The organism is Pseudomonas sp. NPDC096950, from assembly GCF_044762525.1.
Classification (GTDB): Bacteria; Pseudomonadota; Gammaproteobacteria; order Pseudomonadales; family Pseudomonadaceae; genus Aquipseudomonas.
The window spans coordinates 497-112,565 of sequence record NZ_JBIWEL010000012.1; the positions used below are offsets into that span (position 1 = coordinate 497).

109 protein-coding genes and 7 tRNA genes (1 of these 116 only partly in view) are annotated in these 112,069 nt (G+C 59.5%); 36 read left to right on the top strand and 80 right to left on the bottom strand.

The features are described 5' to 3' along the window. On the bottom strand, positions 1-1,805 hold a 1,805-nt coding region (thrS, locus tag ACIQY3_RS18700), incomplete at its 3' end, for a threonine--tRNA ligase (protein ID WP_403022029.1). A 374-nt stretch (positions 1,806-2,179) separates the two neighbouring features. On the opposite strand from thrS, the gene ACIQY3_RS18705 reads away from it, so the two are divergent. Continuing rightward, a complete protein-coding gene (locus ACIQY3_RS18705) occupies positions 2,180-2,482 on the top strand; it encodes a hypothetical protein (protein WP_403022031.1) in 303 nt (100 codons plus the stop codon). Positions 2,483-2,774: 292 nt separating this feature from the next. Beyond that, complete coding sequence (locus ACIQY3_RS18710) at positions 2,775-2,987, top strand: cold-shock protein (RefSeq protein WP_003179963.1); 213 nt, start codon at positions 2,775-2,777, stop codon at positions 2,985-2,987. A 73-nt stretch (positions 2,988-3,060) separates the two neighbouring features. Here the strand turns inward: ACIQY3_RS18710 and ACIQY3_RS18715 are convergent, their stop codons facing one another. Both ACIQY3_RS18715 and ACIQY3_RS18720 read right to left on the bottom strand, forming a co-directional pair. Next, the gene (locus ACIQY3_RS18715; protein ID WP_403022033.1) at positions 3,061-3,381 is read right to left on the bottom strand and encodes an I78 family peptidase inhibitor; all 321 of its coding nucleotides are present in this window, start codon (positions 3,379-3,381) and stop codon (positions 3,061-3,063) included. Between the two features lie 162 nt (positions 3,382-3,543). Beyond that, positions 3,544-3,849 (bottom strand): hypothetical protein, encoded by a 306-nt coding sequence (locus ACIQY3_RS18720; protein WP_054053050.1) that lies wholly within the window; start codon positions 3,847-3,849, stop codon positions 3,544-3,546. 132 nt (positions 3,850-3,981) lie between these two features. On the opposite strand from ACIQY3_RS18720, the gene ACIQY3_RS18725 reads away from it, so the two are divergent. Continuing rightward, a complete protein-coding gene (locus tag ACIQY3_RS18725) occupies positions 3,982-4,194 on the top strand; it encodes a hypothetical protein (RefSeq protein ID WP_054053047.1) in 213 nt (70 codons plus the stop codon). 33 nt (positions 4,195-4,227) lie between these two features. Here the strand turns inward: ACIQY3_RS18725 and ACIQY3_RS18730 are convergent, their stop codons facing one another. From ACIQY3_RS18730 to ACIQY3_RS18765, 8 genes are all read right to left on the bottom strand, one after another. Beyond that, positions 4,228-5,256: a nucleoside hydrolase gene (locus tag ACIQY3_RS18730; protein ID WP_403022036.1), complete on the bottom strand. Its 1,029-nt coding sequence runs from the start codon at positions 5,254-5,256 to the stop codon at positions 4,228-4,230. Positions 5,257-5,300: 44 nt separating this feature from the next. Continuing rightward, positions 5,301-5,705 (bottom strand): D-ribose pyranase, encoded by a 405-nt coding sequence (rbsD, locus tag ACIQY3_RS18735; RefSeq protein ID WP_403022038.1) that lies wholly within the window; start codon positions 5,703-5,705, stop codon positions 5,301-5,303. Then, complete coding sequence (rbsK, locus tag ACIQY3_RS18740; protein WP_403022040.1) at positions 5,702-6,619, bottom strand: ribokinase; 918 nt, start codon at positions 6,617-6,619, stop codon at positions 5,702-5,704. Before rbsK ends, rbsD begins: the two co-directional genes overlap by 4 nt. Before the next feature lie 36 nt (positions 6,620-6,655). Then, positions 6,656-7,675 (bottom strand): LacI family DNA-binding transcriptional regulator, encoded by a 1,020-nt coding sequence (locus ACIQY3_RS18745; RefSeq protein ID WP_403022042.1) that lies wholly within the window; start codon positions 7,673-7,675, stop codon positions 6,656-6,658. Positions 7,676-7,678: 3 nt separating this feature from the next. Further along, a complete protein-coding gene (locus tag ACIQY3_RS18750; protein WP_403022044.1) occupies positions 7,679-8,656 on the bottom strand; it encodes an ABC transporter permease in 978 nt (325 codons plus the stop codon). Then, a complete protein-coding gene (locus ACIQY3_RS18755; RefSeq protein WP_403022046.1) occupies positions 8,653-10,206 on the bottom strand; it encodes a sugar ABC transporter ATP-binding protein in 1,554 nt (517 codons plus the stop codon). The genes ACIQY3_RS18750 and ACIQY3_RS18755 overlap by 4 nt, the downstream gene beginning before the upstream one ends. A 56-nt stretch (positions 10,207-10,262) precedes the next feature. Beyond that, positions 10,263-11,216: a sugar ABC transporter substrate-binding protein gene (locus tag ACIQY3_RS18760; protein ID WP_213936731.1), complete on the bottom strand. Its 954-nt coding sequence runs from the start codon at positions 11,214-11,216 to the stop codon at positions 10,263-10,265. A 196-nt stretch (positions 11,217-11,412) separates the two neighbouring features. Continuing rightward, positions 11,413-11,874, bottom strand: coding sequence for a hypothetical protein (locus tag ACIQY3_RS18765; protein ID WP_403022048.1), 462 nt, complete (start codon positions 11,872-11,874; stop codon positions 11,413-11,415). 346 nt (positions 11,875-12,220) lie between these two features. Here ACIQY3_RS18765 and ACIQY3_RS18770 point away from each other — a divergent pair, with 346 nt between their 5' ends. The 3 genes from ACIQY3_RS18770 (at position 12,221) to ACIQY3_RS18780 (ending at position 14,449) form a co-directional block, all read left to right on the top strand. After that, entirely contained in the window at positions 12,221-13,309 is a 1,089-nt protein-coding gene (locus ACIQY3_RS18770; protein WP_403022050.1) for an asparaginase, read from the top strand. A gap of 155 nt (positions 13,310-13,464) precedes the next feature. Beyond that, positions 13,465-13,755 carry a DUF1654 domain-containing protein gene (locus tag ACIQY3_RS18775; protein ID WP_403022052.1) on the top strand — a complete coding sequence of 97 codons (291 nt, stop codon included), beginning with the start codon at positions 13,465-13,467 and terminating at the stop codon, positions 13,753-13,755. 4 nt (positions 13,756-13,759) lie between these two features. Then, entirely contained in the window at positions 13,760-14,449 is a 690-nt protein-coding gene (locus ACIQY3_RS18780) for an endonuclease (protein ID WP_403022054.1), read from the top strand. Between the two features lie 56 nt (positions 14,450-14,505). On the opposite strand, the gene ACIQY3_RS18785 is transcribed toward ACIQY3_RS18780, so the two are convergent. Both ACIQY3_RS18785 and ACIQY3_RS18790 read right to left on the bottom strand, forming a co-directional pair. Further along, on the bottom strand, positions 14,506-15,408 hold the full coding sequence (locus ACIQY3_RS18785) for a siderophore-interacting protein (RefSeq protein WP_403022056.1): 903 nt from the start codon (positions 15,406-15,408) through the stop codon (positions 14,506-14,508). Between the two features lie 104 nt (positions 15,409-15,512). Further along, positions 15,513-15,890 carry a hypothetical protein gene (locus tag ACIQY3_RS18790; protein ID WP_054053023.1) on the bottom strand — a complete coding sequence of 126 codons (378 nt, stop codon included), beginning with the start codon at positions 15,888-15,890 and terminating at the stop codon, positions 15,513-15,515. 248 nt (positions 15,891-16,138) lie between these two features. On the opposite strand from ACIQY3_RS18790, the gene csrA reads away from it, so the two are divergent. Then, positions 16,139-16,330 carry a carbon storage regulator CsrA gene (gene csrA, locus ACIQY3_RS18795; protein ID WP_017337657.1) on the top strand — a complete coding sequence of 64 codons (192 nt, stop codon included), beginning with the start codon at positions 16,139-16,141 and terminating at the stop codon, positions 16,328-16,330. Between the two features lie 185 nt (positions 16,331-16,515). Here csrA and ACIQY3_RS18800 read toward each other — a convergent pair whose 3' ends face one another. Further along, positions 16,516-16,971, bottom strand: coding sequence for a DUF2214 family protein (locus tag ACIQY3_RS18800; RefSeq protein ID WP_403022059.1), 456 nt, complete (start codon positions 16,969-16,971; stop codon positions 16,516-16,518). 215 nt (positions 16,972-17,186) lie between these two features. On the opposite strand from ACIQY3_RS18800, the gene ACIQY3_RS18805 reads away from it, so the two are divergent. From ACIQY3_RS18805 to ACIQY3_RS18825, 5 genes are all read left to right on the top strand, one after another. After that, positions 17,187-17,957 (top strand): alpha/beta hydrolase, encoded by a 771-nt coding sequence (locus ACIQY3_RS18805; protein ID WP_403022061.1) that lies wholly within the window; start codon positions 17,187-17,189, stop codon positions 17,955-17,957. A gap of 133 nt (positions 17,958-18,090) precedes the next feature. Then, positions 18,091-18,348, top strand: coding sequence for a DUF2790 domain-containing protein (locus tag ACIQY3_RS18810; RefSeq protein ID WP_403022063.1), 258 nt, complete (start codon positions 18,091-18,093; stop codon positions 18,346-18,348). A gap of 102 nt (positions 18,349-18,450) precedes the next feature. After that, on the top strand, positions 18,451-19,122 hold the full coding sequence (locus ACIQY3_RS18815) for a heavy metal response regulator transcription factor (protein ID WP_054053013.1): 672 nt from the start codon (positions 18,451-18,453) through the stop codon (positions 19,120-19,122). Continuing rightward, a complete protein-coding gene (locus ACIQY3_RS18820; RefSeq protein WP_403022065.1) occupies positions 19,119-20,522 on the top strand; it encodes a heavy metal sensor histidine kinase in 1,404 nt (467 codons plus the stop codon). Before ACIQY3_RS18815 ends, ACIQY3_RS18820 begins: the two co-directional genes overlap by 4 nt. 127 nt (positions 20,523-20,649) lie before the next feature. Continuing rightward, positions 20,650-20,868 carry a hypothetical protein gene (locus ACIQY3_RS18825; protein ID WP_403022068.1) on the top strand — a complete coding sequence of 73 codons (219 nt, stop codon included), beginning with the start codon at positions 20,650-20,652 and terminating at the stop codon, positions 20,866-20,868. Between the two features lie 92 nt (positions 20,869-20,960). On the opposite strand, the gene ACIQY3_RS18830 is transcribed toward ACIQY3_RS18825, so the two are convergent. The 3 genes from ACIQY3_RS18830 to ACIQY3_RS18840 all read right to left on the bottom strand — a co-directional run bounded on the left by ACIQY3_RS18830 (position 20,961) and on the right by ACIQY3_RS18840 (position 24,023). Beyond that, positions 20,961-21,332, bottom strand: a complete 372-nt coding sequence (locus ACIQY3_RS18830) for a DUF6124 family protein (RefSeq protein ID WP_403022070.1) — start codon at positions 21,330-21,332, stop codon at positions 20,961-20,963. 569 nt (positions 21,333-21,901) lie between these two features. Next, positions 21,902-23,578, bottom strand: a complete 1,677-nt coding sequence (locus ACIQY3_RS18835; protein ID WP_403022072.1) for a hypothetical protein — start codon at positions 23,576-23,578, stop codon at positions 21,902-21,904. Between the two features lie 368 nt (positions 23,579-23,946). Then, positions 23,947-24,023: transfer RNA gene (locus ACIQY3_RS18840), tRNA-Val, on the bottom strand. Positions 24,024-24,206: 183 nt separating this feature from the next. On the opposite strand from ACIQY3_RS18840, the gene ACIQY3_RS18845 reads away from it, so the two are divergent. After that, positions 24,207-25,490, top strand: coding sequence for an NAD(P)/FAD-dependent oxidoreductase (locus tag ACIQY3_RS18845; protein ID WP_403022074.1), 1,284 nt, complete (start codon positions 24,207-24,209; stop codon positions 25,488-25,490). A gap of 131 nt (positions 25,491-25,621) precedes the next feature. On the opposite strand, the gene ACIQY3_RS18850 is transcribed toward ACIQY3_RS18845, so the two are convergent. Beyond that, a complete protein-coding gene (locus ACIQY3_RS18850) occupies positions 25,622-26,470 on the bottom strand; it encodes an oxidoreductase (protein WP_403022076.1) in 849 nt (282 codons plus the stop codon). A 116-nt stretch (positions 26,471-26,586) separates the two neighbouring features. On the opposite strand from ACIQY3_RS18850, the gene ACIQY3_RS18855 reads away from it, so the two are divergent. Then, entirely contained in the window at positions 26,587-27,489 is a 903-nt protein-coding gene (locus ACIQY3_RS18855) for a LysR family transcriptional regulator (protein WP_403022078.1), read from the top strand. Between the two features lie 123 nt (positions 27,490-27,612). Here the strand turns inward: ACIQY3_RS18855 and ACIQY3_RS18860 are convergent, their stop codons facing one another. From ACIQY3_RS18860 to truA, 32 genes are all read right to left on the bottom strand, one after another. Then, positions 27,613-28,584, bottom strand: a complete 972-nt coding sequence (locus ACIQY3_RS18860; RefSeq protein ID WP_403022080.1) for an XdhC family protein — start codon at positions 28,582-28,584, stop codon at positions 27,613-27,615. A gap of 1 nt (position 28,585) precedes the next feature. Next, positions 28,586-29,821: a c-type cytochrome gene (locus ACIQY3_RS18865; RefSeq protein WP_403022082.1), complete on the bottom strand. Its 1,236-nt coding sequence runs from the start codon at positions 29,819-29,821 to the stop codon at positions 28,586-28,588. A 2-nt stretch (positions 29,822-29,823) separates the two neighbouring features. After that, positions 29,824-30,363: a (2Fe-2S)-binding protein gene (locus tag ACIQY3_RS18870; RefSeq protein WP_403022084.1), complete on the bottom strand. Its 540-nt coding sequence runs from the start codon at positions 30,361-30,363 to the stop codon at positions 29,824-29,826. Continuing rightward, positions 30,356-33,187, bottom strand: coding sequence for a xanthine dehydrogenase family protein molybdopterin-binding subunit (locus ACIQY3_RS18875; RefSeq protein ID WP_403022086.1), 2,832 nt, complete (start codon positions 33,185-33,187; stop codon positions 30,356-30,358). The genes ACIQY3_RS18870 and ACIQY3_RS18875 overlap by 8 nt, the downstream gene beginning before the upstream one ends. Before the next feature lie 303 nt (positions 33,188-33,490). Next, positions 33,491-34,132 (bottom strand): RraA family protein, encoded by a 642-nt coding sequence (locus tag ACIQY3_RS18880; RefSeq protein ID WP_403022088.1) that lies wholly within the window; start codon positions 34,130-34,132, stop codon positions 33,491-33,493. Further along, positions 34,123-34,908, bottom strand: coding sequence for an IucA/IucC family C-terminal-domain containing protein (locus tag ACIQY3_RS18885; RefSeq protein WP_403022090.1), 786 nt, complete (start codon positions 34,906-34,908; stop codon positions 34,123-34,125). The genes ACIQY3_RS18880 and ACIQY3_RS18885 overlap by 10 nt, the downstream gene beginning before the upstream one ends. After that, positions 34,905-35,696: an ABC transporter ATP-binding protein gene (locus ACIQY3_RS18890; RefSeq protein WP_403022092.1), complete on the bottom strand. Its 792-nt coding sequence runs from the start codon at positions 35,694-35,696 to the stop codon at positions 34,905-34,907. Before ACIQY3_RS18890 ends, ACIQY3_RS18885 begins: the two co-directional genes overlap by 4 nt. Before the next feature lie 12 nt (positions 35,697-35,708). Continuing rightward, positions 35,709-36,740, bottom strand: coding sequence for a FecCD family ABC transporter permease (locus ACIQY3_RS18895; RefSeq protein ID WP_403022094.1), 1,032 nt, complete (start codon positions 36,738-36,740; stop codon positions 35,709-35,711). Beyond that, on the bottom strand, positions 36,733-37,722 hold the full coding sequence (locus ACIQY3_RS18900) for a FecCD family ABC transporter permease (RefSeq protein WP_403022096.1): 990 nt from the start codon (positions 37,720-37,722) through the stop codon (positions 36,733-36,735). Before ACIQY3_RS18900 ends, ACIQY3_RS18895 begins: the two co-directional genes overlap by 8 nt. Further along, the gene (locus ACIQY3_RS18905) at positions 37,719-38,573 is read right to left on the bottom strand and encodes an ABC transporter substrate-binding protein (RefSeq protein WP_403022338.1); all 855 of its coding nucleotides are present in this window, start codon (positions 38,571-38,573) and stop codon (positions 37,719-37,721) included. The genes ACIQY3_RS18900 and ACIQY3_RS18905 overlap by 4 nt, the downstream gene beginning before the upstream one ends. 49 nt (positions 38,574-38,622) lie before the next feature. Then, the gene (locus tag ACIQY3_RS18910; protein ID WP_403022098.1) at positions 38,623-40,452 is read right to left on the bottom strand and encodes an IucA/IucC family protein; all 1,830 of its coding nucleotides are present in this window, start codon (positions 40,450-40,452) and stop codon (positions 38,623-38,625) included. A 4-nt stretch (positions 40,453-40,456) separates the two neighbouring features. After that, entirely contained in the window at positions 40,457-41,230 is a 774-nt protein-coding gene (locus ACIQY3_RS18915) for an HpcH/HpaI aldolase/citrate lyase family protein (protein WP_403022100.1), read from the bottom strand. Beyond that, positions 41,224-43,083, bottom strand: a complete 1,860-nt coding sequence (locus tag ACIQY3_RS18920) for an IucA/IucC family protein (RefSeq protein ID WP_403022102.1) — start codon at positions 43,081-43,083, stop codon at positions 41,224-41,226. The genes ACIQY3_RS18915 and ACIQY3_RS18920 overlap by 7 nt, the downstream gene beginning before the upstream one ends. A gap of 18 nt (positions 43,084-43,101) precedes the next feature. Beyond that, the gene (locus ACIQY3_RS18925) at positions 43,102-44,517 is read right to left on the bottom strand and encodes a DHA2 family efflux MFS transporter permease subunit (protein ID WP_403022340.1); all 1,416 of its coding nucleotides are present in this window, start codon (positions 44,515-44,517) and stop codon (positions 43,102-43,104) included. Further along, positions 44,514-45,716: a type III PLP-dependent enzyme gene (locus tag ACIQY3_RS18930; protein ID WP_403022104.1), complete on the bottom strand. Its 1,203-nt coding sequence runs from the start codon at positions 45,714-45,716 to the stop codon at positions 44,514-44,516. Before ACIQY3_RS18930 ends, ACIQY3_RS18925 begins: the two co-directional genes overlap by 4 nt. Further along, positions 45,709-47,490 (bottom strand): IucA/IucC family protein, encoded by a 1,782-nt coding sequence (locus tag ACIQY3_RS18935; RefSeq protein ID WP_403022106.1) that lies wholly within the window; start codon positions 47,488-47,490, stop codon positions 45,709-45,711. The genes ACIQY3_RS18930 and ACIQY3_RS18935 overlap by 8 nt, the downstream gene beginning before the upstream one ends. A 200-nt stretch (positions 47,491-47,690) precedes the next feature. Then, a complete protein-coding gene (locus ACIQY3_RS18940) occupies positions 47,691-49,067 on the bottom strand; it encodes a diaminobutyrate--2-oxoglutarate transaminase (protein WP_403022342.1) in 1,377 nt (458 codons plus the stop codon). A gap of 361 nt (positions 49,068-49,428) precedes the next feature. Beyond that, positions 49,429-51,852, bottom strand: a complete 2,424-nt coding sequence (locus ACIQY3_RS18945) for a TonB-dependent siderophore receptor (RefSeq protein WP_403022108.1) — start codon at positions 51,850-51,852, stop codon at positions 49,429-49,431. A 67-nt stretch (positions 51,853-51,919) separates the two neighbouring features. Then, positions 51,920-52,870, bottom strand: coding sequence for a FecR domain-containing protein (locus ACIQY3_RS18950; RefSeq protein ID WP_403022110.1), 951 nt, complete (start codon positions 52,868-52,870; stop codon positions 51,920-51,922). Continuing rightward, positions 52,867-53,376 carry a sigma-70 family RNA polymerase sigma factor gene (locus ACIQY3_RS18955; protein ID WP_403022112.1) on the bottom strand — a complete coding sequence of 170 codons (510 nt, stop codon included), beginning with the start codon at positions 53,374-53,376 and terminating at the stop codon, positions 52,867-52,869. The genes ACIQY3_RS18950 and ACIQY3_RS18955 overlap by 4 nt, the downstream gene beginning before the upstream one ends. A gap of 394 nt (positions 53,377-53,770) precedes the next feature. Next, positions 53,771-53,847 (bottom strand) — tRNA-Asp (locus ACIQY3_RS18960). Between the two features lie 94 nt (positions 53,848-53,941). Next, a tRNA-Asp gene (locus tag ACIQY3_RS18965) sits at positions 53,942-54,018 on the bottom strand. A gap of 55 nt (positions 54,019-54,073) precedes the next feature. Continuing rightward, positions 54,074-54,149 (bottom strand) — tRNA-Val (locus tag ACIQY3_RS18970). Between the two features lie 251 nt (positions 54,150-54,400). Continuing rightward, positions 54,401-55,177: an SDR family oxidoreductase gene (locus ACIQY3_RS18975; protein ID WP_403022113.1), complete on the bottom strand. Its 777-nt coding sequence runs from the start codon at positions 55,175-55,177 to the stop codon at positions 54,401-54,403. Then, complete coding sequence (locus ACIQY3_RS18980) at positions 55,174-56,385, bottom strand: O-succinylhomoserine sulfhydrylase (RefSeq protein WP_054615508.1); 1,212 nt, start codon at positions 56,383-56,385, stop codon at positions 55,174-55,176. Before ACIQY3_RS18980 ends, ACIQY3_RS18975 begins: the two co-directional genes overlap by 4 nt. Before the next feature lie 64 nt (positions 56,386-56,449). Next, positions 56,450-57,955 carry an amidophosphoribosyltransferase gene (purF, locus tag ACIQY3_RS18985; protein WP_123512535.1) on the bottom strand — a complete coding sequence of 502 codons (1,506 nt, stop codon included), beginning with the start codon at positions 57,953-57,955 and terminating at the stop codon, positions 56,450-56,452. Positions 57,956-57,996: 41 nt separating this feature from the next. Further along, a complete protein-coding gene (locus ACIQY3_RS18990; protein WP_213936774.1) occupies positions 57,997-58,557 on the bottom strand; it encodes a CvpA family protein in 561 nt (186 codons plus the stop codon). A 98-nt stretch (positions 58,558-58,655) separates the two neighbouring features. Then, positions 58,656-59,315, bottom strand: a complete 660-nt coding sequence (locus tag ACIQY3_RS18995) for an SPOR domain-containing protein (protein WP_403022117.1) — start codon at positions 59,313-59,315, stop codon at positions 58,656-58,658. Continuing rightward, positions 59,299-60,606, bottom strand: coding sequence for a bifunctional tetrahydrofolate synthase/dihydrofolate synthase (gene folC / locus ACIQY3_RS19000; protein ID WP_403022119.1), 1,308 nt, complete (start codon positions 60,604-60,606; stop codon positions 59,299-59,301). The genes ACIQY3_RS18995 and folC overlap by 17 nt, the downstream gene beginning before the upstream one ends. Then, entirely contained in the window at positions 60,603-61,523 is a 921-nt protein-coding gene (accD, locus tag ACIQY3_RS19005; RefSeq protein ID WP_054052935.1) for an acetyl-CoA carboxylase, carboxyltransferase subunit beta, read from the bottom strand. Before accD ends, folC begins: the two co-directional genes overlap by 4 nt. A gap of 185 nt (positions 61,524-61,708) precedes the next feature. Next, positions 61,709-62,338, bottom strand: coding sequence for a phosphoribosylanthranilate isomerase (locus ACIQY3_RS19010; protein ID WP_403022121.1), 630 nt, complete (start codon positions 62,336-62,338; stop codon positions 61,709-61,711). A gap of 63 nt (positions 62,339-62,401) precedes the next feature. Further along, the gene (gene truA / locus ACIQY3_RS19015) at positions 62,402-63,226 is read right to left on the bottom strand and encodes a tRNA pseudouridine(38-40) synthase TruA (RefSeq protein WP_123512523.1); all 825 of its coding nucleotides are present in this window, start codon (positions 63,224-63,226) and stop codon (positions 62,402-62,404) included. Positions 63,227-63,411: 185 nt separating this feature from the next. Here truA and ACIQY3_RS19020 point away from each other — a divergent pair, with 185 nt between their 5' ends. Beyond that, a complete protein-coding gene (locus tag ACIQY3_RS19020; protein WP_403022345.1) occupies positions 63,412-64,071 on the top strand; it encodes a M24 family metallopeptidase in 660 nt (219 codons plus the stop codon). 185 nt (positions 64,072-64,256) lie between these two features. On the opposite strand, the gene ACIQY3_RS19025 is transcribed toward ACIQY3_RS19020, so the two are convergent. The 7 genes from ACIQY3_RS19025 to leuC form a co-directional block, all read right to left on the bottom strand. Then, entirely contained in the window at positions 64,257-66,914 is a 2,658-nt protein-coding gene (locus ACIQY3_RS19025) for a FimV/HubP family polar landmark protein (protein WP_403022123.1), read from the bottom strand. A gap of 208 nt (positions 66,915-67,122) precedes the next feature. Continuing rightward, complete coding sequence (locus tag ACIQY3_RS19030) at positions 67,123-68,133, bottom strand: aspartate-semialdehyde dehydrogenase (RefSeq protein WP_403022126.1); 1,011 nt, start codon at positions 68,131-68,133, stop codon at positions 67,123-67,125. A 247-nt stretch (positions 68,134-68,380) separates the two neighbouring features. Further along, a complete protein-coding gene (gene asd, locus ACIQY3_RS19035; protein WP_064676830.1) occupies positions 68,381-69,493 on the bottom strand; it encodes an aspartate-semialdehyde dehydrogenase in 1,113 nt (370 codons plus the stop codon). A 69-nt stretch (positions 69,494-69,562) separates the two neighbouring features. Then, complete coding sequence (gene leuB / locus ACIQY3_RS19040) at positions 69,563-70,645, bottom strand: 3-isopropylmalate dehydrogenase (protein WP_403022128.1); 1,083 nt, start codon at positions 70,643-70,645, stop codon at positions 69,563-69,565. Positions 70,646-70,703: 58 nt separating this feature from the next. Continuing rightward, positions 70,704-71,471, bottom strand: coding sequence for a class I SAM-dependent methyltransferase (locus tag ACIQY3_RS19045; protein ID WP_403022130.1), 768 nt, complete (start codon positions 71,469-71,471; stop codon positions 70,704-70,706). A 137-nt stretch (positions 71,472-71,608) separates the two neighbouring features. Beyond that, positions 71,609-72,253 (bottom strand): 3-isopropylmalate dehydratase small subunit, encoded by a 645-nt coding sequence (gene leuD / locus ACIQY3_RS19050; RefSeq protein WP_403022132.1) that lies wholly within the window; start codon positions 72,251-72,253, stop codon positions 71,609-71,611. A gap of 10 nt (positions 72,254-72,263) precedes the next feature. After that, positions 72,264-73,682: a 3-isopropylmalate dehydratase large subunit gene (gene leuC, locus ACIQY3_RS19055; RefSeq protein ID WP_403022134.1), complete on the bottom strand. Its 1,419-nt coding sequence runs from the start codon at positions 73,680-73,682 to the stop codon at positions 72,264-72,266. A 154-nt stretch (positions 73,683-73,836) separates the two neighbouring features. Here leuC and ACIQY3_RS19060 point away from each other — a divergent pair, with 154 nt between their 5' ends. Both ACIQY3_RS19060 and ACIQY3_RS19065 read left to right on the top strand, forming a co-directional pair. Next, positions 73,837-74,727 carry a LysR family transcriptional regulator gene (locus ACIQY3_RS19060; protein WP_403022136.1) on the top strand — a complete coding sequence of 297 codons (891 nt, stop codon included), beginning with the start codon at positions 73,837-73,839 and terminating at the stop codon, positions 74,725-74,727. 69 nt (positions 74,728-74,796) lie between these two features. After that, complete coding sequence (locus tag ACIQY3_RS19065; RefSeq protein WP_403022138.1) at positions 74,797-78,075, top strand: PAS domain S-box protein; 3,279 nt, start codon at positions 74,797-74,799, stop codon at positions 78,073-78,075. Between the two features lie 55 nt (positions 78,076-78,130). Here ACIQY3_RS19065 and ACIQY3_RS19070 read toward each other — a convergent pair whose 3' ends face one another. The 8 genes from ACIQY3_RS19070 to gltX form a co-directional block, all read right to left on the bottom strand. Then, on the bottom strand, positions 78,131-78,577 hold the full coding sequence (locus tag ACIQY3_RS19070) for an Hsp20 family protein (RefSeq protein WP_054054113.1): 447 nt from the start codon (positions 78,575-78,577) through the stop codon (positions 78,131-78,133). 120 nt (positions 78,578-78,697) lie between these two features. Further along, positions 78,698-79,657, bottom strand: coding sequence for a tRNA dihydrouridine synthase (locus tag ACIQY3_RS19075; RefSeq protein ID WP_403022141.1), 960 nt, complete (start codon positions 79,655-79,657; stop codon positions 78,698-78,700). Between the two features lie 152 nt (positions 79,658-79,809). Beyond that, the gene (locus tag ACIQY3_RS19080; protein ID WP_403022143.1) at positions 79,810-80,259 is read right to left on the bottom strand and encodes an acyl-CoA thioesterase; all 450 of its coding nucleotides are present in this window, start codon (positions 80,257-80,259) and stop codon (positions 79,810-79,812) included. Between the two features lie 47 nt (positions 80,260-80,306). Beyond that, a complete protein-coding gene (locus ACIQY3_RS19085; RefSeq protein ID WP_403022145.1) occupies positions 80,307-81,140 on the bottom strand; it encodes an alpha/beta fold hydrolase in 834 nt (277 codons plus the stop codon). A gap of 30 nt (positions 81,141-81,170) precedes the next feature. Beyond that, positions 81,171-81,710 carry a TetR/AcrR family transcriptional regulator gene (locus ACIQY3_RS19090; protein ID WP_054054121.1) on the bottom strand — a complete coding sequence of 180 codons (540 nt, stop codon included), beginning with the start codon at positions 81,708-81,710 and terminating at the stop codon, positions 81,171-81,173. A 182-nt stretch (positions 81,711-81,892) separates the two neighbouring features. Then, positions 81,893-81,968, bottom strand: a tRNA-Glu gene (locus ACIQY3_RS19095). An 80-nt stretch (positions 81,969-82,048) separates the two neighbouring features. Further along, a tRNA-Ala gene (locus ACIQY3_RS19100) sits at positions 82,049-82,124 on the bottom strand. A 283-nt stretch (positions 82,125-82,407) separates the two neighbouring features. Continuing rightward, on the bottom strand, positions 82,408-83,889 hold the full coding sequence (gltX, locus tag ACIQY3_RS19105) for a glutamate--tRNA ligase (protein WP_403022147.1): 1,482 nt from the start codon (positions 83,887-83,889) through the stop codon (positions 82,408-82,410). Positions 83,890-84,107: 218 nt separating this feature from the next. On the opposite strand from gltX, the gene ACIQY3_RS19110 reads away from it, so the two are divergent. Together ACIQY3_RS19110 and ACIQY3_RS19115 are read left to right on the top strand one after the other, a co-directional pair. Then, positions 84,108-85,157 (top strand): HlyD family secretion protein, encoded by a 1,050-nt coding sequence (locus ACIQY3_RS19110; RefSeq protein ID WP_403022149.1) that lies wholly within the window; start codon positions 84,108-84,110, stop codon positions 85,155-85,157. A gap of 49 nt (positions 85,158-85,206) precedes the next feature. Further along, a complete protein-coding gene (locus ACIQY3_RS19115; protein WP_403022347.1) occupies positions 85,207-86,697 on the top strand; it encodes an MDR family MFS transporter in 1,491 nt (496 codons plus the stop codon). Between the two features lie 105 nt (positions 86,698-86,802). Here ACIQY3_RS19115 and uvrB read toward each other — a convergent pair whose 3' ends face one another. Then, positions 86,803-88,818 carry an excinuclease ABC subunit UvrB gene (gene uvrB, locus ACIQY3_RS19120; RefSeq protein WP_403022151.1) on the bottom strand — a complete coding sequence of 672 codons (2,016 nt, stop codon included), beginning with the start codon at positions 88,816-88,818 and terminating at the stop codon, positions 86,803-86,805. 337 nt (positions 88,819-89,155) lie between these two features. Here uvrB and ACIQY3_RS19125 point away from each other — a divergent pair, with 337 nt between their 5' ends. Both ACIQY3_RS19125 and ACIQY3_RS19130 read left to right on the top strand, forming a co-directional pair. Beyond that, complete coding sequence (locus ACIQY3_RS19125; protein WP_403022153.1) at positions 89,156-90,352, top strand: amino acid aminotransferase; 1,197 nt, start codon at positions 89,156-89,158, stop codon at positions 90,350-90,352. Positions 90,353-90,589: 237 nt separating this feature from the next. Then, positions 90,590-90,790, top strand: coding sequence for a hypothetical protein (locus tag ACIQY3_RS19130; RefSeq protein ID WP_403022155.1), 201 nt, complete (start codon positions 90,590-90,592; stop codon positions 90,788-90,790). Here the strand turns inward: ACIQY3_RS19130 and ACIQY3_RS19135 are convergent. Continuing rightward, complete coding sequence (locus ACIQY3_RS19135) at positions 90,787-91,017, bottom strand: hypothetical protein (RefSeq protein WP_010456061.1); 231 nt, start codon at positions 91,015-91,017, stop codon at positions 90,787-90,789. The genes ACIQY3_RS19130 and ACIQY3_RS19135 overlap by 4 nt on opposite strands. A gap of 227 nt (positions 91,018-91,244) precedes the next feature. Between ACIQY3_RS19135 and ACIQY3_RS19140 the strand changes: the two genes are divergently transcribed. Continuing rightward, positions 91,245-91,320, top strand: a tRNA-Asn gene (locus ACIQY3_RS19140). 173 nt (positions 91,321-91,493) lie between these two features. On the opposite strand, the gene ACIQY3_RS19145 is transcribed toward ACIQY3_RS19140, so the two are convergent. Further along, a complete protein-coding gene (locus tag ACIQY3_RS19145; protein WP_403022158.1) occupies positions 91,494-93,011 on the bottom strand; it encodes a nucleobase:cation symporter-2 family protein in 1,518 nt (505 codons plus the stop codon). Positions 93,012-93,266: 255 nt separating this feature from the next. Here ACIQY3_RS19145 and ACIQY3_RS19150 point away from each other — a divergent pair, with 255 nt between their 5' ends. From ACIQY3_RS19150 to ACIQY3_RS19160, 3 genes are read left to right on the top strand one after another with little or no spacing between them, the layout of a single operon-like run. Further along, the gene (locus tag ACIQY3_RS19150; RefSeq protein WP_403022160.1) at positions 93,267-93,548 is read left to right on the top strand and encodes a BrnT family toxin; all 282 of its coding nucleotides are present in this window, start codon (positions 93,267-93,269) and stop codon (positions 93,546-93,548) included. Between the two features lie 2 nt (positions 93,549-93,550). After that, a complete protein-coding gene (locus ACIQY3_RS19155; protein ID WP_403022162.1) occupies positions 93,551-93,892 on the top strand; it encodes a BrnA antitoxin family protein in 342 nt (113 codons plus the stop codon). Positions 93,893-93,949: 57 nt separating this feature from the next. Continuing rightward, positions 93,950-94,414 (top strand): DUF4952 domain-containing protein, encoded by a 465-nt coding sequence (locus ACIQY3_RS19160; RefSeq protein ID WP_403022164.1) that lies wholly within the window; start codon positions 93,950-93,952, stop codon positions 94,412-94,414. A gap of 19 nt (positions 94,415-94,433) precedes the next feature. Here the strand turns inward: ACIQY3_RS19160 and ACIQY3_RS19165 are convergent, their stop codons facing one another. Next, positions 94,434-95,270, bottom strand: coding sequence for an arylamine N-acetyltransferase (locus ACIQY3_RS19165; protein ID WP_403022166.1), 837 nt, complete (start codon positions 95,268-95,270; stop codon positions 94,434-94,436). Between the two features lie 112 nt (positions 95,271-95,382). Next, positions 95,383-96,177, bottom strand: a complete 795-nt coding sequence (locus ACIQY3_RS19170) for an exodeoxyribonuclease III (RefSeq protein WP_403022168.1) — start codon at positions 96,175-96,177, stop codon at positions 95,383-95,385. A gap of 129 nt (positions 96,178-96,306) precedes the next feature. On the opposite strand from ACIQY3_RS19170, the gene ACIQY3_RS19175 reads away from it, so the two are divergent. Next, positions 96,307-96,894, top strand: a complete 588-nt coding sequence (locus ACIQY3_RS19175) for a GNAT family N-acetyltransferase (protein ID WP_403022170.1) — start codon at positions 96,307-96,309, stop codon at positions 96,892-96,894. A gap of 182 nt (positions 96,895-97,076) precedes the next feature. Next, positions 97,077-97,391 (top strand): hypothetical protein, encoded by a 315-nt coding sequence (locus tag ACIQY3_RS19180; RefSeq protein ID WP_403022172.1) that lies wholly within the window; start codon positions 97,077-97,079, stop codon positions 97,389-97,391. Between the two features lie 59 nt (positions 97,392-97,450). Here the strand turns inward: ACIQY3_RS19180 and ACIQY3_RS19185 are convergent, their stop codons facing one another. Further along, positions 97,451-99,019, bottom strand: a complete 1,569-nt coding sequence (locus ACIQY3_RS19185; RefSeq protein ID WP_403022174.1) for a diguanylate cyclase — start codon at positions 99,017-99,019, stop codon at positions 97,451-97,453. Between the two features lie 155 nt (positions 99,020-99,174). Here ACIQY3_RS19185 and ACIQY3_RS19190 point away from each other — a divergent pair, with 155 nt between their 5' ends. Continuing rightward, on the top strand, positions 99,175-99,816 hold the full coding sequence (locus ACIQY3_RS19190; RefSeq protein ID WP_403022176.1) for an HAD family hydrolase: 642 nt from the start codon (positions 99,175-99,177) through the stop codon (positions 99,814-99,816). Between the two features lie 116 nt (positions 99,817-99,932). On the opposite strand, the gene ACIQY3_RS19195 is transcribed toward ACIQY3_RS19190, so the two are convergent. Then, complete coding sequence (locus ACIQY3_RS19195; RefSeq protein ID WP_403022178.1) at positions 99,933-100,700, bottom strand: aldolase; 768 nt, start codon at positions 100,698-100,700, stop codon at positions 99,933-99,935. Between the two features lie 17 nt (positions 100,701-100,717). Next, the gene (locus ACIQY3_RS19200; protein ID WP_403022180.1) at positions 100,718-101,422 is read right to left on the bottom strand and encodes a haloacid dehalogenase type II; all 705 of its coding nucleotides are present in this window, start codon (positions 101,420-101,422) and stop codon (positions 100,718-100,720) included. A gap of 108 nt (positions 101,423-101,530) precedes the next feature. On the opposite strand from ACIQY3_RS19200, the gene ACIQY3_RS19205 reads away from it, so the two are divergent. After that, positions 101,531-102,382 (top strand): LysR substrate-binding domain-containing protein, encoded by an 852-nt coding sequence (locus tag ACIQY3_RS19205; RefSeq protein ID WP_403022182.1) that lies wholly within the window; start codon positions 101,531-101,533, stop codon positions 102,380-102,382. Between the two features lie 18 nt (positions 102,383-102,400). On the opposite strand, the gene ACIQY3_RS19210 is transcribed toward ACIQY3_RS19205, so the two are convergent. The 4 genes from ACIQY3_RS19210 to ACIQY3_RS19225 form a co-directional block, all read right to left on the bottom strand. Next, on the bottom strand, positions 102,401-102,922 hold the full coding sequence (locus ACIQY3_RS19210; RefSeq protein WP_403022184.1) for a hypothetical protein: 522 nt from the start codon (positions 102,920-102,922) through the stop codon (positions 102,401-102,403). Next, positions 102,919-103,650 (bottom strand): alpha/beta hydrolase, encoded by a 732-nt coding sequence (locus ACIQY3_RS19215; protein ID WP_403022186.1) that lies wholly within the window; start codon positions 103,648-103,650, stop codon positions 102,919-102,921. Before ACIQY3_RS19215 ends, ACIQY3_RS19210 begins: the two co-directional genes overlap by 4 nt. A gap of 3 nt (positions 103,651-103,653) precedes the next feature. Beyond that, a complete protein-coding gene (locus ACIQY3_RS19220) occupies positions 103,654-104,151 on the bottom strand; it encodes a PAAR domain-containing protein (protein ID WP_054054171.1) in 498 nt (165 codons plus the stop codon). A gap of 238 nt (positions 104,152-104,389) precedes the next feature. Then, on the bottom strand, positions 104,390-105,055 hold the full coding sequence (locus ACIQY3_RS19225; RefSeq protein ID WP_403022188.1) for a ribonuclease T2: 666 nt from the start codon (positions 105,053-105,055) through the stop codon (positions 104,390-104,392). Positions 105,056-105,213: 158 nt separating this feature from the next. On the opposite strand from ACIQY3_RS19225, the gene ACIQY3_RS19230 reads away from it, so the two are divergent. Continuing rightward, the gene (locus tag ACIQY3_RS19230; protein WP_403022190.1) at positions 105,214-105,699 is read left to right on the top strand and encodes a hypothetical protein; all 486 of its coding nucleotides are present in this window, start codon (positions 105,214-105,216) and stop codon (positions 105,697-105,699) included. Between the two features lie 125 nt (positions 105,700-105,824). Here ACIQY3_RS19230 and ACIQY3_RS19235 read toward each other — a convergent pair whose 3' ends face one another. Both ACIQY3_RS19235 and ACIQY3_RS19240 read right to left on the bottom strand, forming a co-directional pair. Beyond that, on the bottom strand, positions 105,825-106,133 hold the full coding sequence (locus ACIQY3_RS19235) for a cupredoxin family copper-binding protein (protein WP_290028232.1): 309 nt from the start codon (positions 106,131-106,133) through the stop codon (positions 105,825-105,827). Between the two features lie 15 nt (positions 106,134-106,148). After that, positions 106,149-107,117: a metallophosphoesterase family protein gene (locus ACIQY3_RS19240; RefSeq protein WP_403022193.1), complete on the bottom strand. Its 969-nt coding sequence runs from the start codon at positions 107,115-107,117 to the stop codon at positions 106,149-106,151. Positions 107,118-107,271: 154 nt separating this feature from the next. Here ACIQY3_RS19240 and ACIQY3_RS19245 point away from each other — a divergent pair, with 154 nt between their 5' ends. Together ACIQY3_RS19245 and ACIQY3_RS19250 are read left to right on the top strand one after the other, a co-directional pair. After that, positions 107,272-107,784 carry a sigma-70 family RNA polymerase sigma factor gene (locus tag ACIQY3_RS19245; RefSeq protein ID WP_403022195.1) on the top strand — a complete coding sequence of 171 codons (513 nt, stop codon included), beginning with the start codon at positions 107,272-107,274 and terminating at the stop codon, positions 107,782-107,784. Then, a complete protein-coding gene (locus tag ACIQY3_RS19250) occupies positions 107,777-108,520 on the top strand; it encodes an anti-sigma factor family protein (protein WP_403022197.1) in 744 nt (247 codons plus the stop codon). Before ACIQY3_RS19245 ends, ACIQY3_RS19250 begins: the two co-directional genes overlap by 8 nt. A 101-nt stretch (positions 108,521-108,621) precedes the next feature. On the opposite strand, the gene ACIQY3_RS19255 is transcribed toward ACIQY3_RS19250, so the two are convergent. After that, on the bottom strand, positions 108,622-110,355 hold the full coding sequence (locus tag ACIQY3_RS19255; RefSeq protein ID WP_403022199.1) for a murein L,D-transpeptidase: 1,734 nt from the start codon (positions 110,353-110,355) through the stop codon (positions 108,622-108,624). A 77-nt stretch (positions 110,356-110,432) separates the two neighbouring features. Between ACIQY3_RS19255 and ACIQY3_RS19260 the strand changes: the two genes are divergently transcribed. The 4 genes from ACIQY3_RS19260 to ACIQY3_RS19275 form a co-directional block, all read left to right on the top strand. Further along, complete coding sequence (locus ACIQY3_RS19260) at positions 110,433-111,137, top strand: murein L,D-transpeptidase catalytic domain family protein (RefSeq protein ID WP_403022201.1); 705 nt, start codon at positions 110,433-110,435, stop codon at positions 111,135-111,137. 30 nt (positions 111,138-111,167) lie between these two features. Next, positions 111,168-111,563, top strand: coding sequence for a hypothetical protein (locus tag ACIQY3_RS19265; RefSeq protein WP_403022202.1), 396 nt, complete (start codon positions 111,168-111,170; stop codon positions 111,561-111,563). A gap of 32 nt (positions 111,564-111,595) precedes the next feature. Continuing rightward, positions 111,596-111,865 carry a short-chain dehydrogenase gene (locus ACIQY3_RS19270; RefSeq protein ID WP_403022204.1) on the top strand — a complete coding sequence of 90 codons (270 nt, stop codon included), beginning with the start codon at positions 111,596-111,598 and terminating at the stop codon, positions 111,863-111,865. A gap of 151 nt (positions 111,866-112,016) precedes the next feature. Further along, a protein-coding gene (locus ACIQY3_RS19275; protein ID WP_403022206.1) for a hypothetical protein crosses the window boundary here: on the top strand, positions 112,017-112,069 show its 5' portion. The gene runs 94 nt beyond the window's last position; 53 of the gene's 147 nt are visible here — the first part of the coding sequence; the start codon lies at positions 112,017-112,019; its stop codon lies beyond the right edge, outside the window.

A 112,069-nucleotide genomic window follows, 5' to 3' on the forward strand; every position in this document is an offset into this window, starting at 1 on the left:
ATCTCGACTTCCCGATCTCCGATAACCAAGAGATAAGGAACCTTGAGCAAAGTATGCTCGCGGATTTTAAAGCCGATCTTTTCATTTCTCAAGTCAGACTTGGCACGAAATCCGCTTTCGTTGAGAGTTTTTTCAACCTCAGCGGCGAAATCAGCCTGCTTGTCAGTGATATTCATGATCACTGCCTGGGTCGGAGCCAGCCACGCAGGGAACGCGCCCTCGTAGTGCTCGATCAGGATTCCGACAAACCGTTCGAAGGAGCCCAGGATCGCCCGGTGCAGCATAACCGGGTGCTTGCGACTGTTGTCTTCGGAGACGTATTCGGCTCCCAAACGGACAGGCAGATTAAAATCGAGCTGCAGGGTACCACACTGCCAGACGCGGCCGAGGCAATCTTTCAGCGAGAATTCGATCTTCGGACCGTAGAAAGCGCCTTCGCCCGGCTGCAAATCGTACGGCAAGCCAGCGCTATCAAGGGCTGCAGCCAAGGCTGCTTCGGCGCGATCCCACAATTCGTCGGAACCCACGCGTTTTTCCGGACGAGTGGACAGCTTCATCTCGACGTCTTTAAAGCCGAAGTCGGCGTAGACGTCCATGGTCAGCTTGATAAACGCAGCGGATTCAGCCTGCATCTGCTCTTCGGTGCAGAAGATATGGGCGTCGTCCTGAGTGAACGCACGCACACGCATGATGCCGTGCAATGCACCCGATGGCTCGTTACGGTGGCAAGCACCGAATTCGGCCAGGCGCATCGGCAGTTCGCGGTAGCTCTTCAGGCCTTGATTGAATACCTGCACGTGGCAAGGGCAGTTCATCGGCTTGATGGCGTAGTCGCGGTTTTCCGACTGCGTGGTGAACATGTTGTCGGCGTAGTTGGCCCAGTGCCCGGATTTCTCCCACAGGCTGCGGTCAACGACTTGCGGAGTCTTGATCTCCAGATAGCCGTTGTCACGCTGAACCTTGCGCATGTACTGCTCGAGCACCTGGTACAGGGTCCAGCCGTTCGGGTGCCAGAACACCATGCCCGGCGACTCTTCCTGGGTGTGGAACAGGCCCAGGCGCTTGCCGATCTTGCGGTGATCGCGCTTTTCAGCTTCTTCGATGCGCTGGATGTAAGCCGCCAGCTGCTTCTTGTCAGCCCAGGCAGTGCCGTAGACACGCTGCAATTGCTCGTTCTTGGCATCGCCACGCCAGTAGGCGCCGGACAACTTGGTCAACTTGAAGGATTTCAGGAAGCGGGTGTTCGGCACGTGCGGACCGCGGCACATGTCGACGTATTCTTCGTGATAGTACAGGCCCATGGCCTGTTCGTTCGGCATGTCCTCGACCAGGCGCAACTTGTAGTCTTCGCCACGGGCCTTGAACACTTCGATCACTTCGGCGCGCGGAGTGACTTTCTTGATCACGTCGTAATCTTTTTCGATCAGCTGCTGCATGCGCTGTTCGATGGCGGCCAGGTCGTCCGGAGTAAAAGGACGTTCGAAGGCGATGTCGTAATAGAAGCCTTCGTCGATGACCGGACCGATGACCATCTTGGCCGTCGGGTACAGCTGTTTGACCGCGTGGCCGACCAGGTGGGCGCAAGAGTGGCGAATGATCTCCAGCCCCTCTTCATCCTTTGGCGTAATGATTTGCAGCGAGGAATCGCTGTCGATGATGTCGCTGGCGTCGACCAGCTTGCCATTGACCTTGCCGGCCACGGTGGCTTTGGCCAGGCCAGCACCAATGGATGCGGCGACCTCGGCTACGGAAACCGGGTGATCGAATGAACGTTGACTGCCGTCGGGAAGAGTAATCGTTGGCATGGCGCCTCCTCTCCTAGTGGTGACCCCTACCAAAGGTCACGTGGGTTGGGATGAGCCAGTACAAGATCCGATCCAGGCCATTCAATAACGAACGCCTGCCTTACAGCGGCAGGAGCCTTGCGGCCAACCGGAAAACCGAACCAGAGTGACTGGGATTCAAATCAGGGTTATTCGCGCCTCTGCCGCTACCGGGACCAAACGTCATCCGGAGCCTGCAAAAGCCCGAGCGAGGCATGCTAGCACAGATGAACGGTCGTCGCGGTAGAGAGGTTTTCTGCTGGGGCAAATCAGGCGATTTTATGCCAGAGTGATGAACTTGAACCCCGCTTTACCCCTCAGATAACAAGACATTGACCCACAAGGAGCATCCCAGCATGCGTCTGAATCGTTTGTTCGCTGTAGTCGCCCCCATCGTCCTGCTGCTGCCACTGGCGGCCCATGCCGATTGGCCAAAGGGTGAGCGCGAGAAATACATGGCTCAGTGCACCCAGGCAGCCACCCCGCAGATTGGTGCTGCTGCCGCGAAGGCTCACTGTGCGTGCGGCGCCGACGCGATCAAATCGTACCCGGCCAGCGACATCCAGTCCTTGATGGACAACACCGCCAGTGATGCCCTGAAACAAAAGGCACTGACCCAGATTTCCTCCTGCAAAGCCGATAACAAAGCGAAAAAATAAGCCCGAAAGGACGCTTTGAAGGCCCCTACAGCCAATGAAAAGCCTCCAAAAAGCGCTTTTTCGTACAATTTATGCAGGTTTTACAGCTTTTTTTATCGTCTTTACTTTCGGCTGAAAGCCTTTTAGAACGGGGCTTTCAGCCGGATCAAACAGCAAAGAAAGCACGACTGTTTGGCAAACAACCCCTCTGGGGGGCTCCCAAACCGTACATTTCGACTATGATAGTCCCGTGTGCCCAGTTGGCCTGAGCAGCACAGTACTACTGAAAATATATGTTTCTTGGAGATACACCATGTCTAATCGCCAAACCGGCACCGTTAAATGGTTCAACGATGAAAAAGGCTTCGGCTTCATCACTCCTCAAGGTGGCGGTGACGACCTGTTCGTACACTTCAAAGCTATCGAAAGCGACGGTTTCAAAAGCCTGAAAGAAGGCCAAACCGTTTCCTTCGTGGCTGAGAAAGGCCAAAAGGGTATGCAAGCTGCACAAGTTCGCCCAGAGTAAGTTTCTGGCGCACTAAAAAAACCCCGTCCATGTGACGGGGTTTTTTATGGGCGAAACAAAAGCGGTCCGAAGATCAGCCGCAGTTGACGCGCGTGATCACCAGCTTGTCATCGGTGCTCAGGTTCAGGCGATCGGAGCGGTACTCCATGGTCACCATATCGTCAGGCTTGAGGATCCGGGCATTCTGCGCGCCTGCGCGAGTGCGCGCCTGCTCCAGCAGTTCTGGCGAGGCCCTTTTGCCGATGGTGAATTGCGCCGCTTCTGAATCACAACGGCTGTGGCCGGTGTCGGTCACCACAGGGTCCTTTGCTGCCGACTCGGTGGAGGGAGTGCTGCAACCGGCCAGCATGGCAACGGCCAACAAAGTACCCAATGACGCGAGCTTCCAAGGCATGAAGCCTCCTTTCAATAGTTAAGCTGAGTTCGTGCGACCGCCAATCCGGCCTTTGGTTTCACAGGCAGCGCTATCACCCTGCCCCTATCTGAACAATCAGCGAGTTTGCCTGAGGGCCGCCGCCTCGTTCACCACTCAATCGTGACTGAATATGAACAGCACTCAGTAGATGTCGATGTAGTCGAACGGTGGCGTCGGCCAGTTCTCTTTCAGCGCATTGAAGATCTGCATGACCCAGACCTCATCACTGGCGGCGACCAATCCCACGTAGCCCGAGCCCTTGGCCCACGTCTCCAGACGAAACAGCAGCCCACCGATATCGGTGCCGCCTACAACGCCCGATGAAATATAAGCGATGCCAGCCTTGGTCACCCGCAACTGAGTGTGCTCGTCGTCGCTGGCGGAGGCCAACAACTGGCGTACGGCCTCAAGGGTCAAACCGTCAGGGGTGTTCAAATCGATCTGCACAGCGCGGTCCTTGAAAATCCATCAAAGACCAAGTGTCGCATAGCCCTCCCCTCATGCCTAAGTCGGAGTGCGAAACGCCGCGCAAAATGGTTAACTCGGCACTCAGACTTTCCCGACTTCACGAGCGCCATCATGACCACCCTTAGCATCGACGCCGACATCAAAGCCAAGTGGGCGCAGGGCCATAGCTCTTACAGCCCCGGCAGCCCGGAAGAGCTGGCAATCATTGGAATCGATCTGCTGGTCAAGGAACTGGGAACGCAAGCCGCGCAATCGTTCATCGCCCAGGTATTCGAGAAATACCCGGCGGACTACCTCGGCGTGGTGGATTCAGGCAGGGAGTAAAAACCCGCAGGCTGGCACCTGCGGGTATACAGCTTACTTCAGACGAGCCAGACGCTGGGTCAGCAGGTCGAAGAAGCCCTGAGCATCGCCATTCTCGACCCAAAACGCATTCTTCGGTGCTTTCAGGCCGTCATACCAGTCGACGACGGTCTGGCCAAAGGTGATGCCTTCGCGGCTGTCGATCGCCACGTTGACCGAACGACCGGTGAACAGCTCCGGCCTCAGCAGGTAAGCGATGACGGTGGCGTCATGCACCGGACCGCCAGGGATGCCGTAGTGCTCCATGTCGCCCTTGACGTACTCATTGAGAATATCGCCCACGATCTTGCCGGCATTGTTGTTGAGCGCAGCAATCTGCTTCAGGCGCGCGTCGCTGGTGAGAATCTTGTGGGTCACGTCCAGCGGCAGGTAGGTCAGCTTCACGCCGCTCTTGAGCACCACTTCCGCAGCCTGCGGGTCGGCGAACAGGTTGAACTCGGCCACGGGGGTGATGTTGCCGCCATTGAAGTGCGCACCGCCCATGATCACCACTTCCTTGATGCCCTGGACGATTTCAGGTTCCTGGATCAGCGCGAGGGCCAGGTTGGTCTGCGGACCGAGCATGGCGATGGTGATGCTGTGAGGTTTGGCGGTTTTCAAGGCGTCGATCAGGTAATTGACCGCGTTACCTTTGGCCAGACCCTGCTTCGGCTCGTGCACGGTGACACCCGACAGGCCTTCCTTGCCATGGATGTTCTCGGCGTAGATCGGCGTGCGCATCAGCGGCTTCGGCGCGCCAGCGTAGACCGGCACGTCTTCGCGCCCTGCCCACTCACGGGCCAGCCGCGCGTTACGCGAAGTCTTGTCCAGACGCACGTTGCCCGCCACAGTGGTCAGCGCGCGAATGTTCAGCTCTTCCGGCGAAGCCAGGGCAAACAGCAACGCCACCACGTCGTCGGCACCGGGGTCAGTGTCGATGATCAAGTCGATCTTTTCCGCCGCCTGGGCGCTTGTTGCGGTAATCAGGGACAAAAGCAGCAGACTCCGGAACAGATGATGCAATTTCTGAGCATAGCGGTGCATAGCGCACTCCTTGTGCGTGGGAAAGCAAAAAGGGATACAGCGAGTTAGAACGTCACCCCGGACACCAGCACGATGTTGCAGTACGGCGAACATTCGCCTGTACGAACAATCGCGCGCGCCTGTCGGCTGAGGACTTTGAATTGCTCATGGCTGAGCAGATCACGGCGGCCCAGCGAGCCTTCGGCATTCAGCTCGTCCAGGGTCGTCAGGGCTGCCGGTTGCTTATCCAGGATCTCCTGGGCCAGCACATGACTTTCGATCTGCATTTCGCTGAGCACCACCTTCAAGGTGCTGACGAAATCCGGAATGCCGTGGGTCAGGGCCAAGTCGATCAGTTCAACGCCCGGCGGCACAGGCAGGCCGGCATCGCCGATTACCACCATGTCGCCATGGCCCAGGGATGCGATCAGTCGCGACAGCGCGACGTTGAGCAAAGGTGTCTTTTTCATGGTGTCTTAAAGGCCTGTACTTCGGACAAGGTAGGAATCGAAGGTTGGGCTCCCGCACGGGTGACCGAGAGCGCCGCAGCGACCTGACCAAAGCGGATCGCCTCGGCCTCGGTTTTGCCGGACGCCAACGCCGCAGCGAAACCACCGACAAAGGTGTCACCCGCCGCCGTCGTATCAACCGCCTTCACGGTCGGCGCCGGGAAATGCTCGAAGCCCGTGCCGTTGGCAAACAGCGAGCCTTGGGCACCCAGGGTGATGATCACTTTTCCGGCGCCCATGGCGATCAATCGGGTCGCGGCGGTTTCGGCGGTGTCCAGGGAATCCACCGGCAATCCACTCAGGGCCGAGGCTTCGCTTTCGTTGGGGATCAGGTAATCGATGGACGCATACCAATCCGCCGGCAGCGGACGACTGGCCGGCGCCGGATTGAGAATCACAGTCTTGCCCAGTTCACGACCGCGCTTGAGCGCATGGCCGACCGTGGCATCCGGCACTTCCAGCTGACAAATGATCACGTCCGCCGCTTGCAACACCACGTCGAAACGGTCGATCACTTCAGGCGTCAATGCACCGTTGGCACCGGCGACAATCACGATCGCGTTCTGGCTGTTGTCATCGACCACGATCAAGGCCACGCCGCTGGCGCCATCGACGATGCTGACCGCCTGGCAATCAATCTGCTCGGCCAATAACGCCCCGCGCAGTTCCTGGCCATAGGCATCGGTGCCGACACAGCCGACCATCGACACCTGGGCGCCCAGTCGCGCGGCGGCCACGGCCTGGTTCGCACCCTTGCCGCCGGATACCGTGGCAAAAGACTGACCGATCAGCGTTTCACCGCCACGGGGCAGCCGTGGCGCCCGGGTCACCAGGTCCATGTTCAGGCTGCCTATTACCACTACTTTTGCTGGCATACGTCACTACTCATTAATTCGGTTTTTGCGGTGCTTTCAGCGGAATTCGGAGAAGACGCCGGCCAGCGGCGCAGTCGATTCTCGCAAGACAATGCTGGGTGTCACGATGCGTTGATCGGTGGCCAGGCCCGGCGTGGCAATCCGGCGCAACAAGACTTCGGCAGCCATCTCACCCAGCTGCAGGATCGACTGGCCCACGGTGGTCAGCGCCGGGTAGACATAACGACTCATCTGGATGTCATCGAAGCCGATCACCGACAACTCGGCGGGTACGCGAATGTTGCGCTCGGCGGCCGCTCGCAGCACACCGATGCCGATCATGTCGTTACCGGCGAAAATCGCGCTGGGCGGGTTCTTTTCCAGCAGGATCGCGGCGGCACTGTAACCGCCGGTGCTGGTGAAGTCGCTTTCCAGCATGCGCTCGCGGGGCACTTCGACGCCCGCCTCTTTCAGCGCCCGGCAATAACCGGCCAGACGCATTTGCGCCACGCTGGTGTCCGCCGGCCCGCCAATGGTGGCGATGTCCCGATGCCCCAGTTCCAGCAAATGCCGAGTCGCCAGGTAGGCGCCGTATTCGTGGTCGATGCGCACCAGGTCGGCATTCACGCCTTCCAGCCCACGGTCGACAATCACCATCGGTGTGCGCACGCCGGCCAGGCCTTCAGCGAGCACGGCATCACCGCCGGCCGAGGCCACGATCAAGCCGTCGATGCGTTTTTCCAGCAGCACCCTTAAATAGCTGCGTTGCTTGTCCGGGTTGTCATCGGAGTTGCAAAGGATCACGCAATAGCCGTTACGCTCGCAGTAATCCTCGATGCCCCGAGCCAATTCGGCGAAGTACGGGTTGAGGCTGTTAGGCACCAGCAAACCGATGGTCGCCGTGGTTTTGGCTTTCAACGAACGCGCGACGGCGCTGGGTACGTAATCGAGGCTTTTGATCGCTGCCTCGACTTTTACCCGCACTTCTTCACTGACCGGCCGCGTCTTGTTCACCACGTGGGACACGGTGGTGTAGGAAATTCCTGCAAGTGCCGCCACATCCTTGATCGTTGCCATGAATCAGGTCCGCCGGCTTGCGCGCTGACTGCGATAAGTATCCAGCACCACCGCCACCACGATAACCGCACCGGTGATGATGCGCTTGGTTGGTTCGGTCGCGCCGATCTGCGCCAGACCGGCCGCCAATACCGAAATGATCAACACACCGAAGAACGTACTGATCACCGAACCACGGCCGCCCATCAGGCTGGTGCCGCCGATGACCACGGCAGCGATCACTTGCAGCTCCAGGCCGGAACCGGCATTCGGGTCCGCGGCTTCCAGACGGGAAATCTGGAACAGCGCAGCGATACCGGCCAACAGGCCCATCAGGCTGAACACCAGAATCTTGTAGGGTTTCGGATTGATCCCCGCCAGACGCACCGCTTCTTCGTTGGTGCCGATGCCAATCAGGTAGCGGCCGAACACGGTACGGGTCAGCACAGCCTGGGCAACGATGATGATCACGAAGGCAATGATGAACGATGGCGAAATGCCGAAGGCGATCGGGTTGGACAGCCAGGCGAAGGCATCACCGATGTAAGCCGTGCGCGAACCGGTCATCTGATACGCCAGGCCACGGGCCATTTCCAGCACGCCCAAGGACACGATGAACGACGGAATGCGCCAGGCCACGGTGATCGAACCGGTGATGGTCCCGGCCAATGCCGCCACCGCCATGCCCAGCAAGGCTGCCGGCAAGACACTCCAACCCCAGCCGAGAATCGCCACGCTGACCGCCGAAGCCGCGAGCGCCAGTACCGAGCCGACCGACAGATCGATGCCACCGATGATCAGCACGAAGGTCATGCCGACCGCCAGCACCATCAAATCCGGGATCTGGTTAGCCAGGGTACTGAAGGTGTCGTACGACAGGAAATGGCTGCTCAGGGCCGAGAACAGCGCGACCATCGCCAGCAAGGCACCGGCCAGGCCCAGGTAGGTGCCGAGGCCGTAAAAATTGCCACTACGTTTACCGGCAGACGTTGCAGTTTTCATGGAAGATCCCTAGGCGCTGCTTCGTTGAGCAACGCATCACGTTTTTGGTAGCCGGCAAAAGCGGCGGCAAGCAAATCATCCTGGGTCCAGCTGTCGCGCTCGAACGTGTCGATCAGGCGTCCCGCCGACAACACGCCGATCCGGTCGCAGATCAGCATCAGTTCCCGCAGGTCACTGGACACCACCACCAGCGCTTTGCCCTGGCGAGTCAGTTCGCCGAGCAAGGCATAGATGTCGAACTTGGCGCCGACGTCGATGCCGCGAGTCGGCTCGTCGAACAACATCACCGAACAATCGCGCTCCAGCCAACGGCCGATCACGACTTTCTGCTGGTTGCCGCCGGACAACTCGGACACCAGTTGCGTCGGGCTGGAACTGCGGATCCGCATAGCGTTGATCTGACGCTGGGCCAGGGCCATCTCGTCACCGTTGTTGACGACGCCCGCACTGGAAATCACCGGCATGTTGCCCAAGGCAATGTTGGCGCTGATCGACTGAGTCAGCAGCAGGCCTTCGCCCTTGCGGTCCTCGGTGATCAGGGCAATGCCGTGACCCACCGCGTCGGCCGGCGAACGAATGCTGACGACTTTAGCCGGCGAACCCAGCGCGACCGTGCCGCTGTCTGGCGTGTCGGCACCGAAGATCAGGCGCAGCAACTCGGTGCGCCCTGCCCCGATCAACCCGGAAATACCGTAGATCTCACCGGCGCGCACTTCGAAAGACACGTCGCGGACCTTGTCGGAACGGGTCAGGCCCTTGACCGTCAAGGCCGGCGCCCCGATGTTGCGCGGGCCCATGTCCATGTGTTCACCGAGCTCGCGGCCGACCATCAGGGTGACCAGTTGCTCGCTGTTGTAATTGGCCATCGGCTCGACGCAGACCAGGTTGCCGTCGCGCAATACCGCAATGCGCTGGGCCACCCGCGCCAGTTCTTCGAGGCGGTGGGAAATGTAGATGATCGACACGCCGCGAGCTTGCAGGCGAGTGATCTGTTCGAACAGCATCTCGACTTCCCGTGCCGTCAACATCGCAGTCGGTTCGTCGAGGATCAGCACATGGCAGTCGCCGATCAGGTTGCGGGCGATCTCGACCATTTGCTGGTGACCGATGCCCAGTTCGCCGACCAGTGTGTCCGGGTCGATTGCGTCGAGGCCAACCTGGGCCATCGCTTCGATCGCCGCCTTGCGCAGTTGTTTGCGGCTGATCCAGCCACCGCTGCTCGGCAGATTATCGAGAAACAGGTTTTCCGCCACCGACAGGGTCGGCAACAGATTGAGTTCTTGCATGACCATGCGGATGCCCAGGTCTTCAGCCTGGGTACGGCTGCCGGGGCGGTATTCCTTACCCTGGAATTGCATCTGGCCAGTGGTCGGTGTGACCAGCCCGCCGATGATCTTGGACAAGGTACTTTTGCCGGCGCCGTTCTCACCGGTCAGCGCCAGCACTTCACCGCGCATCAGCGTCAGGTCGATGCCGGTCAGGACCGGTTGGGCATAGGTCTTACCGATACCGCTGACCGAGAGGACAGCGTTCGGGGCGGAAACTGACATAAAAACTCTCCATGCGCTCGCCCGGACGGGCGAGCACCGTTGTGTCGCCAGAAGGACTACTTGGTAACCAGCTCTACCGGAGTTTCGATTACGCCGTTGGTACCGCTGTCGACTTTCTCGCCCTTGATGATTTTCAGCGCAGTCTCGATGCCGAACACGGCTTGCTTGGCGGCAAACTGGTCAGCGGTGGCCAGGACACGACCGTCCTTGAGCATTGGCTTGATGGCGTTGATGTTGTCGTAGCCGACCACTTGCACCTTGCCTGCCTTGCCGGCGGCACGGACGGCGGAAACTACGCCGACGGCCATGCTGTCGTTACCGGCCAGCAGGGCTTTGACGTCCGGATATTCGCTGAGAATCGAAGCGGCAACCTTGTTGCCTTTATCGATTTCCCAGTCACCGGATTGCACGGACACCACTTTGATGTTCGCGGCTTCCATCGCATCCTTGAAGCCCGCAGTACGTGCCTGGGCATTGGTGGTGGTGGACACGCCTTCAATGATGCCGACTTCGTCACCGGCCTTCAGTTGCTTGGCCAGGTACTCGCCGACCAGACGCGCGCCTTTGCGGTTGTCAGGACCTACGAACGGTACGGTGATGTTCTTGCTTTTGACGACAGCCGGATCGAGCTGGTTGTCGATGTTGATCACGGTAATACCGGCATCGACGGCTTTCTTGATCACCGGCACCATGGCCTTGGAGTCAGCCGGTGCGATGACCAGCGCATTGACCTTGGCCAGGATCATTTGCTCAACGATGCGGGTCTGGCCAGCGGTGTCCGTTTCGTCCTTGATGCCGTTGGAGATCAGGTCGAAATCGGCGGAATGGTCTTTCTGGTAGGCCTTGGCGCCGTCTTCCATGGTCAGGAAGAACTCGTTGGCCAGGGATTTCATGACCAGGGCGACTTTAGGTTTTTCAGTATCGGCGAACGCCGAAGAGAGAGGCAACGCGGCGGATGCGGCAGCCAGCATAGCGACAGCGAGAAGACGTCCAGCGAATGGCAGCTTCATGGGTTCACTCCGATCTTATGATTATTGTGAGCAACGCTTGCGCTGGCGTAGGCTACATGGCGTCCGCTGATGGAACGAACCATCGAGGGCGCCGCGCAAACGTTTGCGTAGACCGAACTATGCGAACCCTGCCGGGATTTGTCAACGAGCAGAATCGACCATTTTGTGTACTCGCTGGCAAAAGCCGGCATTGGTCTTATGCCGTGGTATTGACCACCGAACCGGTGCTGGCACCCTTGGATAACTCTTTCAGCAGAGCCGCTGACACTTCCAGCAGCGCGCCGTTGGTTTGCGCGATCTGCCCTTGAATCGCCATGACCGCCGTCGATTTGGCTTCCGGTGTCGGATACGACGCCGCTTGAGCCTGGGCCAATTGTTGCTGTTGCTCGCGCAGTTGCTGTTGCAGTTCTTGCATGCGCTTGAGCAGGATTTTCACCGCCACGCTCTGGTTGCTAACGGCCTCGTCTGCGGCTTTTGCATCGGCGTTTTTATCCAGCCCTACAGGACCGGTCTTGACTACCTTGCCGTCGTCTTCTTTAGTGCCCAACGCTTTGGCTGCCTCAGCCTCCGTGGCATCGTTCAATGCACGGATCGTGGCAGCGGATTTGCCGCCAATGGTGACGCCTGCGGCATTCGGAATACCGACCGATAACGACATGTGAGCTCCTGAAAATAAAGGTCCTTTAAAGAAACATCGACTTGAACGCCATTTTCTTTAGCACCGATTCGAAATTCAGCAAGGCGATTTACTCAGCAAAGTTCGTAGTACTTTTCGGAGAACCGAACACAGACCCTCAACGTGTTCGGAAAGCCGGACAACGTACTGCCCCTCTTTGCTGTTATCTAAACAAATACTGATATAAATCATTAGCTTAAAAGTTTCTCTCACACACCGTATGGCTGGTACAGATCCTGCTCCCTCTTGTGCACCCCAGGCGTTCAGATCGGCCGGGGGCGTATCTAGATGAACCTGCATCAGCACCGTCACTACTAGAGAGAAAATAATGAAATCTGCATTCAACACCTTTATTCCGGGCGCTTTGGCCCTCCTGCTGCTCCTGCCCACCGCCCTCCAGGCGAAAGAAGTCGAAACCCAACAGAAACTGGCTAACGTGGTGATCCTGGCCACCGGCGGCACCATCGCCGGCGCTGGCGCCAGTGCGGCCAACAGCGCCACTTATCAGGCTGCCAAAGTCGGTATCGAGCAGCTGATCGCCGGCGTGCCGGAACTCAGCCAATTGGCTAACGTGCGTGGCGAACAAGTCATGCAGATTGCTTCCGAAAGCATCACCAACGACAACCTGTTGCAACTCGGTCGTCGCGTGGCGGAATTGGCCGACAGCAAAGACGTCGATGGCATCGTCATCACCCACGGCACCGACACCCTGGAAGAAACCGCCTACTTCCTGAACCTGGTGGAAAAAACCGACAAGCCGATCATCGTGGTCGGCTCCATGCGTCCGGGCACCGCGATGTCCGCCGACGGCATGCTCAACCTGTACAACGCCGTGGCCGTAGCCAGCAGCAAAGAAGCGCGCGGCAAAGGTGTGCTGGTGACCATGAACGACGAAATCCAGTCCGGTCGCGACGTCAGCAAAATGATCAACATCAAGACCGAGGCCTTCAAAAGTGCCTGGGGTCCGCTGGGCATGGTGGTCGAAGGCAAATCCTACTGGTTCCGCCTGCCGGCCAAGCGCCACACCATGGACTCGGAATTCGACATCAAAAACATCAAGAGCCTGCCTGATGTAGAAATCGCCTATTCCTACGGCAACGTCAGCGACACTGCCTACAAAGCCCTGGCGCAATCGGGCGCCAAAGCAATCATCCACGCCGGCACCGGTAATGGTTCGGTGTCTTCCCGCGTGGTGCCAACCCTGCAAGCCCTGCGCAAGGATGGCGTGCAAATCATCCGTTCGTCCCACGTCAACGCCGGCGGTTTTGTCCTGCGTAACGCCGAACAGCCTGACGACAAGTACGACTGGGTCGTGGCGCATGACCTGAACCCACAGAAGGCGCGCATCCTGGCGATGGTCGCACTGACCAAGACCAACGACAGCAAAGAGCTGCAACGGATGTTCTGGGAATACTGATCCGCCCTCGCCCGACCGGTTCCGGTCGGGCACCGCTTACGCCACTCTTCCGCTCTGGTGAGTGGCCGTTTCCTACAGAAAGACTCCAACCGCCTTACATCAAACGGGAAAAACCACTGTCAGAGGATTTTCTTGAATTTTAAGCAGTTGCGAAAATGCTTACAGTTAAATACTGTATGCCCGTACAGCTTAATAAGGATAATTCCGTGGCCAACACTTCCGCCTCCCCTGACTCCTATCAACGCATGGGCGTTCGCGTTCAAAAAATCATCAATTCCCAAAGTGCCCAGAAAGCCAAAGCGGCCCTGATCTTTCGCCTGCCGGACGAACCGGTGGACGAATGGGAACAGCTGCTCGAAGAAATCGACGAGAACGATAACGTCACCCTCGCCTACCGCGACGATGGCGGCGTGCAGATTTTCTGGGTTGTGCCGAAGGAAGATTGAGTCAATGAGTGTCCGCTGTTTCGCTTTGCTGTTTCTGTTCATTGCCATGGGCGCCCAGGCCGGCGCCCCGCGCACCTTCAACGAAGCCAAGAAAGTCGCCTGGAAACTCTACGCACCGCAATCCACCGAGTTTTATTGCGGCTGCAAATACACCGGTAACAAAGTCGACCTCGCGGCCTGTGGTTATGTGCCGCGTAAGAGTGCCAAGCGGGCTGCGCGAATCGAATGGGAACACATTGTCCCGGCCTGGCAGATCGGCCATCAGCGCCAATGCTGGCAATCAGGTGGACGTAAGAACTGCACCCGCTACGACCCGGTCTATCAGAAAGCCGAGGCCGACTTGCACAACCTGGTGCCAAGCATCGGCGAGGTGAACGGCGACCGTAGCAATTTCAGTTTTGGCTGGTTGCCGGTGCAATCGGGTCAATACGGTTCGTGCCTGACCCAGGTCGACTTCAAGGCGAAAAAGGTCATGCCCCGCCCGTCGATTCGCGGGATGATCGCGCGGACGTATTTCTACATGAGCAAGCAATACGGGTTGAAGCTGTCCAGGCAGGACCGCCAACTGTATGAAGCCTGGAACAAGACTTATCCGGTGCAAACCTGGGAGCGCCAGCGCAATCAGAGCGTGGCGTGTGTGATGGGACGCGGCAACGAGTTTGTCGGCCCGGTGGACATGAAAGCCTGCGGTTGAATACCTGCTGAAAACACAAAGGCCTCGGGCATTTAAACCCGAGGCCTTTGTTCGTTCTAACCGCCGATTTTGTTGTAGCGCCAGTAGCCCATCAGGTTGAGCGACTCCCGGGGAATGCCGCGTTCCTTGATCAAGTACTTGCGCAGGCTCATCACTGCGACCGCTTCCCCGGCGATCCAGCCATAGAAACCATCGCTGGCTGACTCGGAGGTTTCCCAGAGGATCTCCTCGTCCACGTTCACTTCCGCCAGCTCCACAGCTTCATGCGCTTTCGAAGCAAATGACGGCAGATTCGCCCGCTGGACCGCCTCGACCATCAGCGAGCCTGCACTGGCATGGTCGCGAATCAGCCACTCAACCGAAAGCCCCGGCCAGTCAGGCACTGGTAGCGCATCGTCTCGACTGTCGACTTCAAAAAAAACCTGGGTCAGCGGCGGCTTTTTCATGGCTGCCAGTTCATCGAGAATTCCAAGCGCTGCGGGCAACGCCGTTCCATCAGCGACCAGTAACAGTTGTTTAAGTGCTTGAGGTGGCTTCCATTCAAAACCGCCCGCGTCCTGTGCGGAGAAACGCCGATCCGGCGCCCTGATCTGGATCGATTCGCCTGGCACCGCACGAATGGCCCAACGGGAGGCCGGCCCCGTTTCACCGTGCAACACAAAGTCGATGTCCACTTCGCCCTGCTCGGCGCGCAAGTGGCGGATGGTGTAAGTGCGCATTGGAGGGCGCTGGGCGGTTGCCATTGAACGATAGCGGGCAAGCCAGTCATCCTCATGGGCAAGCCTGGCGGGCGAGCCATCCTCGGCGGGAAAGAACAGTTTCACCCGTTGATCCGGCGCCCAGGTGGCCATCTCGGTGACCATCGGCCCGGCCAGGGTGACGCGCATCATATGCGGGCTCAGGGTCTGCTTGCGCCGCAACACTGCATCGAACATTTTGTAAGGATTGGCGGAGGCCATTGGGGGAGCTCCTTCTGGGAATCGACAGTGACTACGTTTAAATACGAGTCACCGTGGACACCCTTTAGGATTCCCCGCTGAACGGCGCCTGAACCGTTACGCGATTACTGAGCTGCCGGACGCTCGATGATCAGCGATTCGATGTTCATCTTTTTCGCCCGGGTCAGGGCCGCGTTCAAGTCAGCCTGCCTGGCTTCGGCTTCGGCTTTGGAAGCGAACGGCCCGAGCAGGATCCGGTCCTTGCCGTTTTCCCGGACCACGTTGGAAACGAAGCTGTGCTCGATCAACCAGCCGCTCAAGTCGCTGACCGCCTGGGTTGTTTCGCCCCGCACCTCGAGATCCCATTGCGGACCCGTTGCCACAGCGGGGGCTGTTGCCGGCGCGGAAACAGTCGCAGAAGGCGTCTTTTGAGCGCTCGCATCCTTTCCTTCACCGCATCCTGCCAACGCCAATACTGCGATTACCAAGGCCATTTTGCGCACAACGTTTCCCTCTGAATGCTGAAAGCGCGGATTTTAGCATTCATGAATACTTCCCGAGTGCCGCAAAATGGGCACAAAACAACGAGAATCATGGTTGCGGCCTCTGTATAGTTACGCCTTGGGAATTAATGCAGCATCTGCGCGTCAGAAAGAGGCACCCAAACCGTGAGACTTCGCACTAATCTATAACTACACCGACCTCTGCACTGTCTGAATCAGGTGCCCTACAAGCAATCAAGGAGAAGACCATGCTGATACTCACCCGCAAAGTCGGTGAAAGCATAAACATCGGTGATGACATCACTATCACCATCCTGGGCGTTAGCGGCCAGCAAGTCCGAATTGGCATCAACGCCCCGAAAGACGTTGCCGTGCATCGCGAAGAGATCTATCAGCGCATTCAGGCCGGGCTGACCGCTCCAGACAAGCCGCAACCCTGAATCCTGCTGCAGTCAGTAGCCAGCCCGTTCGCTTCAGCGCAATGGCTGGCTAAAGATTCACGCACATTGTTTGACCCATCCTGCCCCACTGCTCATCCCCCTCGTGACGTGAAGCCGATACTAACGGCTTCGGCGACGCCTTGGCTGTCAGACCATTCGCTTTAACCCCGACGAATAGGTGACTGCTACCCGAAGGTCACGCCGCGTGCCATGCCAGTGGCTGCGATCACCATGAGCATCATCAACAGCGCTTCGATATGGCTGATCCGTGCGAACAGCTTCGCCCGCCCCAGATCAACCGAAGCGCCGCGCCCCAAGGCGATCCGCCACTTGATCAAGGTGATCATCGGCGCCAGCTCCAGCAGCAGAATGATCACGAACAGCGTCATCTTGAGATGAAACAACGGCTGGTGAAGGTAATAGTCAGTACCTTTTTCGTACCCGCCGAAGGCGCGCATCAGACCGGTAATCAGCAAAATCCCCGCAGAAATCCCCCACACGTTATCGGCGACCAGCACGCTCCGGACCTGCGCCGTGCCTGCGGCCAAGCGGCTTAATGCCGTGCCCCGGGTCAGCACACCCCAAAGCCCCATGGCAAATGCCAAGAGATGTATTGCCGCGAGAAACCAGTGAGACAGCATAGGAATGCTCCTGACAGGGAAATGGAAAAGGGATTGTCAGTAGTAGTCCAAAACCTGGAAATCTGCCTGCCATCAAACCCCTGCTGTCTCGTAATGCATTACAACTTTGTCATTGAGTTGTCAGCGTAGGTCGCACCCTCGATTCATACAGTGTCGTCGTCAGCCACCCAATCCGGATGGCTCGCCTTCCAACGATGATGACAAGGGTCGACACCATGAAACCAATGAACAAACTCTGCCTGATCGCCGCCAGCCTGTTGATGCTCGGCACCGGCTCTGCCATGGCCGCCAACATCGCGCCAGTGAAGGCCAACAACGTCGTGCTGGTGCACGGGTCCTGGGCCGATGGTTCGAGTTGGTCCGAGGTGATCACGCGGTTGCAAGCTGCCGGTTTGCACGTCACCGCCGTGCAGAACCCGCTGACCTCCGTGGCCAACGATGTCGCCGCCACCCAGCGCGTACTCGACCAACAAGACGGCCCCACCGTACTGGTCGGCCACTCCTACGCCGGCACCGTGGTCAGTGAGGCCGGGGTGGATCCGAAAGTCAGTTCCCTGGTCTACGTCGCCGCCCGTGCCCCGGATGCAGGCGAAGATTTCGTCGCCCTCTCCGGCAAGTACCCGACCATGCCCGTGCGGGCCGGCACCGAAGAGCACGACGGCTACGTCAGCTTGAAACAGGATGCCTTCCTTAAATACTTCGCCAGTGATGTCCCCCACGACAAGGCCATGGCGCTGTTCGCCGTGCAACAACCGATCGCCAAAACCCTGTTTGGCGAGCGCACCACCGCCGCGGCCTGGCACACCAAACCGTCGTGGTACGCGGTGTCCAGCCTCGACCAGACCATCAACCCGGACCTGGAACGCTTCCTCGCCAAGCGCATGGGCGCGACCACCATCGAGCTGCCGTCGAGCCATTTGTCGCTGGTGTCCCACTCCAAAGAAATCGCCGACCTGATCCTCGAAGCCTCCGGCCGCCAGCCGTAATCCCGGGCCGAATTGCATTACAACTTTGTCATTCAACTGTTGGTCGGCTGTCCGGATCGCCTCGTTAACCTGAGCTCACTGCCCAGTCACTCAACCGGCAGCCACCGTCATCCAGATTAGAGAGAGACACATCATGAAAATGTTAATCCTTGGTTTCGCCGCCCTCCTCGCCACCGGTTCGGCCTTCGCCGACACTCAGCCACAAGCGCCTGTGATTCACGACAAGACTGGTTTCTTCGTGCACATGGACGTTGCGAAAGTGCTGTCCACCACCGACATCTCACAACAGTGCGGCATTATTCCTGCGCGCTTGGACTACCTGGACCACACCGGTCAGGAGCACGTGCTGGATTACCAGGTCGAAGGCTCCGGTTGCATCAATGACAATTGAGTATGTTGCGCCGACGATGTGTGGCCCGAGTCACGCGCAGATGATCGGGCTACACTGGCTCACGCCCTCCACGGCACAATGATTTCTTTACGGACACCGACCATGAACATCCTTGTCGTTGAAGACGAGCCCAAGGCAGGCAACTACCTGCTCAACGGCCTGCAGGAACTCGGTTACTCGGTCAGCCTGGCGCGCAATGGCGTGGACGGCCTGCACCTGGCCCTGGAAACCTCGTTCGACGTCATCGTGCTCGATGTGATGATGCCGAAAATGGATGGCTGGGAAGTGCTGCGGCGTTTGCGCAAGGAAGCCGATACGCCGGTGCTGTTTCTCAGCGCCCGGGACGACATCGCCGACCGCATCAAGGGCCTGGAACTGGGCGCCGACGATTACCTGATCAAACCGTTCTCCTTCGCCGAACTGGTGGCGCGCCTGCGCACCCTGACCCGACGCGGCCCGTCCCGGGAAGAAGAACAGCTGCAAGTGGCCGACCTGCAAATAGATGTACTCAAACGCCGCATCACCCGCGATGGCGTGCGAATCACCCTGACCAATAAAGAATTCGCCCTGTTGCACTTGTTCGCCACCCATCAGGGCCAAGTGCTGTCCCGCTCGCTGATTGCGTCGCGAGTTTGGGACATGAATTTCGACAGCGACACCAATGTGGTGGACGTCGCGGTTCGGCGCTTACGCCTGAAAGTCGACGACCCGTTCCAACTCAAGCTGATCCACAGCGTGCGCGGCATCGGCTACCGCTTTGATACGCAGCCATGAACAACAAGCCTCATTCCCTGACCCTTCGTCTGGCACTGTTGTTTGCCTTGCTGGCATTTGCCTCGGTGATCACGCTGGGTGTGTGTTTGTATCGCGAGTTGGAACGTGAGTTGATCCGGCGGGACGATGCCGCGCTGATCACTCGGGTCGATCAACTGCGCACCTTTCTGAATGACAGCAACACTCTGGACCTGATCAAGAGCAAACCGGCCTTGTTCCAGAACATGCTCGGCAACCGCGAATCGGTGCTGGTGATCGGCGCGGCCGGACAAAAACCGTTGCTGGTGGTCAACCCTGGCAACCTCGATATTCCGACCTTGGCCCCGGTGACCATGGACCATCCGCTGGTCCTGGCCGACGTGCAGCACTTTTCCGGCGTGGATGGCGTGCCCTTCGCGGCGCTGGCGGCGACCATCGACTCGGGCGACCTGGGCAGCCTGCAAGTCGTGGCCGGGCGGTTGATGACGGAACGCACCAGCGTGTTGGCCAACTACCGTCTGCGGGTGTACATCCTCGCCAGCCTGGCGGCAATCTTGCTGGCGCTGTCCGGTTATCTGCTGGTCTATCGCGGACTCTTGCCATTGCGACGCCTGGCGAAACACGCCCATGGCATCGGCGTCGGCAACCTCACCGAACGCCTCGACAACCACGGCGCGCCGCTGGAAGTGCAGCCGATGATCGACGCCTTCAACGGCGTCCTCGACCGCCTCGCCAAAGGCTTTGTCCAACTCGGCCAAGTCTCCACCGACATGGCCCACGAACTGCGCACCCCGATCAACAACTTGCTGGGCGAAACCCAAGTCGCCCTCCAGCAAAACCGCAGCGTCGAAGCCTACCAACAGCTGCTCGCCTCCAACGTCGAAGAACTCGAACGCCTCGCGCGCATGCTCGACAACATGCTCTTCCTCGCCCGAACCGACCCCGCCAGCGCCCTGCGCCAACGCCAGGAACTGGATGCGGCGGACGAAATGGAACGCATGGCGGATTACTTCGAAGGGTTGGCGGCGGATGTCGGAATCAGCATCAACGCCCATGGTAGCGGCGTGATCTGGGCGGAGCCGATGTTGTTGCGGCGGGCGTTGGCGAACCTGTGTTCGAACGCCATCAAATATGGCGCGCCGGATTCGGAGTTGGAGGTGAGTGCGACGCCCTCTTCTGGTGGGATCGCCCTGCGGGTGAGCAACCACGGCGCGACCATTGCGCCGGAGCATCTGCCGAAATTGTTTGACCGGTTTTATCGGGTGGATGAATCCCGGGAGCGGTCGGCGCAATCGAATGGGTTGGGGTTGTCGATTGTGGCGACGATCATGCAACTGCATAGCGGGGGGTATGGCGTCACCAGTGAGAATGGGGTGACGTGTTTTGAGTTGTTCTTTCCGGGGCGGGTTTTGGAAGGATGATGGACTTATTGGCTATTTGAGTAACAGACCGTGACATAACTGGCGAACAGCCACCTATCTCCCTATCATGCCGCCCACTGGCTCTTGCGTAAGGGGTCAGAGGACAATCATTCAAAAGGGAATAGACGTGAAAGAGTTCGTAATTGGCGTAAACAACGTAGTTCTGTATGTCGCGCTGGCCGTTATCTGGATCGTCGCCATAGTCATGTTCTTCATGCAGGGTTTCTGGTCCGGTGTAGGCGTTTTCATCACCGGCACCCTGACCTGGTGCATCGTCTCCGGTTTCTGGTTCGTACAGTCGGCGACCTATGAAGAACTGAAAAAGTTGAACGCCAAACAAGGCTGACACTTGTTGGCCGGACCTGCCGCGCAGGTCCGATGTTGCTTCATGCAACAAGTGTAACGAGGGGGCAATTCCCTCGTTACAGCGCCTGGCGACTACCCAGGCTTGTGGTTATCCAGTACTCGATTCACCGCCAACTCACCCAACCTGATCACCTGCTGCAGCACCAGCATCTTCCTGCGCTGTGGGCCGTCCATTGTGCTCGCAATTTCATTCGCCATCTCGGTGGCCGACCCCAACGATTCGCAGGACTGGACGAGCAACGTTTCGTCATCCACCGCTGGGTTGATGATGAAGGTGTCGCTGCTGGGGATGCGGGGCGGTATCGGCTCTTTCAGAGCCCCGGGGTTGAGGTAGAAGTTGAGTGCGCGGTCGGCCGCCTCTTTTAGTTTCTTGGGGTCAAGATCAAGAGAGGCGTCGTAGGGTACTGGATTGGTATGCGGGGGATTGGGCGTTACTTTGAACATTAATTAGGTCCTCAAATGAGGCCGCAACTCTTTAGCTACTAAACAGAAGGGTGGCGGCTGTTCGCAGGTTAGTAGACCGGGGACCTAGCAATCCGGCGCGCCCGAGGGCGCCCTGCGCACAGCCACCATCAGGTGCAGGTATTTAAATACCAGACTGATAGATGCGAGTGCACCTGCTAGGAAACCGGGCTACTAAACCCGACCACTGATGAGCAGTGGCAGGTAAACGATAGAGCCCAGGCCCAACAGGCACAAGCCGGCGGATTCTGGCGCACGCGTAGGCAACGGCGCAAGGATTTGTAGCCTTTAGGACGTAACACTGAGTGTCGTTAAACAGATCACGCGCAACGATTAAACATGCCTCAAAAATCAAGACCACGCCTGACGGCTTTTTGGCTGCTAATTGCAGCGGGCGTACGTCTTTCCCGCACGTATCCCAAATCTATCGATAGACATAGGCGATGAGGATCTAGCTCCAGCACTGAGCTGGAGCGATACGGTGGACACCGCATACTGGCCCGCAGTTGAGGAGCCTCAGAATTCTCCAGACCATTAGCTATGCTGCACAGTCATATTGCCTCGTACCACCCGTTCAAGGAAAGCGTCGTGCCGTTTGCAATGGCGCTGCTGTTATCGTTCTTGAAAATTCGAACGCTTGATCCACCGGGAATGATTCGTCCCTGAATCGACAGGCCGGAGCCCATATCGCAGCCAGACAATTGGTATGGGAACGCAGCGCAGGTATACGGCAATACAACGCTGATATTTCCGGTCGCTGTGCCGGCGCCGCTCGACCCGATGGTAACCATCAACTGGACGAACACAACTTTCCCGACTTTGCGGAACCGCATGGTCCCCGTTGCATCGGAGAAGGCGCCATTTTGCGCAGAGACCGTCGTAGGAAATACGGAGAACTGAGCCGAGTACGCCTGTGAGATTTCCCCTCCACCTGCACCACGAATAACCAGAAGCACGTCATCTGTTGGATGAGGCGTTCCTACAAACGGAACACCAGAACTCCTATAGCCAGAGATTCTGACAAGGTTGCCGCCCTGGCTGTTCGTGAAGTCGATAGAGCCATTTACGCATCCACCATCCGTCAAGTCGACCATATTGCCCGTCCCACCCATCAGTATCCCCCGGTAATTCGGGTTGACTGAAGCCGCTGTCGCGCCAAGCACACCACTGATCTTGTTCGCCGTACCGTAGTTTTCGAGGCAATAGGCACCACGGGTTGCGTAATAATCGCAGTCGGTAAAAGCGTTTTGGTTGCTGAGGATTTTGAGCGGGCAGTGGCTACCCTCAAAATGTGAGTTGACGGCCGTGCAACCCGGTGCGCTTGCCAAGATATAAACAGAGGCAGCTGGAGTGTTGCTGGTAGATGAGCGATTCCAAGGATGCAGGTTATCCGCTCTAAAGTTTCTACTTGCGACTAATCCAAACCACGAGTTATCCGCGGATACGCCGCAGTCCAGCAACGTAACGTTAGTCATTGAGGAGTCTGTCGGGCCGTCATACTTCCAGCCGTGGCGACCAGTGGTATCGATCAGTATGTCCTCGTACGTACTTTCAAAACCAAGCGGACGCTCACCATCGATGATGTCGAAGTCGGTGATCAAGCCATGGTACGGGGACTGTGTGATGGTGATCTGCCGAAGATTCTGCTTGGCCCCTTTTATTGCAAACGTGTGCCCGCTGGCGTTATTGGCGCGGTTGCCGTCGAACTGCATACCGACAACCGAAACGTTGTTCGTATTGATCGTGAAGTTCGAGGAAATGAAGTCCAGGTTCAGACCGTTTTTGGCCTTGAGAATGGTAAGAAACTGCCCCTTACCGATCCAAGACATGTTCGGAATTAGCTCAATGTGTTCGCACACGTAGGTACCATAGCCCCACAAGATCCTCGCCCCTGCCGCAGTCACTGCCACGATTGCCGAGTTCAAGGCGTCTTGGGTATTCACTGTGCCATCTCGCTTGAATCCACACTGTTCTGCACTGACGTTGCCGTCGTGGATCAGCCTCCAGCGAGCGCCATCATTCGCGACGATGATCATCGGAATCGACTCCGCACTCGTCGTATCTGCTTCGTCTACGGCGTACTCACCATGCCCCCCATCCCCGCGAGCGGCATACCCCAGCGTTGCAGCCCTCTTATTGAGGGCTGAGTTCACAGCACGCAGATCGGCAAGGGTGTCGACCCCTTTGGCATCATATTCGGCAACGTTATTTGTAGTGATTATTGTCATTTGCATTATTCCTTTTCTGTAGGAAAGCTCCCACTTCACGGGGCCTTGTTGAGTGCCTTGGAATACAGAGTATGCATTTACGCATACACAATCAATGCAATAACGCATATTTAATGCGCGAGTATGCTAAAACGCATTTAACCTGCTAAAAAACTGGTGCTGCCGGTTTTATGCGGGCAAAAATACGAGACGATGACGAAGCACTACCAGGAGGGGCACGACGAGAAGAAGATCGAGTAATTGAGGGAAAGAGCTGAGTTGCCGTTTTGACTGGGGTTTTTGCAAAAGTTTTGCAAAACCGAAGACAACAAAAAAGGGCCCACCTTTCGGTGAGCCCTTCTAGACCGCCCAGCAGAGCGGATTTTGTTTGGTAGGCGCGATTGGACTCGAACCAACGACCCCCACCATGTCAAGGTGGTGCTCTAACCAACTGAGCTACGTGCCTGCTGTGAGGCGGCATTCTACGGAATTCCGGAGGGGTGTCAACACCTTTTTTCGAGCTAACCCTATGAATATGCAAAATATTTAATTTCGGTGCTGCGACGAAGATTTTCCGGTGGCTGGCGGCGGTTTTTTAACTCGGGTAGGATCGGTGCACTCGTAAAATATATTAAACAGAGGCTGCAGGATGGCGAACACCCCCTACCCAGAGTCCTATTACGCTGCATCGGCGAATGCGGTTCCGCCGCGTCCGGTTTTGCAGGATGACGTAGAGACTGATGTCTGTGTGATCGGCGCCGGTTACACCGGTCTGTCCTCTGCCCTGTTTCTGCTGGAGAACGGTTTTAAAGTCACGGTGCTGGAGGCGGCCAAGGTCGGGTTTGGTGCGTCGGGGCGTAACGGCGGCCAGATCGTTAACAGTTATAGCCGTGACATTGATGTGATCGAGCGCAGTGTCGGGCCCAAGCAGGCGCAGTTGCTGGGGCAGATGGCGTTTGAGGGTGGACGGATCATTCGTGAGCGGGTCGCCAAATATAATATCCAGTGCGACTTGAAGGACGGCGGTGTGTTCGCGGCCATCACGGCCAAGCAGATGGGGCATCTGGAATCGCAGAAGCGGCTGTGGGAGCGCTTCGGGCATACGCAGCTTGAGTTGCTGGACCAGAAGCGCATCCGTGAAGTGGTGGCGTGCGATCAATATGTCGGCGGCATGCTCGACATGAGTGGCGGGCATATTCATCCGTTGAACCTGGCGCTGGGTGAAGCGGCGGCCGTGGAGTCGTTGGGCGGCACTATTTATGAGCAGTCGCCGGCGGTGCGCATTGAGCGCGGCGCGAATCCGGTGGTGCATACGCCGCTGGGTAAGGTCCGGGCCAAGTTCATCATTGTTGCGGGCAACGCTTACCTCGGCAATCTGGTGCCGGAGCTAGCGGCGAAGTCGATGCCGTGCGGGACGCAGGTGATTACCACTGAGCCGTTGGGCGATGCGTTGGCCAAGGCGCTGTTGCCGCAGGATTACTGTGTCGAGGACTGCAACTACCTGCTCGATTACTACCGTCTGACCGGGGACAAGCGTTTGGTTTTCGGCGGTGGCGTGGTGTATGGCGCGCGGGATCCGGCGAACATCGAGGCGATTATTCGGCCGAAGATGCTCAAGGCGTTTCCGCAGTTGAAGGACGTGAAGATTGATTACGCCTGGACCGGAAATTTCCTGCTGACGTTGTCACGTCTTCCGCAGGTCGGGCGGCTGGGGGATAACATTTATTATTCCCAGGGTTGCAGCGGGCATGGTGTGACGTATACGCATTTGGCGGGCAAGGTGTTGGCCGAGGCGTTGCGGGGTCAGGCCGAGCGGTTTGATGCGTTTGCGGATTTGCCGCACTACCCGTTTCCGGGCGGGCAATTGTTGCGCACGCCGTTTGCGGCGTTGGGGGCTTGGTATTACGGGTTGCGGGATAAATTCGGTTACTAAGTAGCCACACCGCAATCCAATGTGGGAGCGGGCTTGCTCGCGAAGGCGGTGTGTCAGTCAATATTGATGTCGACTGATACACCGCTTTCGCGAGCAAGCCCGCTCCCACATTGGGTTTTGTGTTGTGGCTGTTAATCGGGGAAGTCTGCGCCTTCGCTGACATTCGCCCATCCTTCGAAATCCTTGCGCAGGGCTTCAATCTTGCCACGGCCACCGGCCAGTGCGGCTTTGCCCAATAGCAGACGCAACGGTGGATTCTCAGCCTCCACCGCATCAACGATCGCTACTGCCGCCCGCACCGGATCACCCGGTTGCTTGCCGTTGTAGCCCCGGATCATCTCCATGCGTTTACCTGCCGTTTCGTCGTAATCGCTGATGGTCCGGCTCGCCTCATTGGCCGAACGCCCCGCCCAATCGGTGCGGAATCCGCTGGGTTCGACGATCAATACTTTGATGCCCAACGGCCCGACTTCCTGGGACAGGGATTCGGAAATACCTTCCACGGCAAACTTGGTGGCGTGGTAGAAACTCACCGCCGGGAACGCGACGATGCCGCCGACGGACGAGATGTTCACCACCGAGCCGCTACGCTGCTGGCGCATGCCGGGCAACACGGCGCGGGTCATCTGCACGAGGCCCCAGACGTTGATTTCCATCATGTTGCGCACTTGTTCCAGATCACTTTCTTCAAACGAGCCGAAATAGCCAATCCCCGCGTTGTTCACCAACACGTCGATACGACCGAAACGCGCGTGGGCCGCTTCCACGGCAGCGTCGATCTGCGCCGGGTCGGTGACGTCCAGTTTCAAGACCAGCGCGAGGTCTTCGTGTCCTTTGACGATGTCTTCGACCTGGGCCGGGTTACGCGCGGTGACCACGGTCGGGTAGCCGAGGCTGAGGGTGTGCAAGGCCAGTTGACGGCCGAAACCTGTTGAGCAGCCGGTGATGAACCAGACCGGTTTGGTAGTCGATGCAGTCATGCGGATCTTCCTCCAGGTAGCTGCCCGCGAGTGCGAGCGATGTCACTGAGTATGGCCACGCCTGGCCTTGCGAAAAAGAGCCATAATCTGCAAGACCTTTTCGGAAAAACAACACAATGAAAGACCCGGATTTTCAGCAATTACGGCTATTCATGCAGGTTGCCCAGGCGAAAAGCTTCACCAACGCCGCTGATGCAGCGGGGGTATCGGTGTCCACGGTCAGTCATGCGGTGAGAGAACTGGAGAAACAACTCGGGCTGCGATTGCTGCACCGAACCACGCGCAGCGTCAATGTCACCGAAGCCGGCGAGCAACTGATCAGCAAGATCGCGCCGTTAATGGAAGACCTGGGGTTGGCATTGCGCAGCGCGTCGGCGGCAGGTGATGAGGTGGCGGGGACGCTGCGCTTGAGCGTACCCACCAGTGCCAGTCGGTTGATCCTGCAACCGTTGTTGCAGCGATTTCTACTGGCCCATCCGGGGATCAACCTTGAAGTCGCGGTGGACAACAGCCTGATCGATATCGTCACCAAGGGCTACGACGCCGGCATTCGCTATGACGACGTGCTGGAGGAAGACATGGTGGTGGTGCCGATTCTGACGGACATGCGCTTCGTGGTGGTGGCCTCGCCGGAGTATCTGGCGGGTCGGACGATTCCGCAGCTGCCGCAGGATTTGTTGCAGCACGAATGCGTGAATTATCGCAGCGCCACGACAGGCTCCCTACCCCGCTGGGATTTTGAGAAGGACAGCAAGCACACCCGGGTTGCGGTCAAGGGACGACTGGCAACCAATGACAGTGAGTTGCTGCTGCGGGCGGCACTGGACGGTTTTGGCTTTGCGTACTTGTTCCATGCACCGATTGTGAGGGACTACCTGGCCAGCGGGGAGTTGGTGTCGGTGCTGGATGACTGGGTGCCGGCCGGCACGCTTTACCTGTATTACTTTGAGCGCAATAACACGCCGAAGAAGCTGCGGGCGTTTATTGATTTTTTGAAGGAACAGGCCGAAACAAATTAACCCCAGACACCAAAAATCCCCTGTGGGAGCGGGCTTGCTCGCGAAAGCGGTGTGTCAGAGAACATAAATGTCGACTGACACGGCCTCTTCGCGAGCAAGCCCGCTCCCACAGGGGGAATGGGGTCACAGGCGATTTCGGGGGATACCGCTGCGGATTCGCAAGATGTCGGCCAGGACGGCCAGGGCGATCTCAGCCGGGGTTTTGCTGCCCAGGTTCAGGCCAATCGGCGCATGAATCCGCGCTAATTCTGCATCCCCCAACCCACCAATCCTGCGCAACCGCTCAAAGCGCTTTTGCGATGTCTGCATCGACCCCATCACACCGATATAAAACGCATCGGTGCGCACCGCTTCCATCATCGCCAAATCATCAATCCGTGGATCGTGGGTCAACGCCACCACCGCCGTGTCGCTGTGGCAGCCGCCGTCGGCGATAAACACCGACGGCAGTTGCCGACGAATCTCGACGCCCTCCAGCACCACGCCTTCCAGCACTTCATCCCGAGGATCACAAAGAATCACCTCGAAACCCAAACCCACCGCAAACTCCGCACAGGCCTGGGCGACGCTGGAATACCCCGCCAGCAATAAGCGCTGAGCTGCGCCGATCCGCACGCGCACCCGGTCAATTTCACGTTCGATGCGCACACCTTGTTCGCTGTCCGCGAACACACGCCGCGCACCGCTGGCCAGATCGACCTCGCGGATCAACCGACGCTGCCCGAGCAACGCCGATTCCAGTTCCCGCAAATGCGCCTGAACCTCGCAATCCGATTCAAGCTTCTCCACCAGCACATCGAGCACGCCGCCGCAGGGCAAACTCACCCGCGAACGCGGATCATCGCCTTCACCGTAACGCACGACGCTGACGGCTTGCTCGAACAAACCTTCGGCGACGCGTTCAAGGAAATCTTCCTCAACGCAGCCACCGGACAGCGAACCAATCCACTGCCCTTCCGCGTTCACCGCCAGCAACGAGCCCGGCGCACGGGGCGCCGAGCCGTAAGTGGCGAGCACCGTGCACAGCCACACGCGTTGCCCGGCCACCGACCATTCCAGCGCCCGGCGCACCACTTGCAGATCGAGATGCTGCATGTCAGTGCGCCTTGTGCTCGGCCGGTGGTGCATCGGCTTGCAGCTTCTGCACGTCACTGACCGCCAACTCACTCGACTGACCGCCCCAACCCTGACGCAGGTAGTTCAGCAGGTCGGTCAGTTGCTCGTGATTGAGTTTGTCGGCGAAACCCGGCATCGGTTGCATGCGTTCGAACCCGGCGAATTTCTGTTCGCCGATGCCGTCCTCGATCACCCGCAACAGGTTGCGCGGGTCTTCCAGGCGCAACGTGGTGTTGCCGCGCATGGCCACCGCGATGTGCGGCTTGCCCTCGCCGTTCGGCGCGTGGCAACCGGCGCAGACATTGAGGTAATCCTGACGACCGCGCTGGGCGCTTGGGCTCATCTGTTCCAGCGGCACTTCGGTCAGCACTTTCGCCGCCGGGGCCGGATCGCCCAGCAGGTAAGTCGCCATCGCCGCCAGGTCCGGGTCGCTGAGGCCTTGGGTGCTGTTGTGGAACACCGGGAACATCTCGTTGAACATCGTGCCCTGGGCGCTCATGCCGTGTTTAAGGAAGGTGCTCAGGTCCTGATGATTCCAGCCGCGCGCGGCCAGGTCAGTGGCCAACAGGCTTGGCGCCAGGTAGCCGTTGAGCAGGCCTCCAGTCAGGCGTTTGTCCATCTGCATCGCACCGGGCAAACCGCGCGGGGTGTGGCATTCGCCGCAGTGGCCGAGCACTTCGACCATGTACTCGCCGCGCTTGAACGCTTCACTTTTGCCCTCGGTCGGCGCGAGTTTCACGTCCTTGCCGTAGAGCATGTTCCAGCCCATCAACCCCAGGCGCACGTTGAACGGAAAGCTCAGGCTGGTGACCGGCGCCGCGCGTTCGATCGGCTCGACGGTTTTCAGGTACGCATGAATCGCGTCCGAATCTTCACGCGGCATCAGGTGATACGAGGTGTAGGGCATCGCCGGGTACAGGTTCGCGCCATCCCGGCGCTTGCCTTCGGTGAGCGCGGCGAAGAATTCGTCATCGTTGTACAAACCGATGCCGTGCTCTTTGCTCGGGGTGATGTTGGTGCCGTAGATCGTGCCGAACGGCGAGACGATCGGCAACCCGCCCGCATACGGCGCGCCCCCCGGTGCGGTGTGACACGCCATGCAGTCAGCCGCGCGGGCGAGGTATTCGCCGCGCTTCACCTGATCATCCGCGTGGGCCAATAACACCGGCGCAGCCAGACCAACCGCCAGCGTCAGGCGGGAAAGTAGTTGCTTCATGCTTAACCCTCCTTGACCAGGCCGAGATCGGTCAGCACGTTGCGAGTCGCGCTGTAGTAGCGCACATAGCCGGTGCAGCGGCAGATGTGATGGCCGAGGCTGTCTTCAATGACTTTTTCCAGCTGACTTTTCATGATCGGCTGACGCTGGAGTTTTTCCACCAGCACCGTGGCCGCATTGACGAAACCCGGCGCGCAGTAGCTGCACTGGAAGGCGAATTCATCGACGAAACGTTGCTGGATCGGGTTCAGCTCAGTGACCTTGCCCTGCTCATCGCGGGTTGCGTAGCCTTCGATGGTCCGCACTTTCTTGCCTTCGAAGTAATGCGCGCCAGTGATGCAGGTGCGCACTTCTTCGCTGGTGCCGTCGGGGTTGTCGACGATCACCACGCAGGCGTGGCAGATGCCCTGGCCGCAGCCGAGGCGCGAGCCGGTGAGGTTTTTGTATTCGTGCAGGTAATCGATCATCGGCAGGTCATCAGGGATGTCCACCGGGCCGACGGATTGACCGTTGAGGGTCAGTTGAAGCGGACGGTTAGCCATTGAGGGCCTCCTTGATGCGTGCGGAAGTGATAGGCAGGTCGCGGACCCGTTTACCGATGGCATGCGCCACGGCGTTACCGATGGCGCCGACCACCGGGATCATCACCACTTCGGCAATGCCCTTCGATGGATCGCTCGGCGACAGCGGCGGCAGGATCTCGGCGGTCTGGTTCCAGACGGCAACGTGCCGGGCCATCGGCAAGCGGTAACGGTTGAAGTTCCAGTCGCCCTCCCCCGGTCCGCCTTCGTACAACGGCATCTCTTCGAGCAGCGCATGGCCGATGCCCATGGCGATCCCGCCTTCGAGCTGGCCCTTGACCAGTTCTTCCACCAGCACCCGACCGCACTCGACCCACGAGTGATGGTTGAGCACTTGCACTTCGGCGGAGCCCTTGTTCACTTTCAATTCCACCAGCGTCGCGACCGGGCTGTAGTAAGTCACCGCCGCGTTGTTCAACTGGGTGTCCGGGTAATGCACGTTCTGGCGATCCAGCAAGTGGAAACCGGCGCTGGTCATCTGCGCTTTCTTCGCGTTCGGAGCACCGTCGCCGTACTTCACCGCCAGGCCATCCAACGGCAGACGCTCGCGTACGCCGTCGATGCTGAACTCGGCCTCGGCCCAGCTCCAGCGGTTGAAACCGTGCACGGTCGCGCCGGTCACCAAACCTTTTTCGTGGGCGTGCTTCGCCAGTTGCTCAAAGCTCAGGGGCTGCATGCCGTTGGCGGTGAGTTTGCCGTCGACCCAATGCGCGTCTTCGCGGCGCACCACGTACGGGTTGGCCTGGCCGCCGTAAGGGCCCTGGCCCCAGATCTGCAACGCCGCCGGCCACAAGCCGTGGTTGAACAGCACGCGGGACGCTTCGCGGGTGGCGTGACTGAAGTAGTAGGCGGAGTTGGTCGCCGACGAGGCCGAAGCCAGTTTGCCGACCCAGCGCGGGTTGCGCAGAAATCCGTCCTGTTCCGCCTGGCTCATGATGTACGGGTTGCCGCCAGTGATCAGCTGCAACTCTTTCCATTCGGTTTCGCCGGTCTTCACTTCGGTGGCCGGGATGCCGATGAAATCCGCCACCACCAAGGCTTGGGACGTGGACATGCCGGTGCCGATTTCGATGCCGATATGGCGCAGGGTCACGTGGCCTTCGGCGGTGAATTCGATGCTGGCCATCGGCGCTTCGGAACCGGTGCCAAAGTCTTTCTGGCAGATGGCGAAACCGACGCCGTACCAGTGATCCGGGTCGGCAGCTTCGCGCCGAAGCTTGATCAGGTCGCGGCTTTTCCAGACTTCGTGGGCGGACGCCTTGTCGAGGATTTCGTGCAGGCGCAAGGCACCGGCCGGGACCGCGCCTTGGGTGTTTTTCATGCCCGAGAGCATGGCGTTTTTCTTGCGCAGGTCGATGGCGTCGATGCCGAGACGACCGGCGATTTCGTCGACCATCATCTCGGTGGACGCCATGCTTTGCAGGGTGCCGTAGCCTCGCATCGAGCCGGCCTCAACGGCGCGGGAATGGTAGGCCGTGACCTGCAAATCGTTCTGCGGCATGTAGTAGATCGACTGCGCCGCCGTGGCGCCAACCGCCGCTACCGAAGGGCTGTAGTTGATCCGCCCGCCGCCATCGACGCTCATCTCGGCGCGGAAAATCTTGAAGCTGTGATCGTTTTTATCCACGGCCAATTGGTAGCGGATGTCGAACGGGTGACGCTTGATGCCGCTCTGGAATTGCTCGTAGCGGTCGTTGGCCAGACGCACGGGAACACCGGCGCCGTACAACGCAGCCAACGCGGCGTAGTAGACGAAGATGTTGTGGTCTTTCGAGCCGTAACCGACGGTGTAACCGGGGTGCATGTTGAGATTGGCCAGGCCGAAGCGGGACGGCGCGATCATCTTCGCGGTTTCGGTGGCGGCCTCCAGTGGGCACTGGGTGGCGACCACAAAGTGCAGGGTCTTGCTCGCCGGGTCGTACCAGCCGTTGCCGTTGTCCGGTTCCATCGCGGCGGGTTCGATCGATGGGGTTTTGTAGCGCTCGTCGAACACCAGCCAGTTGTCCGGCGGTGAATCGATTTGTTGCTTCATGCGGTCGGCGTAGAACAAGCCGCGCTCGGTCAGGTTGCCGTGCAGGTCCGGTTGGGAATTCCATACCGGACGACGGTTTTTCAGCATCGGGAACAGGATCGAATCCTTGAGGCTGGCGAATTCATCTTCGTCCGCCGACGTCGCACCGCCGACCCGCACGTAGCGGAAGCTGCCGTAGGGATCGCCTTCGTAGAACGGCACTTGGGCACCGTAACGAATCGCTTTGTCATTGAATTTGAGTTTGGCCTTGGCCTGGCGGAAGCGCTCGAAGTCGTTCCAGATCAGGATCGCCACCGGATGACCGATGAACATCGGCACCTTACCTTCGGGCAGCAGCGGATCAGGCGCATGCTCTTCCGGGAAGACGATGCCGTCCTTGTCCAGGTCGGCGGCGGTGACGATGCGGTCGGGCTGCAAATCGGCGCCGAGCCACGCCAGGTCTACACCTGCGTAGATGCGGTCGGCCTTGGTGATTTTCAGCAACATGGCGTGGCCCTGTTGCTGGGGCCAGCCCGGCATGTCCTTGGCGCGGATGTCGCGGGCAAAGACTTTGCTGCCGCAGACCTTGGACAAGGCATCGTTACGCGAGCGCGCCTTGCCGTTGTTGCCAAGCCATTGCTCGGACGGCACGGTCACGCTGTTTTCCATCAAGGCAGCCAGCGCCTGGGAGCTGAGCGGCGTGAGCGTCACGCTCACACCCGCCACCAGCCCGCCCTGGAGGAACGAGCGCCGGGAGATATCACGGTTGGACATGGATCATCCTCTGGGCGGTTATGGGTCCGCCCTTCTGGTTATGTTCTGGGGATCTCGAGTCTTGCAGGAGCCCTTTTCGACGATTCAAAGGGCTGTGTTGACAGTGCAAAGCTGACCGAAAGGTTAACTTTATAGGTTTCTGCGCTTGCGGCAAACAACCGGTTACAAAAAAACTGACCAATGAATCAAAATATTGCTGCGTTGCGCGGCAATACATCAATGGAATGCGGGTCCTGTGGGAGCGAGGCTTGCCCGCGAAGGCGTCATCACTGGCGCTAAAAGCTTCGCGGGCAAGCCTCGCTCCTACTGGTTCTGCGTGCGTCGGGCTTCGAGTCTTTGGAGGAATTCTGCGCGGCGGTGCTGATCGGTTTCTTCTTTGGCCAACCATTCGGGCAGTAGCTCAGCCGCTCGCCCGGCCTCCAAGATAAAAACACCATCATCGTCACCGATAGCCAAATCCCCCGGACGCACCGTCACCTCGCCAATCCGGATCGGCTGATTGACCTCACCCTGGGCGCCAATGCCACGCGTGGTGTACGCGCTGACGTCGCGACAAAACACTGGTAAGCCATGTTGGCGTAGCGCGCTGACATCGGTGACCGCGCCCGACACCACCACCCCGGCCAGCCCTTTGATCAGTCCGGCCAATGTCCGCAACTCACCCCAACATCCGCACTCTGCGTCGCCCACGCATTCAATCACCAGCACGTCCCCCGGCTGACTCAGCAACAGCGCCTCACGCAAAACGCTGCCATCCGGCGGGAAGACTTTCACAGTAACTACGTTGCCAACCATGCAGATGTCGTTGAACAGCGGCTTGATCCCGCGCAGGAAGCCGAGATCGGAAAAATGGCCGATGGTGGAAGACGGGATCGTCCGGTACTGGGCGATCAACTCCGGGCTGAGGTTTTGTTGGCGGGGGTTGATCAGGTAACTCATCGGCATTTTTTCCCTGGACGCAGCAATGGGCAGGTCGAACAGTATTCGGCAGGCTCCGTGGCCAGGTAGTAGAAGCAGCAGGTGCGGCGAAAGCGAATGCTGCGTTGCCCGTCGTCCACCAGCGTCGGCGGTCGTCGGAAATGGCTCAGAGGGTTGTAATCGAGGCCGAACAACGCGGGTTTGGCTTGGGTCATCAGCCAGGTGAAATCCGCTTCACAGCGCTCGCGCACTAAGGGGTCTTCAATTTTCGCCATGCGTTTTTCATACAGCGAATACACGCGCACGGCGGTGTTTTCCCAGAGGATGCGTCGGGAAACGCCGGTGATGCGGTTGAAGGTTTGCCACAGGGGTTTCAGCAGGTCGGCGAACAGCGCTTGAACGATGGTTTCGCGCCAGGCTTCGCGCTCGCCCGCTTCATACGTCAGTGGAAGGGAATGGCTAATCGGCATCGAAGACGTCCACAACCCGTCATCGTGGCCGTATTCCACTACGGCGTTGTCCAGCGACATCAGCAACCCTTTGTCATACACCGACATCGCGTACAAACAGGCGCCGGTTGCCAGAAACGACAGACGCTTGCCGAGCAACGAGGCGGTGATCGCCCGGGTCGGCGAGCCGATCACCGGGCCCAACGCGTCCAGCAATTGCTCGCACAGGTCCTCTTGCAACAAGTCCCGAGCCATCAACGAACGCAGCAAGTCGCGTTCCGCGCTGTCCTTGAGCCGCAATCCGCCGGACAACACTGCCCACTCCGATTCAGTGAAATGGCCAGCCAAATTCATTGCGGCAATTCCCGGCCAAACGGAATGCACAGCGGCGTGCCGAAGAACGGATCGGGAATGATCCGGCAGTTGAGGTCGAACACGGTTTTGACCAATTCTTCCGTCAACACCTCATCGGGCCGGCCCTGGGCGAATGCAGTCTGGTTATGCACCGCCACCATGTGATCGGCATAGCGGCAGGCCAGGTTGAGGTCGTGCAGGACCATGATGATGGTTTTGTTTTCGAGCCGGTTGAGGTCGCGCAGCAGGTCCAGCACTTCGATTTGGTGCGCGAGGTCGAGGAATGTGGTCGGTTCGTCGAGCAGCACGATGCCGGTGTCCTGGGCCAGGGTCATGGCAATCCACGCCCGCTGGCGCTGCCCGCCGGACAACGCGTCCACCGGCCGATCCGCCAGGGCCAGCAAACTGGTCTGCGCCAGGGCGCGGTTGACCATGGCTTCGTCTTCCGCCGACCACTGCTGCATCCAGCTCTGATACGGATAGCGTCCCAGCGCCACCAATTGCCGGACGGTGATGCCCTCCGGCGCGCTCGGGGTTTGCGGCAAAATCGCCAGCTCCCGGGCAACGGCTGCGGTGGATTTTTGCTGGATGTCCACGCCGTTAAGAATCACCGAGCCCTGCTGCGGTTTCAGCAGCCGGGCGAAGGATTTGAGCAAGGTGCTTTTGCCGCAGCCGTTGCTGCCGATCAATACCGAAATCTTGCCTTGGGGCAGTTGCATGTCCAGCGCGTCAATAATCACCTGGCGCTGATAACTCAGGGTCAGGCCGCGACTTGCAATCGACGTCATACATTGAATTCCTTAATGACGTTGTTTAATCAACAGATAGAGAAAAAAGGGTGTGCCGAGCACGGCGACAAAAATCCCGGCGGGCAGGTCCAGCGGCAAAAACAGCGTGCGCCCAGCGAGGTCGGCCAACACCACAAGATTCGCGCCGACCAGCGCCGCCATCACGGCTTGGCCGCCGAAACCTGGCGCCACCAGACGCTTGGCAATGTGCGGCGCGATCAGCCCGACAAACGCAATCGCCCCGCCCCAGGCAATCGCCGCACCGGCCAACGCCACGCTGACCAGCAACAAACCGGCCCGCAGCCACTGCACGCGCACGCCAATACCTTGGGCGAGGCTGTCATCCAATTGCTGCACCATCACCTGCCGCGCCAGGAAAACCAGCAGCGGACAAATGCCCAACAACCAGGAACCCAACGCCAGCGGTTCCGGCCAACTGGCCCCGTACACGCTGCCGGTCAGCCAGACGTAGGCTGATAAGGTTGTGGTGAGCGGACTGAACACCAGAATGAACGTGGTGGCGGCGGTCAACATCGCGGAGATGCCGACGCCGATCAACACCAGTCGTAGCGGTGAAGTCCCCTGTTTCCAGGCCAGCAGATAGATCGCCAATGCCGCCAGCCCCGCGCCGAGCATCGCTGCCAGCGGCAGATACTGTTGGCCCAGAGCCACGGAGAAGAACGACAAGTACAACACCGCCGCCGCACTGGCGCCGCTGGTGATGCCGAGCAAGTCAGGCGAGGCCAGCGGATTGCGGATGATGCTTTGCAGGATCAGCCCGGACACCGACAACGCCGCGCCCACCAGCGCCGCCAGCAGCAGGCGCGGAAAGCGCAGTTGCTCGACGATAAACGTCAGGCTGGCGTCCTGATTCGAGAACAATATCCGCAGCACCTCCAGGGGCGAGAGCATGACTTTGCCCAGGGACAGCGAGCCGAGCATGATCAGCGCCGTCACCATCAACGCCACCAGCAAGCGCCACAATGTCGCGACATTGATCCGCCGGGAAAACCCGCTGCGCCGCCAGGTCAGGACCTTATCCATAACGACCTCCACGGCGCGCCAACAAAATGAAAAACGGCGCGCCGAACAGTGCCGTCATCACCCCCACCGGCACTTCTTGCGGCAGGATCAGCACCCGGGACAAGGTATCCGCCAGCAGCAGAACAATCGCGCCGAGCAGCGCAGAGCCCGGCAGCAACCAGCGATGGTCGATGGACAAACCTTTGCGCACCATGTGCGGCACCAGCAACCCGATAAACCCGATGCTGCCGGCCAGCGCCACCGCACTGCCCGCCAGGCACACCACCAGCACGGCCATCAACAAGCGGATCAAACCCGTCCGCTGTCCGAGGCCGGTAGCAATTTCTTCGCCGGCGTTCAGCACATTGACCTGCCCTGCCAGCACCATCGAGCCAAACAACCCAAGCACGCCACACAGCAACAACGGCGCGGCGACAGACAGACTGCGTTCGGTCAATGACCCGGCCAACCAGAACAGCACCGTGTCCAACCCATCCTGATTGACCACCAGCAATGCCTGGCTGAACGCGGAGAACAACGCCGCCATCGCCGCGCCCGCCAGCACGATGCGCAACGGGCTGAGACTGCCCTGCCCCATGTTGCCGATCAACCACACCAGACTGCCCGCCACGGCCGCGCCGATAAATGCGCACCACAGCCACGCATCCGGGGACGCCAAGGAGAACAACGAAGAACCGAGGATGATAAAAAATGTCGCCCCGGCGTTGATCCCGAACAGTCCTGGGGACGCCAGCGGATTGCGCGTCAGCGCCTGCATCAAGGCACCGGCCACCGCGAGGCTCGCGCCCACGGCCATTGCCATCAGGGTGCGCGACAGGCGTGTGGTGGTGACCAGCACATGGCTGACGCTCAATGGATCGGGATGGACGAATGCCGCGAAAATCTGCGACAGCGGAATCCAGGTCGCGCCGACCGCCAGGCTCAGCACGCAGCTCAGCAACAAGACAACGCCCGCGCTCCACATCTTCAACCCATTACTCATGAAGCTGTAACCAGACGGGCGACATCATCAAGCATCAGATTTGCGCCAAGCATCCCGCCCGACAGGCTCCACGCCACGCCATCGACCCGCCACACCTGGCCCTGTTGCGGCGCACGCATTTGCTGCCACAGCGGATGCTGCACCAGGCTTTCATAATTTCGCTGCACTGCCGCTTTCTCCGCGCGCAAGAAGATGAAGAAAATATCGGCATTCACCACCGCCAGGCTTTCCTTGCTGGTGAGTTTGATCGACACCCCGCTCGCTGCCCGACTGGCTTCACTCCAGTCAAAGCCCAGTTCAGTGATGACGGAGCCCGGAAAACTCGCCGGCAAGTAACTGCGGATGTGGTCTTCACGCACATCCAGAATCGATACCGTTGGCGGCCAGCGCCCGGCGAACTTCTGCTGCAACTGCAGACGCAGTTGCGCTACCCGCTGCTGCCATTGAGCCAACACCTCGTTGGCTTGTTGCTGGCGGTACAAGGCAACGCCCATCAGCGCCAGGGTCTTTTTGAACTCGAACACTTCCTCCAGCATTACCACCGGAGCGATCTGCTTGAGCAACGGGGCGATACGTTCATGACGAAAGCGCGAGGCGATGATCACGTCCGGTTTCAACAGCGCGATGTCCTCCAGGCTGGGCTGGGTTTCCAGACCGACATGGGGCACCGTCTCCAACGCCGAACGCAGATAACGATAAGTGGGTTTCTCGCTCCAGGAATCAACGATGCCGCACGGCGTAACGCCCAACGCCACGGCGCTGTCGGTGGCGCCCTGAAACAGGGTGATCACCCGCAGCGGCGCGGCGTCGGTTTGCGCCCACGCCGGTATCGAATACCTGAGGGCAAGCATGCCCAACGACAGGCGCAACAGCGTGCGCCTGGTGGGATGAGGTTGAAGGTCAGTCTTCACGATGCAACCGGTGGAACGGGTTCACCACCTGGCCTTTGCCGAACGGCATGCTGCCGGGGCCGCCCGCCCGCTCGATCATCGGCGTGAGCAGCAACTTCTGTGGCCAGTGCGGTGCTTCGAACAGTTGCTGTTTAATCATCGCCCGAGCTTCGGTGTCGAAGTCGATGGTGTCAATCAACTCGTTCAACACTTCGCCCATCGCCTTCCACAAAGAGGTGGCTGGCAACGCGTAAACCTGCGCCAGGGTTTCGATGATCGAACGGAAGTTGACCTGGATGCCCAGGGTCTGCAACCAGAACAGCAGGTCTTCCGGACGCTCGTGATACAGCGTGTTGGCGTGGCCCTTCTTCAGGCGGTACGCCGGATCGGCAAGGCCGTTGCGCTCCAGCCATGGCACGAAGATGCGCAGCGAATCGTGGTCGCGCAGCAACAAGCCTTGGGCATGACCGGCCTTCCACACCAGGACCGCATTTTGCCCGTGGATCTCCCCGAGCATGCCGATGCGGAACATCCGCAGGTTGATGTCGAAGAAGCTGTGGCTCAACTCGCGGAACAGGGTCATCACCGACGCGGCGTTGGCCGGCAGTTGACGGTAGGCCATCCAGTCATCGAAGAAGTGCTGATTGCTGCCGGGCAGCGGCGTGCCGAGGGCGGCCATCGGCACCAGTCGGGTGTCCCGATCTTCCAGCAATGCGGGTGGATAGCCACGGACCATGGCGGCCAAGTGACGCGGTGCTTCGTCGAACAACGTCGCGTCCGGCGGCATGAACGCCCACCACTTGGTTTCATCGCACAGGTGCAGTTTCTCTTGCAGGGTTTCGTCCTTGCCCCGCGCCTGACGCAGCAGCTTTTCACTCAAGCCGCCGTTGATCATCTTCACCGCCGGCAGGTAACGCGAGGCGCCGAGGGAATAGATCGCCATCGGCAACTTGAGATAGTCGGCGCTGTTGAAGCACGGGGTCATCGAACGCAACGACGAAGTGGCGTAGAAATCACCGTCGTTGAATTCCAGGCGCTGGCAATCGCCCTTGGCGAAGGCGTCGCCGAGCTGCGCTTCCAGCACATGATCGAACTGCCACGGATGCACCGGCAGCGCGATATGGCTCTCGTAAATGCCCCGTTGCTGCATCTCGTGTTGCAGGCCGGCGTGCAACGCGAATGGCAGCAGGTGCTCGGCGGGATTATCCAGCGCCAGGTCCGTCACACCGTCACCGCATTGCAGCAACGTGCGGTCGATCGCGACCCAGTTCAGCGCCACCGGACGGGCGAATTCCGCTTGATAGTGTTGATATTCCGCGTCGTTCAAACCCTGCTTGGCTTTGGCCAACGGATGGTAAGGACGATCACGCAATGAAGCCCACTGCTCCATGGTCAGGAAAAAGTCGGCGTTGCTCTTTTCCAGCAAGCGTTCGCTGTTGACCCGATGGGCCAGGGACAACTCGGTCTGGCGCACGCTGGTGCGCAGCACATCAAGGAACAGCGCAAAGCCCTTTTCATTGTCCTGATAGCGGTCGGTCATCCCGGCCAACACCTGTGTCATGAAGACTTCAGGAGACAGCTCGATCAGTTGGCCATTTTCGCGACCCAATACCGGCGTACCCGGCACCTTCTCCCAGTGCTGAGTAATGCCGGGGCGCAGGGCGACGAAAATTGAACCCTTCCATTCCCAGATGCGCTGATCGGCACTCAACCCGGTGAACGGCTGGTCGGCTGCGGGTGCCACCAAGTTCAGCGGCTCGGTCCCGAAAAAATGTTCGGCCAGCAAACAATCGACCAGATCCTGCATCACCCTGTCGGCGGCCATTGTGGTGAAGTTCATCGGATTATTTTCCTTCTGCTGAAGTGGCGGCCAATTTGGCCTGGAGGGCACGAAAAGCGATGCCACGCTCGTCACCCAAAACAAAACTGTTCACGCCGCGAGCCAACCACCGTTCGTGGTCGCCCGGCTGGCGTGGAATCGCGCAATACGGCACGCCTGAAGCACTGGCGGCTTGCCAACTGGCGAGAAGCGCTTGCTGCACGTCGGGCCGGTCGATTTGCCACGGCGTCCCCATGGATTGCGATAAATCTGCTGCGCCTTCGAGGATCATGTCCAGGCCCGGCACCGCCGCAATCTCCGCCGCGCGCCGCACGCCCTCGGCGCTTTCGATCATCGCCACGATCATGATTTGCTCGTTGGCCAGACCGATGTATTCCGCGAGGCTGTGTTTGCCAAACGCACCGGGGCGCCCGGCGTTCAGGCTGCGAGTGCCTTGCGGATGGTATTTGCAAGCGCGAATGCTCTCGGCCAACGGCTCGGGGCTTTCGATCATCGGCAACACAATGCCTTGGGCGCCGCCATCGAGCAGGCGCAGCATGGTTTTCGGGTTGAGGTCCGCCACCCGCACCAGTGGCGTGAGCGCATAGCTCTCAGCGGTGCGGATCATGTTCTCCACGGTTTCCGGGTTAATCAGCACGTGTTCCATGTCGATGATCACGAAATCGAAACCGGCTTCGGCAATCAACTCGATGGCCGCTGGCGCTGGAATTGAACTGATCAGACCGTAGGCCGACTCCCCGATAAGGAGCTTCTGCTTGAGCAGATTGGTCCTCAGCATGATTGCGGCCGGAACGCGTGCAGTGGATTGGGCACCTTTTTGAATCGACGTTCGCCATCGCCCAAGAGGCGACGCTTGGTCAGTTCTTCGACTTCGTAGAACGGCGCGAACACATCAAACGCGTCGTAGCGCGCACGGTGTTGCGGGTGATCGGCCTGGTAACCGGTGATCACCTCGGCGGTCATCTGCCAGAACTCGGTTTCGGCCAGTTGATAGTGCTGATGCAGGAAGATCGCCATCTCGGCCAGGGCGATGAAAAAGAACGAGTCACAGGAGAAATCGCGCACCGCATCCACATCGTCAGTGAGGATGAACGAGTTGCGATTGAGCTTGGCGTGGCTGGCCGGCAGCGGCACAAGGGTCGGGCTCAGTTCGGGGCGGCCGAGGTGTTGCGGCGAATAGCGCACGCCATCGTGGAAGTCTTTCAGGGCGATCCGTTGCGACCAGCCCTGCTTGACGATCAGGACGATGTTCTGCCCATGGGATTCCATGCCGATGCCTTCGGCGTAGAGCATGTGAATGATCGGCGACACCGCGACTTGCAGCAGTTGGCGGGTCCAGGCGTGCAGGCCGTATCGCTTGATCCAGGTGTCGATAAACGGCGTCTGTTCGCCGTCGCCATAACGGTTGTCCACGGAGCTCAAGCCGTTGAACGGTACCGCTTGCTCATCGTCTTCCAGGTACTGGTGAATGCTTTCGCGCCACAGGGTGCCCATGGTCCCGTAGGCCTGGGACATGCGCGTGGCGGGCAGATAGTCGTAGTCAAAACTGACGCCAACCACTTCGCCGAGAATCACAAATCCGAGGTCACGGGCAGTGCTGTCGCTGCGGATCAACTGGTGCAGCCAGTCGGTGATGATCGGACCGTTCATCACGGTGTGACGGGCCAGGATGCGGGTGCTGGAGGTGTTGGTCATACTCAGCGCGAGCTTGACGTAAGGCCGCTGTTTGTCCGTGACGTTGGCCAAGGTGCGGATCGACTGCTGCGCTTTATAACGATCATCCGTGGTGCCGAGATGGATCACTTCACCGCTGACCAGCTCCGGATAGAACACCGGGACAATGACGTTTTCCCATTGCCACGGGTGCACCGGCATCAGCCAGTAATCGCCCATCGATTTGCCTTGGTCGGTGAGGCTCTCAGCGAGTTCCTGCCAACGCTGGAGGCCGAATTCCTGTTGAATGAAGTCGTCGTAGTTCAGGTGTCGGGAGATGTTCATCGCCCCGCAGGTTTTCGCTACGGCCAGCCAGACGATGGCGACTGGCGCGGCAAATTCAGGTCCGTAGCTGGCGTTGTCTTTCAGCGAGAAACCGATGCGCGACTTGTAGCAAGGGTGATAGCTGTGGGCGTCCATGAAGTGCTGTTCCAGCGCATCGACGTCCAGTAGATGGGACGGTTTTGCCGCTTTATAGCCCTGGCTGCGGGATTGCAGATCCTTGAGCAGGGTTTGCTCCAGTTCATGGGTGAAGCGTGGCAGGTGCGGGCTGTCTTGAAGCTCACTCAACAGTTCGGCCAGGGCCTGATGCAAGTGCGGTTGGCTGTGCTTGCCCTGGGCATCGACGCGTTCAAGGCTGGAGTAGTCGAGGCGGATCAATTCGAAACTGGCGCTGAGCAAACCGGTGCAGTGGTACTCCACCGGTTGTTGCCGGGCATCGGCGCCGCTGACGACAAACCGGTATTGGCTGCCGGCCAGAGGTGAATGCTGGTACGGCAGCACGTTTTCATACAGCAGGGTTTGCAGCAGTTGGCCGACCACCCGCTGTTCCACTTGTTGATAGCGCTGAGTGTCAGCGGTCGCCAGCCAGACGCCTGGAACCTGAGGTGTTGCCTGAGATGAGGTCGCCATTGTCATACCTTGTCGATTAAAGAATTAACGGTGCTCGAGGGCCGAAGGCAGTGCCTCGGCCGGCTCGTCGGATGCGTGGACGGGAAAACGCCAGGCGCAGGGCAGCGCCAGCAGAACCAGGATGCCGGTGGCCATGAACACTTCACTGATCGCCCCCGGCGTACCGGCGGACTGAACCCCGGCCCCCAATCGAAACTCGAGCCAGAGCGAAGCGATGACGATGGCCAGTGACGACACAAGACGCCGGGAAATGTTGTTCATCGCCGCGCCCTGGGTGACCATCGGTTCGGGCAAGGCATTGAGCCCGGCGGTGGTAATCGGGATGTACGACAGGCCGAGCCCGGCGCCGCGCACCATCATCAGGAAAAACACCACGCCGATGGAGCTGCCGGCATCGAGCATGCCCAGGCCCAGCGTCGCGGCGCCGGTCAGCAACAGCCCCCAGAGCACCACGCCCCGTGGTCCGTGCCGATCCAGCCAGCGACCGCCGAGATGCCCGAACAGGCTGGCAAACGCCGCGGTGCACAGCAGCGACAAACCGGTCCAGATCGCGCTGTAACCCATCACCACTTGCACCAGCAGCGGCAGCAACACCAGGCACTCGAACATGCCGACCGACTGCACCACCGCGATGATCACGCTCAAGCGATAACCGCGCAGGGCGAAGATCCGCAGATTGAGCAGCGGTGAAGCGCGATTCAGTTCCAGGCGCACAAAGGCGATCAGGCACAGGATCGCCGCCAGCAACATGCCGAGGTTGAGCGGGTCCGCCAGGGCTTCGGCGTGGCGCAAACGCCCCACCGCGATCATCAACAGGCCAATGCCCGCCGCAATCAGCAGATAGCCCGCCAGGTCGAACGGTTTGCGCTCGGACGCTTCCGAGGCCGGCAGTACGGCCACGCCAAGGATCAGCGCCACCAGACCGATCGGCACGTTCATCAGGAACAGCGAGCGCCAGCTGAACCACTCCAGCATCAGGCTGCCGCACAACGGCCCCAACGCTGGCGCGAGCATCACCGCCGCGCCCCACATTCCTGTAACCCGACCCCGCTCGCCCTTGGCGTACACCGAAAAAATGATCGCCAACGACAACGGGATCATTAGTCCGCTGGCAATGCCCTGCACCACCCGCGCGGTAATCACTAGCGCGATTGAGTTGGCCAGCGCGCCCATCAGTGAGCCGCAGACAAACAGTGCCACGCCCCACAGGTACAGGCGCTTGCGCCCGACCCGTTGGCTGAGAAAACTGGTGAGCGGCATGGTCATGCCCATACTCACCATAAACGCGGCGACGATCCACGTGGCCAGCAGCGGCCCGATGTCGAAAGCCGTCATGAACGCCGGCAATGCCGGGTTGAGCGAGCTGTTGTTGAGGCTGACGGTCAACGTGCCCAACAGCACATTGACCACCACCAGCCAGCGCGGCACGGCAACCGTCAAACCCAAGAGGCGCCTCCTACGAACAGCTGTGGCGGTCGCGGATGGCAGAGGAAATCGGCGTGGGAAATGTTGTAGCCATAGGCTCCGGCCAGCGGCAGTACCAACATGTCGCCAACTTCAACGCCGGTCAGTGGGCAGTCGCGGCTCAGCACGTCCTTGGGTGTGCAGAGTTGCCCGACCACGGTCCAGTCCTGTTTCAACGCGCCCGGTTTTGCGTGATCTCTGGGCAAATGAATGACTGGGTGATCGTGCCCCTGCGCCACCGGCAGGCGGAAATGGTGAGTGCCGCCACGACAGACCAGGAAGTGCTTGCCATGGCTGGTCTTCGTGTCCAGCACTTCAATGGCGTAGTAGCCGCAATAAGCACTGATAAAACGACCGGGCTCGAAGCGCACGATCGGCGCATCCGCACATGCCGCCAGGGATTCCTCAAGGTGCGCGCACAATCGCTGCCAATCGAACTGCTGCGGGCCGAGGTAATTCACCCCGATGCCGCCGCCGACATTGAGATGAGTGATGGTCGCCGGATTCGCCGACAACGCCTTCCACTGCGGCCAGCGCTCCAGATACAGGTCGAGCAGTTGTTCGTGACGCTCCACCAGCGACTGATGGGACATCGCATGCACATGGAAACCCTTGAGCCGCAGGTGGCTGGCGTTATCCACCCAGCTCACCGCTTGGGCCAGTTCCGACTCGTCAATCCCGAATGGCGTGGCGGTGCCGGCCATCGCCAGTTTGCTCGACAGCGGCGACGGCAGTTCCGGGTTGATGCGAAGCAACACGTCCTGCACCCGCCCCGCTTCCAGCGCCAGCCGTTGCAGGCGCACGATTTCATTCAGGCTTTCGATGTGAATCGCTTCGACCTGATGCTGCAACGCCGAACGCAGATCGGAATCCAGTTTGCCGGGGCCGGAGAAGATGAACGGCTTGGGCGTCGGGCAGGCCTGGAGTCGATCGATTTCGCCGCCGGAGGAAATCTCGAAGCCGTGCACCAACGGCGCTACGGTGGCGAGGATTTGCGGTTCGCTGTTGGCCTTGATCGCGTAGTAAAGCTCCACGCCTTTCGGGAGTGCCGCCATCACCTGGGTGACGTGCTGTTTCAGCGCATCCAGGTCATAGATGAACAGCGCCAACGGATCCTCCTGTTGCGTGCGGGCTTCGTCGATAGCGGCCAATACAACGGCGGGCAGCTTATCCATGCTGGACCTCCTTGCCCCACGGCGACTCCAGGGTGACGTAGCCGGCCTGACGATCAGCCTTGGCCGCCAAACGAACTTTCAGGTTGGTTTTGCAGGCAATCGGTTGGCCGGCGATCAGCGCATCCAGCTCCGGCGCAGCACGAGTCAGTTCGGCGCGGATGCTGATCAGTTGTTGCTCGACCCGTTGCCACATCAGCGGTGCCAGGTGCGGACGCTCCCAGCTCAGGGCCAGCACGGCTTCGGACAAGTTGTTGACGAACAGGCAATAGACGATGCGGTTCCAGCCTTGCTGGCGGGTATAGAGCAGCGACTCGCGCACTCGCGGATGCACGTCGGCGTCGATTCGCGAGGCGCCCAATTCGTCGGTCAGTTTCACCCCTTCGAAATCCCGCAGCAGCAGGCGTTGCGGGCGACCGTTGTCGTGCACCAGGACGCTGTTTTGCAGATGCGGTTCCATGACGATGCCGTGATTGAAGAACAACGCCAGCACCGGTCGCAGCAACAGCGCCTGATAGTCATCGAACCAGCTCAACAGCTGTTGGTCGTCGATGTCATTGCCGTTGAAGCGGGTGAGGAACTCATGCACCAACGGCCGCAGATGCAGGCCTCGGGCGAACAACGTGCCGGCCATGATGCTGCAGTCGGTGCCGCTATCGAGGCAGAAGTTCTCGCGCAGGATCGCCCCGGTCTGTTCGCGGAACCAATGGCTGTCGGCTTCGCTGGCGCTGTGCGGCGCCCAGCTCAACAGACCCGGCTCGGCCACCACCGACAACCCGCCGAGGGTCTCGGGCTGAGTCAGTTGCAGGTTGCGGAAAATGCGGTCGATCATCAGCGCGCTTTCCAGTTCGTACCAGGCGTTTTTCCTGACGCAATTGGTGATGCGCACGTTCAGCGAGCCCTTGATAAAGAACTCATGGCCTTCGATGTACCAGGTGCGGATCGACGCCGTGGGATTGGCCATAAATCCCGTTGCGCCGAGATCGACGATGTCTTTGGATTTCAGCAGACGCTGCACCCGGCCATCCTGCATGAACAGTTGCGCCTGGACCGGGTGCATGCAGATCACCGCATGCCCCGGCCGAGCCTGGGATTGATCGGCAAAACCGGCCAGCACCTGGGCTTTGCTCAAGCCATTGGCGCCGACGCTCAAGCCTTCCAGCGGCACTTCGAACAGGTGCAACGCCGTACGCGCCTGGAATTCCGGGGCGTAGGTTTCCTGGGCCAGATGCGCCGGCCACAATCGCGCCTTAGGCGCCGGGTGGTTCGGGTGACCAAACCACAAGCCTTGCTCACTGGCCAGGTAACCGCTGAGTGGGTCACAGTCCTTCGGCGTGTTGTGGCCGACGATGGCCGCGGTCAACAACTGGCTTTGCAGCACCTGATCCAGCAACTCGTCGTTGCTGGCGCGGGTCATGTGTTCACACGCCGCGAGCAACTGCTCGACGAACTCGGCAAACCCCAGGCACGACCAGTCGCCTTCGCCGCGGCGGGCATAGACGTCTGACAGGTAACGGTGACTGCCGAGACCATCGCGGCGGTCTACCATCACAAAGAACTGCTGCTGGTTGGGCAGCTTGATGGTCAGGGGAATGCCCTTCCATTCCAGGCCTTCGAGGTAACTGCCCGGCGCGATACCTTGCATCTGCGTCGGCCAACTGTAACTGAGGCAGTTCTCCGGCAAGGCAAACTCTTTGATCAAGCAATTCAGCAACGCACAGGTCGTTGCCAACTCACTGACCATATTCGGTAACACATTGCGATTTGGATGATTCATGGGTGCTCCACAGTAGCCCGTGAGGTCACTGAATACGTTATCTCGCGAAAAAATTAGTTGCTGATCGACTGATTTAACGGCCGAAGAAACTCCACATAACGACATCACTTCGTTGAGCCTTTTAAACAATCAATGGTGGTTGCACCAACGTCATTAAACTGAAACTTGTCAGTTTGTTAATGCAATGTGGAAAAGTTAAATCAAGGACGCAACTGCGATAAAGCCGCCGCCACAGCGTTATCAAAACGCTGGATCACTTGCTGGCATTGTTCATCGTCGATAATCAGCGGTGGCAACAAACGGATGACATTGCCCTTGCGCCCGCCACGTTCCAGTAACAAGCCTTGTTTAAAACATTGTTGCTGGATGGCCACGGCCAGCGCCGGGTCCATCGGGAAATGTCCGTGGCGATCGGCGGGCTCGCGTTCGTCGACGATCTCGATGCCCAGCATCAGGCCGCGACCGCGTACCTGGCCAAGGGCCGGATAACGCGCCTGCAACTCGACCAACCGATCCTTGAGCCACTGGCCACGGCGTTCTGCGTGGGCGGCGAGGTGTTGCTGTTGCAGCACTTGCAACGTGGCCAGCCCGGCGGCCATGGCCATCTGGTTGCCGCGGAACGTGCCGGCGTGGTTGCCCGGTTCCCACGCGTCGAATTCGCGACGGATGCCCAGCACCGCCATCGGCAAACCGCCTCCGAGGGCTTTGGACATGACGATCAGGTCTGGCTCGATTTCGGCATGCTCGAAGGCAAACATCTTGCCTGTTCGGGCAAAACCGGTCTGCACTTCGTCGAGGATCAGCAGGATGCCGTGCTTGCGAGTCACCTCGCGGATCGCCCGCAGCCAACTGACCGGGGCGCAGTTGACTCCGCCCTCGCCCTGCACTGCTTCAAGGATCACCGCCGCCGGCAACGACACGCCACTTTCGACGTCTTCGATGAACTGGGTGAAATAGTGGGTCAGGGCTTCGACCCCGGCCTCACCACCAATGCCCAGCGGGCAACGGTATTCGTGGGGGAACGGCATGAACTGCACGCCGGGCATCAGGCTGGCGATCGCATTTTTCGGCGCGGTGTTGCCGGTCAGGGCCAAGGCGCCGTGGGTCATACCATGGTAAGCCCCCGAAAAACTGATGATGTTGTTGCGCCCGGTGTAGGTCTTGGCCAGTTTCAGTGCCGCCTCCACCGCATCGGCCCCGGACGGCCCGCAAAATTGCAGGCAGTAATCGCGGCCCTGGTTCGGCAACAGGCTGAGCAGGGTTTCGCTGAAACCGTCCTTGACCGGCGTCGTCAGGTCCAGGGTGTGCATCGGCAGGCCAGAGGAGAGGAAGCTGTCGAGGCAGGCCATGACAGCCGGGTGATTGTGCCCAAGGGCTAACGTACCGGCGCCGGCCAGGCAGTCGAGGTAGGTATTGCCCTCGACGTCGGTGACCCAGACCCCGTGCGCCTTGGCAATTGCCAGTGGCAACTTGCGTGGATAACTGCGTACATTGGATTCGAACTTGCTTTGTCGAGCCAGATAGTCGGCATTGGTTTTTTGCAAAGTGTTAGAGTGCAATAAGCCATCATTCAACATCGGTTTATCCTCGATAAGTTTCGACATGCAAACTATTCCCATTTAGAAATGGACGCAACTGCTGGCTCGCACTTTTTTGGAATATTTACATAACTCGATAATCAGTTATTAAAACTGTTCGCGCACACAACATCACAAGTTATGAAAAACCTGGCAGATGATCATCAGTGCCATTATCCGGCCATGTTCTTGTTATAAAACTGACAACTTTGTTATTACCTTGAAACAGGCACTAACTTATAGAAAAGTATTGCAATGGATTATCAAGTCAGGAGGGACATGGATTTTTTCTCTGCAGGAATCTGTTGATGAAACTACCGGCGGCGCCCTTCCTTGTGGCGCAACGCTCGGTGGGATCGATTCAGAAGTCGACGGTGGCCGACAGGAGATAGGTTCGTGGAGTCGCGAGCGTCAAACCAGGCTCGCTGTCATCCGAGGCACCGGCTGAACTCCAGTAGCGCTTGTCCGCCACGTTCTCGACGTTGGCCCGCAAGGTGATGTTCTTTTCGTCGACCTTGAAGGCGTAGCGAGCGCCGACGTCCATACGCGTCCAGGCGTCGATTTCCTTGACGTTGGACTGGTCCAGGTACTGCGAGCTGGAATAGATGGCGCGGCTGGTCAGGGTAAGGCCTTCCACGGATCGCACGTCATATTCGGCGCCGACGTTGACGTTGTATTTCGGGGTGGCGGGTGCGCGGTTGCCGTCGAAGGTGCCGTTGGTGGTGTTTTTCAACTCGCTGTCGATGTACATGACGCCGCCGAGCAGGCGGACGCCTTTGAGCGGTTCACCGAACATGCTCACTTCTACACCGGTGTTTTCGCGCTTGCCGTTCGGACCGAAGACGCGCGTCTGGGCGTTAGTCTCATAGGCGGGCTGCTTGATCCGGAATACTGCGGCGGTGACGGCGAACGGGCCCGCGTCATACTTGGCACCGACCTCAACCGAACGGCTGATGAACGGCGGGAAGATTTCGTCTTCGTTCACCGAAGTCGACGGCGCGATCTTGCCCTGGCTCAGTCCTTCCATGTAGTTGGCGTACAGCGACAGCTTGTCGGTGGCCTTGAACAGAATGCCGCCCGACGGCGAAACTTTTTCCTCGTCGTAGGCCGTGTCGCCTTTGATATTGTCCGACCAGTCGTCGACCTTCACGCGCTGCCAGCGGGCACCGAGTGTCAGCAGTACACGGTCATCGAAAAAGCCCAGAGTGTCGGACAACGCCACGCCGCTGAAACGGTTCTCGGTGTAGACCTTGGGGTCCTGTCGCGTCGGTCGGACCGGTGTCGGTGTTTCCACGGGGTCATAAAGGTTGCTAGGGGACGCGGCATAACGGGCGCCGCCATTTTCAAAGTCCATGTAGAAATAGCTGGCCGCCAGGTTGACTTCATGACTTACCGGGCCGGTATGGAACCAGTTACGCACACCGAAATTCGCGGTGCGGACATTTTCGTCGCGGGTGAAGTCGCGGGGCTGAACGCTGAAATCGCCGGCGTCATTGGTGATGGAAACGGCATGCCGGAGGAAGTCATGATTACTTTTCCGCGCGCCCACGCCACCGTAGAGCATCACGGAATCACTGACATCGAATTCGCCATTCACCGTGCCGAAAGTGTCCTTGGTCCGCGCTTTGCTCCACGGTTGCGCATAGTTGCTGCGGACTTCGCTGGCATGGGGAACCTGCGCATTGGCGCCGACGATCACACGCTCTTGCGGCGCATCGGTATCACGCTCGGTATGCCCGACGTCCGTCGAGAGGCGCAAGCGCTCACCGCGAAAATCCAGACCCAGCACAAACATGTCGCGGTCGACACTCTGGTGATCCCATTCGGTATCGCCGGACTGCTTCACGCCGTTGAAGCGAATCCCGAATTTGTCATCTTCACCAAAGCGCCGACCGATATCCACGGCACCGCCGATCTGGTTGTTGGACGCGTAGTTGGTGGTGAACGAGGTGATCGGCTTGTCAGTGGCGCGCTTGGGCACCACGTTGATCCCGCCACCGACGCTGCCCCGGGGCGAAATGCCATTGATCAGCTGGCTCGGGCCTTTGATGATGTCGACGCGGTCGGCCATCTCCATGTCGATCGTATAGGTCGGCAGGACGCCGTAGAGGCCGTTGTAGGAAACATCGCTGTTGAACAGGCTGAGCCCGCGAATGGTGAACTGCTCATAACGCCCGCCCGCCGGGTTGGTGGCGCGAACGGAAGGATCGCTGGCCACAAGATCGCCCAAGGTACGCGCCTGCTGGTTCTTGACTGCCTCGGCGGTGTAGGTGGTCATGCTGAACGGCGTTTCCATGAAGTCTTTCGACCCCAGCAAGCCTTGCGAACCTTTACGCGCGACCTGGCCACCGGCATATACCTCGCCATCCGACCCACCTGTGGCACCGAGAATCGAGGTCGGCGCCAGTTGCAGGCTGCCGCCTTCCGGCGCCGGGGTCAGGATGTACGCCTGCTCGCCGACCGGTTGCAGTTGCAGACCGGAACCCTGCAGCAACCGGGCGAAGCCCTCCTCGACCGCGAACTCACCGGAAAGACCAGGGCTGTTGCGACCACTGACGAGCGCCGGGTCCACGGACAGATTGACCCCGGCCAGCCCGGCGAAACGGGTCAGCGCGGAGCTGAGGCTGCCGGCCGGCACCTGATAACTGCGTCGAGACGCGTCATCAGCCCAGCCGGCCGTGATGAACAACGGACAGGCACTCAGGCTCAACAACAGACTCAAGTGCAACAACGGGCGCAGCCTGGAGGGAGTCAGACGCGTACTGCAAGGCATCACTGCGGGCATTGAGAATCTCTCTGATTTCGTTTCACTTGCCTTCAATGACAAGCGACGCGAAAAAAGGGGACACGCCTCAAACAATATTTTTGCGCGGCAGTAGCGTTACCCAATAACGCGTACGCGAATGCACCTCCAGCGGCAGGCTGGCCGCTAGCAACGCAAGGATGCGATCAGTGTCTTCCAGACGAAAACTGCCGGTGACGCGCAGGGATTCCAGCTCGGGCTCCCAGCGCAACACGCCGGGGCGATAGGTGCTGAGTTCACGCAGAAAATCCCCCAGAGGTTGGTTCTGCGCCATTAGCACGCCGTCACGCCAGCCCGGGGCGAGCACGTCGAAGGGCTCGACGGCACCCGCCCCCATCGCCTGAAGGTTGACTTGCTGGCCGCCGCGCAACGAAAAGACCGGGCCGCGCAGAGGCTGCAACTGCACCAAGCCTTTCAGCACGGACACCTTGCAACCTGCCTGGCCCTGGCGAACGCAGACTTCACTCTGACTGACGATCACTTGCCCGAAGTTCGTCTGGATCGTCAGCGGCGAAGAGCCAGGCACATTGAGCGCGATTTCGCCTTCCACGAGTTTCAGCAGTCGATTCTTCATATCGATATCGACGGCGCTCGCGGTGTTCAATTGCAACGTGCTGCCATCGCTCAACTGGACTTTCTTGCCCTCCCCGGTCGCGGTCCGCAGGTCGGCGCTCCAGACATCCAGCGGCAACTGTCGACTGATCAGCCAGGCAGTCGGCACCAACGCCACGGCGCCGACAGCGCGTTTCAGCACGGTGCGTCGACTTGCTTGTGGACGATCCAGGCTGGCCATCGCCAAGGCTGTCGGCAGATCGGCAAAACGCTGGCGCAGGAGTTGAGCTTTCTGCCAGGCCTGCTCGTGACTGGAATGACTGTCGCGCCAGCTCTGCAACTCGGCGCGATCGCGCTCATTGGCGGAGCCGGACTCCATGAGCGCCAGCCACTGTGCGGCGGCCCGCACGACTTGACGGGCTTCGGCCGAAGGTGCGGAACCGATCACAGCTCCACCAGCAGGCAATGTTCGTAGGCTTGGGCCATGTAGCGCTTGATCGTGCGTTCCGAAACTTGCAGGCGCTCGGCGATCTCTTGATAACCCAGGCCTTCGAGCTGGCTCCAGAGAAACGCCCGTCGCACCGGGCTCGGCAAGCCATCGAGCAATTCGTCCAGGGCTTGCAGGGTTTCCAGCAGGATCCAGCGCTGCTCGGGGGACGGCACGCAGTCCTCAGGCAGCAGCGCCAATGCACTGAGGTAGGCTTGCTCCAGACTGCGGCGCTTGTAGAAGTTGGTCAGCAGGCGTTTGCCGACTGTCGCCAGGTAGGCGCGGGGTTCTTGCAGGTCGGCGATGCACTGGGAGCTGGCGAGCAAACGCACGAACGTGTCCTGACTCAGGTCCGCCGCATCACTGCCATTGCTCATGCGTCGTCTCAACCAGCTTTCGAGCCAGCCCCGGTGGTCGCGGTACAGGTCGTGGAAGGTTTGCCCCGTCGGCATCGCTGCATCACTCATCTAATGGAACCCTGCGCGAAGAAATATTTTAAATGCGACTCATTCTAATTAGTGATGGGACTTCAAATAAAGCGCTTTGTGCGGTTTGCACCCAGTAAATACTTGAATAAATCAGTGATGGACGGGGATTTTCGGCACGCAAGCACCGGCCAATCGGGGCTGCGGCTAATCGAGGGGAATTATCACGAAACGTCAGAATTCATTGCAGATCCGCACCGGGACGGCGGATGTGAATCCCCGAGGACCAGGGAAAAGGAGAGAAAAGCCAAATTGCAGACACAAAAAACCCCGGTCTTTCGACCAGGGTCTTTGCTATCGACTCGAAGTGGATACTGGCATGACCAGCGTCTTTTCTTCGTAGCTTCAAGGCGTTCAGTGGGCCTTGAGGCAGATATGGCGCAGCGGACGGGACTCGAACCCGCGACCCCCGGCGTGACAGGCCGGTATTCTAACCGACTGAACTACCGCTGCGTATCGCTTTGGACTTGCATCCAATTAACTCGTCTGACTGAAAGCTTCGAGGCTTTTCAATCTCGAAGCAGGCTAAAAACCTGCTTCGGAAATATGGCGCAGCGGACGGGACTCGAACCCGCGACCCCCGGCGTGACAGGCCGGTATTCTAACCGACTGAACTACCGCTGCGCGTCGGTGGAGGCTTTTAAAAGCTTCCATCTTGCTTTCGCAAGACTCTCGGAAGTGGTGGGTGATGACGGGATCGAACCGCCGACATTCTGCTTGTAAGGCAGACGCTCTCCCAGCTGAGCTAATCACCCGTTTGCATCTCCGAGGCCGCGAAATTTACGCAGGTAGCGAACCTAAGTCAATAGCAGGATTGAAGTTTTTCTGAAAAAGACAAAATCATGTCATTCCGTACGGGGTCGGTAACTGCCAGACCGCTTTCGCGAGCAGGCTCGCTCCCACAGTGGATCGCGTTTATTCAGGCAGCATGCTTTGCAGTGTGGGAGCGAGCCTGCTCGCGAATACGACGGCACACCCAATATCAACGCTTCCAGGCCGAAGCGAACTACGCGCTGTAGATCATCTTCTTGGTCATCCCGCCATCCACCACGAACTCCTGGCCCGTGACGAAACCGGCGTTCCTGGACAACAGCCACGCCACCATCGCCGCCACGTCCTCGACCGTCCCTACCCTGCCCGCCGGATGCTGGGCATGGTCGGCATCGGTCAGCGGTTCGGCGCGACGTGCCGCCGGGTCCCGTGCATCAATCCAGCCGGGACTGACCGCATTCACACGGATTTCCGGCCCCAGGCTGATCGCCAACGCGTGAGTCAGGGCCAACAGACCGCCCTTGCTCGCCGCGTAAGCCTCTGTGTCGGGTTCCGACTGCCCGGCGCGGGTCGAGGCCAGATTGACGATCGCACCGTTGTGAGCACGCAGGTACGGCGCACAGTGCTTGGCCAGCAACATCGGCCCGCTCAGGTTGACCGCCAATACACGGTTCCAATAGGCCAGATCGAGGCTTTCCAGGGTGATGTTATGCGGATCGGCCACCGCCGCGTTGCACACCAGCGCATCCAGACGCCCGAACTGCCCCAGCACCTCGGCAACGCCCAGCGCCACTTGCCCTTCGTTGGAGACGTCCATGGCGATGAACCAGGCGTTGTCGCCGAGCACCTTCGCCACTTTCGAACCGCGCACACGATCCAGATCCGTCAGCACCACCTGCCAGCCTTCGCTGATCAGCCAGGCGGCGATGCCCAGGCCGATGCCGCGCGCGGCCCCCGTGACCAGCGCAACGCGGCCATGGGTGCCCGTACTCGGTGTGGACAACTCGATCACAAGGCAGCCAACCCGCGCGCCAGATCGGCTTGCAGGTCGGCTACATCTTCCAGGCCGACCGCAATGCGGATCAGGCTGTCACGGATGCCCGCCGCTTCACGCTCTTGCGGCGCCAGACGGCCGTGAGAGGTGGTGCTCGGGTGGGTGATGGTGGTCTTGGTGTCGCCAAGGTTAGCGGTGATCGAGATCAGACGGGTCGCATCGATAAAGCGCCACGCGCCCTCTTTGCCGCCCTTGACCTCGAAACTCACCACCGCGCCGAAGCCCTTCTGCTGACGCAAGGCCAGCTCGTGCTGCGGATGGCTCTTGAGACCGGCGTAATGCACCTTCTCGATGCCGTCCTGCTGCTCCAGCCATTCGGCCAGTTGCTGGGCGTTGGCACAATGGGCCTTCATCCGCAGGTTCAGGGTTTCGAGGCCCTTGAGGAAAATCCAGGCGTTGAACGGGCTGAGGGTCGGCCCGGCGGTACGCAGGAAACCGACGATTTCCTTCATCTGCTCACTGCGCCCGGCCACCACGCCACCCATGCAACGGCCCTGGCCGTCGATGAACTTGGTCGCCGAGTGCACGACGATATCTGCGCCCAGCTTCAACGGCTGCTGCAAGGCAGGCGTGCAGAAACAGTTGTCGACCACCAGCATCGCGCCCTTGGCGTGAGCGATTTTAGACAGCTCGGCGATATCGACCAACTCGGCCAGCGGGTTGGACGGCGATTCGACGAACAGCAACTTGGTGTTAGCCTTGATCGCTGCATCCCAGCCGGACAGGTCCGCCAGCGGCACGTAGTCGACTTCGATGCCGAAGCGCTTGAAGTACTTCTCGAACAGGCTGATGGTCGAACCGAACACGCTGCGCGATACCAACACGTGGTCGCCAGCGCTGCACAGGCTCATCACCACGGCCATGATCGCGGCCATGCCAGTGGCCGTGGCCACCGCTTGCTCGGCGCTTTCCAGCGCGGCAATGCGCTCTTCGAACGCGCGGACGGTCGGGTTGGTGTAACGCGAGTAAACGTTGCCCGGCACTTCACCGGAAAAACGCGCCGCCGCGTCGGCAGCGGTACGGAAGACGTAGCTGGAAGTGAAGAACATCGGATCACCGTGTTCGCCTTCCGGCGTACGGTGCTGACCGGCGCGTACGGCCAGGGTATCGAACGCTACGCCATCGAGGTCGCTGTCCAGCCGACCGGCATCCCAATCCTGACTCATGCTGTCACTCCTTGCCTTGCTCTTTTGGTAGATACAAAACCGGCCCCTCAGGGCCGGTAATTACTCAGTTGTTATACAGATCAATGATCGCGCTGACTGCCTGGGTCTTGACCTTGGAGGCATCGTTGCGTGCCTGCTCGATCTTGTTCAGGTAAGCCTCGTCGACATCGCCGGTAACGTATTGGCCGTCGAACACCGCGCAATCGAACTTCTCGATCTTGATCTTGCCGCCACCGACCGCTTCGATCAAGTCAGGCAAGTCCTGATAGATCAGCCAGTCGGCGCCAATCAGGTCAGCCACGTCCTGGGTCGAACGGTTGTGGGCGATCAGCTCGTGAGCGCTCGGCATGTCGATGCCGTAGACGTTCGGGTAGCGAACGGCCGGGGCTGCGGAACAGAAGTAGACGTTTTTCGCGCCGGCTTCGCGGGCCATCTGGATGATCTGCTTGCAGGTGGTGCCGCGAACGATCGAGTCGTCCACCAGCATCACGTTCTTGCCGCGGAATTCCAGTTCGATGGCGTTGAGCTTCTGGCGTACGGATTTTTTCCGTGCAGCCTGGCCCGGCATGATGAAGGTCCGGCCGATGTAGCGGTTCTTCACGAAGCCTTCGCGGAACTTGACGCCCAGGTGGTTCGCCAGCTCCAGGGCCGCGGTGCGGCTGGTGTCCGGGATCGGGATGACCACGTCGATGTCGTGCTCGGGACGCTCGCGCAGGATCTTGTCGGCGAGTTTCTCGCCCATGCGCAGGCGGGCCTTGTAGACCGACACGCCGTCGATGATCGAATCCGGACGCGCCAGGTAGACGTGTTCGAAGATGCACGGGGTCAGGGACGGGTTGGTCGCGCACTGACGGGTGTGCAGCTTGCCGTCTTCAGTGATGTAGACCGCTTCGCCCGGTGCCAGGTCGCGAATCAGGGTAAAGCCGAGCACGTCCAGGGACACGCTTTCGGAGGCGATCATGTACTCGACGCCTTCGTCGGTGTGACGCTGGCCGAAGACGATCGGGCGGATGCCGTGCGGGTCGCGGAAACCGACGATGCCGTAGCCGGTAACCATCGCCACGACGGCGTAGCCACCGACGCAACGGTTGTGTACGTCAGTCACGGCGGCGAACACGTCTTCTTCGGTTGGCTGCAACTTGCCGCGCTGGGCCAGTTCGTGGGCAAACACGTTGAGCAGCACTTCCGAATCGGAGTTGGTGTTGACGTGGCGCAGGTCAGATTCGTAAATCTCCTTGGCCAGCTGTTCAACGTTGGTCAGGTTACCGTTGTGCGCCAGGGTGATGCCGTACGGCGAGTTGACGTAAAACGGTTGGGCTTCGGCCGAAGTCGAGCTGCCCGCGGTCGGGTAACGCACATGGCCAATGCCCATGTGGCCGACCAGGCGCTGCATGTGACGCTGATGGAACACGTCACGCACAAGACCATTGTCCTTGCGCAGGAATAACCGGCCATCATGGCTGGTGACAATACCGGCAGCGTCCTGGCCGCGGTGCTGGAGGACGGTTAGCGCGTCATACAGCGCCTGATTGACGTTCGACTTACCGACGATACCGACGATGCCACACATGCGACGCAACCCCTACTTAATGGATCTGAACTGAACACAACTCACTGAGGCGTTTTGGCCGTCGGCAAGAGGTGTTCCTTGAACGGAATTTCAGCGGGTACGCTGATTCCGCTGGCAAGCCACTGACTGCTCCACCCGAGGATCAGGTTTTTGGACCAGTCTGCGACCAATAAAAATTTTGGCACGAGCTGTGATTCTTTCCACCAGCTGTCCTGCTGTACCGGGCCCAGGCTCAACAGCCCGACCGCCACGACCACCAGCAACACGCCACGCGCAGCGCCGAAGGCCATGCCGAGGAATCGATCGGTCCCGGACAGCCCGGTGACGCGAACCAACTCGCCGATAAGATAATTGATCATTGCGCCTACGATTAACGTGGCGACAAACATGATGGCGCAGCCCGTGATCACACGGGCCGAAGGCGTTTCGATGTATCCGGCGAGGTACTCGGACAGTGAACCACCGAACATCCAGGCGACGACTCCTGCGATGATCCAGGTCACCAGCGATAATGCTTCTTTGACGAAGCCGCGGCTCAGACTGATCAATGCGGAGATGGCGACGATTGCAACGATCGCCCAGTCAACCCAGGTAAATGGCACAGTGCAGCCTACAGACGGATAAGGCGGCGCATTTTAGCAGAGCCCATGCTTATCGGTAAGCTGCGATTGTCAGTGCATTTCAAATCGGGGCGATAGTATTAACCGCGCTCAGGCTGGAAACGTACGACAAAACCTTTCAGGTTCTGCTGGCGACCCAACAAATCACGCAAGCGATCGGCTTCTGCACGTTCGATCAGCGGCCCGACAAACACCCGATTCTTGCCATCGGCAGTCCGGATATAGGCGTTGTAACCCTGGCTGCGCAGGGATTTCTGCAGGCTTTCGGCGCTGGCGCGGCTCGACAGACTGGCCAGTTGCACCGACCAGCTGACCGACAGGCCATTGGCATCGACGCGGCTCTGGGTGGTGTCCGGTTTTGCCGGTGCGGCCGCAATCGGCTGGGCCGGTGCAGGTTTGGTGACAGGCGCAGGCGGTGGCGTTACCGGTTTTGCGACAGGTGCCGGAGCCGGAGCCACGGGGGCAGCCGGTTCGATCGGCGTCGATGGTGCTTGCTGATCGGCAATCTCGTCGTCGCTGGGTACCGGTTCCTGAGGCAGGACTTGCGGCTCAGGTACGACCACCGGTTCGACCTGCAACTGCGGCGCCGAAGGTGCTTGTGGTGCAGACGGCGCCTGCACGGTTACCTGACGTTGTTCGTCCTGACGGGAAAACAGCATCGGCAAGAAAATCACCGCCAGTGCGATCAGCACCAGGGCACCGACCATGCGCTGTTTGTACGCCTTATCCAGCAAAGCCATTTGCCGCTTCCTCCGTGGAGCGCCGGGCCAACCATTCAAGGGCCTCGGCAACACAATAAAATGATCCAAACAACAGAATCTCGTCGTCGCTCGTCGCCAGTGCGCACTGCTCTTCCAGGGCGGCCGCCACACTGCCATAGGACGTTACCGACGCGCCAAGGTTCTGCAAGGCCGTGTGTAAATCCGCAACCGGGCGCGCTCGCGGTGAATCCAGCGGCGCGACAGCCCATGACTGGACACTAGCATTCAATTCGCCGACAACACCATCCAGATCCTTGTCCGCCAGCAATCCGAACACCGCCAGACGCTTGCCGACGGGTGGACGACTGGCCAGGCGCCGGGCCAGATACTCGGCCGCATGGGGGTTATGCCCCACATCCAGCAACACATTCAGCTGTTTGCCCTGCCACTCGAACTGCCGGCGATCGAGCCGACCAACGATCCGCGTGGCTTGCAGCGCTTGAATAATCTGCGCGTCGACCCACGGCAAACCCAGCAACAGATAAGCCTGCAGTGCCAGCGCCGCGTTTTCCATCGGCAGGTCCAGCAACGGCAAGTCATGCAGCTCGACCACGCGCCCTTGAGCGTCGAGGCCACGCCATTGCCAGTTTTGATTGGTAATGCCGAGGTCGAAATCGCGCCCACGCAGGAAAAACGGGCAAGCCAGCTCGCGCGCCTTGTCCAGCAGGGGTTGGGGAGGATTCAGATCGCCACACAGCGCAGGCGCGCCTTGGCGGAAGATGCCGGCCTTTTCGAAGGCCACGGACTCACGGGTATCGCCCAGGTAATCGGCGTGATCGACGCCAATGCTGGTGACCAGCGCGATATCGGCATCCACTACGTTGACCGTGTCCAGACGCCCGCCCAGGCCGACTTCCAGCACCACGGCATCAAGCGTGGCCTGTTGAAACAGCCAGAACGCCGCCAGGGTGCCCATTTCGAAGTAGGTCAGGGTCGTCTCGCCACGCCCGGCCTCGACCGCGGCAAAGGCTTCGCACAACTCGGCGTCAGAAGCTTCGACGCCATTGACCTGCACCCGCTCGTTGTAACGCAGCAGGTGCGGAGAACTGTAGACACCGACGTTCAAGCCCTGGGCCCGCAGCAACGAAGCCACGAACGCACAGGTCGAACCCTTGCCGTTGGTGCCGGTGACCGTAATCACCCGAGGCGCCGGCTTGCCCAGTCCCATGCGGGACGCTACCTGTTGCGAGCGCTCCAGGCCCATGTCGATGGCCGAAGGGTGCAACTGCTCAAGGTAGGCGAGCCACTCGCCAAGGGTACGTTGGGTCATATGTTGGCAGGTACCGGCGGAACCACGATTGGCTCGATTGGCGCGGCGACGAATTTCGGCGTCGGCAGGCCCATCATTTGTGCCAGCAGGTTGCCCAGGCGCGGACGCAGTTCTTGACGGTGAATGATCATGTCGATCGCGCCGTGCTCCAGCAGGAACTCGCTGCGCTGGAAGCCTTCCGGCAGTTTTTCACGCACGGTTTGCTCGATTACGCGCGGACCGGCGAAGCCGATCAGGGCTTTCGGCTCGCCGACGATTACGTCGCCAAGCATTGCCAGACTGGCGGAAACACCACCGTAGACCGGGTCAGTCAGTACAGAGATGAACGGAATGCCTTCTTCACGCAGACGCGCCAGGACCGCAGATGTCTTGGCCATTTGCATCAGGGAAATCAGGGCTTCCTGCATCCGCGCACCACCGGAGGCGGCGAAGCAGATCATCGGGCACTTGTTTTCCAGCGCGTAGTTGGCGGCGCGAACGAAGCGCTCACCGACGATGGCGCCCATGGAACCGCCCATGAAGGAGAATTCGAACGCCGAGACCACCACCGGCATGCCCAGCAGGGTGCCGCTCATGGAAATCAGTGCGTCTTTTTCGCCGGTCGCTTTCTGCGCAGCGGTCAGGCGATCCTTGTACTTCTTGCCGTCGCGGAATTTCAGACGGTCAACCGGCTCGAGGTCCGCGCCCAGTTCGGCACGGCCTTCAGCGTCGAGGAAAATGTCGATACGGGCGCGGGCGCCGATACGCATGTGGTGGTTGCACTTGGGGCAAACGTCCAGGGTCTTTTCCAGCTCCGGACGATACAGCACAGCCTCGCAAGACGGGCATTTGTGCCACAGACCTTCAGGCACCGAGCTCTTCTTGACCTCGGAACGCATGATCGAAGGGATCAGTTTGTCTACTAACCAGTTGCTCATGCTTTCTTTCTCCAGTACCGGCGGCCCGAACGCTTTGGTTCGCAGCCCCGCGTATGCCCTTGAGCTAAATTCATGTGTGTGGCGATGATCCCTGGTTTGCCGGGTCAGCGAGACTGACCTGCGTACACCCCAAAAACCCTCAGCCGTGCCTGCTTTCGTGCAAGTGAAGTTATGGACGGCGGCAGTTAGCCAGCCGTCACATCACGTACCGCTTTGATAAATGCCTGGATCTTTGCGTGATCCTTGATGCCCTTGCTCGCCTCTACCCCGCCGCTGACATCCACTGCATATGGCCGGACCCGAGTGATCGCTTCAGCAACGTTTTCAGGATTGAGCCCGCCCGCGAGAATGATCGGTTTGCTCAAGCCCTGCGGTATCAATGACCAGTCGAACGCTTCGCCAGTTCCACCCGGCACCCCTTCGACATAGGCATCGAGCAGGATTCCGCTGGCACTTGGAAAGGCATCGCATGCCGCCGCAATGTCATCCCCGGCCTTGACCCGCAACGCCTTGATATACGGCCGGTTCCAGCCTTCGCACTCTTCAGCGTCTTCGTCGCCGTGAAACTGCAGCAAGTCCAGCGGCACGGCGTCGAGGATTTCCCCCAACTCGCAACGACTGGCGTTTACGAACAACCCCACGGTGGTCACGAACGGCGGCAAGGCCTTGATAATCGCCCTCGCCTGCTGAAACGTCACCGCCCGTGGGCTTTTCGCATAAAACACAAACCCGATGGCATCGGCCCCGGCCTCGACTGCCGCCAACGCATCTTCTATGCGGGTAATCCCACAAATCTTGCTGCGAACGGCTGACATGTCGATAGAACCCCAAGGCCAATCCGAGAAAGTCCCGGATGGTAACAAATGCGTTCGAGGGCGTCAGCCGTCAAGTTCGGCGAAACCGGTCAAGAAGTGCGGCCCGATGTAACGCTCGGGCAACTGGAACTCGTCGCGGTATTCAACCTGCACCAGATACAGGCCATACGGGTGCGCCGTCACCCCGCCGGAACGGCGAATGCGGCTCTCCAGCACTTCCTTCATCCACTCCACCGGGCGCTCGCCGGCGCCGATGGTCATCAGCACTCCGGCGATGTTGCGCACCATGTGATGCAGGAAGGCACTGGCGCGGATGTCGAGCACGATCATCTTGCCGTGTCGCGTCACGCGCAGGTGGTGCAATTCCTTGATCGGCGACTTGGCCTGGCACTGACCGGCACGAAACGCGCTGAAGTCATGAGTGCCGACCAGGTACTGCGCGGCTTCGGCCATGCGCTCGACGTCCAGCGGACGGTGGTTCCAGGTGATTTCTTCGTTCAGGTGCGCCGGGCGGATCTGATCGTTGTAGATCACGTAGCGATAGCGCCGGGCGATGGCCTTGAACCGCGCATGAAAATGCGCCGGCATGACCTGAGCCCAACTCACGCTGACGTCGTGGGGCAAATTGATATTGGCGCCCATGACCCAGGCTTTCAGCGAACGCTCGACCTGGGTATCGAAATGCACCACCTGGCCGCAGGCATGCACGCCCGCATCGGTCCGTCCGGCGCAGTGCAGCGACACCGGCGAATCGGCGACTTTGGACAAGGCGTTTTCCAGGGTTTCCTGCACGGTCAGCACGCCAGAGGCCTGACGCTGCCAGCCGCGATACCGCGAGCCTTTGTATTCAACGCCCAACGCGATCCGGAAAAAGCCGTCGGCCGCCATTTCGGCAGCCGGATTATCTATATTTGCCAAGGGGTGACAGCCTGCTGATCTACGCAAAGGCGGGCATTATAAGGCCGCAGGTCAATGACGCCAGCGCTGTGTGGCGTTTGAACCATTGCATCGCTCCGGCCGACTTCGCTATATAGATAACTACACAACGAAAACACAAAAACCGAGACCTGATGATGACCGCCACACTGAAAGAAGCCGTAGGCCTGGCTTATAGCCTGGAAGGTATGCTCCACGCCAAACGCAAGACCTGGGAAGCCATCGACGAAATGGCCCGCCGCGTCAAACCCGGCATGCTGGAATCCGAGGCCCAGGCGATGAGCCTGGAAGTGCTCAACGAACTGGGCATGGACCGCATCTGGCACCCGTCTAAGATCCGTTTCGGCGAAAACACCCTGAAAACCTTCAAGCAACGTTCCGACGGTGATCCCGTGCTGGCGCAAAACGATATTTTCTTTATCGACCTCGGTGTGGTCTGGGACCGCCATGAAGGCGACTCAGGCGCGACCTTCACCGTTGGCAACGATCCCGAGATGAAGGCCTGCGCCGTGGCGGCGAAAACCCTGTTTGATCAGGTTCACGAGTACTGGCGCACGGAGCAAGTAGCGGGCCCTGAGCTGTACCGTTATGCCGACAAGCAAGCGACGGCCATGGGCTGGAAGTTGAACCTGGAGATCAAGGGGCATCGGGTCAGTGATTTTCCCCATGCGATCTATCGGGCGGGGGATTTGGGCAATTTCGAAGACTGCCCGAATGTCGGGCTGTGGATCCTGGAGATCCAGATTGCCCACCCTACCCGGCCGTTTGGTGCGTTTTATGAGGATTTGTTGGCCTGATAAACCCAGCAGATGCCCCCCCTGTGGGAGCGGGCTTGCTCGCGAAGGCGGTGTGCCAGTCAACATCAACGCTGAAGACACACCGCATTCGCGAGCAAGCCCGCTCCCACAGGGGATTTGCGGTGATGCAGAAATGAAAACGGCAGCCCTGATGGGCTGCCGTTTTGTTTTCTACCGATCCGGAATCAAGCCAGGCGCGAAAGCATTTCCTTGGCTTCGCTCTTCTGCCCCGCATCACCCTCGGTCACCACTTCGTTGAGGATGTCCCGGGCGCCGTCGTTGTCGCCCATGTCGATGTAGGCCTGTGCCAGATCGAGTTTGGTGGCGACTTCGTCGGTGCCGGAGAGGAAGTCGAACTCTGGCTCGTCAGCCACCGAGGCGGCCGCGTCTTCGGCGGTGAAGGTCGGCTCGTTGATGGTCTGGGACAGACGATCCAGCTCGGCGTTGACATCATCCAGTTCAGCCGCAAATGCATCCTTCGGCTCAGGAACGTCCATTTCGTCAGCCAGGGACAGATCGAAATCGGCCGGCAGTTCCAGGTCATCCAATGCCGCTTCGCTCACAGCGGGTGCGTCGATTGGAGGCAGGTCTTTGACGCCTTCGTCCAGGTCCAGCAGGAAATCGTCTTCGGCCAGGATTGCTGGCGAAGCATCGCCACCGAGGTCCAGGTCCAGATCGAAGTCCGACAGGTCGTCGAGGTTTTCCTTGATGTCGGTTTGCTGTTGCAGCACCGACTCAAAGCTCAGGTCGTCGTCCAGCGGGAATTCGTCCAACTCGGCCAAGGGTTCCGGTGCGGGTGCCGGAGCAACCACTGCCGGAGAAGCGTTTTCCAGGTCGTCCAGGCTCAAGTCGAACGCACTATCGAGATCGTCTTCAGCAGCCGGCGCCGGCGCCTCAGGCTCATCCAGCAGCAGATCCTTGACGTACTGGGCGTCCAGCTCGGCGGCGATGGCAGCAGCAGCGATGCCACCAGCCGCGGCGAGTGCCATGGCCGGGAAACGGCTTTTCAGCTGTTCGACCTGGGCGAAGTTATCGCCATTGGCCACCAGTTGGCGTTCCTGGGCGACGAATGCATCACGATCGCCCTGCTGACCATAGACTTCCATCAGCTTCAGGCGCAGGTCGCTGCGCTGTGGCTCTTGCTTGATACCGTCTTCGAGCAATGCAGCCGCTTGATTCAGGCGACCCGCGTTGATGTGCGACTGGGCGTGGCTCAGCACGTCGTCATTACGCTCGGCGGCTGGCGAAACCAGTGGCGCGGCGATCGGCGGAGTGACGATGACCGGTGCAATCACCGGAGGCGGCGCTGGCGGAGGTGTTGGTGCAGCGGGTGTCGCGAGCTTCACCGCTGGCGGCGGTACTTCCAGGCCTTCGAAGCTGCTTTCCGGCAAGTCTTGCTCGGTGGAAAACTCTTGCTCTTCAGCCAGGGCACGCGCCATGCGCAAGTGCTTTTCGGCTTCTTGCTGGGCTTTGCGGCGACGGGCCAGCAGCAACAGCAACAACAGCAGAACGATGGCACCGCCGCCCACCAGACCCAGCAGAACCGGGTTGGTCAGCAGGTCATTGAAGGTCTGATCGTCGGAAGCCGCAGGTGTCGGTTCGACTGGGGTTTCAGCCGGGGCCGGAGTGGCCTCGGGCGCCGTCACGACCGGCGCAGGCGTTACCGGAGCGGTGGCAGTCGGCGCAGCTTCAGTCGGGGTTGCCGCAGGAGCCGGTGGCGGCGTCAGTTCAGCGGAAATCGCCGGGGCAGCAGCCGTCGCCGCTGGAGCAGCCGGAGCACCCGCCGCGCCTTCAGCCTGCAACTTGGCCAGTTGATTGTTTTTCAGTTCGATCAGACGTTGCAGCTTGTCCAGCTGACTTTGCAGATCGGTCATGCGGCTTTTCAGTTCAGCGTTGTCACGACGGGTCGTGTCGAGGCTTTCCTGGGTCACCGCCAGTTTATTGCTCAGATTCTTCGCATCACCGGCGGCACCCTTACGGCCCTTGCCGGATTCGGCAGACACCAGGCTCAGCTTGTCTTTCGCAGCCTGGGTCGAAGTGGCGTCGGCACTGCCGCGCTTGGTGGCATCGAGTTGCTGCTGGCCGGTGCCAGGCTTGGCCACATAACGACGACCCTGGCGCCACGCGGTGTTCTGCGCGGCGACTTCAGCGATAGCCTTGGGTTGCGGCAGGCTGGTGCTTTGCGTCTGATCCGGCATGCGCAGGACCTGGCCGGTTTTCAGCAAGTTGATGTTGCCGTTGATGAAGGCTTCCGGGTTCAGCGCCTGGATGGCCAGCATGGTTTGCTGCACCGAACCGCCATTGCGCGCCTTGGCCGCGATTTCCCACAGGGTATCGCGCGGCGTGGTGGTGTAGGTCGATGGCTTGGTGGCACCGGTCATCGGTGCGGTCACCGCTTGAGACGGCGCAGGTTGTGCGGCGGCATCGGCGGTTTGCGGAGAGAATTTGGACGGATCGAGCAGCACGCTGTAGTCGCGCAGCAAGCGACCGTTCGGCCACATCACCTGAACCAGGAATTTCACCATCGGTTCGGAGAGCGGTTTGCTGGAGGTCACGCGCAGGATGCTTTTGCCGCTGGCGTTGAGCACCGGGGTGAAGGTCAGGTCGTTGAGAAACGCCTGGCGATCAACCCCGGCCTTGGCGAAATCGTCCGGCGAGGCCAGGCTCGGCACCACTTCGGCAGCGGTGAGGTCCTTGACGTCGAGCAGCTCGATTTCCGCCACCAGGGGCTGGTTCAGCGTCGATTTCAGGGTCAGTTCCCCGAGCCCGAGAGCATGCGCCATACCGGAGGACAGCGCCGAGGCGGCCGCTATTGCTAACACCAGTTTGCGAACTTGAACCATAGCCTCATCCTTTGTTTGAACATTCCTCGGCCAGCGAGAAGGTATTGAAAGTCGCTGCCGTAAGGCATTGCGCGCGGCGGCGAAGGGTCGTCGCGCGCGATCATTTCTTTGATGCCCCGGAAAGTCCCGTAGGGTGACTTGCCTTTAGCACTCCGGCCAAGCATAGCGCTCGGCTAGAATCATTCGACAAATTGTTGCCAAGTATCTTTTACAGCAGGTCTTTTATCAACAATTCAGCCACCTGCACAGCATTGAGCGCGGCGCCTTTACGTACGTTATCTGACGTCAGCCACAAATTAAGTTCCGACAGGTCGTCGACACCGCAGCGTACCCGACCAACGTAGACCACATCCTGCCCTACCGCGTCACCTACCGGGGTCGGATAATCACCGGCTTCCACCAATTCGATACCCGGCGCGTCTTCCAGGGCAGCGTTGACTTTTGCCAGGTCGACCGCGCTCGATGACTGCAAGGTCACGCTAAAGCTATCGCCAAAAAACACCGGGGCTTGAATGCAAGTTGCGGAAATCTTTAATAAAGGTAGCGCCATGACCTGTCGCAGCTCTCGTACCAGGCGCTTTTCCAGCAGCGTATGACCTTGCTCATCGGGTTTACCGACCTGAGCCAGCAAGTTGAACGCCATCTGACGATCGAAGAATGTAGGTTCCAGCGGACGCACGTTGAGCAGCTCGGCGGTTTGCCGGGCCAGCTCGGTCACGGCTTCGCGGCCCTGGGCAGAGACGGCCAGGCTGGCGGTCACGTTGACCCACTGCAGGTCGATCACGTCGAGCAACGGCGCGAGTACCACGGCCAATGTGGTGGCCGACGGGCTCGGGCTGCTGACCTGGAATGGCTTTTTCAGGCTGGTCAAAACAAGGGCGTTGGCTTCCGGCACGATTTGCGGCGCTTCATCCGCCGACAGTGCGCCGGACAGGTCGATCAGCGAGCAACCGGCCGCACGGGCACGGGAAGCGAAACTCAGGGTGACTGCCGGGCCAGCGGCGAAGAACACCAGTTGGACCTTGCTGAAATCGAACTCATCGACTTCCCGCACCCGCACGTTCTTGCCGCGAAACGGCACCGAATGCCCGGCGGACTCGCTGCTGGCCAGCAGGTGCAGGTTGGCAACCGGGAAGTCCCGCTCTTCGAGAATCTGCACGAGCGTTTCGCCGACAGTACCGGTGGCGCCGATCACGGCAATATCGAAGGACTGGCTCATGGTTCTACCTCTGGCGAAACGGGGGGAGCGGCACTTTACCGGGTGGGTGGCGTGCAGGCAATTTCTGCCACCCCGATCGTTCCCACGCTCCGCGTGGGAATGCCGCCAGGGACGCTCCGCGTTCCGCTTCTGAATGTGACGCGGAGCGTCACGGGATGCATTCCCACGCGGAGCGTGGGAACGATCTGTGTGGATAAAAAAACCCGCGCCTCTTTCAAGGCACGGGTTCTTTCACAGCTTCAACCGATCAACGCTCAAGCAGAATCCGCAGCATGCGACGCAGCGGTTCGGCCGCGCCCCACAGCAGTTGGTCGCCGACGGTGAAGGCGCCGACGTACTGAGTGCCCATGTTCAGCTTCCGCAGACGACCGACCGGTACGTTCAGGGTGCCAGTGACTTTCGTCGGGCTCAGTTCCTGAATGCTCGCTTCGCGGCTGTTCGGCACCAGTTTGACCCAAGGGTTGTGCTGGCTGATCAGCCCTTCGATATCGGCGATCGGCACGTCTTTGTTCAGCTTGATGGTCAGGGCCTGGCTGTGGCAGCGCATGGCGCCGATGCGCACGCAGATGCCGTCCACCGGGATCGGGCTCTTGAAGCGACCGAGGATCTTGTTGGTCTCGGCCTGGGCCTTCCACTCTTCGCGGCTCTGGCCGTTCGGCAGTTCCTTGTCGATCCACGGGATCAGGCTGCCGGCCAGCGGTACGCCGAAGTTTTCGGTCGGGTACGCGTCGCTGCGCATGGCTTCAGCCACACGACGGTCGATGTCGAGGATCGCGCTGGCCGGGTCGGCCAGTTGATCGGCGACCGCGGCGTGGGTCGCGCCCATTTGCTTGATCAGTTCACGCATGTTCTGTGCGCCGGCACCGGAGGCCGCCTGATAGGTCATGGCGCTCATCCACTCCACCAGGCCGGCTTCAAACAGACCGCCCAGGCCCATCAGCATCAGGCTGACGGTGCAGTTGCCGCCGATGTAGTTCTTGGTGCCCGCGTCGAGCTGCTGGTCGATGACCTTGCGGTTCACCGGGTCCAGCACGATCACCGCGTCATCCTGCATGCGCAGGCTGGAAGCGGCGTCGATCCAGTAGCCCTGCCAGCCGGCTTCGCGCAGTTTCGGGAAGACTTCGCTGGTGTAGTCGCCACCCTGGCAGGTCAGAATCACGTCGAGGGTTTTCAGCTCTTCAATGCTGTAAGCGTCCTTGAGCGGAGCAATGTCCTTGCCCACGGACGGGCCTTGGCCACCGACATTGGAAGTGGTGAAAAACACCGGCTCGATAAGATCGAAATCCTGCTCTTCCAGCATCCGCTGCATGAGCACGGAACCGACCATACCGCGCCAACCGATCAGACCTACACGTTTCATCGCAACTACACCTTCTTTAAAAAGTGGGCCGCTGCTTTCGAAGTTGAAAGTGGCAGCGGGCCCGAGAGATTACAGATTCCGCAGCGCGGCGACTACTGCGTCGCCCATTTCCTGCGTACCGACTTTAGTGCAACCGGTCGACCAGATGTCGCCGGTGCGCAGGCCCTGGTCCAAAACCAGACTGACGGCCTTCTCGATCGCATCCGCCGCATCCTGCAGGTTGAAGCTGTAACGCAGCATCATCGACACCGACAAAATGGTCGCCAACGGGTTGGCAATGCCTTTGCCCGCGATGTCCGGCGCCGAACCGTGGCACGGCTCGTACATGCCCTTGTTGTTAGTGTCCAGGGACGCCGACGGGAGCATGCCGATGGAGCCAGTGAGCATCGACGCCTGGTCCGACAGGATGTCGCCGAACAGGTTGTCGGTGACGATCACGTCGAACTGCTTCGGTGCACGCACCAGTTGCATGGCGGCGTTATCGACGTACATGTGGCTCAGTTCGACTTCAGGGTAATCCTTGGCCACTTCTTCGACAATTTCACGCCACAGTTGGCTGGACGCCAGCACGTTGGCCTTGTCCACCGAGCAGAGCTTCTTGCCACGGACCATGGCCATGTCGAAGCCGACACGGGCGATACGGCGGATTTCGCTTTCGCTGTACGGCAGGGTGTCGTAGGCCTGACGCTCGCCGTTTTCCAGGGTACGGGTTCCGCGTGGCGCGCCGAAGTAGATGCCGCCCGTCAGTTCACGGACGATCAGGATGTCCAGGCCCGCAACGATTTCAGGCTTCAGGCTCGACGCTTCGGCCAGTTGCGGGTACAGGATCGCCGGGCGCAGGTTGCCGAACAGGCCCAGTTGCGCACGGATTTTCAGCAGACCGCGCTCCGGGCGGATATCACGCTCGATGGTGTCCCATTTCGGGCCGCCCACAGCGCCCAGCAGTACGGCGTCGGCAGCGCGAGCGCGCTCCAGGGTTTCGTCGGCCAGCGGCACGCCGTGCTTGTCGATGGCGGCGCCACCGATCACGTCGTGGCTCAGCTCGAAGCCCAGGCTGTACTTGTCGTTGGCCAGCTCCAGCACCTTGACCGCTTCGGCCATGATTTCCGGGCCAATACCGTCACCTGGGAGAATCAGAATCTGCTTGCTCATGCTTTCCTCATGTCATCAGTCGGTGCGCCCTCAGGCACACCCGGAAAAATTCTATCGCTTATCTTTCAGCCATCAGCACCAGCACATCTGTACTGAACGAACCATCGGCCTCAATCTCAAAATATTCGCGCACTTCATTGCCCATCGACTGCTGCAACTCGCGGATCGCCGCGCGCATCACCTGCGGTGTGCGCATGCGTTCGACCCAGCTGTTGTACTCCAGCCGCAGCCGCTGACGGGTGGTGCTGCGGGTATGCAACCCCGCTTCGCTAATCTGGCGCAACCACTCGCCGGCAGAATAATCGCGCACATGGCTGGTGTCGCGCAGCACTTCGACACTTTGCAGGTAGGTGTCGAACAACGGGCTGCCCGGGGACAGCACATCGACGAACGCCGCCACGCCACCCGGTTTCAGCACCCGGCGCACTTCCCGCAGGGCCAGGCCGAGATCGCTCCAATGGTGCGCCGAATAACGGCTGAACACGAAGTCGAACTCGCCATCGGCGAACGGCAGGTGCTCGGCGGCTCCGTTGACCGTGGTGACATTACTGAAACCACGATCAGTCGCTGCGGCTGCCACCACGTCGAGCATTTGCTGGGACAGGTCGTAGGCCACCACTTCCTTGACCAGCGAGGCCACGTGAAAACTCACGTGACCGGCGCCGCAACCCAGGTCCAGCACGCGGGCATTGCCCTGCCCGGCCAGTTCAGCCTGTAGCAGCGCAAATTCGGTGCCTTGAGCGTGAACGGCGCTGCTCAAATAGGCCGAGGCCTGTTCACCGAATTGCTTTTGTACGACTTGGCTGTGCTGGGCAGTGCTGGTCATGGGGGACTTCCTTTTTGGGGTGAGTCTTGTGTTGTTTATTCGGGCCTCTTCGCGAGCAGGCTCGCTCCCACATGGGAATGCATTTCAAATGTGGGAGCGAGCCTGCTCGCGAAGGCGGCATCAAGCCTTACGCAAATTTACGCATCGCGAAACAACCAAGGCTGGCTCGCCCGGTGCTTGCTTTCAAACGACGCAATCGCCTCGTGGTCCATCAATGTCAGGCCAATGTCATCCAGACCATTCACCAGGCAATGCTTGCGGAACTCGTCCAACTCAAAGCTATAGGTCTTGCCATCCGGCCGGGTTACGGTCTGGGCTTGAAGATCAACCGTCAACTGGTAGCCAGGATTCGCTTCAACCTGCTGGAACAACTCATCCACCTCAGCGTCGCTCAAGATGATCGGCAGCAAACCGTTCTTGAAGCTGTTGTTGTAGAAGATGTCGGCATAGCTCGGCGCGATGATGCTGCGGAAACCGTATTCCTCAAGGGCCCACGGCGCGTGCTCGCGGCTGGAGCCGCAACCGAAGTTTTCCCGGGCCAGCAGCACGCTGGCGCCTTGATAACGTTCGGCGTTGAGCACGAAATCCTTGTTCAACGGACGCTTGGAGTTGTCCTGGTAGGCATAGCCCACGTCCAGGTAGCGCCACTCGTCAAACAGGTTCGGGCCGAAACCGGTGCGTTTGATCGACTTCAGAAACTGCTTCGGAATGATCTGGTCAGTGTCGACGTTGGCCCGGTCCAATGGCGCGACCAAACCGGTGTGTTGGGTAAAAGCTCTCATGTGCGGTTCCTCAGATCAGTTCGCGAACGTCGATGAAACGACCGTTGACGGCAGCCGCCGCGGCCATGGCCGGGCTCACCAGGTGCGTACGGCCACCGGCGCCCTGACGCCCTTCGAAGTTGCGGTTGGACGTCGAGGCGCAATGCTCACCCGATTCCAAACGGTCCGGGTTCATCGCCAGGCACATCGAGCAACCCGGTTCACGCCACTCGAAACCGGCTTCGAGGAAAATCTTGTCCAGGCCTTCAGCCTCGGCTTGCGCCTTCACCAGGCCCGAGCCCGGCACCACGATGGCTTGCTTGATGGTCGAAGCGACTTTGCGGCCCTTGGCGATCACCGCCGCGGCGCGCAGGTCTTCGATCCGCGAGTTGGTGCAGGAACCAATGAATACGCGGTCCAGTTGAATGTCGGTGATCGCCTGGTTGGCGCTCAACCCCATGTATTTCAAGGCGCGTTCGATGGAACCGCGTTTGACCAGGTCCATTTCCTTCGCTGGGTCCGGCACGTTCTGATCAACCGCCAAGACCATCTCGGGCGAAGTGCCCCAGCTGACTTGTGGCTTGATCTGGGTCGCGTCGAGCTTAACCACCGTGTCGAATACCGCATCGGCGTCGGAGACCAGATCTTTCCAGGCTTCGACGGCCATGTCCCATTCCGCGCCTTTCGGGGCGAATGGACGGCCCTTGACGTATTCCACGGTTTTTTCGTCCGCAGCCACCAGACCTACGCGAGCGCCGGCCTCGATGGACATGTTGCAGATGGTCATGCGGCCTTCGATGGACAAGTCGCGAATCGCACTGCCAGCAAACTCGATGGCGTGGCCGTTACCGCCGGCGGTGCCGATCTTGCCGATCACCGCGAGCACGATGTCCTTGGCGGTCACGCCGAACGGCAATTTGCCTTCGACCGACACCAGCATGTTTTTCATTTTCTTGGCCACCAGGCACTGCGTGGCGAACACGTGCTCGACTTCAGAAGTGCCGATGCCGTGGGCCAACGCGCCGAATGCGCCGTGGGTCGAGGTGTGCGAGTCGCCGCAGACCACGGTCATGCCCGGCAAGGTCGCGCCCTGCTCCGGGCCGATCACGTGAACGATGCCCTGGCGCACGTCATTCATTTTGAACTCGGTGATGCCGTATTCGTCGCAGTAGTCATCGAGGGTCTGAACCTGCAAACGCGAGACCTGGTCGGTAATCGCTTCGATGCCGCCCTTGCGATCCGGGGTGGTCGGCACGTTGTGGTCCGGGGTGGCGATGATCGAATCGACACGCCAAGGCTTGCGCCCGGCCAGGCGCAGGCCTTCGAAAGCTTGGGGCGAAGTCACTTCATGGATGATGTGGCGGTCGATATAGATCAGCGACGACCCATCGTCGCGCCGTTTCACTTCATGGGAATCCCAGAGCTTGTCGTAAAGCGTTTTGCCGGCCATCAGACGGTCCTCATCAGCTTGCTTCTATTTTCTATGCCTTGGGTCGTGCAGCGGTTCAATAACCCCTTGGCTTGTGAGGTCGATCCTAGGGGGTTACATTAAATAACTCAAATTCATATTTTTTATGCTTTGGATAACCAACTGGAATACAACAATGGATCTGGCCAACCTCAACGCCTTTATCGCGATTGCCGAGACCGGGAGTTTCTCCGGCGCGGGCGAACGGCTGCACCTGACCCAACCGGCCATCAGCAAGCGCATCGCCGGGCTGGAACAGCAATTGAAGGTGCGCCTGTTTGATCGCCTGGGCCGTGAAGTCGGCCTGACCGAAGCCGGTCGCGCCCTGCTGCCCCGGGCTTATCAGATTCTCAACGTGCTGGACGACACTCGCCGCGCCCTGACCAACCTGACCGGCGAAGTGACCGGCCGTCTGACCCTGGCCACCAGTCACCACATCGGACTGCACCGCTTGCCGCCGTTATTAAGGGAATTTACCCGACGCTACCCACAAGTGGCGCTGGATATTCAGTTCCTCGATTCGGAAGTGGCCTACGAAGAAATCCTGCATGGCCGCGCCGAACTGGCGGTAATTACGCTGGCGCCGGAGCCTCATGCGCTGGTCAAGGCCTCGCCAGTGTGGGATGACCCGCTGGATTTCGTGGTCGCTCCAGAGCATTCGCTGATCAGCAATGGCCCGGTCACCCTGGCGGACATCGCCCTGCACCCGGCGGTTTTCCCTGGTGGCAACACCTTTACCCACCACATCGTCCAGCGTCTGTTCGAGGCACAGGGCTTGACGCCGAACATCGCCATGAGCACGAATTATCTGGAAACCATCAAGATGATGGTGTCGATCGGCCTGGCCTGGAGCGTTTTGCCCCGCACCATGCTCGATGATCAGGTGGCGCGAATAGCTTTGCCGGGCATACAACTCACTCGCCAGCTAGGCTATATCTTGCACACGGAAAGGACGCTTTCGAATGCGGCACGTGCCTTTATGGCCCTGCTGGATGCACAAATTGATCTGCCAGGGACCCACGGCTAACTTGTGCTACTCCTATAGAGCTGCAAAACCCCGTGCCTAACGCCCCATTCAGCCCAAGGCCTGCTGCCAATGCCCAAATCTGTTGACCGTATTCCGCCGATGCCGCGTATTCAGGCCATTGACCCGCAGCGGTCAGAGCAGAGCTGGGAAAGCGCGCCGCAGTTGTTGGCCGCGCTTAACGGCGCGCGCCTGGGGGCGTGGTATTGGGACATTGAACGCGGGCAGATCAGTTGGTCCCGGGGCACGCAAGCGCTGTTCGGCTTCGACCCCAAGCAGCCCTTGCCGGCGGACCTCGAATACCTCGACCTGCTGCCCCCGGAGGACCGGGCGAAAACCATTCGCGCGTTCCATCAGGTGATCGCCGGCGCGCCGCTGGAACAAGCGATGCATCACCGCATCCGCTGGCCCGACGGCAGCCTGCACTGGCTGGAGATCAACGGCAGCCTGTTGCCGGACAAACACGGCCGGCCGCGGATGATCGGGGTGATTCGTGAAATCACCCACCAGCGGCAGCGGGAACAAGCCCTGAGCAGCTCGGAAAAGCGCTTCGCCACGCTGTTCCACCTGTGCCCGAACATGGTGCTGCTGACCCGCCAGGAAGACGGCCTGATCAGCGAGGCCAATCAATATTTCGAAAGCCTGTTCGGCTGGCCGGTGCAAAGCGTCATTGGCCGCACCACCCTGGAACTGGGCTTGTGGGTGCATCCTGAACAACGGGCCATGCTGGTCAAAGCGACCAAGGCCAAGGGCGAATTGATCAGCATGGAAGTGCAGTTTCGCGCCAGCAACGGCCAGGTCCACGATGGCATCCTCAGCGCGCAAAAGGTCGAGCTTGAAGGCCAGCCTTACTTGCTGAGTACCTTCCTCGACACCACCGAACGCAAAGCCGCCGAACACGCACTCAAGGACAGCCAGGAACGCCTCGACCTGGCCCTGGACTCGGCGCAACTCGGCACCTGGGACTGGCACATTCCCAGCGGCATGCTCTACGGCTCGGCGCGGGCGGCGCAGTTGCACGGCATGGAGCCCAAGCCATTCCATGAAGCCTTCGATGAGTTCTTCGAAGGCGTGCCCGGCGAAGAACGCAACAGCATGCGCAACGCCTACCGCAGCCTGCGCGAAGGCCCGGCCGGTAATTATCAGTTGACTTATCGCGTGCAATTGCCCGACGGCAGTTCGCGCTTCCTGGAAAGCCGTGCGCGGCTGTATCGCGATGAAAACGGCCAGCCGTTGCGCATGGCCGGCACCCTGCTGGACATCACCGATCAGGTCGAACGCGAACAGCAACTGGTGGCTTCGGAAGAGAAATTCGCCACGCTGTTCCAGGTCAGCCCGGACCCGATCTGCGTCACCCGCCAGGAAAGCGGCCAGTTCATCGAGATCAATTCCAGTTTCACCCAGATTTTCGGCTGGACCACCGACGACGTGATTGGCCGCAGCGCGGATCAAATCGGCCTGTGGGACGCTTCGGCGAAAAGCCTGCAACGGATCGAGCAAGTGATCCGCGAACAAGGCCTGAGCAACGTCGCGATCCTGGTTCAGCACAAGGACGGACAAACCCTGACCTGCGTGATTTCCAGCCGGCAGATCAGCGTCGGCGAGCAACCGTGCATCGTCACCACCCTGCGCGACATCACCCAGCAGCAGCGTTCGGAAGCAGCGCTCAAGGCCAGCGAAGAGAAATTCGCCAAGGCGTTCCACTCCAGCCCCGACGCCATCACCATTACCGAACGCGACACCGGGCGTTATCTGGAGGTCAACGACGGTTTCTGTCGCCTGACCGGTTATCGTGCTGATGAAGTGGTGGGCAAAACCGTGTATCAGGTCGGCATCTGGGCCGAAGAAAAACAACGTTCGGCGTTGCTGGCCGAGTTGCAAATCAAGGGCCGCGTACACCACCAGGAGATGCTCGGGCGCAATAAACGCGGGGATCTGCTCACCGTCGAAGTCTCGGTAGAACCCATCACGCTCAACGAAACCGCGTGCCTGTTACTGACCGCCCGGGACGTCAGCCTGCTGAAAAACGCCGAAGCGCAGATCCGTCACCTGGCCTACCACGACCCGCTGACCAACCTGCCGAACCGCGCGCTGTTGATGGATCGCCTGAGTCAGCAGATCGCCCTGCTCAAGCGCCACAACCTGCGTGGCGCCTTGATGTTTCTCGACCTCGACCACTTCAAGCACATCAACGATTCCCTCGGCCACCCGGTCGGCGACACGGTGCTGAAGATCATCACCGCGCGGCTCGAAGCCAGTGTGCGCATGGAAGACACCGTGGCGCGGCTCGGCGGTGACGAGTTCGTGGTGTTGCTCAGCGGCCTGGAAGGTTCGCGCAGCGAAGTCAGCGAACAGGTTCGGGAGCTGGCGGACACCTTGCGCGAATTGCTTTCGGAACCGATGTTCCTCGACGGCCAACGCCTGCAAGTCACGCCGAGCATCGGCATCGCGCTGATCCCCGATCACGGCTCGACCCCGACCGACCTGCTCAAACGCGCCGACATTGCCCTGTATCGGGCCAAGGATTCGGGGCGCAACACCACGCAGATGTATCACAACACCATGCAGAAGGCCGCCAGCGAACGGTTGCGCATGGAAACCGACCTGCGCCTGGCCCTGTCCCGTGGCGAGTTCAGCGTGCATTACCAACCCCAGGTCGATGCTCAGGACAACCGCATCATCGGCGCCGAAGCCCTGGTGCGCTGGAACCACCCGGAACTCGGCGCACAATCGCCCACCGAATTCATCAAGGTCCTGGAAGACAGCGGGCTGATTCTGGAAGTCGGCACCTGGATCCTCGACGAAGCCTGTGATGCCTTCAAACAACTGATCGCCAAGGGCCTGATCGATCCGCTCAATTTCAGCCTGTGCGTGAATATCAGCCCGCGGCAATTCCGCCAGAACGATTTCGTCGAACGCATCGAACGCAGCCTAAGCAGCCATGGCCTACCCTGCTCGCTGCTGAAACTGGAAATCACCGAAGGCATCGTCATCCAGAACCTGGAAGACACCATCAACAAAATGCGCCGCTTGAAAAAACTCGGCGTGAGCTTCGCCATGGACGACTTCGGCACCGGTTACTCCTCGTTGACCTACCTCAAGCGCCTGCCGGTGGACACGCTGAAAATCGACCAGTCGTTCATCCGCGACGCCACCACCGACCCCAACGATGCCGAAATCATTCGCGCCATCGTCGCCATGGCCCGCAGCCTGGAGCTGGAGGTGATTGCCGAAGGGGTTGAAACGCCGGAGCAACTGGAGTTTCTGCAGGGGCTGGGCTGCCATTTGTATCAGGGGTATTTGCACAGTCGGCCGTTGCCGGTGGAGGGGTTTTTGAAACTCCTGAAATAACGCATTTCCCCGGGCACAAAAAAGGGCGCCAGTGGCGCCCTTTTCATCGCTCTGATTAATGTTGCAGAGCTGGTTTTTGCGTCCCGTTGATCGGGATGCGCTTGGCTTTCGCCTCTTCCGGAACCACCCGCAACAGGTCGATGCTCAACAGGCCATTGCTCAGGTCGGCGGCCTTGATTTCGATATGGTCCGCCAGACGGAACGACAGTTTGAACGCACGCTGGGCGATGCCTTGATGCAGGTAAGTCACGCTGTCATTGGCGTCACGCTTGCCGCCGCTGATGGTCAGCACACCTTTCTCGACTTGCAGCTCCAGGTCTTCTTCCTGGAAACCGGCGGCCGCGACAACGATGCGGTATTGGTCATCACCGTGCTTTTCAACGTTGTACGGTGGGTAGGTGCTGCCAGGCTCGTTGCGCAGGGCGGTTTCGAACAGGTCGTTGAAACGGTCGAAACCTACCGAGGAACGGAACAGTGGCGCGAGGGAAAATGCAGTACTCATGATTCAAATCTCCTGAAAACAATCAGCAAGGTTTTTGTCTCCACGACCCGAATTCGGCATCGCGTAACCCTTAGATAGGGACCGCTGATTGCATTTCAAGAGATTATTTTCAGATTTTTTTTAGGCCGCTTCGGCGACTTGCAGACCCAGTAAACGGGAAACGTGATCCAGCTCGGTCTCACGGCGCAGGACAGTGAACAACTCCACCGCTTCCGGATAATTGCGGGTCAGCATCGCCAGCCACTGCTTCAAGCGCCCCGGCGATTGACGGGCCGTCATCTGTGCCTTGGCTTGCAGCCAGAAGTCCTGGATCAGCGGCAGCAACTCCGCCCAGGTCATCTCGACCACTTCTTCACCGGCGCGTGCGGCGGCGATTTGTCGGGCCAGGTCCGGGCGCGACACCAGGCCTCGACCGAGCATGATGTCTTCCACGCCGCTGATTTCACGGCAACGGCGCCAGTCTTCAACACTCCAGATATCGCCGTTGGCGAACACCGGGACTTTGACCACGTCCTGCACGCGCGGAATCCATTCCCAGTGGGCCGGGGGTTTGTAGCCATCGGTCTTGGTCCGTGCGTGAACCACAATGTGCGCGGCGCCACCCTCGGCCAGGGCCGTGGCGCAGACCAGCGCGCCGTCCGGGCTGTCGAAGCCCAGGCGCATTTTCGCGGTGACCGGGATATGCGCCGGCACCGCACGACGCACGGTTTCGACGATTTGATTGAGCAGCTCAGGTTCTTTGAGCAGGACTGCGCCGCCACGGGACTTGTTGACGGTCTTGGCCGGGCAACCGAAGTTCAGGTCGATGACTTCCGAACCCAGTTCGCAAGCCAGCGCAGCGTTTTCCGCCAGGCACACCGGGTCGGAACCGAGCAGTTGCACGCGCAACGGCACGCCGGACGCGGTGCGCGCGCCGGTCAGCAGTTCCGGACCGAACTTGTGGTAATAGGCAGGCGTGAGCAGTTGATCGTTGATCCGAATGAATTCGGTCACGCACCAATCGATACCGCCGACGCGGGTCAGCACGTCCCGCAGGATGTTGTCGACCAACCCCTCCATGGGCGCCAAAGCAATTTGCATGGAAAACACACTCAACGAAAAACGTGCGGCAGTTTACTGGATTCCGCGATGGAATATTCACCTGTGGGAGCGGGCTTGCTCGCGAAGGCAGTCTGTCAGTCACATCGGAGGTGGATGTGCCGGCGCTTTCGCGAGCAAGCCCGCTCCCCCATTTAGATTTTGGTCGTATCCAGGATTTGCAACGCCGGGCCATAGCCCTCGATAAACTCCGCCGGCATGCGCTTGGGCTTGCCGGTGGACAGTTCGATGCAGACGAACGTGGTCTGGGCCCGCAGCAACGTGGTGTTGTCGCTAGGGCGCTTGAGCTGGAAGTGACGGGTCATTTTCAGGCGCTGGTCCCAATCGACGATCCAGGTTGCCAGTTGCAACTCGTCGCCTTCGTAGGCAGCGGCGAGGTAATCGATCTCATGGCGAACCACGGCCATCGCCCGATCCAGCCGACGGTACTCGACCAGGTCCAGGCCAAGGCGCTGCGAATGGCGCCAGGCGCAGCGCTCGAGCCAAGTCACGTACACCGCGTTGTTCGCGTGGCCGAGCCCGTCGATGTCCTCGGCGCCGACTTGCAGATCAATGATAAATGGCGTTGTCCGATCCCAGCCCATGCCCCACTCCCGGTCAGATAATTGCGACCGGGGCAGTGTAACGGATGTCAGGCCGATTGCCGCGCTTGAAGGCTGCGGCCGGCCAGCAGTGATAGCACCCCATCAATCACTCGAGGGTCCGCCATCACTCGGTGATGACCGCCCTGTTCCAGGCGCAGCAGGCGACTGTCGAACCAGGCTTCGTGAATCAGTTGGGATTCCTTGGCGCTGACATAGCGATCGTCTTCGGCGTGGACGATCAGCCCCGGCATATCGAGCTGATAGTGCGCGACATCCAGGGTGGCAGCGCGCATCCCGACGTCTTTCTCGACCTGACGGATAAACGCTGAACGCGCCTTGGGCGGCAGCTTGACCATTCGGGCGAAACCGCGCAGCACGCCAAGAATCCGCGCCGGAGCGCCGATCGTGACCAGAGTTTCGGTGCGCAACCCCAACTGAACCGCGAGCATCGCACTGGCGCCGCCCATGGAATGGCCGATCACCGCTTGCAGGGGCGGCAATTCAGCGGCCGCTTCAAGCATGGCACGGGCGAACAGCACCACATTGGCCTCGCGACCCGGCGACCGACCGTGGGCCGGACCATCCAGGGCCACCACGGTGTAACCGGCGTCCACCAGCGCGGTGATCAGGTTGGCGAACTGGGTAGGCCGGCCTTCCCATCCGTGCATCAGCAGGACCGTCGGCCCCTGACCCCAGCGCAACGCCGAGAGGCCGAAGCGCAGCGTGATCCGCTCGGATTTCGCCAGCAACGGTAATTCCCAGTCACTCGGCGCAAACGAGCGCGGCGTCATGAACGCCAGACGCATTTTGCTCGCGACCAGTTGTGGTGCGAACCAGCCCAAGGTGCCATTAACGCCACGAACCCACTTTAACGTGCTCATCGCTCCACTCCTCAGGCCACTGCCTTCAGGTCATAGCACCGCTGATTTGGCGGCGCGCAGCAATCGATCGGACAATTCGCCTGGCCCTAGCGCCCGCGCCAGAGCCAAACCACCGACCATCAAGGCCATGTCGGCCAAGGCTTTGTCGGTGTCTTCCGGGCTGGCCGCCAATTGCGCGACCATCAGTTCCACGTGTTCATTCAGCGCCACACGGAATTCATCCGGCAGACGCCCCAGTTCACCGACCGAAGCCGGAATCGGGCACGCTGAGCTAGAGGAATCACGGTGTTTGCGCGACAGGTAGAACGCAGCGACCAATGCGCGGCGTTCTTCGCCGGTCAATTCGGCGTCCATGTCGGCAATCAGCTCTCGACGGTGGCCGAGCAACTGCTTGAACGCTTCCAGCATCATCGCGTCCTTGCTTTCGAAGTGCGCATAGAAGCCACCAACCGTCAGGCCGGCCGCGCCCATCACTTCGCCCACGCTCGGCTCGGCCGGGCCGCGCTGGATCAGCGCTGCGCTGGCAGCCTTGAGGATGCGTTCGCGGGTTTGAGCTTTTTTATCGTTCATCGTTGCCTCCGAATATTACGACTAGAATATTATTCGCATAATAAATTTGCGCAAGTCATGGGTGTGACCGCTGGTCTGAAGAACAGTTTTGAAGAAAAAGGAGAATTGGCCAAACGCCAGACAAACAAAAGGGCCATTCAATAATTGAATGACCCTTATAAATCCCGCAGAGCGGGTAATCGTGGCGTCCCCTAGGGGACTCGAACCCCTGTTACCGCCGTGAAAGGGCGGTGTCCTAGGCCACTAGACGAAGGGGACACAAACCCTTCTATACAACTGATCAACGCTGAGTGTTGATCGCCTCAAGGCCGGTGTGGCCAGACCTTGAGTTGTAAAATTGGTGGAGCTAAACGGGATCGAACCGTTGACCTCTTGCATGCCATGCAAGCGCTCTCCCAGCTGAGCTATAGCCCCTCATCGCTGAGGACGGGGCGAATCTTAATGGCGCATCGGAAGGCTGTCAAACTTATTTTTAAAATATTTCAAAGTTTTTTGCCGACATAACAATCACTTACCGCCAAACCCCATAAATCCGAGGCCATACCCGTTCCTGTAGCAGCTGCCGCAGGCTGCGTTCGAGTGTGCAACACTCGCGATTCGGCTGCCCTGCCCTTTCAGACAGATTGTGTCGCTGCCGTAAGGGGCCGCTACGCAGCCCAACGCAGCCTCCGGCAGCTGCTACAGAGTACGGTGGGAATCAGGCGATATTGCCCAACAGTTTTTCCCACTCCTTGTTTTCCTTCTTCGACACGCCACCGAGCAAGTCGAGGGCCTGGCGCAGACGGAAACGCGTCAGGTCCGGGCCGAGGATTTCCATCGCGTCGAGCACCGACACCGAACTCGCCTGCCCGGTGATGGCAGCAAACATCAGCGGCATCGCATCGCGCAGTTTCAGCTCCAGAGACTCGACCACGGCCTGGATGGTCGCGGTGATGCTGTCCTTCTCCCACTGACGCAGGCTTTCGAGTTTCCACAGGATCAACTGCATCAACTGACGAACCTGATCACCCGAGAGCTTCTTGGACTCGAACAGCTTCGCGTCCGGGTTCACGCCACCGGCGAAGAAGAACCCGGCCAGCGGTGCGACCTGGCTAAACGTTTCAACCCGGCCCTGCACGTGCGGCGCGATCTTCATCATGTACTCAGGGTTCAGCGCCCAGGTCTGCAAGCGGCTGGCGAACTCTTCCACCGGCAAATCACGCAGCCACTGGCCGTTGAGCCACGACAGTTTCTCGATATCGAAAATCGGCCCGCCGAGGGACACACGGCTCAGGTCGAAGTTGTCGACCATTTCCTGCAGCGAGAACTTCTCGCGCTCGTCCGGCATCGACCAGCCCATGCGGCCCAGGTAGTTGAGCATCGCTTCCGGCATGAAGCCCATGCGCTCGTAGAAGGTCACCGAGGTCGGGTTCTTGCGCTTGGACAGCTTGCTCTTGTCCGGGTTACGCAGCAGCGGCATGTAGCACAGCTCCGGTTGTTCCCAGCCGAAGTATTCGTACAGCAGAATCAGTTTCGGCGCCGAAGGCAGCCACTCTTCACCGCGCAGCACGTGGGTGATGCCCATCAAATGGTCATCGACCACGTTGGCCAGGAAGTACGTCGGCAGGCCGTCAGTCTTCATCAGCACTTGCATGTCCATGCGATCCCACGGGATCTCGACGTCACCACGCAGCATGTCCGGCACCACGCACACGCCTTCGCTCGGCACTTTCATGCGGATCACGTGAGGTTCGCCAGCGGCCAGGCGACGCGCGACTTCTTCTTTCGACAGCAACAGCGCTCGGCCGTCGTAACGCGGGGTTTCGCCGCGGGCCATTTGCTCGGCGCGCATTTGGTCCAGCTCTTCGGCGGTGCAGAAGCACGGGAAGGCGTGGCCCATTTCAACCAGTTGCTGGCAGTACTTCTGATAGATGTCGCCACGCTCGCTCTGGCGGTAAGGACCGTGCGGGCCGCCGACGTCCGGGCCTTCGCTCCAGTCGATGCCCAACCAGCGCAGGGCGTCGAAAATCTGCTGTTCGGACTCGCGGGTCGAACGCAATTGATCGGTGTCTTCGATCCGCAGGATGAACTCACCGCCATGCTGCTTGGCAAAGCAGTAGTTGAACAATGCGATGTAAGCGGTACCTACGTGGGGGTCCCCGGTAGGCGATGGCGCGATGCGCGTGCGGACGGTGGTCATGGCAAGTCTCGAATGAAGATAAAACAAAGGGCGAATGGTAACAGGCGATACCCGCCCGGCTCCAGTCAGCAGGGCATTTAAGCCAAGGTTGCGTCTACAACGCCCGTATGCCGTGGTGAATGGCCGAATATCAGCCGATGGCATTTACCGTTTATCGGCTGTATGCCAGATTCTCCTGCTGATAACTTTCCTTACACTTCTCGACTACAGTCTGCCCCATGCCTGCCCAACTCAAGCGTCGCCTGTTCATTTTCCTGTTGATCGTCCTGTTGATCGCCGGGGGCTTCTTTGCCCATTGGTTTTTCAAGGGGCGCTTTTATGAAAGCACCGACAACGCGTATGTCCAGGGCGAGATCACCCGCGTCTCCAGCCAATTGGGCGCACGCATCGATGAAGTCCTGGTGCAGGACAACCAGCACGTCGAGAAAGGCCAGTTGCTGATCAAGCTCGAGGGCGACGACTTTCACCTCGCCGTCGACCGCGCCAACGCCGCCCTCGCCATGCGCGAAGCCGAACGCGTGCAAGCCCAGAGCAAACTGACGCAACAAAGCAGTCTGATCGCGGCGAGCGATGCCCAAGTCGCGTCCAGCCAGGCCAGCCTCAGCCGTTCGCAGATTGATTTGTCCCGCGCCGAAACCCTGCGCAAACCCGGCTATGTCTCGGAAGAACGGGTGACCACCCTATCCGCCGACAACCACATTGCCCGCTCGCAAGTGACGAAGGCCCAGGCCGATGCGCAAAGTCAGCGCCAGCAAGTCAACGCCCTGAGCGCCGAAATCAAACGCCTCGACGCCATGATCGCCAACGCCAAGACCGAGCTGGCCCAGGCGCAACTTAACCTGACCCGCAGTGAAATCCACGCGCCTATCAGCGGCCTGATCGGTCAACGCGCCGCGCGCAACGGCCAATACGTGCAGGCCGGCGCTTACTTGCTGTCGATCGTCCCGGACCAGGACATCTGGATTCAGGCCAACTTCAAGGAAACCCAGATCGGCCACATGCAGCCCGGCCAGAAAGCCGAATTGACCTTCGATGCCTACGGCGACACGCCGATTGAAGCGCGGGTCAACAGCCTGTTCGCCGCTTCCGGGGCGCAGTTCAGCCTGTTGCCGCCGGACAATGCCACGGGCAATTTCACCAAAGTCGTACAACGGATTCCGGTAAAACTGACGTTCGCCGCGGACAATCCGCTGCACGGCAAGATCCGCCCGGGTATGTCGGTCAACGTCAAAGTGAACATCAAAGACGCCCCTGACGATGGCCGGTGATCAACTGATCCGCCCGGCCGGGGAACCGACCCGGCGGGACTGGATCGCGGTGATGAGTGTGATGCTCGGCGCCTTCATGGCGGTGCTCGACATCCAGATCACCAACTCTTCGCTCAAGGACATTCAGGGCGCGTTGTCGGCGACCCTGGAAGAAGGCTCGTGGATTTCCACCTCGTACCTGGTGGCGGAAATCATCATGATTCCGCTGACGGCGTGGCTGGTGCAGCTGCTGTCGGCGCGGCGCCTGGCGGTGTGGGTGTCGCTGGGGTTTCTCGGCGCCTCGCTGCTGTGCTCGATGGCCTGGAGCCTCGAAAGCATGATCGTCTTCCGCGCCTTGCAGGGCTTCACCGGCGGCGCGCTGATCCCGCTCGCCTTCACCCTGACGCTGATCAAACTCCCGGAACATCACCGCGCCAAAGGCATGGCCATGTTCGCCATGACCGCTACCTTCGCCCCTTCCATCGGCCCGACCATTGGCGGCTGGCTCACGGAAAACTGGGGCTGGGAATACATTTTCTACATCAACATCCCGCCCGGCCTGCTGATGATCGCCGGCCTGATGTATGGCCTGGAGAAGAAAGAAGCCCACTGGGAACTGCTCAAAAGCACCGACTATATGGGCATTCTCACCCTCGGCGTCGGCCTCGGCTGCTTGCAGGTGTTTCTTGAAGAAGGTCATCGCAAGGACTGGCTGGAATCGACCCTGATCGTGAGCCTGGGCAGCATTGCGCTGTTCAGTTTGATCACCTTTGTGATCGTGCAGTTCTCCAAACCGAATCCGCTGATCAACTTGCGCATCCTCGGTAATCGCAATTTTGGATTGTCGAGTATTTCCAGCCTGGGCATGGGCGTCGGGTTGTACGGCTCGATCTATCTGTTGCCGTTGTATCTCGCGCAGATCCAGAACTACAACGCCCTGCAGATCGGCGAAGTGATCATGTGGATGGGGGTGCCGCAGCTGTTTTTGATTCCGCTGGTGCCGAAGTTGATGAAGTTCATCCCGCCGAAATGGTTGTGCACCATCGGCTTCGGGCTGTTCGGGTTGGCGAGTTTTTCCTCGGGCGTGTTGAATCCGGACTTTGCCGGACCGCAGTTCAATCAGATTCAGATCATCCGCGCGCTGGGCCAGCCGCTGATCATGGTCACCATCTCGCTGATCGCCACGGCGTACATCCTGCCCCAGGACGCGGGGTCGGCGTCGAGCCTGTTCAATATCCTGCGTAACCTCGGCGGCGCGATCGGCATCGCCCTCCTCGCCACCCTGCTGGATGCGCGGACCAAGACGTATTTTGATTACTTGCGCGAATCGATTGTGCCGAGCAATCCGCAGGTAGCGGAGCGCATGGCATCGATGGCGGACCGGTTTGGCAGCGACACGGCGGCGCTGGGCAAGATGAGTGAAATCGTGCATCAGCAGGCGTCGATCATGGCCTACAACGATGCGTTTCATTTTGTCGGGATTGCGCTGGGGATCAGTATGTTGGCGGTGTTGCTGACCAAGGCGTTGCCGGCGGGGTTGAAGGCTGGCGAGGCGCATTAAGACCGAGTCGCGCCCTTCGCGAGCAGGCTCGCTCCCACAGGGATCACATTGAACCTTGTGGGAGCGAGCCTGCTCGCGAAGAGGCCATAACAGCCGCTGCAAAACTCAGACTGAGATCAACCGCTCCCGCAACTTGCCAATCTCATCGCGCATCTGCGCCGCCGCTTCGAACTCCAGATCCCGCGCCAATGCGTACATCTTCTCTTCCAGCGCCTTGATCCGCTTGGCGACTTCGCCCGGCGAACGCAATTCCGCTTCGTATTTGGCGCTCTCTTCGGCAGCCTTGGCCATGCCTTTGCGCTTCTTGCTGCGCGAACCCGGCACCGTGGCGCCTTCCATAATGTCGGCGACATCCTTGAACACACCTTTAGGCGTGATGCCGTTGGCCAGGTTGAACGCAATCTGCTTATCGCGACGGCGCTCGGTCTCGCCGATCGCCCGCTCCATGGAGCCGGTAATCCGGTCGGCATACAGAATCGCCCGGCCATTGAGGTTCCGCGCGGCGCGGCCAATGGTCTGGATCAGCGAGCGCTCGGAACGCAAGAAGCCTTCCTTGTCCGCATCGAGAATCGCCACCAGCGACACTTCCGGCATGTCCAGGCCTTCACGCAGCAGGTTGATCCCCACCAGCACATCGAAGGTGCCGAGGCGCAAGTCGCGGATGATTTCGACCCGTTCAACGGTGTCGATGTCCGAGTGCAAATAACGCACCCGCACGCCGTGGTCAGCGAGGTAATCGGTCAAGTCTTCGGACATGCGCTTGGTCAACGTGGTGACCAGCACCCGCTCTTCCAACGCCACGCGCTTGCCGATTTCCGACAGCAGATCGTCGACCTGGGTCAGCGCCGGACGGATTTCGATTTGCGGGTCCACCAGTCCGGTCGGGCGCACCAGTTGCTCGACCACGCGACCGGCGTGTTCCGCTTCGTAATTGCCCGGCGTTGCCGAGACAAAAATCGTCTGCGGGCTGATGCTTTCGAACTCGTCGAAACGCATCGGCCGGTTATCCAGCGCTGACGGCAGGCGGAAGCCGTATTCCACCAGCGTCTCTTTACGCGAGCGGTCGCCCTTATACATGGCGCCGACCTGCGGCACGCTGACGTGGGATTCGTCGATTACCAGCAAGGCGTCGGCCGGCAGGTAATCGAATAAGGTTGGCGGTGCCTGACCGGATTCACGGCCCGACAGGTAGCGCGAGTAGTTTTCGATGCCGTTGCAGTAACCCAGCTCAAGGATCATTTCCAGGTCGAAACGGGTGCGCTGCTCCAGACGCTGGGCTTCCACCAGTTTGTTGTTGGTGCGCAGGTAATCCAGGCGCTCCTGAAGCTCGACCTTGATCCCCTCGATGGCGCCCAGCAGGGTTTCCCGTGGCGTCACGTAGTGGCTTTTCGGATAGAACGTGAAACGCGGCAACTGCCGGGTGACTTCGCCGGTCAGCGGATCGAAGGCGGAAATTTTCTCCACTTCGTCATCAAAGAGCTCGATGCGGATCGCTTCAAAATCGGATTCCGCCGGGTGGATGTCGATCACGTCGCCACGCACACGGAAAGTCGCCCGGGCAAAATCCATGTCGTTGCGGGTGTATTGCAGGTCCGCCAGACGACGCAGCAAGGCGCGTTGATCGAGCTTGTCGCCGCGATCCACGTGCAAGACCATTTTCAGATAGGTTTCCGGGCTGCCCAGACCGTAGATGCAGGACACCGTGGTGACGATGATGGCGTCCTTGCGCTCCAGCAGCGCCTTGGTCGCGGACAGTCGCATCTGCTCGATGTGGTCGTTGATCGACGCATCCTTCTCAATGAAGGTGTCCGACGACGGCACGTAGGCTTCGGGCTGGTAGTAGTCGTAATAGGAAACGAAGTATTCGACAGCGTTGTTCGGGAAGAACGCCTTGAATTCGCCGTACAACTGCGCGGCCAGGGTTTTGTTCGGCGCCAGCACCAGGGTCGGACGCTGCACCTGGGCGATCACGTTGGCGATGCTGAAGGTCTTGCCCGAACCGGTCACACCGAGCAACGTCTGGTGCGCCAGCCCGGCTTCGATGCCCTCGACCATCAGGCGAATGGCTTCCGGCTGGTCGCCGGCGGGCTCGAAGCGGGTGACTAGCTGGAATTCAGACATGAAATACCTCTGGTTTCACCCCCGCACGGTCAAACCGGCAGGAACGAGAAAGACCGCAAACGACCGACGCCGCCCGAGGAAAAAACTGGATTGTGCTCAATGTGGAGCCGATTGCCCGCGCTTTCAAGGCAAACGTCCTACATCCCTCGAAGTCTTTGACGATGCCAATCGACTAACGGTCGAAAAATAATCGGAAAAACTTACCGTAAAAGGCGAATCGTCTGTCGCCATCAATCGCAGATGGCCTCTATACTAGCTCCCCGTTTGTGCACCGCTCTAGTGCATTCGGCTGGAGCGCGACACGTCCCTCCACACTCCATTCAGAGCCGCCGCAAAAATGAGCCTGTTCTCCGCTGTCGAAATGGCACCACGCGATCCAATCCTGGGCCTCAACGAAGCATTCAACGCCGATACCCGTACCAACAAGGTCAACCTGGGGGTCGGTGTTTACTGCAACGAGGAGGGGCGAATTCCACTCCTGCGCGCCGTTGTCGAAGCCGAGACGATTCGCGTCGCTCAACACGCTTCCCGTGGCTACTTGCCCATCGACGGTATTGCCGCCTACGACCAGGCCGTGCAAAAACTGCTGTTCGGCAATGATTCGCCGCTGATCGCCTCCGGTCGCGTCCTCACTACCCAAGCCGTTGGTGGTACTGGCGCACTGAAAATCGGTGCCGACTTCCTCAAGCAACTGCTGCCGAACGCTGTCGTGGCGATCAGCGACCCGAGCTGGGAAAACCACCGCGCGCTGTTCGAAACCGCCGGTTTCCCGGTGCAGAATTATCGCTACTACGATGCCGCGACCCACGACGTTAACCGTGCCGGCCTGCTGGAAGACCTGAACGCCCTGCCGTCCGGCTCGATCGTTGTGCTGCACGCCTGCTGCCACAACCCGACCGGCGTGGACCTGAGCCCGTCGGACTGGAACAACGTACTGGACGTGGTGAAAGCCAAGGGTCACGTACCGTTCCTCGACATGGCCTACCAGGGTTTTGGCGACGGTATCGACGAAGACGCCGCCGCTGTGCGTCTGTTCGCCGAGTCGGGCCTGACCTTCTTCGTGTCCAGCTCGTTCTCCAAATCGTTCTCGTTGTACGGCGAGCGCGTTGGCGCCCTGTCGATCGTCAGCGAATCGAAAGAAGAAAGCGCCCGCGTGCTGTCGCAAGTCAAACGCGTGATCCGCACCAACTATTCCAACCCGCCGACCCACGGTGCAAGCATCGTCGCCGCCGTGCTCAACAGCCCGGTACTGCGCGCGCAGTGGGAAGAGGAACTGGCCGAAATGCGCCTGCGGATTCGCGGCATGCGCATCCAGATGGTTGAAGCGCTGGCGAAGCAAGCCCCGCAGCGGGATTTCAGCTTTGTCGGTCGTCAACGCGGCATGTTCTCCTACTCCGGCCTGACCGTTGAGCAAGTGACCCGCCTGCGCAGCGAGTTCGGCATCTACGCCCTGGACACCGGCCGCATCTGCGTGGCTGCACTGAACCAGAGCAATATCGACGCAGTGACCAAGGCCATCGTTCAGGTGATCTGAGTCTCGCGCGGTACAAAAAACGGGAAGCCTTTGGGCTTCCCGTTTTTTATTTGTCGCAGATAAGTGTCAAAGCGATGTCTGCGCCCTCTAAACTGCACACAGATCCAATGTGGGAGCGGGCTTGCTCGCGAAAGCGGTGTATCAGGCAACTTCGCTGTCGACTGACACTCCCTCTTCGCGAGCAAGCCCGCTCCCACAGGGTTTTGTGTATACCCTGGAATATCGACGAGAACCCACATGAAAAACGATGACCTACGCGCTGACCGGGACGAGCTGGAGCATTTCGCGCCTCGTACGCCGACCAAACGCGGCAACAACCTGGTGCTGCAAGTGGCTGCAGGCGTATTTCTCGGCGGGCTGGCCTTATGGCTGGTGCAGCTGGCCGCCACGTCGCTGTATGCCAAGCTGATGCTCGGCACCTTCACCTTCGGCGGTTAAGCCAGTTCGGTTGCGCGCTGGCTGGCGGCGTCGTCATAAGCCACGTAAAGCGATTCGGCCACCTGGCTTTTGATCGCCTTGGCGCTTTCCAAGCCAAGGACGAAGCCTTCAGCCTTGCCACCGGCGCGATTCAAATCGTCGGCGGTGCTGGCCTGAGTGATGGCGTCGAACAGTTTCTCCGCGTGAGGGCCGACACCCTTGGGCAGGCTGATCTGGGCGATGCTCATGCGAACACCCCGTTGTTGTGCGATGTGAGTGCTGGATGATTCATGGCGCTTACCTTTTCGGCGAATGGCCGGTAGCGCGTGTCACCACTTCCGGGCAGCTATGGTAGACCTCTACCACGATTCTGGTAACCGCCAATCAGCGCTAAAACACCACTCATGCCATTGAATCGATGAAGTTAGCAATGGATGCTTGACTTCTCTTTTTGAATCAGTAACATACACGCCATTCCGCGATAGCTCAGTTGGTAGAGCAAGTGACTGTTAATCACTGGGTCCCTGGTTCGAGTCCAGGTCGTGGAGCCAGACAGCAACATCGAAAAGCCCCTGAATCGAAAGGTTCAGGGGCTTTTTTGTGGGCTATGGAAAGTCAAAAGATCGCAGCCTTCGGCAACTCCTACACAGGATTCGCATTCACCTGTAGGAGCTGCCGAAGGCTGCGATCTTTTGATCTACAGCCCTTTTAGCGGGTGCAGCCGTCAGACATGCTCCCCACTTTTCGAATGCGCCGCCCGTGGCTCTGCATGCCCATGGTCGGCCTCGATGATCGGGATCTCCTTGCCGTCGCAGTCATGCAGTTTGCCTTCGCTGAAGTAATCCCCTTCGCGCAACGCCGCCAGGTCCTGGTAGCGCAGGACGCGTTCGGTGCCGGCCGCAAACACTGACTGCTGGTCCGAGTTGCCGGTGGTGAAGTGGTTGAAGGTCAGGTTCAGCACAATGGCCATGATCGCCGACGAGCTGATGCCCGAATGGAAGATCGTCGCGAACCAGCTCGGGAAGTGGTCGTAGAAGTTCGGCGCAGCGATAGGGATCATGCCGAAGCCGATGGAGGTGGCGACGATGATCAGATTGACGTTGTTGCGGTAGTCGACCTTGGACAACGTACGGATGCCGCTCGCCGCCACGGTGCCGAACAGTACGATGCCGGCACCGCCGAGTACTGAGGTCGGTACGGCGGCGATAACCCGGCCCATGAACGGCAGCAAACCAAGAATCACCAGGAAGATGCCGCCGGTGGCGACCACGAAGCGGCTCTTGATGCCGGTCACGGCCACCAGTCCGACGTTCTGGGCGAAGGCACTTTGGGTAAAGGAACCGAAGATCGGCGCGATCATGCTCGACAGCATGTCGGCGCGCAGGCCATTGCCCAGGCGTTTGGAATCGACTTTGGTGCCGATGATCTCGCCCACCGCCAGGATGTCTGCGGAGGTTTCCACCAGGGTCACCATGATCACGATGCACATCGACAGGATCGCGGCGAAGTGGAAAGTCGGCATGCCGAAGTGGAACGGTGTCGGGAAGCCGAACATCGGGCCTTGAGTGACGGACGAGAAGTCTGCCATGCCGAGGAACACTGCGATCACCGTGCCGATGACCATGGCCAGCAGGATCGACAGCCGGGAGATGGTCGCGCTGCCGATCTTGCTCAACAGCAGCACGAGCACCAGGGTCACCGCTGCCAGACCGATATTCGCCATGCTGCCGAAGTCCGGGGCATGGCTGTTACCGCCCATGGCCCAGCGTGCGGCCACTGGCATCAGCGTCAGGCCGATGGTGGTGATGACGATGCCCGTGACCAGCGGCGGGAAGAACTTGGTAATTCGCGAGAACACCGGTGTGATCAACAGGCCGATCAGCGAGGCGGCTATCACCGCGCCGAGGATCGACTGGAAGCCGCCCTCCCCGCCACTGCTGACAATCGCCACCATGGTCGCGACGCCCGAGAACGACACGCCCTGTACCAGCGGCAACTGGCAGCCGAAGAACGGTAAGCCCAGCGTTTGAAGCAACGTCGCCAAGCCCCCCGCAAACAATGAAGCAGCAATCAACAAACCGATGTCCGCCGGTGAGAGCCCGGCCGCCTGGCCGATGATCAAGGGTACTGCGACGATGCCGCCGTACATGGTCAGAACGTGTTGCAGGCCGTAAGCCATATTCGCGCCGATCCCAAGGTTTTCATCCTCGGGCCGTTGGTGTGAAACATGGGGCGTTTTCATGGTTGGGGGGTTCCCTGGTTTTTGTTATGCGCACACTGTATGCAAGACTCAGGACAAATGTCTATAGAGTTGTATACAACTGGTCAGCCAAATTATGAACATCTGGTCATCCTGCTCGCGGAACGGCGCACCTGAGCCAGCAAAAACCTTGCAATACATCCATCCCTGCATATCCCCCTCCCCCCGCTAATCTTTTGCCTTCATGGCGACCGCCGGCACGGATGCCCTCTTTTTTATACATATAAAGTATGCATAATGAAGCCATTCGCAATTCAGTATGACAAAGCAAAAAATGCAGCCAACAAACTCAAGCATAGAGGCGTCAGCCTTGCAGAAACCGAGCCAGTATTTGATGACGAGCGAGCGCTGACGTTGCAGGACCTCGATCACGATGAACAACGATGGATCACCATGGGCCAGGATGCCAAAGGACGTGTGCTGGTGGTTGCCTACACCTGCCGCGACCCGAATATCGTTCGAATTATTTCCGCGCGCATCGCCACCAGAAACGAGCGCCGCCAATACAGGGAGGCATGACCATGAAAGACGAGTACGACTTCAGTAACGCCAAGCGCGGGGCGATTGCCTCCAGCAAAGGCAAGACCCGCATTACCATCATGCTGGATGACGCCGTTATCGAGGCAGCTCGCACGCTCGCGGAGAACGAGGGCTTTGGGTATCAAACGGTGATCAACAACACGTTGCGCCAGGCGCTGCTCAGCGATAAGGGGCCAACGGCGAAGGACGACCCACACAGCGGTGTCAGGGGCGGCCATCTCAAAAAAGGCGTAACGGCGACCGATCTGAAATGCCTGGAGAAAAAACTCGCAGACGCCCTCAGCGAAATCCATCGGGTGATGGAGCCGGATGTCCGGCCCTAGGCAACAGCCCCGATACGTCGCCCTGGACAGGCTCCAGGGCGGTGATCAAAAAGAAAAATGAGCTACGGTAATGGCGATCTGCTGCGGGAGAATTCAGTGAAACAGCCATCTCTTTTCAGGCTTCTTGCGATGCTGCTAATGGTGTTCGCCGGCAGCGCCAGAGCTGAACTCGCCTGTGATGATTTCTTGGCAAAGCTTGGCAACAAGCCCGCGCTCATCGAGTTTCAGGGTTGCGAGCAGTCAGTTGATCGCCAGGGACAGCCGTTCTCGGCCCGCTACCAAGTGTCGGGCGCCAACGCCGCTAAAGCTGAACACTACCTCAAGCAACAATTTGGCCTGCCTGCCCTCAAGCGAGTGTGTTGCGTATGGGAATCGACGGCGCATTTCTATCGAGACAAGCAGACCGACATTGGTTACTTCATCGGGATGGGTTCAGGAGAGACGCTGGTCCACGATCGAAAATCCTGGCCAGCCATCGACTACTTTTACATCAGCGTCGATGCGTATGCGGAGGATCCCTGAACGCTGCCCTGCGACTCGGTCAGGACTGTTCCTTGGGCTCAATCAAGCGCTCAAGCACCTGCCGCAACCGAGCATTCACCGGCACCCGAATCCCGAACTCGCCTTCCAGCAGCCCGATCAACTCATCCACATCCGTCACTTGGCGCCGTTCGCTTTCGCTGCCGATCCGATGAATTGCAAAGCTGCCGTTGTTCAATGTGCGCCGCCACCCTTCCCCGGTACGCGCCACCATCAGCTGTTTGACAAACGACGAATCAGGATGGGTCGAGACGTACCAGTTGCCGACGGTGTAATCGATGTCTTCCTGGCGTTGCAGGTCGAAGATATACATCCCCCGCCACTCATCCCCGACCTTCGCGCGAAGGGTGTAACCGTCGACATGTTGTTCGATGCGATAGGGTTCGTGGGGGGTGGGCTGTTCGTCGGTGCTATCGAGCAGCAGAGGTGCGGTGGGCACCATGCCGCCGAAGCCAACGTCGGTGATGTAGCGCACGCCGTCCAGGATCACCAGGCTCAAGCGGTGGGTGCGCGCCGTCCACGCCCCTTCGGGCTGGCCCATGACCACACGGCCGCTGATACCGCGAGCATCAAAGCCCAGTTCCTGCAGCAAGGCGAGGAACAGGTTGTTCAGTTCATAGCAGTAACCGCCGCGCCCTTGGTGCAGGGCTTTATCCTCCACGGACGGCAAGTCGATGAGCACCGGCTCGCCCGACAACGTCGTGAGATTCTCGAACGGAAATGCACCGGTATGGCGCAGTTGAAGTTGACGCAGGGTTTCCAGCGTGGGCGCGGGAGGCGTGCTGAAACCCAGGCGTTGCAAATACAGATTCAGATTCTTGAGGCGTGGCTCGCTCATTGCTCAGTCCTTATGCGCGGGGCCGCGGATCGCTCCGCCGATGGGCGCCATATATAAGGGATAAAGCGGTTTGACCGACAATTGATTTAGCCAATCGTCAGCCGCGCCAAAATCAACGGCGTTTGCGCGCCCCCAGTCGGATCCAGGTCGGAGCATGGTCACTGGCATGGGGCTCGTTGCGCACCCAGGCATCAACACCGGCCTCTTGCAGATACGGACTCAGCGCCGGATTCAACAGCAGATGGTCGATGCGCAACCCGGAATTCTTCTGCCAGTGCTGTCGGAAATAATCCCAGAACGTGTAGAGACGATCTTCCGGATAAAGATGACGCAAGGAATCGGTCCAGCCCTGGTCCAGCAATCGCTGATAACACTCACGGCTCTCGGGTTGCAGCAACGCGTCCTTGAGCCACGAGCGTGTGTTGTAGATGTCGAGGTCGGTGGGCACCACGTTGTAGTCGCCGGCCAGGACCACCGGATGTTCGCTGACTTGAAGCGCCTGTGCATAACTGATCAACCGTTCGAACCAGGCCAGTTTGTATTCGAACTTCGGGCCCGGTTGCGGGTTGCCGTTGGGCAAGTACAGACACCCCACCAAAACCCCGTGCACCGCGGCTTCAAGGTAGCGGCTCTGGGTGTCGCCATCGTCACCGGGCAAACCGCGACGGCTCTCCAGTGGCTGCGCATCCCGGGCCAGAATCGCTACACCGTTCCAGGAGGGCTGGCCCTGCCAGATCGCGCCGTAGCCGGCAGCTTCCAGTTCGGCGGCCGGGAACGCACTGTCGAGGGACTTGAGTTCCTGCAGGCAAACGATGTCCGGTTGTTCTCGCGCCAGCCAGGCCAGCAGGTTGGGCAGACGGGCCCGCAGGCCATTGACGTTGAACGTCGCGATTCGCAGATTCTTCATCGGCCAAGGCTCCTGGCGGCGAGGTGTCCAGGTTGTGACACCGGCCCGTTCTGGTGGTTGCGCCGACAAAGCAATGTGCGGCGTAATAGGCATTCAACGCCCTGCCCGATTTGCCGAGAATAGCGCCCCATGCAAACCAGCCTCGAAGGCCACAGAATCATCCTGCGCCCCTTGCAATACACCGATGCCGATGCGCTGGTCGCGGCGGCCGGCGACGGTGAACTGTGGAACCTGACCGTCACCGTCGTGCCCTCCTCGACCACCGTCGACAGCTACCTGAAAAGAGCCCTCGATGGCCGCGATGCCGGCACCGTCCTGCCATTCGTTATCGTGCTCAAGGACACCGGCAAGGTCATCGGTTCGACACGCTTCTGGAAAGTCGACCGGCTCAATCGCAAGCTCGAAATCGGTAGCAGTTGGATCGGCGCCAGTTGGCAGAAAACCTTCGTCAACACCGAAGCCAAATACCTGATGCTGCGCCACGCTTTTGAAACGCTCGATTGCGTGCGCGTGCAATTCACCACCGACGAAAATAACCAGAAGTCACGCAACGCGATCCTCAGGCTCGGCGCGCAGCAGGAAGGCATCGTGCGCCACGAACGGATCATGCCGGACGGGCGCAAGCGCAACTCGGTGCGGTTCAGCATCATCGATGATGAGTGGCCGCAGGTTCGGCAGCATCTGGAAAAGAAACTGGCCGATTACAACCCTCACTAACACCACAACTCACTGTGGGAGCGGGCTTGCTCGCGAAAGCGTCGGTACATCCGGCATTGATGAGCCTGATACACCGCTTTCGCGAGCAAGCCCGCTCCCACAGCCATTCGTCATCTTGCCGGCACCAACCGCGCCTCCACGAACACCAATATCAGGTAACGACTCAATTCTGGAGACGTACCATGATCACGACAAAAATCACCTCATTGCTGCTGGCGGGCTTGCTGTGCGCCGCGCCGATGGTCGCCTATTCCGCCGACGATTCACCTGACGCCACGGGCACCAAGTCGGGTGGAGTCAGCGGCTCGACGCTGCCACCCAACAGCACACCCGGCGCGCCGTCCGGCGGTAAAGAAACCAATAACGGCACTAACTCTTCGAGCACAGGCTCGGGCGTGAATGGTAGCAATGGCGGGACCAGCGGTTCCGGCGCGGGCGGTGGCACCGGGGCGCCCGGTGGCGGGACGGGTGGAGCTGGCGGTGGCACGGGCAGCTGAACGCGTAAAGGCAGCTTCTGATGCCGAAGGTCGGGATCAGCGCCTGCCTGTTCACCGACTCAGCGATCCGAACGCAACAATGCCTCGACGCCGCCCTCCATCGACAGCACCGCCGAACGGTTTCGGCCGGAGTGTTTGGCCTGATACAGCGCGGCGTCTGCGCGCTGGATGAAGACTTCGACGCTGTCCCGTCCGGAGGGCACAAATGAATAACAACCCAGGCTGACGGTCACGTACCCGGTGGGCGAGCCGCTGTGGGTGATGTTTTTGTCCATGACGCTACGGCGAATCTGCTCGGCAATCACTAACGCACCATGAATGTCGGTGTCCGGCAGCAGTACCGCGAACTCTTCACCGCCATAGCGCACTGCCAGATCTGCCTTGCGATGACAGCAACTCTTCAGCGCTCGCGCCACTTCCGCCAGGCAATGATCCCCTGCCACATGACCGTAGGTGTCGTTGTAGCGCTTGAAGAAATCGATATCGAGCATCACCAGACTCAGCGGGCTCGCCTGTCGGGAACCGCGACCGAACTCGATGTCCAGCGCCCGCTCGAACAGGCGCCGGTTGGCCAGGCCGGTCAGGCTGTCATGGGTGGCGATCAGCTCCAGCGCTTCCTGGGCCTGGCGCAGATCGGCTTCGATTCGCCCACCGTCGCGCACCTGGTGAATGAACACCCAGCCGAACAGTCCTACGCCCAACACCACCAAGGCCACAATGACGCTGGATTGAAACGCCGTGGCGTACCAGTCCTGGAGAATCGCGTCCTTCGAGGACGCCGCCGACACCACCAAGGGATAGGCTTCCAACTGACGGTAGCCATACAACCGTACCGTGCCATCGACCACCGAGCTGATCATCGCGTTGCCGGAATTGGCGCTGGGCAAGTGCCTCTGGAAAATCGCGCCCTGGGCCAGCGACGTGCCGATCTGCGATTCCACAAACGGTCGCCGCGCCAGCAACGTGCCATCCGTGAGCGCCAAAAACATCGAACCCTGCTCATCGATGCTGAAGCTTTTGAAGAACTGATCGAAGTACGCCATCTTGATGCCGGCCAGCAACACACCCTGGAAGTTGCCGTCCTTGTCGTTGACGCGCTTGGTCACCGGAATGATCCACTCGCCGTTCTCACGACTGCGGATCGCCGGACCGATGTGCGCCAGGGACGAGACGTTTTGCTGGTGGAACTTGAAGTATTCGCGATCCGACACGCCCGAGCCCCGGGGCAAGTCCTGGAATGAAGTCACCACCCACTGGCCCTGCTTGTCGAACAGGAAAATCCCGTGCAATTGATGCAGGGCCTGCACCCGCTGGATGAAAGTTTTATGCAGGCGCGGCTGCTGGGTCGTATCGTAACCGTCGGCCTGAATCCAGTCGGCCAGGCTGGTCAGTACCAGATCGGCTTTCATGAACGTGTCTTCAGCCTGCTGCGCCATGGCCCGGGTGAGGTTCGACGACGCGACTTCTGCCAGTGCAAGGTCATGGCGCCGAGACTGCTCCAATTGCAGGTACAGCAAGCCACACAGGCACAGGCACACCGCCGCGATAAAAAACGCCGAGGCCTTGAGCAGAGGCAAGCGTTTCAGGGCGCCGGGGGCGTGGTGCGAGTCGTGAATGGGGATAGGCAAAGGTGTTTCCTGGAGGGCACGGCATGGGCGAAGGCCCAAAGCCCTTATTTTTTGTGAGCTTAGTCTACGGGGTTGTCTGGAGCCAATGGAAAACCCGATCTGCTAGGATCCAAGGCCTCAGGACCTGCCTCGCAGGTTTACCCATGGAGGAAAACATGAGTGTTCAATCTCACCCCGCCGCCATCAACACCGCCGTTTTCGATCTCGGCAATGTACTTATCCGCTGGAACCCCAGAAACCTTTACAAAAAATTGTTCGGTGACGACGTAGAGGCGATGGAAACCTTCCTGTCGGAGGTCTGCAACACCGCCTGGAACGAACAACAGGACAAAGGCCGGACCTGGCAGGAAGCGACCGAGGAAGCCATCGCCCGGCATCCTGAGCAGGAAGCGCTTATTCGCGCTTACCGCGAACGCTGGGAAGAAACCCTGGACGGTGCCATCGAAGAAACCGTGACCATTCTTGATGAACTGCACGCCAACGGCATCCGGCTGCTGGCGCTGACCAACTGGTCCGCCGAAACCTTCCCGATTGCCCTTGAGCGTTTTGAATTCTTGCAGCGCTTCGAAGGGATTCTGGTGTCGGGCGCCGAAGGCGTGATCAAGCCGTCGCCGGAGATTTTCCAGCTGCTGGCATCACGTTATGACGTTGATTGCCGTCGGGCGGTGTTCATTGATGATCACCGGCCAAACATCGATGGGGCGCAGCGCGAAGGGTTTCATGCGATCCAGTTCTTCGATGCCGCGCAATTGCGTAGGGATTTGGTGGCGCTGGGGTTACCGGTTCGAGCGGGCTGAGATTGGGGATACCGCATTCGCGAGCAAGCCCGCTCCCACATTGGATCTGTGGCGTTCACAAATCCAATGTGGGAGATGGCTTGCTCGCGAAGAGGCCCGCACAGTCACCGCAAAACCTACCGGGCCAACCGCCGCATCGCACTGCGCAAATGCGCCCGCGCACTCTCGGCATCCCCCAATCTCATCTGCTCATACGCCCGCTGTGCAATCTCATGGGGCACAGGCTTGAGCTCGCGCTGGGTCGCCATCGCCAGCAACTGCACCTGGGCGGCACGCTCCAGGTAATACAGATCATCCCAGGCCTCGGCGATGGTCGGCCCGGCAACGATCACACCGTGATTTTTCAAGAACAAGATATCGGCATCACCCATCACACTGGCAATCCGGTCGCCTTCAGATTCATCGAGGGCCAGACCGTTGTAATCCTCGTCCACCGCGGTGCGCCCGTAAAACTTCAATGCAGTCTGCCCCAGCCACAGCAGCGGTGGGCCTTGCAGCAAACACAGCGCCGTGGCATTCGGCATATGGGTGTGAAACGCCACCCGCACTCGCGGCAGTTGTTTATGCAGCCGCGCATGGATGTAGAACGCAGTCGCCTCGGGCTGCCCTTCGCCGGCCACGACATTGCCGTGGAAGTCGCAGACCAATAGATTTTCGGCGCTGACCTCGGCGAACGCGTAGCCATAGGGGTTCACAAAAAACAGGTCATCACGCCCCGGCACCATGGCCGAAAAGTGGTTGCAGATGCCCTCCTCCAAACCGTACAACGCCGCCAGTTGAAAGCACGCCGCCAGTTCCGTGCGGGCGGTGATGGCAGCCTCCGAATCCAGATCCAGATTGGCGTAGCGCGCCGGGCGGGAACTGCCTGCAAGGGTATGGGCCATAGCGTCGACTCCGTGAGTTACCAGCCAAGGGAAGTGAATAACGGCACGACCTGATCCAGCGTGCCCAGGATCGCGTCGGGGCGATAGTCCGGCAGCAATTGCCGACCGGTGCCGCGATCAATCCAGACGCAGCGGAATTGCATGTCCCGGGCGGCGGTGTGGTCCAGGGTCGGACTGGCGCAGATATGCACCACCTGATCACGCCGTACGCCAAGCTGTTCATGAGCGTAGTCAAACAACCGCGGATTCGGCTTGTAGGCGCCGGCCTGTTGCGCGGTGATGACCCGATCGATATGCCCGCCAAGCTGCGCGACGTTGCCGGCGATGATGTCGTCATCGGTGTTGGACACGATGCACAGTTTGAAGCCCATGGCCTTCAACTGCGCCAGCGTCTCGATCACCTCGGGAAACGGCGGCATCCGTGGAATCGCCCCCGCCAGCCGCTGACTGTCTTCGGGAAGACTCGCCAGCCCCAATTCTTCCAGGGCAAGTTGCAAACCCTGGGTGCTCAATTGGCGAAACGAACGGTGCGGCGGAATCTGCTCCAGCCGATGTTCATGGCGGTCGTACACCGCGATCAGGCGATCGACATCGACGGAGTGATCGCCCTTGTCACGCAAAATCTCGGCAACCACGGCTTTCAGGCCTTCGTCCCACTGGATCAACGTGCCGTAGCAATCGAAGGTCAACCACTCGGGGCGCGGGGTGTGCTGGAGCGTCATGGGAAGATCCTCTGAGATGAGAGCTTCAGCTTATGAGCGCTTGGTGATAGTGTGAAATTAAATCTATACCGCAATCTCAGTTGAAAATCGAATATCAGGAGGCCCGCCATGCTCGATCTTGAATTGCTCAAGAGCTTCGTCTGCGTGGTCGACGAAGGCAGCTTCACCCGCGCCGCCGAGCGCGTGCACCGGACCCAGTCCACGGTCAGCCAGCAACTGCGCAAACTGGAAGAGCTGATCGGTCACCCATTGCTGATCCGCGACCGCACCGGGCAGAACGTCAGCGTCACCGAACATGGCGAACGGTTGATTGGTTACGCCCGGCGCTTGCTGGCGCTGTCTTCGGAGGCGGTGCAGGCCCTGGCCAGCGACGTCGATCTGGAGATCCTGCGCCTCGGCGTACCGGAAGACTTCGACGCCCGACGCATGGCAATGCTGCTCGCCGGCTTCAGCCAGGCAAGACCGCAGGCACGACTGGAAACCATCAGCGGCATGAGCCTCGACCTCAAGCAGAAACTCGATGCCGGTGACATCGATATCGCCCTGATCAAACGCGAACCGGACAGCGGACCGTGCTGGGCGTCCTGGCCGGAGGTGTTGGTGTGGGTGAAAGGTGCGGGAGTGGATTCGGCCAACGGGGTGTTGCCGTTGGCGTTGTTTCCCCAAGGGTGTATTTACCGGCAGCGCGCGACTCGCTTACTGGATAAGGCTCAGCGGCCATGGCGCGTAGCTTTTGGCAGCCATAGCTTGACCGGGATTCAGGCGGCGGTGGCTTCGGGATTGGGGGTTTCCGTGTTGCCGGAGTCGGCAGTGCTGCCGGAGCATACGGTGTGTACGGATTTGCCTGAGTTGCCGGCATCGGAGTTGGCGTTGGTGAGTCGTGAGGGCACGTTGACCGGGTTGCAGCGGGGGTTGGTGGCGTTTTTGAAGGAGGCGTTGAGTGGGGAGGCGCGGGGTTGAAATCGCGCCTCCGGGTTTTCAGGGCTTGTTGATTTCACGCAGGAGATCAGCAGTAGGTATGTTCAGCGTGTTTGAGTAGTAGGGTTTGTAGCCGTAGGCGGTAATGACGACTTTGCAGGGGATATTTTTCTTATCTGACAAAAGACTATTTAATTCTTTGATAGACAAATTCCTCGCCAGACTACCGCGATCATTGGTTTCATATAAAAAAACATTGCTTACATAGTTAAACCTGCCGGCAGCCCGGTTAGATTCGTCAACATCGATTGCTCCGATCGCCGTAAGCTGAATACTATGACCCTTGGAAAAATCCTGATCCGCACCCAATGCACAATTAAAAATTGTTGAGGATGCACCCTCTCTCATCCCCTGCCCATAAAGGTCTAGGATATTCGTATCCGAACCAAAACTAATGCCATAAGTAATTTTACTCGTGTTCCTTACAACAGACGCATAGCTCAAACTTGCCGAAGGTATATTGTGATCCTTTGCGCAAGCCGAACACATCATCGCAAGCATTAGCAGAATTATAACTTTCACTTTGCGAGCTCTTTCATAATGGATTCATGCACTAGATCGCCAACAGACTGCGTACCTATGACAGGCCGAGTAAACATCGCATTCGCGTTAGCATGATTTGTATCCATATTCACATTAATTGCAGGACCACTGCCAATGATCCATTTTTCGCCAAAATCCGCCACACTGTCTGAATCATTCGGCTTAGAGGGAGTCGCTTTCACATTAAGCCACCGCTCTGCGGTCGGAACTGGAGGGTCCATATAAATATCTGACCCCAGCCAAACTAGAGCCCCCTCTCCCACAGGATCAAGTGTCACCAGCATCTTTATCTTGTAACCCCACCCAGTCATGATCGTCGTCAGGTGGGCACCGTTCCACCCTCCCAGGCTATGCCCGACTATATAAATAGGGCATGACTTATATGGAATTATGTTTAATACATTCTTCTGTATATCTTTCTTACCGCGAACCTCGTTATACCCCAGCCATTCTGACGTGTATTTCCCTTCAGCCATCAGGCATTCAAGTTTATTATCGAATTTCAGCTTAGCTTCTTTGACATTTTCAAAAGGGCCGGAAAAATAATATTTCTCCTTATCCCCCGCCCCGCCAATAAAAAACACTATCGCCTTGGTACTCTCAATCGGCACAGTCTTCTCGCTGACATCCTTCTTGTCCGTCAGCGTATGTTCACTTTGCTGCTTATACGTATTGCCTTTCGCACACGTAACCGTTTCACTCGCCATACCTCACTCCTCCAAAAACAACTTGATGCTTTCAGGAAGGTGCGAGCTGATCGTGTGGGTGAATCCCGACGCGTCAGATACGCCATGCTCTTGCCGCCCATCCGCACGCTGAATCATGTATGGATGATTCGGCATCGGCTCGCCGGTCGTCGCGTTTACCAGTTTCAACTTGTCGGTGAAGTTGACCGGCATCGGCAATAGCCCGGTGAACGGGGCAGAAACAACGGTATCGCCAATAATCACCGTGCCCGAGCCGCCAATGACCACATTGCCGTGGCCACCCACGCTGTCGAGGGTTGCTGCGTTCAAGCCGTTGATAAACACCGTGGCGGAGACGCCGCCAGTGATCGGGCTGCCGCAGGCCGATTTGTCGGTCATGCGCGCAGCGGCCAGGCCATCGAAGTTCACATTGGGCGAACCGCTGGCGATGGGGTTGGTGCCGTGTCCCGGTAGCGGGCAAGCGGTGGGGTCGGTGAGGCGGGCGGCGGGTTTTCCGCTCATGCACAAGCTCCTAGCAGGCTTTTCAGACAATCCATTGAATAAGCGCGCAAGGATGAGGGAAGTGGCGGATTTGTTCAAATGCCGAGTACAGAGATCGTCGCAGGATGTGAACCAGCGCAATCCTGTGGGAGCGGGCTGGCTCGCGAAGAGGCCATATCAATCGACAGCAATGTTGGCTGACATACCGCTTTCGCGAGCAAGCCCGCTCCTACAGGTTTTGCGTTTTAATTAGGCGAGATCAGCGCGACGGCGGAACCCGGATATCTCCCGCCCGGCACTGGGTTTTCACGCCCTTCCCGCACGCACCAAACTCCAGGTCCTTGCCCATGCACACCCGCACTTCCGACAACTCCGGGCCACTGCACAGCACAGCAATACCGTCCGCCGGAATCCCGGGGTTGCTCTCGCGGAACAGGTCACTGATTTTCTGCGCCGTGAAGTAATGCGTGCCGCTGAAAGGTTGAAGTTGCTCGGGGACTTTCACGGCAGCAACGGCTTTGTCCGCCGCATCCAGATAACCCGTCGCACCGAGACCGCTGCAAGTACCGTGTTTCGACCATTCATGCTCAAGCAACTTCGGCGTCGGAAACAGCGTCAGCCCTTGCGTGCGTTCGGCCGGTGACAACGCTACCATCGGCGGGCACGACTCCGGCCAGCCGCCCTTGGCGTATTGCGGCCAGAGGCCGTGGAGCACAAAGCCGTAGCCTTTGCCGGAACATTGCACGTCGTCTTTGTGGGTCAGGCAGAAGGTCGGCGACCAGGACAGCGTCAGCAGGTAGTAATCGAATACTCCTGCCACCGACTCGACTGGCGCTTTGCCTTGGTGTGATTGCCGGGCACTGCTCAGCCCGATGTTGCCGAACGTAATCGCGAGGATCGCGATGGCTGCGTAAAACTTTTTCATATACCCACTCCTTGGGAATGATGATTGGTTGAGTCCTTGGCCGATGATCGGCCAGGGGTTGTTTTGCCATGCGGGTGTTTCAATCGCATGACGCAAGGCAAAACGTGCATTACCTTGATAACGCTATGATCACTCTTACATCACGACAGGGAATCGACATGAGTAAGGCAGACGAGCTCGCCGCAAAACTGAGAGAAACCCGGCATTCCGGCGTCGACGCAACCCTCGGCACCGATCAGGCGATCGACAGTTGGCCGGGCGAAGTGTACGCAATGTATCACCAGATCGAAGCGTGGCTGAAGCCGCTGCTCGAGGCTGGCCTGAGCATCCGGCGCAACCCCACCCATGTTTTCGAGCGCCATCCTGAAGGCGCCACTTACGCCTACTCCATCGACCAATTGGTGATTGAAGGCAATCACCACAGCATCACTTTCGTGCCGATCGTGCGCTTCACGGCTGACGGAGAAGGCCGGGTCGAGATTCACCTCAAGGGCAAAGAGATTCCGTTGCTGCGCACTGTCGGCGAACACGGCGAAACCCAGTGGTGGTTGCAGTCGATCGAACAATCCGGGCAACAACCAGATGCGGTGGCGTTGACTGAGGTGAATCTGCTGTCGGTGATTCAGGAAGGGCTGGATCTCTAGATCACAACACTTCCCCCTTGTGGGAGCGGGCTTGCTCGCGAAGGCAGAGTGTCAGTCGCCCCATGTGTTGACTGATACAGAGCTTTCGCGAGCAAGCCCGCTCCCACAGGAGATCGGTGGTTATTTCACTGGCTCACCACAATCTTCCCGATCATCTGCGGATGCAGCGCGCAGAAATATTCAAACTCCCCCGGCGTGTTGAACACGTAGGAAAAGCTGTCATTGGTATCCAGCGCCCCCGAGCGAAACACTTTGTGGGTTTCCGCCACGGTATGCGGGATCTGGTCATCGTTCACCCACGTCACTTTGGTCCCGACGGCCACGGTCATATCCTTGGGCCCGAACATGAATTCCTTGATATCGATTTTCACGTCCTGAGCCCACACCGGCATCGACAGCATCAGGCACACCATCGTCAGCAATAGCTTTTTCATCTTCGCGCCCTCCCCTTAAACCAGTGTCGAATCGATCAGCGCCAGCGGATGCTCGCCCTGTGTCGCCCGCACATCGGTGACCCCCAGATAATTGCGCAGCTGATCCGCCGCCACTGTCATCGGCCCCGGTGACGGCGCCGTGCCCGGTGCAGGTTGTGGATAAGCCGTGCCACGAGCGGTGTGGAAGGTGATGTTGCCTTCGACCTTCTGGATAACCTGGTGGATATGCCCGTTCAACACCGTCACCGAACCGTACTTGCGCAGCATGGCAATCGCCTGGTCGCCGTCCTCGGTGCCCCAGCCCCACGGCTGATAAATCGTCCACAACGGAATGTGGGTGAACACCACGATCGGCGTGCTGGTGCTCACGGCGCGAAGGTCGTCGGCCAGCCAGGCGAGTTGATCGGCGCCCAGGTTCGCTTCACGGCCGGCCTGGAAGTTGAAGACGTTCACCAGCGCGATGAAATGCACGCCGTGATCATCGAAGCTGTACCAGCCATTGCCTTTGGTGCCCTTGCCGTAACGCTCGAGATAGAGCTTGCCGCCGCCCTCGTCAAGGGTGTCATGCTCGCCCGGCACGTAGTGCACGGTGGACGGCAGGCCCTTGAGCAGTTGCGCGGCGGTGTCGAACTCTTCGGCTTTGGACAGGTGGGTGATGTCGCCGGTGTGCAGGATCAGCGCCGGCCGTTTCGGCAGAGCGATGACCTTGTCGATGGCCACTTGCAAGGTCTTCACAGGCTCCGGATTGGCCTCTTTGTTGAAGCCGATGTGCGAGTCGCTGATCTGCACAAAATGGAAGGTGCTGGCCAATGCCTTGGGGTCGGTGACGTTGCCGGAACTGTCCAGCGCAAAGGCCCGGGGAACGCCGCCGCTCAAGGCCCAGAGCACGCCGGCCCCGGCCCAAGCCGAGCACTTGAGCAGCGTTCGACGGTCGAGACTCAGCGGACCATCGGTACGTCGTTGATGTTTTGATTGAATGTCCATCGGTTTGCCCTCGTTGGCGGACTACAGTGAAGTAGCTGACACGAGGTACAACCGAGTAGGACGAGTCTTTATTCCGCGTCGAAAAATATATTTTTCCCCGGGAATAAAACACCGTGAATCACAGTTACAGGAGTGGGACGGTGCGGGAAACACTATGAAGCGATTTGAGGAACTGTTTGCGCCCCACATGGACGCGGCCTATAACCTCGCGCGCTGGCTCACCGGTAACGACAGCGCCGCGCGCGATGTCGTGCAGGACAGTGCGCTGCGCGCCTTTCGGTTTTTGCACCGCTTCGCCGATGGCAATCCAAAGGCCTGGTTCCTGACCATCGTGCGTAACGAAAGCTACACCTGGCTCAAGGCTGCGGCCGGCCACCGCTGGGTCGCCATCGGCGATGAACTCACCGACGACGAACCGACGCTGAGCCACAGCCAAACCCCGGAACTGCTGGCCATCCACACGGAAAACGCGGTGCTGATCCAGCAAGCCTTGTGTGCCCTGCCGCCGATTTTTCGTGAGGTGATTGTTCTGAAGGAACTTGAAGACTTGCCCTACAGGGACATCGCCCTGGTGGCCGACATCCCCATCGGCACCGTCATGTCGAGACTGGCCCGGGCCCGCGCCATGCTCAAGCTCGAATTACAGAAGATGCACGATCATGAATAAACTCGACTGCACGGCTTGCCAGACGCTGGTTCATGGCTATCTGGACAAGGAACTGGACACGGCAATGGCTGCGAATGTCGCGGATCATCTGGCCGGCTGTGCCGAGTGCGCGCGATTGCTGGAAGAGGCGCGGTTATTGACGGTGAGTGTGAAGCGGCATGCTCCGTATTTCACGGCGCCGGCGTCGTTGACTGCCAGTGTATTTGCCCCTGTCGCCCCCAGGATCAGCAAGGTGGAGCGCTGGCGAAATTGGTTCGCTCCCGCCTTTTCAGCGGCGGCACTGGCCTTGGCGGTGGTGCTATTCGTGGCAACGCCCGGCAGTGAACAACCGCTGATGGATGAGGCGGTGTCGAGCCATGTTCGCTCATTGATGGGCGAGCATTTGAATGATGTGGTGTCGTCCGACCGTCACACGGTGAAGCCTTGGTTCACCGGCAAACTGGACTTCTCGCCACCGGTTTTCGATTACGCGGCGCAAGGGTTTCCGTTGTTGGGTGGGCGGCTGGATTATCTGCAGAATCAGACGACCGCAGCGCTAACTTACGGGCGGGCGAAACATATCATTAACGTCTTTATCCTGCCGACGACCGACGCGGATAAGCCACCGCTGACGCGGTCGATCCGTGGTTTCAACGTGGTGTCGTGGGAAGCGGATCACATGCGGTTCGTAATGGTTTCAGATGTTGAGAAAAGTGAGCTTGAGGCGCTGGGTCAGTTGCTCAGGAATGGCGCCTGAGGCGAATCACTCTCCCCGTAGGAGCTGCCGAAGGCTGCGATCTTTTGATCTTGATCTTTAAAATCAAAAGATCGCAGCCTTCGGCAGCTCCTACGCAAGAGTTACGGCCTTACTTGCCCCGCCGCAGCCTGCAAATCCAGCGCCGGTAACTTCGCCGGCAAATTCAACGCCTTCAACACCGGATTATCATAGCCATACACATCGGGCTTAAACGCCACCCGCCCATTGCTGCCCATATCCACCGTCCAATACGCCAACAACACCGGTACTTTCACCGGCAAGCGAATGTTCTCGGTCTTGCCGTTAGCCAATTGCTTTTGAATCCCGGCGCTGTTCCAGCGCACCGGATCGTTAAACAGCAACTCCACCAATTGCAACGGATTCTCCACCCGGATACAGCCCGAGCTGGTGGCGCGGACGTTCTTCGCAAACAAGTCGCGGTGCGGCGTGTCGTGCAGGTAAATCGCGTAGTCATTCGGGAAGCGGATAACCACTTGGCCCAACGAGTTTTCCGGCCCCGCATCCTGACGCAAAGTGATGCCCTGCGGGTGGCTCCAGTCGATGGTCGCCGGATCGAGCACATTCCCTTCCCGATCCAGCGGACGAATCCGGTTGGCGCTAAGGTAATTCGGGTTACTCAGAATCTTCGGCAATACATCTTCTTTCAAAATCGTTGGCGGCACGGTCCAGGTCGGGTTGAACGTGACGTAAGTAATCTCGGCCTGGAAGATCGGCGTGCTGCGAAACGGTTTACCCACCTGCACCCGGGAACGCCAGACCGGCAGGCCATCGCGATACAGCGCGACCTTGTACCCGGCGATATCGACAATCACGAACGTTCCTTGCAGTTTATAAAGCAGCCAGCGCGCGCGCTCCATGTTGACCCGCACCTGATCGATACGCGCTTGCACCGGCACGTTCAACGCCGCGAGGGTCGTCGCCCCGGCTACGCCGTCCGCGCCCAAATACTGCTCGGTCTGGTACTTTTTCACGGCGGCGATCACTGCATCGTCGTATTCATTATTTTTGCTGTGCTTCGAGTCCAGATAACCAACCGCCGCCAAACGCGCGCGCAACTGCGCCACAGCGGGGCCGTCCATTCCGGGCTTGAGCGATTGCCCTTCGGTAATTTTCGGCCAGCCGCCGCGATCGCGAATCTTGCGCAACTGCGCCAAGGCTTCCCGCAAACCGACGTAAACCGCCTCTTGCGGCGGCGCCTGGGCAAAGGCGCGGGCGACATCATGGGTGTCCAGCGCGATGAAAAAGTTATTCACATCGTCCCGTGGATCGGCACCGGTAATGTCGAAATTCCAGTGCATGTCCAGCCGCGTAGGATCGACCTTACCCCGGCGCAATTGCAGCAATGCCGTGAGGTAAGTGCGGGTGGCCGCGAGGTCGAAGGCCGCTTGTTGTGCGGGGGTTGGCGCCGTGTTCTGCATCGACGCCTGGGCCATGGCCAAATCATCGCCGCGAAAATCTGCGGGCTCCAGACCATCGATTTGCGTGTCGTTGAGGCTTTTCAGCAGTTGCGCGACATCATCAGGGTTGGTCCAGGCCGCCCGGAACTGGCGATGGGTATAGAAATCCAGGACCACGCGGTTAACGTCGATGCGCTGATGGCGTGGACGAGTTTGCAGCGGCGGAAACGCCGAGATCATCGGCTCCAACACCGCGTGAATCTCCTGGGCGACGTTATCGTCGGGTATCGCCTCGATCATGCTGATCGACGGATTTTCCGGCGCGATCGGCGAAGTTTCAGCGAAGGCCGTGCCGCTGATCAGAAAGCCCATAAAAAAGACATGGCTTATGACGAATAACCTTGATAGTTGCCTCATGGATAATCCTTAATCTCGTGCGTTCAGCACTTGTCGTTTGCCCTGCTAAACTCGAAATAACTTAATGAGACATCTCTATGGCGCTAAACCGCTTTGGCTTTCTATGCTCGGCCCTGCTACTGACGGTTGCGTCAATACCGCTAGCCTACGCCGATTCGCTCGCCGCCGCCCTCGCCAAAGCGGCCCCCGGTGCTAACGCCAACGTCATTGGCCTGGCCGTACGCGCCACCCAATGCAGCATCGCCCAGGGCAAAGCCCCCGTGCAAAGACTCGCCGTCATCGATTACTCCCTGCCTTCGACTGAACAACGCCTGTGGGTGTTCGATTTAAAGAAGCGCAAATTGCTGTTTCATGAACTCGTCGCCCATGGCCGCAACAGCGGCGAAAACATGGCCGTCAACTTCTCCAACCAGAACGAAAGCTTCGCCACCAGCCTTGGCTTATACCGCACCCAGTCAAGTTATGTCGGGCAAAACGGCTATTCGTTGAGGATGGAAGGCTTGGAACCCGGATTTAACGACAATGCGTTTGATCGGGCGATCGTGATTCACGGCGCGCCGTATGTCAGCCCGAAACTGGCAAAGATTAATGGGCGAATTGGTCGCAGCCTGGGATGCCCAGCGGTACGGCCGGCGATTGCGCATCGGTTGATTGATTCGATGAAGGATGGGCAGTTGTTGTTTTCTTATTATCCCGATCAACGGTGGTTGAAGACTTCTTCGTTTGTTAATTGTGGGAGTGGGACGATGGCGGGGGTTTCGGGGTTGAAGACTACTCGGTGAGTAGGTGGGTCGAGGGTCTATGGCACATAGTTGAATGCTAAAAAATGGGCGGCCTTGAAGGTCGCCCTTTTTCGTTACAACGTTCACAACCAGCGGCTTCAACATCGATCATTTTCCCAAAAAAAAGAGAAAGTGTTCAAAAGAGCAATGTCCTACACGAGACTCGGAACTGTCCGTACACTTGAGCATTGCAGCGCTTTTGTCACGAGGCCTATAGTCATTCCGACGCCCAAATGGCGTGTCGGGTTTGGCGACTCGATGGCAATTGAACTGAAAACTTTGATCATTTTCGAAGCGCTTCAGAACGCACTTGGCTGCCTGTTTTATGGTGGCTGTGCGCGGGAGACCTCAGGGTCTGCCGGTTTCTCCATTGCCCGGTTCGCCAACCCGCGTACGGCTACCACCCAGTCGTTTGGCGACGATTGAGTAGTAGCTCTTTCAAACTAATGGAGCTTCATATGAACGAATACATGGCTTTAACCAGCAACGCCGACGACCTGCCGAGCCTATTTGTAAACACCACACAACCTTTGCATTCACTGCTCAGCACCGCCAGCTACAGAATTCGAGCCGTGACGCAGCTTCTGGAAAACCTCGCGATGCGCGGGGACCTCACCAGTGACACCGTGATTCTGAGCGACTTCGCGCTGCTGTGTTGTGTGCCGTTGCGCGATGGTTGCGATGTGCTGGATGTGATTGCACGACGGATGGATGCTGAACCGGCTTGACGTTACGTATGGGGGGCACCATTCGTGGACGCCCCTTTCGCCTTAATAAGGCAGCAACAGAAAACAGCCCCGTGTTCCGCCCTGCGGTTTGCCCGGATAACACCAATCACATAAGCTGGTCAGTATGAATACACAACCTTCGGAGGCTCCGATGGCCACCACTAAAAAAACCGACAAGCCCCGCAGAAAAGTCATCCATAAAGA

Excerpts from the sequence above, each read along its gene's own strand:
- rbsK (WP_403022040.1), bottom strand. The coding sequence starts at position 6,619 with ATGCCAGCAAAAGTAGTGGTAATAGGCAGCCTGAACATGGACCTGGTG.
- ACIQY3_RS18860 (WP_403022080.1), bottom strand. The coding sequence starts at position 28,584 with ATGCAGCATCTCGATCTGCAAGTGGTGCGCCGGGCGCTGGAATGGTCG.
- leuC (WP_403022134.1), bottom strand. The coding sequence starts at position 73,682 with ATGGCCGGCAAAACGCTTTACGACAAGCTCTGGGATTCCCATGAAGTG.
- ACIQY3_RS18705 (WP_403022031.1), top strand. The coding sequence starts at position 2,180 with ATGCGTCTGAATCGTTTGTTCGCTGTAGTCGCCCCCATCGTCCTGCTG.
- ACIQY3_RS19260 (WP_403022201.1), top strand. The coding sequence starts at position 110,433 with ATGGCGCTAAACCGCTTTGGCTTTCTATGCTCGGCCCTGCTACTGACG.
- ACIQY3_RS18935 (WP_403022106.1), bottom strand. The coding sequence starts at position 47,490 with ATGAATCATCCAAATCGCAATGTGTTACCGAATATGGTCAGTGAGTTG.
- ACIQY3_RS19175 (WP_403022170.1), top strand. The coding sequence starts at position 96,307 with ATGCAAACCAGCCTCGAAGGCCACAGAATCATCCTGCGCCCCTTGCAA.
- ACIQY3_RS18995 (WP_403022117.1), bottom strand. The coding sequence starts at position 59,315 with ATGGCTTTGCTGGATAAGGCGTACAAACAGCGCATGGTCGGTGCCCTG.
- asd (WP_064676830.1), bottom strand. The coding sequence starts at position 69,493 with ATGAAACGTGTAGGTCTGATCGGTTGGCGCGGTATGGTCGGTTCCGTG.
- accD (WP_054052935.1), bottom strand. The coding sequence starts at position 61,523 with ATGAGCAACTGGTTAGTAGACAAACTGATCCCTTCGATCATGCGTTCC.
- ACIQY3_RS19235 (WP_290028232.1), bottom strand. The coding sequence starts at position 106,133 with ATGAAAAAGCTATTGCTGACGATGGTGTGCCTGATGCTGTCGATGCCG.
- ACIQY3_RS18890 (WP_403022092.1), bottom strand. The coding sequence starts at position 35,696 with ATGACGTCGATTGCAAGTCGCGGCCTGACCCTGAGTTATCAGCGCCAG.
- ACIQY3_RS19165 (WP_403022166.1), bottom strand. The coding sequence starts at position 95,270 with ATGAGCGAGCCACGCCTCAAGAATCTGAATCTGTATTTGCAACGCCTG.
- ACIQY3_RS18800 (WP_403022059.1), bottom strand. The coding sequence starts at position 16,971 with ATGCTGTCTCACTGGTTTCTCGCGGCAATACATCTCTTGGCATTTGCC.
- ACIQY3_RS18865 (WP_403022082.1), bottom strand. The coding sequence starts at position 29,821 with ATGAAGCAACTACTTTCCCGCCTGACGCTGGCGGTTGGTCTGGCTGCG.
- ACIQY3_RS19200 (WP_403022180.1), bottom strand. The coding sequence starts at position 101,422 with ATGACGCTCCAGCACACCCCGCGCCCCGAGTGGTTGACCTTCGATTGC.
- ACIQY3_RS18835 (WP_403022072.1), bottom strand. The coding sequence starts at position 23,578 with ATGACAATAATCACTACAAATAACGTTGCCGAATATGATGCCAAAGGG.
- ACIQY3_RS18775 (WP_403022052.1), top strand. The coding sequence starts at position 13,465 with ATGCTTACAGTTAAATACTGTATGCCCGTACAGCTTAATAAGGATAAT.
- ACIQY3_RS18725 (WP_054053047.1), top strand. The coding sequence starts at position 3,982 with ATGACCACCCTTAGCATCGACGCCGACATCAAAGCCAAGTGGGCGCAG.
- leuB (WP_403022128.1), bottom strand. The coding sequence starts at position 70,645 with ATGAGCAAGCAGATTCTGATTCTCCCAGGTGACGGTATTGGCCCGGAA.
- ACIQY3_RS18980 (WP_054615508.1), bottom strand. The coding sequence starts at position 56,385 with ATGAGTCAGGATTGGGATGCCGGTCGGCTGGACAGCGACCTCGATGGC.
- ACIQY3_RS19110 (WP_403022149.1), top strand. The coding sequence starts at position 84,108 with ATGCCTGCCCAACTCAAGCGTCGCCTGTTCATTTTCCTGTTGATCGTC.
- ACIQY3_RS19270 (WP_403022204.1), top strand. The coding sequence starts at position 111,596 with ATGAACGAATACATGGCTTTAACCAGCAACGCCGACGACCTGCCGAGC.
- ACIQY3_RS18940 (WP_403022342.1), bottom strand. The coding sequence starts at position 49,067 with ATGTTGAATGATGGCTTATTGCACTCTAACACTTTGCAAAAAACCAAT.
- ACIQY3_RS19090 (WP_054054121.1), bottom strand. The coding sequence starts at position 81,710 with ATGAACGATAAAAAAGCTCAAACCCGCGAACGCATCCTCAAGGCTGCC.
- ACIQY3_RS18745 (WP_403022042.1), bottom strand. The coding sequence starts at position 7,675 with ATGGCAACGATCAAGGATGTGGCGGCACTTGCAGGAATTTCCTACACC.
- ACIQY3_RS19070 (WP_054054113.1), bottom strand. The coding sequence starts at position 78,577 with ATGAGTACTGCATTTTCCCTCGCGCCACTGTTCCGTTCCTCGGTAGGT.
- ACIQY3_RS18805 (WP_403022061.1), top strand. The coding sequence starts at position 17,187 with ATGAAACCAATGAACAAACTCTGCCTGATCGCCGCCAGCCTGTTGATG.
- ACIQY3_RS18780 (WP_403022054.1), top strand. The coding sequence starts at position 13,760 with ATGAGTGTCCGCTGTTTCGCTTTGCTGTTTCTGTTCATTGCCATGGGC.
- ACIQY3_RS18750 (WP_403022044.1), bottom strand. The coding sequence starts at position 8,656 with ATGAAAACTGCAACGTCTGCCGGTAAACGTAGTGGCAATTTTTACGGC.
- ACIQY3_RS19045 (WP_403022130.1), bottom strand. The coding sequence starts at position 71,471 with ATGACCAGCACTGCCCAGCACAGCCAAGTCGTACAAAAGCAATTCGGT.
- ACIQY3_RS19155 (WP_403022162.1), top strand. The coding sequence starts at position 93,551 with ATGAAAGACGAGTACGACTTCAGTAACGCCAAGCGCGGGGCGATTGCC.
- ACIQY3_RS19245 (WP_403022195.1), top strand. The coding sequence starts at position 107,272 with ATGAAGCGATTTGAGGAACTGTTTGCGCCCCACATGGACGCGGCCTAT.
- uvrB (WP_403022151.1), bottom strand. The coding sequence starts at position 88,818 with ATGTCTGAATTCCAGCTAGTCACCCGCTTCGAGCCCGCCGGCGACCAG.
- ACIQY3_RS18815 (WP_054053013.1), top strand. The coding sequence starts at position 18,451 with ATGAACATCCTTGTCGTTGAAGACGAGCCCAAGGCAGGCAACTACCTG.
- ACIQY3_RS18760 (WP_213936731.1), bottom strand. The coding sequence starts at position 11,216 with ATGAAGCTGCCATTCGCTGGACGTCTTCTCGCTGTCGCTATGCTGGCT.
- ACIQY3_RS18765 (WP_403022048.1), bottom strand. The coding sequence starts at position 11,874 with ATGTCGTTATCGGTCGGTATTCCGAATGCCGCAGGCGTCACCATTGGC.
- ACIQY3_RS18895 (WP_403022094.1), bottom strand. The coding sequence starts at position 36,740 with ATGGATAAGGTCCTGACCTGGCGGCGCAGCGGGTTTTCCCGGCGGATC.
- ACIQY3_RS18755 (WP_403022046.1), bottom strand. The coding sequence starts at position 10,206 with ATGTCAGTTTCCGCCCCGAACGCTGTCCTCTCGGTCAGCGGTATCGGT.
- ACIQY3_RS18905 (WP_403022338.1), bottom strand. The coding sequence starts at position 38,573 with ATGCTTGCCCTCAGGTATTCGATACCGGCGTGGGCGCAAACCGACGCC.
- ACIQY3_RS19075 (WP_403022141.1), bottom strand. The coding sequence starts at position 79,657 with ATGCAAATTGCTTTGGCGCCCATGGAGGGGTTGGTCGACAACATCCTG.
- ACIQY3_RS19230 (WP_403022190.1), top strand. The coding sequence starts at position 105,214 with ATGAGTAAGGCAGACGAGCTCGCCGCAAAACTGAGAGAAACCCGGCAT.
- ACIQY3_RS18920 (WP_403022102.1), bottom strand. The coding sequence starts at position 43,083 with ATGACAATGGCGACCTCATCTCAGGCAACACCTCAGGTTCCAGGCGTC.
- ACIQY3_RS18910 (WP_403022098.1), bottom strand. The coding sequence starts at position 40,452 with ATGAACTTCACCACAATGGCCGCCGACAGGGTGATGCAGGATCTGGTC.
- ACIQY3_RS19145 (WP_403022158.1), bottom strand. The coding sequence starts at position 93,011 with ATGAAAACGCCCCATGTTTCACACCAACGGCCCGAGGATGAAAACCTT.
- ACIQY3_RS19150 (WP_403022160.1), top strand. The coding sequence starts at position 93,267 with ATGAAGCCATTCGCAATTCAGTATGACAAAGCAAAAAATGCAGCCAAC.
- ACIQY3_RS18715 (WP_403022033.1), bottom strand. The coding sequence starts at position 3,381 with ATGCCTTGGAAGCTCGCGTCATTGGGTACTTTGTTGGCCGTTGCCATG.
- ACIQY3_RS19080 (WP_403022143.1), bottom strand. The coding sequence starts at position 80,259 with ATGGGCTGGGATCGGACAACGCCATTTATCATTGATCTGCAAGTCGGC.
- ACIQY3_RS19225 (WP_403022188.1), bottom strand. The coding sequence starts at position 105,055 with ATGAAAAAGTTTTACGCAGCCATCGCGATCCTCGCGATTACGTTCGGC.
- ACIQY3_RS19020 (WP_403022345.1), top strand. The coding sequence starts at position 63,412 with ATGACCGCCACACTGAAAGAAGCCGTAGGCCTGGCTTATAGCCTGGAA.
- ACIQY3_RS18945 (WP_403022108.1), bottom strand. The coding sequence starts at position 51,852 with ATGCCCGCAGTGATGCCTTGCAGTACGCGTCTGACTCCCTCCAGGCTG.
- folC (WP_403022119.1), bottom strand. The coding sequence starts at position 60,606 with ATGACCCAACGTACCCTTGGCGAGTGGCTCGCCTACCTTGAGCAGTTG.
- gltX (WP_403022147.1), bottom strand. The coding sequence starts at position 83,889 with ATGACCACCGTCCGCACGCGCATCGCGCCATCGCCTACCGGGGACCCC.
- ACIQY3_RS19195 (WP_403022178.1), bottom strand. The coding sequence starts at position 100,700 with ATGGCCCATACCCTTGCAGGCAGTTCCCGCCCGGCGCGCTACGCCAAT.
- ACIQY3_RS18915 (WP_403022100.1), bottom strand. The coding sequence starts at position 41,230 with ATGCTGAGGACCAATCTGCTCAAGCAGAAGCTCCTTATCGGGGAGTCG.
- ACIQY3_RS18810 (WP_403022063.1), top strand. The coding sequence starts at position 18,091 with ATGAAAATGTTAATCCTTGGTTTCGCCGCCCTCCTCGCCACCGGTTCG.
- ACIQY3_RS19180 (WP_403022172.1), top strand. The coding sequence starts at position 97,077 with ATGATCACGACAAAAATCACCTCATTGCTGCTGGCGGGCTTGCTGTGC.
- ACIQY3_RS18930 (WP_403022104.1), bottom strand. The coding sequence starts at position 45,716 with ATGGATAAGCTGCCCGCCGTTGTATTGGCCGCTATCGACGAAGCCCGC.
- ACIQY3_RS18850 (WP_403022076.1), bottom strand. The coding sequence starts at position 26,470 with ATGACTGCATCGACTACCAAACCGGTCTGGTTCATCACCGGCTGCTCA.
- ACIQY3_RS18830 (WP_403022070.1), bottom strand. The coding sequence starts at position 21,332 with ATGTTCAAAGTAACGCCCAATCCCCCGCATACCAATCCAGTACCCTAC.
- ACIQY3_RS19065 (WP_403022138.1), top strand. The coding sequence starts at position 74,797 with ATGCCCAAATCTGTTGACCGTATTCCGCCGATGCCGCGTATTCAGGCC.
- ACIQY3_RS19220 (WP_054054171.1), bottom strand. The coding sequence starts at position 104,151 with ATGAGCGGAAAACCCGCCGCCCGCCTCACCGACCCCACCGCTTGCCCG.
- ACIQY3_RS19030 (WP_403022126.1), bottom strand. The coding sequence starts at position 68,133 with ATGAGCCAGTCCTTCGATATTGCCGTGATCGGCGCCACCGGTACTGTC.
- ACIQY3_RS18885 (WP_403022090.1), bottom strand. The coding sequence starts at position 34,908 with ATGAATTTGGCTGGCCATTTCACTGAATCGGAGTGGGCAGTGTTGTCC.
- csrA (WP_017337657.1), top strand. The coding sequence starts at position 16,139 with ATGCTGATACTCACCCGCAAAGTCGGTGAAAGCATAAACATCGGTGAT.
- ACIQY3_RS18710 (WP_003179963.1), top strand. The coding sequence starts at position 2,775 with ATGTCTAATCGCCAAACCGGCACCGTTAAATGGTTCAACGATGAAAAA.
- ACIQY3_RS18875 (WP_403022086.1), bottom strand. The coding sequence starts at position 33,187 with ATGTCCAACCGTGATATCTCCCGGCGCTCGTTCCTCCAGGGCGGGCTG.
- ACIQY3_RS19060 (WP_403022136.1), top strand. The coding sequence starts at position 73,837 with ATGGATCTGGCCAACCTCAACGCCTTTATCGCGATTGCCGAGACCGGG.
- purF (WP_123512535.1), bottom strand. The coding sequence starts at position 57,955 with ATGTGTGGCATCGTCGGTATCGTCGGTAAGTCGAACGTCAATCAGGCG.
- ACIQY3_RS19250 (WP_403022197.1), top strand. The coding sequence starts at position 107,777 with ATGAATAAACTCGACTGCACGGCTTGCCAGACGCTGGTTCATGGCTAT.
- ACIQY3_RS19190 (WP_403022176.1), top strand. The coding sequence starts at position 99,175 with ATGAGTGTTCAATCTCACCCCGCCGCCATCAACACCGCCGTTTTCGAT.
- ACIQY3_RS18845 (WP_403022074.1), top strand. The coding sequence starts at position 24,207 with ATGGCGAACACCCCCTACCCAGAGTCCTATTACGCTGCATCGGCGAAT.
- ACIQY3_RS19160 (WP_403022164.1), top strand. The coding sequence starts at position 93,950 with ATGAGCTACGGTAATGGCGATCTGCTGCGGGAGAATTCAGTGAAACAG.
- ACIQY3_RS19010 (WP_403022121.1), bottom strand. The coding sequence starts at position 62,338 with ATGTCAGCCGTTCGCAGCAAGATTTGTGGGATTACCCGCATAGAAGAT.
- ACIQY3_RS19255 (WP_403022199.1), bottom strand. The coding sequence starts at position 110,355 with ATGAGGCAACTATCAAGGTTATTCGTCATAAGCCATGTCTTTTTTATG.
- ACIQY3_RS18870 (WP_403022084.1), bottom strand. The coding sequence starts at position 30,363 with ATGGCTAACCGTCCGCTTCAACTGACCCTCAACGGTCAATCCGTCGGC.
- ACIQY3_RS19205 (WP_403022182.1), top strand. The coding sequence starts at position 101,531 with ATGCTCGATCTTGAATTGCTCAAGAGCTTCGTCTGCGTGGTCGACGAA.
- rbsD (WP_403022038.1), bottom strand. The coding sequence starts at position 5,705 with ATGAAAAAGACACCTTTGCTCAACGTCGCGCTGTCGCGACTGATCGCA.
- ACIQY3_RS18785 (WP_403022056.1), bottom strand. The coding sequence starts at position 15,408 with ATGGCCTCCGCCAATCCTTACAAAATGTTCGATGCAGTGTTGCGGCGC.
- truA (WP_123512523.1), bottom strand. The coding sequence starts at position 63,226 with ATGGCGGCCGACGGCTTTTTCCGGATCGCGTTGGGCGTTGAATACAAA.
- leuD (WP_403022132.1), bottom strand. The coding sequence starts at position 72,253 with ATGAGAGCTTTTACCCAACACACCGGTTTGGTCGCGCCATTGGACCGG.
- ACIQY3_RS19215 (WP_403022186.1), bottom strand. The coding sequence starts at position 103,650 with ATGGCGAGTGAAACGGTTACGTGTGCGAAAGGCAATACGTATAAGCAG.
- ACIQY3_RS18820 (WP_403022065.1), top strand. The coding sequence starts at position 19,119 with ATGAACAACAAGCCTCATTCCCTGACCCTTCGTCTGGCACTGTTGTTT.
- ACIQY3_RS19130 (WP_403022155.1), top strand. The coding sequence starts at position 90,590 with ATGAAAAACGATGACCTACGCGCTGACCGGGACGAGCTGGAGCATTTC.
- ACIQY3_RS19170 (WP_403022168.1), bottom strand. The coding sequence starts at position 96,177 with ATGAAGAATCTGCGAATCGCGACGTTCAACGTCAATGGCCTGCGGGCC.
- ACIQY3_RS18770 (WP_403022050.1), top strand. The coding sequence starts at position 12,221 with ATGAAATCTGCATTCAACACCTTTATTCCGGGCGCTTTGGCCCTCCTG.
- ACIQY3_RS18955 (WP_403022112.1), bottom strand. The coding sequence starts at position 53,376 with ATGAGTGATGCAGCGATGCCGACGGGGCAAACCTTCCACGACCTGTAC.
- ACIQY3_RS19240 (WP_403022193.1), bottom strand. The coding sequence starts at position 107,117 with ATGGACATTCAATCAAAACATCAACGACGTACCGATGGTCCGCTGAGT.
- ACIQY3_RS18730 (WP_403022036.1), bottom strand. The coding sequence starts at position 5,256 with ATGCACCGCTATGCTCAGAAATTGCATCATCTGTTCCGGAGTCTGCTG.
- ACIQY3_RS19125 (WP_403022153.1), top strand. The coding sequence starts at position 89,156 with ATGAGCCTGTTCTCCGCTGTCGAAATGGCACCACGCGATCCAATCCTG.
- ACIQY3_RS19025 (WP_403022123.1), bottom strand. The coding sequence starts at position 66,914 with ATGGTTCAAGTTCGCAAACTGGTGTTAGCAATAGCGGCCGCCTCGGCG.
- ACIQY3_RS18900 (WP_403022096.1), bottom strand. The coding sequence starts at position 37,722 with ATGAGTAATGGGTTGAAGATGTGGAGCGCGGGCGTTGTCTTGTTGCTG.
- ACIQY3_RS19085 (WP_403022145.1), bottom strand. The coding sequence starts at position 81,140 with ATGAGCACGTTAAAGTGGGTTCGTGGCGTTAATGGCACCTTGGGCTGG.
- ACIQY3_RS19135 (WP_010456061.1), bottom strand. The coding sequence starts at position 91,017 with ATGAGCATCGCCCAGATCAGCCTGCCCAAGGGTGTCGGCCCTCACGCG.
- ACIQY3_RS18880 (WP_403022088.1), bottom strand. The coding sequence starts at position 34,132 with ATGCCGATGAGTTACCTGATCAACCCCCGCCAACAAAACCTCAGCCCG.
- ACIQY3_RS18855 (WP_403022078.1), top strand. The coding sequence starts at position 26,587 with ATGAAAGACCCGGATTTTCAGCAATTACGGCTATTCATGCAGGTTGCC.